General features: G+C 47.6%; 70 protein-coding genes and 8 tRNA genes (1 of these 78 running past the window's edge). 9 read left to right on the top strand and 69 right to left on the bottom strand.

Features of this window, described 5'->3' with window-relative positions; genetic code table 11:
• Together BP95_RS0103055 and BP95_RS0103060 are read right to left on the bottom strand one after the other, a co-directional pair.
• A protein-coding gene (locus BP95_RS0103055; RefSeq protein WP_021256983.1) for a thiamine pyrophosphate-dependent enzyme crosses the window boundary here: on the bottom strand, positions 1-2,039 show its 5' portion. 268 nt of this gene lie to the left of the window's left edge; the window shows 2,039 of its 2,307 coding nt (coding positions 1-2,039); the start codon lies at positions 2,037-2,039; its stop codon lies off the left edge, out of view.
• A gap of 29 nt (positions 2,040-2,068) precedes the next feature.
• Positions 2,069-3,079, bottom strand: a complete 1,011-nt coding sequence (locus BP95_RS0103060) for a 2-oxoacid:acceptor oxidoreductase family protein (protein ID WP_028531378.1) — start codon at positions 3,077-3,079, stop codon at positions 2,069-2,071.
• A 1,115-nt stretch (positions 3,080-4,194) separates the two neighbouring features.
• Here BP95_RS0103060 and BP95_RS0103065 point away from each other — a divergent pair.
• Together BP95_RS0103065 and ilvD are read left to right on the top strand one after the other, a co-directional pair.
• A complete protein-coding gene (locus BP95_RS0103065; protein WP_021256985.1) occupies positions 4,195-5,286 on the top strand; it encodes an acyltransferase family protein in 1,092 nt (363 codons plus the stop codon).
• A 289-nt stretch (positions 5,287-5,575) separates the two neighbouring features.
• Complete coding sequence (gene ilvD / locus BP95_RS0103070; RefSeq protein ID WP_028531379.1) at positions 5,576-7,261, top strand: dihydroxy-acid dehydratase; 1,686 nt, start codon at positions 5,576-5,578, stop codon at positions 7,259-7,261.
• 150 nt (positions 7,262-7,411) lie between these two features.
• On the opposite strand, the gene BP95_RS0103075 is transcribed toward ilvD, so the two are convergent.
• The 7 genes from BP95_RS0103075 to BP95_RS0103105 form a co-directional block, all read right to left on the bottom strand.
• Positions 7,412-7,957 carry a dihydrofolate reductase family protein gene (locus tag BP95_RS0103075; protein ID WP_021256987.1) on the bottom strand — a complete coding sequence of 182 codons (546 nt, stop codon included), beginning with the start codon at positions 7,955-7,957 and terminating at the stop codon, positions 7,412-7,414.
• A gap of 159 nt (positions 7,958-8,116) precedes the next feature.
• Positions 8,117-9,085: an ABC transporter ATP-binding protein gene (locus BP95_RS0103080; protein ID WP_021256988.1), complete on the bottom strand. Its 969-nt coding sequence runs from the start codon at positions 9,083-9,085 to the stop codon at positions 8,117-8,119.
• Positions 9,082-10,065, bottom strand: coding sequence for an ABC transporter ATP-binding protein (locus BP95_RS0103085; protein ID WP_028531380.1), 984 nt, complete (start codon positions 10,063-10,065; stop codon positions 9,082-9,084). The genes BP95_RS0103080 and BP95_RS0103085 overlap by 4 nt, the downstream gene beginning before the upstream one ends.
• Before the next feature lie 9 nt (positions 10,066-10,074).
• The gene (gene opp4C, locus BP95_RS0103090) at positions 10,075-10,995 is read right to left on the bottom strand and encodes an oligopeptide ABC transporter permease (RefSeq protein ID WP_021256990.1); all 921 of its coding nucleotides are present in this window, start codon (positions 10,993-10,995) and stop codon (positions 10,075-10,077) included.
• A 16-nt stretch (positions 10,996-11,011) separates the two neighbouring features.
• Entirely contained in the window at positions 11,012-11,968 is a 957-nt protein-coding gene (locus BP95_RS0103095) for an ABC transporter permease (protein ID WP_021256991.1), read from the bottom strand.
• An 84-nt stretch (positions 11,969-12,052) separates the two neighbouring features.
• Positions 12,053-13,783, bottom strand: a complete 1,731-nt coding sequence (locus BP95_RS0103100) for an ABC transporter substrate-binding protein (RefSeq protein ID WP_028531381.1) — start codon at positions 13,781-13,783, stop codon at positions 12,053-12,055.
• Between the two features lie 521 nt (positions 13,784-14,304).
• On the bottom strand, positions 14,305-15,681 hold the full coding sequence (locus BP95_RS0103105; protein ID WP_028531382.1) for a polysaccharide deacetylase family protein: 1,377 nt from the start codon (positions 15,679-15,681) through the stop codon (positions 14,305-14,307).
• Positions 15,682-15,872: 191 nt separating this feature from the next.
• Between BP95_RS0103105 and ytvI the strand changes: the two genes are divergently transcribed.
• On the top strand, positions 15,873-17,033 hold the full coding sequence (gene ytvI / locus BP95_RS0103110) for a sporulation integral membrane protein YtvI (RefSeq protein ID WP_028531383.1): 1,161 nt from the start codon (positions 15,873-15,875) through the stop codon (positions 17,031-17,033).
• Between the two features lie 61 nt (positions 17,034-17,094).
• On the opposite strand, the gene BP95_RS0103115 is transcribed toward ytvI, so the two are convergent.
• From BP95_RS0103115 to cymR, 17 genes are all read right to left on the bottom strand, one after another.
• Positions 17,095-18,918 (bottom strand): peptidoglycan D,D-transpeptidase FtsI family protein, encoded by a 1,824-nt coding sequence (locus BP95_RS0103115; protein WP_051613972.1) that lies wholly within the window; start codon positions 18,916-18,918, stop codon positions 17,095-17,097.
• Between the two features lie 202 nt (positions 18,919-19,120).
• Positions 19,121-20,461 (bottom strand): peptidase U32 family protein, encoded by a 1,341-nt coding sequence (locus tag BP95_RS0103120; RefSeq protein WP_028531385.1) that lies wholly within the window; start codon positions 20,459-20,461, stop codon positions 19,121-19,123.
• A 17-nt stretch (positions 20,462-20,478) separates the two neighbouring features.
• Positions 20,479-21,414: a peptidase U32 family protein gene (locus tag BP95_RS0103125; protein WP_028531386.1), complete on the bottom strand. Its 936-nt coding sequence runs from the start codon at positions 21,412-21,414 to the stop codon at positions 20,479-20,481.
• A 17-nt stretch (positions 21,415-21,431) separates the two neighbouring features.
• Positions 21,432-22,493: an endolytic transglycosylase MltG gene (mltG, locus tag BP95_RS0103130; protein ID WP_028531387.1), complete on the bottom strand. Its 1,062-nt coding sequence runs from the start codon at positions 22,491-22,493 to the stop codon at positions 21,432-21,434.
• Between the two features lie 97 nt (positions 22,494-22,590).
• Positions 22,591-22,890, bottom strand: a complete 300-nt coding sequence (locus tag BP95_RS0103135) for a DUF1292 domain-containing protein (RefSeq protein ID WP_028531388.1) — start codon at positions 22,888-22,890, stop codon at positions 22,591-22,593.
• On the bottom strand, positions 22,887-23,186 hold the full coding sequence (locus tag BP95_RS0103140) for a DUF1292 domain-containing protein (RefSeq protein WP_021257000.1): 300 nt from the start codon (positions 23,184-23,186) through the stop codon (positions 22,887-22,889). The genes BP95_RS0103135 and BP95_RS0103140 overlap by 4 nt, the downstream gene beginning before the upstream one ends.
• A gap of 9 nt (positions 23,187-23,195) precedes the next feature.
• A complete protein-coding gene (gene ruvX / locus BP95_RS0103145; protein ID WP_021257001.1) occupies positions 23,196-23,612 on the bottom strand; it encodes a Holliday junction resolvase RuvX in 417 nt (138 codons plus the stop codon).
• A 67-nt stretch (positions 23,613-23,679) separates the two neighbouring features.
• Complete coding sequence (locus BP95_RS0103150) at positions 23,680-23,940, bottom strand: IreB family regulatory phosphoprotein (RefSeq protein WP_005547503.1); 261 nt, start codon at positions 23,938-23,940, stop codon at positions 23,680-23,682.
• Between the two features lie 156 nt (positions 23,941-24,096).
• Complete coding sequence (gene alaS / locus BP95_RS0103155) at positions 24,097-26,733, bottom strand: alanine--tRNA ligase (RefSeq protein ID WP_028531389.1); 2,637 nt, start codon at positions 26,731-26,733, stop codon at positions 24,097-24,099.
• A gap of 698 nt (positions 26,734-27,431) precedes the next feature.
• Positions 27,432-30,776 carry a SwmB domain-containing protein gene (locus tag BP95_RS0103165; protein ID WP_028531391.1) on the bottom strand — a complete coding sequence of 1,115 codons (3,345 nt, stop codon included), beginning with the start codon at positions 30,774-30,776 and terminating at the stop codon, positions 27,432-27,434.
• A 221-nt stretch (positions 30,777-30,997) separates the two neighbouring features.
• A complete protein-coding gene (locus BP95_RS0103170) occupies positions 30,998-32,062 on the bottom strand; it encodes an AI-2E family transporter (RefSeq protein ID WP_021257004.1) in 1,065 nt (354 codons plus the stop codon).
• 69 nt (positions 32,063-32,131) lie between these two features.
• A complete protein-coding gene (gene nrdG, locus BP95_RS0103175) occupies positions 32,132-32,611 on the bottom strand; it encodes an anaerobic ribonucleoside-triphosphate reductase activating protein (RefSeq protein WP_028531392.1) in 480 nt (159 codons plus the stop codon).
• A 2-nt stretch (positions 32,612-32,613) separates the two neighbouring features.
• Positions 32,614-34,503: an anaerobic ribonucleoside triphosphate reductase gene (locus BP95_RS0103180; RefSeq protein WP_442952322.1), complete on the bottom strand. Its 1,890-nt coding sequence runs from the start codon at positions 34,501-34,503 to the stop codon at positions 32,614-32,616.
• A gap of 244 nt (positions 34,504-34,747) precedes the next feature.
• Positions 34,748-34,963 (bottom strand): hypothetical protein, encoded by a 216-nt coding sequence (locus BP95_RS0103185; protein WP_036592596.1) that lies wholly within the window; start codon positions 34,961-34,963, stop codon positions 34,748-34,750.
• A gap of 47 nt (positions 34,964-35,010) precedes the next feature.
• A complete protein-coding gene (locus tag BP95_RS0103190; RefSeq protein WP_028531395.1) occupies positions 35,011-35,493 on the bottom strand; it encodes a PRC-barrel domain-containing protein in 483 nt (160 codons plus the stop codon).
• A gap of 149 nt (positions 35,494-35,642) precedes the next feature.
• Entirely contained in the window at positions 35,643-36,845 is a 1,203-nt protein-coding gene (locus tag BP95_RS0103195; protein ID WP_028531396.1) for a cysteine desulfurase family protein, read from the bottom strand.
• Between the two features lie 102 nt (positions 36,846-36,947).
• Positions 36,948-37,367, bottom strand: a complete 420-nt coding sequence (cymR, locus tag BP95_RS0103200; RefSeq protein ID WP_021260656.1) for a cysteine metabolism transcriptional regulator CymR — start codon at positions 37,365-37,367, stop codon at positions 36,948-36,950.
• A 320-nt stretch (positions 37,368-37,687) separates the two neighbouring features.
• Between cymR and mnmA the strand changes: the two genes are divergently transcribed.
• Positions 37,688-38,794 carry a tRNA 2-thiouridine(34) synthase MnmA gene (gene mnmA / locus BP95_RS0103205; protein ID WP_028531397.1) on the top strand — a complete coding sequence of 369 codons (1,107 nt, stop codon included), beginning with the start codon at positions 37,688-37,690 and terminating at the stop codon, positions 38,792-38,794.
• An 89-nt stretch (positions 38,795-38,883) separates the two neighbouring features.
• On the opposite strand, the gene BP95_RS0103210 is transcribed toward mnmA, so the two are convergent.
• From BP95_RS0103210 to BP95_RS0103265, 10 genes are all read right to left on the bottom strand, one after another.
• The gene (locus BP95_RS0103210) at positions 38,884-40,236 is read right to left on the bottom strand and encodes a hemolysin family protein (protein WP_021257012.1); all 1,353 of its coding nucleotides are present in this window, start codon (positions 40,234-40,236) and stop codon (positions 38,884-38,886) included.
• Positions 40,237-40,474: 238 nt separating this feature from the next.
• Entirely contained in the window at positions 40,475-40,783 is a 309-nt protein-coding gene (locus BP95_RS0103215) for an ArsR/SmtB family transcription factor (RefSeq protein ID WP_021257013.1), read from the bottom strand.
• 178 nt (positions 40,784-40,961) lie between these two features.
• A complete protein-coding gene (locus tag BP95_RS0103225; protein WP_081819797.1) occupies positions 40,962-41,525 on the bottom strand; it encodes a PCYCGC motif-containing (lipo)protein in 564 nt (187 codons plus the stop codon).
• A gap of 62 nt (positions 41,526-41,587) precedes the next feature.
• Entirely contained in the window at positions 41,588-42,916 is a 1,329-nt protein-coding gene (locus tag BP95_RS0103230; RefSeq protein ID WP_036666517.1) for a replication-associated recombination protein A, read from the bottom strand.
• A 15-nt stretch (positions 42,917-42,931) separates the two neighbouring features.
• Entirely contained in the window at positions 42,932-43,675 is a 744-nt protein-coding gene (locus BP95_RS0103235) for a tRNA threonylcarbamoyladenosine dehydratase (RefSeq protein ID WP_021257016.1), read from the bottom strand.
• Positions 43,676-43,959: 284 nt separating this feature from the next.
• Positions 43,960-45,768 carry an aspartate--tRNA ligase gene (gene aspS / locus BP95_RS0103240; protein WP_021257017.1) on the bottom strand — a complete coding sequence of 603 codons (1,809 nt, stop codon included), beginning with the start codon at positions 45,766-45,768 and terminating at the stop codon, positions 43,960-43,962.
• Between the two features lie 59 nt (positions 45,769-45,827).
• Positions 45,828-47,078, bottom strand: coding sequence for a histidine--tRNA ligase (gene hisS / locus BP95_RS0103245; protein WP_021257018.1), 1,251 nt, complete (start codon positions 47,076-47,078; stop codon positions 45,828-45,830).
• Between the two features lie 682 nt (positions 47,079-47,760).
• On the bottom strand, positions 47,761-47,904 hold the full coding sequence (locus BP95_RS33460) for a hypothetical protein (protein ID WP_197035273.1): 144 nt from the start codon (positions 47,902-47,904) through the stop codon (positions 47,761-47,763).
• A gap of 65 nt (positions 47,905-47,969) precedes the next feature.
• Positions 47,970-48,416 carry a D-aminoacyl-tRNA deacylase gene (gene dtd, locus BP95_RS0103260; RefSeq protein ID WP_021257020.1) on the bottom strand — a complete coding sequence of 149 codons (447 nt, stop codon included), beginning with the start codon at positions 48,414-48,416 and terminating at the stop codon, positions 47,970-47,972.
• Between the two features lie 131 nt (positions 48,417-48,547).
• A complete protein-coding gene (locus BP95_RS0103265; protein WP_028531400.1) occupies positions 48,548-50,728 on the bottom strand; it encodes a RelA/SpoT family protein in 2,181 nt (726 codons plus the stop codon).
• A gap of 342 nt (positions 50,729-51,070) precedes the next feature.
• On the opposite strand from BP95_RS0103265, the gene uraA reads away from it, so the two are divergent.
• On the top strand, positions 51,071-52,333 hold the full coding sequence (gene uraA / locus BP95_RS0103270) for a uracil permease (RefSeq protein ID WP_028531401.1): 1,263 nt from the start codon (positions 51,071-51,073) through the stop codon (positions 52,331-52,333).
• 100 nt (positions 52,334-52,433) lie between these two features.
• Here uraA and BP95_RS0103275 read toward each other — a convergent pair whose 3' ends face one another.
• The 6 genes from BP95_RS0103275 to BP95_RS0103295 all read right to left on the bottom strand — a co-directional run bounded on the left by BP95_RS0103275 (position 52,434) and on the right by BP95_RS0103295 (position 59,070).
• Positions 52,434-52,949: an adenine phosphoribosyltransferase gene (locus BP95_RS0103275; protein WP_021257022.1), complete on the bottom strand. Its 516-nt coding sequence runs from the start codon at positions 52,947-52,949 to the stop codon at positions 52,434-52,436.
• 39 nt (positions 52,950-52,988) lie between these two features.
• Positions 52,989-55,418, bottom strand: a complete 2,430-nt coding sequence (gene recJ, locus BP95_RS0103280; RefSeq protein ID WP_028531402.1) for a single-stranded-DNA-specific exonuclease RecJ — start codon at positions 55,416-55,418, stop codon at positions 52,989-52,991.
• A gap of 21 nt (positions 55,419-55,439) precedes the next feature.
• Positions 55,440-56,390, bottom strand: coding sequence for a cation diffusion facilitator family transporter (locus BP95_RS0103285; protein ID WP_021257024.1), 951 nt, complete (start codon positions 56,388-56,390; stop codon positions 55,440-55,442).
• A 147-nt stretch (positions 56,391-56,537) separates the two neighbouring features.
• Positions 56,538-57,449, bottom strand: coding sequence for a protein translocase subunit SecF (secF, locus tag BP95_RS31725; protein ID WP_021257025.1), 912 nt, complete (start codon positions 57,447-57,449; stop codon positions 56,538-56,540).
• The gene (gene secD / locus BP95_RS31730) at positions 57,439-58,707 is read right to left on the bottom strand and encodes a protein translocase subunit SecD (protein ID WP_021257026.1); all 1,269 of its coding nucleotides are present in this window, start codon (positions 58,705-58,707) and stop codon (positions 57,439-57,441) included. Before secD ends, secF begins: the two co-directional genes overlap by 11 nt.
• A 108-nt stretch (positions 58,708-58,815) precedes the next feature.
• Positions 58,816-59,070 (bottom strand): post-transcriptional regulator, encoded by a 255-nt coding sequence (locus BP95_RS0103295; RefSeq protein WP_021257027.1) that lies wholly within the window; start codon positions 59,068-59,070, stop codon positions 58,816-58,818.
• Positions 59,071-59,246: 176 nt separating this feature from the next.
• Here BP95_RS0103295 and spoVB point away from each other — a divergent pair, with 176 nt between their 5' ends.
• The gene (spoVB, locus tag BP95_RS0103300) at positions 59,247-60,899 is read left to right on the top strand and encodes a stage V sporulation protein B (RefSeq protein WP_021257028.1); all 1,653 of its coding nucleotides are present in this window, start codon (positions 59,247-59,249) and stop codon (positions 60,897-60,899) included.
• A 2-nt stretch (positions 60,900-60,901) separates the two neighbouring features.
• Here the strand turns inward: spoVB and BP95_RS0103305 are convergent, their stop codons facing one another.
• Positions 60,902-61,669, bottom strand: coding sequence for a YetF domain-containing protein (locus BP95_RS0103305; RefSeq protein WP_021257029.1), 768 nt, complete (start codon positions 61,667-61,669; stop codon positions 60,902-60,904).
• 140 nt (positions 61,670-61,809) lie between these two features.
• The gene (locus BP95_RS0103310; protein WP_021257030.1) at positions 61,810-63,123 is read right to left on the bottom strand and encodes an ArsB/NhaD family transporter; all 1,314 of its coding nucleotides are present in this window, start codon (positions 63,121-63,123) and stop codon (positions 61,810-61,812) included.
• A gap of 174 nt (positions 63,124-63,297) precedes the next feature.
• Between BP95_RS0103310 and BP95_RS0103315 the strand changes: the two genes are divergently transcribed.
• Both BP95_RS0103315 and BP95_RS0103320 read left to right on the top strand, forming a co-directional pair.
• Entirely contained in the window at positions 63,298-63,696 is a 399-nt protein-coding gene (locus tag BP95_RS0103315) for a TIGR04086 family membrane protein (protein ID WP_021257031.1), read from the top strand.
• Positions 63,697-63,805: 109 nt separating this feature from the next.
• A complete protein-coding gene (locus BP95_RS0103320; protein WP_021257032.1) occupies positions 63,806-64,666 on the top strand; it encodes a phosphatase PAP2 family protein in 861 nt (286 codons plus the stop codon).
• Between the two features lie 105 nt (positions 64,667-64,771).
• On the opposite strand, the gene yajC is transcribed toward BP95_RS0103320, so the two are convergent.
• The 17 genes from yajC to BP95_RS0103405 all read right to left on the bottom strand — a co-directional run bounded on the left by yajC (position 64,772) and on the right by BP95_RS0103405 (position 77,259).
• Positions 64,772-65,086: a preprotein translocase subunit YajC gene (gene yajC / locus BP95_RS0103325; RefSeq protein ID WP_021257033.1), complete on the bottom strand. Its 315-nt coding sequence runs from the start codon at positions 65,084-65,086 to the stop codon at positions 64,772-64,774.
• A 101-nt stretch (positions 65,087-65,187) separates the two neighbouring features.
• The gene (tgt, locus tag BP95_RS0103330; protein WP_021257034.1) at positions 65,188-66,324 is read right to left on the bottom strand and encodes a tRNA guanosine(34) transglycosylase Tgt; all 1,137 of its coding nucleotides are present in this window, start codon (positions 66,322-66,324) and stop codon (positions 65,188-65,190) included.
• 20 nt (positions 66,325-66,344) lie between these two features.
• Positions 66,345-67,391 (bottom strand): tRNA preQ1(34) S-adenosylmethionine ribosyltransferase-isomerase QueA, encoded by a 1,047-nt coding sequence (gene queA, locus BP95_RS0103335; RefSeq protein ID WP_028531405.1) that lies wholly within the window; start codon positions 67,389-67,391, stop codon positions 66,345-66,347.
• A gap of 12 nt (positions 67,392-67,403) precedes the next feature.
• The gene (locus tag BP95_RS0103340) at positions 67,404-69,569 is read right to left on the bottom strand and encodes a SpoIID/LytB domain-containing protein (protein WP_028531406.1); all 2,166 of its coding nucleotides are present in this window, start codon (positions 69,567-69,569) and stop codon (positions 67,404-67,406) included.
• 62 nt (positions 69,570-69,631) lie between these two features.
• Positions 69,632-70,642 carry a Holliday junction branch migration DNA helicase RuvB gene (gene ruvB / locus BP95_RS0103345; RefSeq protein WP_021257037.1) on the bottom strand — a complete coding sequence of 337 codons (1,011 nt, stop codon included), beginning with the start codon at positions 70,640-70,642 and terminating at the stop codon, positions 69,632-69,634.
• A gap of 14 nt (positions 70,643-70,656) precedes the next feature.
• Entirely contained in the window at positions 70,657-71,283 is a 627-nt protein-coding gene (gene ruvA, locus BP95_RS0103350) for a Holliday junction branch migration protein RuvA (protein WP_021257038.1), read from the bottom strand.
• A complete protein-coding gene (gene ruvC, locus BP95_RS0103355) occupies positions 71,280-71,783 on the bottom strand; it encodes a crossover junction endodeoxyribonuclease RuvC (protein ID WP_028531407.1) in 504 nt (167 codons plus the stop codon). The genes ruvA and ruvC overlap by 4 nt, the downstream gene beginning before the upstream one ends.
• 135 nt (positions 71,784-71,918) lie before the next feature.
• Entirely contained in the window at positions 71,919-73,094 is a 1,176-nt protein-coding gene (locus BP95_RS0103360) for a cation:proton antiporter (protein ID WP_036666520.1), read from the bottom strand.
• 170 nt (positions 73,095-73,264) lie between these two features.
• Positions 73,265-74,005, bottom strand: coding sequence for a BofC C-terminal domain-containing protein (locus BP95_RS0103365; protein ID WP_021257041.1), 741 nt, complete (start codon positions 74,003-74,005; stop codon positions 73,265-73,267).
• Positions 74,006-74,368: 363 nt separating this feature from the next.
• Complete coding sequence (locus tag BP95_RS0103370; protein WP_021257042.1) at positions 74,369-74,575, bottom strand: hypothetical protein; 207 nt, start codon at positions 74,573-74,575, stop codon at positions 74,369-74,371.
• Positions 74,568-74,969: a YxlC family protein gene (locus BP95_RS0103375; protein ID WP_021257043.1), complete on the bottom strand. Its 402-nt coding sequence runs from the start codon at positions 74,967-74,969 to the stop codon at positions 74,568-74,570. The genes BP95_RS0103370 and BP95_RS0103375 overlap by 8 nt, the downstream gene beginning before the upstream one ends.
• Entirely contained in the window at positions 74,962-75,486 is a 525-nt protein-coding gene (gene sigY, locus BP95_RS0103380) for an RNA polymerase sigma factor SigY (RefSeq protein ID WP_021257044.1), read from the bottom strand. The genes BP95_RS0103375 and sigY overlap by 8 nt, the downstream gene beginning before the upstream one ends.
• A gap of 190 nt (positions 75,487-75,676) precedes the next feature.
• Positions 75,677-75,753, bottom strand: a tRNA-Pro gene (locus tag BP95_RS0103385).
• A 6-nt stretch (positions 75,754-75,759) separates the two neighbouring features.
• Positions 75,760-75,842 (bottom strand) — tRNA-Leu (locus BP95_RS0103390).
• Positions 75,843-75,868: 26 nt separating this feature from the next.
• Positions 75,869-75,945 (bottom strand) — tRNA-Arg (locus BP95_RS0103395).
• 6 nt (positions 75,946-75,951) lie between these two features.
• Positions 75,952-76,026 (bottom strand) — tRNA-Gly (locus BP95_RS0103400).
• 213 nt (positions 76,027-76,239) lie between these two features.
• Positions 76,240-77,259 carry an asparaginase gene (locus tag BP95_RS0103405; RefSeq protein ID WP_021257045.1) on the bottom strand — a complete coding sequence of 340 codons (1,020 nt, stop codon included), beginning with the start codon at positions 77,257-77,259 and terminating at the stop codon, positions 76,240-76,242.
• Positions 77,260-77,422: 163 nt separating this feature from the next.
• Between BP95_RS0103405 and BP95_RS0103410 the strand changes: the two genes are divergently transcribed.
• Complete coding sequence (locus BP95_RS0103410) at positions 77,423-78,289, top strand: AraC family transcriptional regulator (protein ID WP_028531409.1); 867 nt, start codon at positions 77,423-77,425, stop codon at positions 78,287-78,289.
• A 60-nt stretch (positions 78,290-78,349) separates the two neighbouring features.
• On the opposite strand, the gene BP95_RS0103415 is transcribed toward BP95_RS0103410, so the two are convergent.
• The 8 genes from BP95_RS0103415 to BP95_RS0103450 all read right to left on the bottom strand — a co-directional run bounded on the left by BP95_RS0103415 (position 78,350) and on the right by BP95_RS0103450 (position 84,488).
• The gene (locus BP95_RS0103415) at positions 78,350-79,630 is read right to left on the bottom strand and encodes an MFS transporter (protein WP_021257047.1); all 1,281 of its coding nucleotides are present in this window, start codon (positions 79,628-79,630) and stop codon (positions 78,350-78,352) included.
• 65 nt (positions 79,631-79,695) lie between these two features.
• A complete protein-coding gene (locus BP95_RS0103420) occupies positions 79,696-81,381 on the bottom strand; it encodes a ribulokinase (protein WP_028531410.1) in 1,686 nt (561 codons plus the stop codon).
• 16 nt (positions 81,382-81,397) lie between these two features.
• The gene (locus tag BP95_RS0103425; protein WP_021257049.1) at positions 81,398-82,510 is read right to left on the bottom strand and encodes an MDR/zinc-dependent alcohol dehydrogenase-like family protein; all 1,113 of its coding nucleotides are present in this window, start codon (positions 82,508-82,510) and stop codon (positions 81,398-81,400) included.
• Between the two features lie 252 nt (positions 82,511-82,762).
• Positions 82,763-83,884: an ROK family protein gene (locus tag BP95_RS0103430; RefSeq protein WP_021257051.1), complete on the bottom strand. Its 1,122-nt coding sequence runs from the start codon at positions 83,882-83,884 to the stop codon at positions 82,763-82,765.
• Between the two features lie 248 nt (positions 83,885-84,132).
• A tRNA-Lys gene (locus tag BP95_RS0103435) sits at positions 84,133-84,208 on the bottom strand.
• Between the two features lie 14 nt (positions 84,209-84,222).
• A tRNA-Glu gene (locus BP95_RS0103440) sits at positions 84,223-84,297 on the bottom strand.
• A 33-nt stretch (positions 84,298-84,330) separates the two neighbouring features.
• Positions 84,331-84,407: transfer RNA gene (locus BP95_RS0103445), tRNA-Asp, on the bottom strand.
• Positions 84,408-84,412: 5 nt separating this feature from the next.
• A tRNA-Met gene (locus BP95_RS0103450) sits at positions 84,413-84,488 on the bottom strand.
• Positions 84,489-84,492 lie beyond the last annotated feature (4 nt).

Raw genomic sequence — 84,492 nt, forward strand, 5'->3', positions numbered from 1 at the left:
GACAGCCAGTTAAGAGGACAGGTAATTAAAATTTTGCCGTATACAAGCCCCTCATTCTGAGCATACCATTGTGCTTTAGCCGCCTTCTTAAGCAAATCCTGTGGGAATGCTTCACTACCTGTGAAGACATATGGAATGTTCGTTGCCGCCATAATTTGCGCGGTATCTTTATGATGGAACATCTTGCCCGCCTGCACCTTGCCTACGTTAGAGGTCGAAGTGCGGTGGCCAAGCGGAGTCGAATATGACAATTGCGCACCCGTGTTCATGTAGCCTTCATTATCGTATTCCAAAATAATCATCTTATGATTGCGCAGAGCCGCTCCAATCGCCGGCCCCATACCGATATCCATCCCGCCATCGCCTGTAATCATCACAAACGTGAAATCATCTGGCAGGTTCAGGTGATCCAGCTCACCGCGCCGCTTCCGTTCCCAGAACATTTCGACGACTCCGGACAGCGTTGCTGCCCCATTCTGGAACAGGTTGTGAATATATGTCGCCTTGTGGGCAGAGTAAGGATACCCGGTTGTGACAACCATTGCGCAGCCCGTATGGAACAGTGCTACAATATCTCCCTCGATCCCCTTGAAGAACAGCTCAAGACCGGAAAAGATGCCGCAGCCTGGACACGCGCCGTGGCCTGGAGCAATTCGCTTCGGCTTCTTCGTCAATTGGCGCAGCGGCGGAACGCGAACGCTTAGCTTGCCGGACTCCTCATCCTGCTTCACCGTAATTAGCCCTGTCTTCAAATCTTCATATTTCATCGGTTCAATGACACGCTGCGGGGCCTTGGCTGGGTCACCAGGCGTATGTCCATGGTAATCGAATGGCTTCTCGACATAGCCCTTCTGTGCTGCCTCAATGGCACACTCGAACAGTGCATGACCATCCTCAGCATAGAAATCCTTACCGCCAAGCCCGTAAATACGGCTGATTATCATCGTATCACGGTTACCATGCGTGAACAGTGCTGACTTCACCTCATTGACCATATTGCCGCCGTGACCGCCATAAGAATCAGCACGGTCTCCCACTGTCACGACTTTAATATGAGCCAGCGCATCCGCTATCTCCTTCGCTGGGAATGGGCGAATGATGTTCGGCGATATGGAACCGGCTTTAATTCCCTGCTCCCGAAGCTGATCGACGACATCCTTAATAATTTCCGCCGCGGAATTAAGCAGGAATACAGCTACTTCTGCATCCTCCATCCGATATAAATCCAGAATCGGATAATCTCGTCCCGTCAGCGCAGCATATTCGGTGCGGATGCGATCGAACACCTCTTCTGCCTTATACATAGCCATGGACTGCTGATAACAGTTATTAATATAATCCGGCTCGTTCATATAAGGCCCTACCGTGATTGGATTATTGCGATCCAGTGTATCAGCGAATCCGCGCACAGGCTGTTCGCCAACGAAGCGATGTACGTCTTCTCGCTTGGCGAAGGTCTGAACACGCCGCTTCTGGTGCGAGGTGAAGTAGCCATCGAATGCAACTAGCACTGGAAGCCGAACCTCTGGATCCTCTGCAAGCTTAAGCGCCATAATGTTCATATCGTACACCGCTTGTGGATCTCGGCAGAGCAGAATCGGCCAGCCTGTATTCAGTGCAAAGTACAAATCCGAATGATCCCCATGGATGTTCAACGGACCCGATACGGAGCGGCACACTAAATTCATGACCATCGGGAATCGCGTACCTGATTGGACAGGCATTTGTTCAAGCATATACATGTATCCGTTCGCACTCGTCGCATTGAATACCCGTCCACCTGCAGTCGAGGCTCCATAGCATATTCCTGCCGATCCATGCTCACCGTCTGCTGGAATTAGCTTAATGTCATGCTGTCCGTTCGCCTTCATCAGATCAAGGAATTGTGCCACTTCTGTTGATGGCGATATCGGAAAATAGCCCATAACATGATAATTAATTTGATGTGCGGCATATGCAGCCATTTCATTGCCTGACTCATACACCATCCGCTGCTCAACCGTACCGCCGGTCACTTCTTTTTCATACTCAATTGCCATAGCTACTCATCCTCCTTACCTTCTATCTATCAATGGCGTTCAGCCAGCTCGAACATATGCGGAACACGATGTTCATCCGCATATCCGTCCTCTTCCCGCTCATCGGTCAATGCTTCTGTAGGACATGCATATACACATTTCAAGCAGCCTTTGCAATATTGATAATCAATGCCTTGGAGGAACATTTGCGGTCGACCCTTCTTGTCCGGCTGTTCTTCCCACACAAAGCAAAAATCAGGGCACACATTATCACAGGCCGCGCAATGAATACATTTATCTGAGGCAAAGTGCGGCATCATACCGGCACGAGAGATGCTTAGATCCTTCAAGATGGAGTTGCCTGGATTCACGACGGTACCGCCGATAGGCTGCGTCTCATAGCCAAGCGCTGGCGTATCCCAACGAATTGGCTTCGGCAGCAGGACTCCCTCAGGGAAGGAAAATGACTGGAATTTCACTTCATCATATCCACGTTGGAACGTATTCAGCGCCGGCTGAACCGCCCCCGGATATTTTTTCTCCAGTGATTTGCGAATAACGCCCTTCATTTGCTCTGCATCCAAGAAGTCGCATAAGCGGAACAGCGCACCGAGCATCGCCATATTCACGCGATTTTTCTCTTCCAACGCAATTCCAATTGCATCGACCACCGCGATGGTTCCACCCGGCAGCTTCAGCTTCTCCTTCAGTTCCTCAGGAGATTTGGCAGAGTTGACGAGTATGAGGCTGTCCTCATATATGCCGCTCGTTACATTGACTGTCTTGTATAAAGACTCATGAAAAACACCCACGATATGAGGACGTTCCACTGGTGTCGTATCCCGGATTAGCGTTTCTGGCATACAGAACCGAATGTGCGCCTTAACTGGAGAACCCTTTTTCTCTGATCCATATGAGGAAAAGCTGACGCCGTTCAAATCGCTGCCGGTAACTCCAGCTTCCGCCAGCATTTTGCCGGCCAAATTCGCTCCAAGCCCCCCGATTGATTCCAATCGGATTTCAAAAAAACCTAGATCATTTACTTTAGGCAGTGTAACCATGTAGGCACTCCTTTCCTAACTGCTCCCCCTACGTTGCTTACAACGCTGGAAGCAGAACCTTTGTCGTTATATGCAGCTGTCTCCTAGACAGATAGAACCGAAAATGGTGGAGGTTGTTCGCATCGTCCGCATTGATTTGCAGGATGCAGGTTAACTCAGACTGAATTCGGGCAGCAAAATACACCACTTTACCCGCACTAAATGTGACGAACCAGTTCTAAGTGATCTGCGCTGCACCACGAATGCACCACAAATGAAACATTGGGAACTCGCACTTGTTACGGTATGACAAAATGGTAAGTCTGATGGAATGGTACAAAGTATGATTTATGTCACTAATGACTAAGGGTAAATTGACCAATCGATGAAATGTGAATAATGAATGACTGCAATCTAATAGAAAGAAAAGACTAGACAGCCCAGATGCGTGGTAATGTGAGAATGAGAATCCAATAGATCCTTGAAGGTTGAGGTGAAATGTCGAGCAATGACATGCATGATCATGCACGCATACGGATTAGATACCGTGTGCCGAAGTAAGATTTGATTTCAAAAAGTTATAATCTGTCTCAAATAAAGGCATGTGTCATAGTTCGTAACATATATGCTAGAGGTCTATTATGTTATGACTGTCAGGGCTCAATCATGCCTAATTGAATCCATTGCAAGCGCGCGAGCTGATGATAAGCAGCTCTCTCAATGATGGGGAAATGCTATGTTTCTATCCATAAAAGGAATATACCAATGCTAGCAAATATCCGCAGCCCCAGATTCAGAAGGAGTACGGTTGTCACGGTTATTACGAATCAAATTACGCACCACAAAATGGTAGCGGTTGCAATTGTCATCTCCCTTCTTTTCTTGTAGAAATGTGCTCTATTACGGCTTATCATACCCCTATATTTGCCAAATAGTCAACTGAATTAAGCAGTCTTAACTGGCTGCAAACAATGGGCACAATTGAAAGCGTTATTTGTGATTAACATCACAATGTATACTTACCTTCTATGTTACTTTGAATCTATAAATGACAGCTAATGAGTTCGCCGGCTTACGGTGCCACATTCAAATAGAGATCCGTAAACCGACTACACCTAGGTAAGGAGGGAATCATCATGCGGGAGCACCTTAGTATCCCAACTGCCCCCGGATGCGGGCCGTCAACGTTAACGAAAAGTGGAGAGACGTTCGGCTTAAATTTGCGATTTCTACTAATTGTATGCGTCTTTGTCGGCAATGCGATTGAACCACTCATCATGCGCATGCCTGAGATGAAAGCTATTTTCCTTTGGATTTTTACATTCCACATGCCTTTATTCGTGTTCATCACAGGTTATTTTGCACGCAGCAATCTAAACGGTGCGGTAGGTATTCGTATCCTGAAGCAAATCGCACTTCAATATATTATTTTTCAAACGATCTACTCGCTGCTTGATTATCTTGTGTTTCGCGTACCAGGCATTAGTCATTCCTTTTTCATTCCATATTTGCTGCTCTGGTTCTTAGTCGGCCATCTATTCTGGAGACTTATGATGAAAATGTTCACGCGTTTTTCGATATGTCATCCACTGCTTATCTCCATTGTATTAGGATTTCTAGTCGGCTTTCTGCCGCTCCAGGGCGCGTGGCTCGGCATTTCTCGTTCGGTCGTCTATTTGCCGTTCTTCGTTATTGGGTACACATTCTCTTATGAGAGATTTCGGGCATGGCTGACACCGTTCGTGCGGTATATAGGGGTTGCCATATCCATGGCGCTGCTTGTCGTGCTCTATATGATGTCTGAGCCTATCAATCCTATCTGGTTCATGAATCATATGACCTTCCATGAACTTGGATGGACACAGTCCGGTTGGCTTGCCCTATTCAACCGTACCGTCATCTACTTGACGCAAATAGTTGCTTCCGCTGCCTTCTTGGCTTGGGTGCCAATACGGGAAACTCATTTAACGAGCTTAGGCAAGCGAACTTTGTACGTGTTTCTCCTTCATGGGCTAATCATTCGCTCCGTCGTGCTGACAGGTGTATATGCTCATATTACGTCAGGCTGGAGCGCAGCACTGCTGATCGCAGCGTCTATTGCCGGTGCTGTTCTGCTGGCGCAGCCACAGGTTACGGCATGGCTCCATCCGATTATTGAGCCGAAGTGGGATCCGATTGCAGGATGGATACGCCATAAGCTGTTCCGCGCGAAAATCAAGCACAGCTAATCGATTATTCTTGTTGTCACATACGAGCTGGTTTCGGCTCACAATCATTGTCCAAACACCGCGAGAATCTGCATTTTTGCATGCTGTTTTCTTGCGGTGTTTTTGTGTGTGCAACAGCGTGTTCGCCTAGAATGGATTGGTAGATAAACCCCAACAGTTGTGATAGACTACTAAGAAACCCATTGGCAAGCACTAGAAAAAGCCATTCAAAAGTTCGATTTTATGTAAGAAGTAGAAAAATAGGACTCGTCCCGCGCGACGGGAAGGACATGAGATGGAGGTTTACCATATGACAGCCAAAAAGATGCGCTCAGACATGATTAAAAAGGGCTTTGATCGTGCGCCTCACCGCAGTTTGCTGCGTGCCGCAGGCGTTAAGGAAGAAGATTTCGACAAGCCGTTCATTGCAGTATGCAACTCGTATATCGATATCGTTCCCGGTCATGTACATTTGCAGGAATTCGGTAAAATTGTAAAGGAAGCCATTCGCGAAGCCGGCGGCGTTCCATTTGAATTCAATACCATTGGCGTCGATGATGGGATTGCCATGGGCCATATCGGCATGCGCTACTCGCTGCCAAGCCGTGAGATTATCGCGGATTCCCTTGAAACCGTTGTATCCGCACACTGGTTCGACGGTATGGTATGTATTCCGAACTGTGACAAGATCACACCAGGTATGATTATGGGCGCATTGCGCGTCAACATCCCGACTGTATTCGTCAGCGGCGGGCCAATGAAGGCTGGTAAGGATTCCAACGGTCGCTCCATCTCCCTCTCCAGCGTGTTCGAAGGTGTTGGTGCTTATCAAGCCGGCAAGATTGACGATAAAGGACTTCAAGAATTGGAGCAGTATGGTTGCCCAACATGCGGATCCTGTTCCGGCATGTTCACAGCCAACTCCATGAACTGCTTGGCAGAAGCACTCGGAATTGCGCTTCCGGGCAACGGAACGATCCTTGCTGTAGCGCCTGAGCGACGTGAATTCGTCAAGAAATCCGCGAAGCAGCTGATGAGTCTCATTGAGAAGGACATTAAGCCGCGCGACATCGTAACAATGGAAGCTATCGACAATGCCTTTGCCGTTGATATGGCGATGGGCGGTTCCACGAATACGGTGCTTCATACGCTTGCTATTGCAAGAGAAGCTGGCTTTGAATATCCAATTGAACGTATTAACGAAGTAGCAGCGCGTGTGCCTCACTTGGCCAAGATTGCGCCTGCTTCCGATTATCATATTGAAGATGTGCACAACGCTGGCGGCGTCAGCGCGGTTCTGAACGAGCTGTTCAAGAAGGAAGGCGCCCTCCACGGCGAGTGCATTACCGTAACAGGCAATACATTGCGTGAGAATGTGGCGGACAGCCCAATTCTCGATACCGATGTGATTCACACCTTGGATAACCCGCACAGCGAACGGGGCGGCTTGGCCGTTCTATTCGGCAATCTGGCTCCAGAAGGCGCGATTGTTAAGGTCGGCGCGGTTGATCCGTCCGTTGGCGGGCATCACATGGGCCCTGCAATCTGCTTCGACTCCCAGGACGATGCATTGGCTGGTATCGCGAACGGCAAAGTCAAGGAAGGCCATGTAGTAGTCATCCGCTATGAAGGCCCTAAGGGCGGTCCAGGCATGCCTGAGATGCTTGCTCCAACCTCGCAAATTGTCGGCATGGGCTTGGGCGCTAAGGTAGGTCTGATTACAGACGGACGCTTCTCTGGCGCTTCCCGCGGCATCAGCATTGGTCACATCTCGCCTGAAGCAGCAGAAGGCGGCCCAATCGCCTTCGTTGAAGATGGGGATATTATTGAACTCGACCTTAACAACCGCAAGATCGAGCTCCAAGTATCCGATGAAGAGCTTGAACGACGTCGTGCTGGTTGGAAAGGCTTCGAGCCGAAGGTGAAGTCCGGATATCTCGCCCGCTACTCCAAGCTCGTTACGAATGCAAGCCAAGGCGGTATTTTAAAGATCTAATTCTATTTTTAATACGTATTGTTGCAATAAGGAAGCCCGCTCTGCTATACCGAGCGGGCTTCTTGTTCTGCAAAAATAAATTGTAGGCTAAACAATGCTGGATCCAATCCCGATCTTCATGATGATCGTTTTGATTATTGACATGCAATATTATGTTCTATAGATTAGTTGTACAACGCCAGAGGAGAATGTTCTTGTATGAACCAACTTTACATTCAACCTCTGTTTTATATCCATAAACAATGGTTTCCCTTCACCCAAAATAACAGGGTGAACTGATAATCTGAATTCATCAACAAGACCTAAACGGATAAAAGTTGTGATAAGGCTTGCTCCACCATACAGCCAGATGTCTTTACCAGGCTTATTCTTTAATGCCTTTACTTCTTCAAGGATATTGTCATTTATGAATATCGCTTGATTATCAGTTCCTTTTTGCGTCTTGGAGAACACATACTTCTCTTTACTGTGAACAAGTTCCCACATTTCTTTTTCAGCTTCCGTACTTTCGCTTCCTGGCGTAAATTGTCCCCATAAATCATAACTTTTTCTTCCATACAAAATCGTATCAATTTGATGTAAGAAATGAGTAAATCCCATCTCAGCGTCCATCATGCACCAATCTACTTCCCCATTCTTCCCTTCAATAAAACCATCTATCGTAACGGCTAAATCAAGAATTATTGTTCGCCCCATAAATGGCCTCCCCTTTCATTGATTTGTTTCCCTCATTATAGACCTTAATGATGTCATCCTCTGTCATATTAATAAAGGAATGTTCTCTCTGCCACCGTACGCAAAACAGGCTGCCTCATCTTGGATGAGACAGCCTGCAAATAACGAGAATTATTCAAATTAGACCAAATGGCAAGCAACCTGATGTCCGCCGCCCATATCACGATACTCCGGAACCGCCTGCTTACAGATGTCTGTCGCAAACGGACAGCGCGTATGGAACTTACAGCCGGATGGCGGATTCGCCGGGCTTGGAATATCCCCTTGCAATACGATCCGATCAGGCTTGCGTGTTGGATCTGGTACAGGCACCGCAGACAGCAATGCCTTCGTGTACGGATGAAGCGGATTTCTGAACAGCTCATCACGAGGAGCCATCTCAACGAGCGAGCCCAAGTACATAACCCCGATACGGTTGCACAAATGCTCAACGACCGACAAGTCGTGAGAAATGAACAAGTACGTCAGGTTCTTCTGCTCTTGCAGATCACTCAGCAAGTTGATGATCTGTGCTTGAATCGATACGTCGAGCGCCGATACCGGCTCATCCGCTACGATAAATTCAGGGTTCAGCACCAAGGCGCGCGCAATCCCGATACGCTGGCGTTGACCACCAGAGAATTCATGAGGGTAGCGATCGATATGGTAAGGAGCAAGACCGCAAATCGTCAAAATTTCTTTGACCCGATCACGCACTTCGTTCTTCGAAGAAATGCCGTGGTCAATCAAGGCTTCACCGATTGCATCGCCGATCTTAATACGCGGGTTCAAGGAGCTGTACGGATCCTGGAACACAAGCTGCATCTTGGGACGCATACTGCGCAATTCCTTTTTCGACAAGTCATGAATCTCTACACCGTTGAACAATACTTGTCCTTCCGTCTTGTCGAGCAGGCGAAGAATCGTACGACCTGTAGTCGACTTACCGCATCCGGATTCCCCTACGAGACCAAGCGCTTCCCCTTTATTCAAGCTGAAGGACACGCCGTCAACCGCACGAACATGGCCTACCGTTTTAGATAAAATACCGCCCTGGATGGGGAAGTATTTTTTCAAATTGTCTACTTGTAGCAACGGTTGTTGACTCATTGTACGTCCCCTCCCTTTTCATACAGCCAGCATGCTGTCTTATGTTTGTTGTCATACACCTTAAGCTGAGGCTGCTTATCCGTACAGATGGACATGCAATGCTCGCAACGATCATTGAAATAACAGTTCTCTCCGAGTTCAACAGGGTTCGGAACCTGTCCCGGAATCGTATATAGACGCTCCATACGCTCATTGATGACCGGCTTTGCCTTCAAGAGACCTTGTGTATATGGATGCTTCGGATTTTTGAAGAGCTCAAGCACAGGAGCTTCTTCAATCACTTTACCTGCATACATAACGACAACATGGTCAGCCATTTCCGCTACGACACCAAGGTCATGCGTGATCATCATAATCGCCGTATTGAATTCCTTCTTAATGTTGCGCATCAAGTCCAAGATCTGTGCTTGAATCGTTACGTCGAGCGCTGTTGTCGGCTCATCCGCAATGAGAAGCTTCGGATCACAGCTAAGCGCAATCGCGATCATAATCCGTTGACGCATACCACCACTAAGCTCATGCGGATATGCATCTAAGATTTGTCCCGCACGTGGAATGCCGACCAGTTCGATCAGATCAATCGCACGTTTTTTTGCTTCCTTCTTCGTAACGCCTTTATGCAGCAGGATCGGTTCTGTCAGCTGTTCCCCGATCGTAAATACCGGGTTCAGAGACGTCATCGGCTCCTGGAAGATCATCGCGATTTCGTTACCGCGAATCTGGCGCATTTCACGTTCCTTAATTCCAAGCAAGTCTTTGCCATTATATAAGATCTGTCCACCCTCCACTTTACCCGGAGGAGAGACAAGACGCATAAGAGACATCGCTGTTACGCTTTTTCCGCATCCGGATTCACCAACGACACACAGCGTTTCTCCTTCTTTAATTGAGAAGCTGACATCATTGACCGCTCTTACGACGCCGCTGCTAGTATAGAAATTCGTCCGCAAATTGCGAAATTCGATCAAGTTATTTGACATAACGTATCCCTACCTCTTCATTTTCGGATCGAGGACGTCCCGCAAGCCGTCACCAATGATGTTAATCGCAATTACTGTCATGAAAATACATACGCCCGGCGGAATCCACAACCATGGACGCTTCTGGAAATCAATCAAGTTGTTCGCTGCCGTAATCATGTTCCCCCATGATGGCGTCGGCGGCACAACCCCTAGACCCAAGTAACTCAATACCGACTCTTGCAGAATTGCACCCGCAACCGTCAATGTTGCTACGACGATGATGATCGGAATCGTGTTCGGGAGCAAATGACGGAAGATTTTGCGGCGGTCACGCAGACCGAGCACTTCTGCCGCTTGCATGAACTCTTGCTCACGCAGCATCAAGATCTGTCCGCGCACGAGACGGGACAAGCTTGGCCAGCTCATGAATCCGAGCAAGAACATAACGACGAAAATCCGCTTGTCCGGCGGAACCTTCATATCTGATAGTACCGCACCAAGAATGATCAAGAGCGGCAAGCTAGGAATCGACATCATAATATCTGCTAGACGCATGATGATGGAATCAACCCACCCGCGATAGTAACCTGCAAGTGCTCCTAGTGTACTACCGATTGTGACAGAGATAATCATCGCAACGAGACCGACGATCAAGGATACGCGACCTGCAAGCATAACGCGGAGCAGAATGTCGCGTCCAAGGTTGTCTGTACCAAGCCAATGCGTAGCGGAAGGACCTTTATTTTTCATTGGGCCCATCGTATCCAAAGTATATGGCGAGAACAGCGGACCAATAAAACAAATGATGAACATCAAGACTACAACGACAATTCCGCCCATTGCGAATTTGTTCTTGCTAAGTTGCTTAAATGCCAACCTCCACGGGGAAGCAGGCTTCGTCTTCGATGCAGCTGTTGCAGCCGCAGAATTAGTAGCAGTTTGAGACACGAGCTTTTTCCCCTTTCTATTTCATGCGTACACGTGGATCAGCCACGCGGTACAGCACGTCAGCTAAGAAGTTACCTACAACAGTGAGCAATGCCAAGAACATCGTGAAGCCCATCAACAGGAAGTAGTCACGCGACGTGATTGCTTCCAGGTTGATGCGGCCGATACCCGGCCAGTTGAAGATTTTCTCTGTAATCATTGCGCCACCGAACAATCCCGGAAGCTCGATACCCAGCAACGTAATTGCAGGCAGCATTGCGTTGCGAAGCGCGTGTTTGAAAATAACTGTTCTTTCTTTCAAGCCTTTTGCACGTGCAGTACGGATATAATCCTGACGGATAACTTCCAGCATGCTCGTACGGAAATACCGTGTAAGCGATCCTACACTCAGTGCAGTCAATACGATAACTGGCAGCATTAAGTGGTGAATCAGATCCCAGAAGTGGGCCAATCCGGTAGCATTGCTTCCGGAGGTGTACATTCCGCCAACAGGGAATATTTTGAAGTCGACAGCTAACGCTTTAATTGCATATAAGCCAACAAAGAACGATGGCAATGACATTAAGGCAAATACGAGAAACGTAACTACCCCATCAAAAAATGAATATTGCCTGATAGCAGAAAATACACCGACAAGAATTGCTATTGCCCATGATAAAACTAATACGATTGCAGCGATCATAAAGGAATTCCACATATAGCGATTAAGTACAGTTGTAACCGGTTGCTTATGCTGTATCGACATCCCCAGATCTCCCTTGAGTGTGTTGCTCGCCCAAGTGAAGTAACGCTCAGTAAGCGGCTTGTCCAAACCATGAATCGCTTTAAGTTCAGCAGCGCGCTCTTTGGAAATCGTCGGGTTCGAATCGATAAAGTTACCCGGTGCCAATGCAAATACGGCGAACAGGATAACGGATACCCCTATTATCGTAGGAACCAATTGTAACAGCCGCCGAATGGCGTATTGCTTCATAATTATTCCTCCTAGCTTTATATAAGCCTAAATGCCCAGCCCGGAGGCTGAGCATTTTGCAGGCATTATTCATATGCCTTGCGGCTATTGAATTTGCAATTGTGGCAGGCTATACGTGAAGTTGCGATATGGCGACATATCGAAGCCTTGCAAGCGAGCGTTGTTCGCCCACATATCACGACGCTGGTACAAGAAGATGTAAGGAAGATCCTCATTCAACTCTTTATACAACTCTTTAAAGACTTCCTTGCGCTTTTCTGTGTCGACCATTGCTCCAGCTTTCGTGAACAACTCATCAACCTTCGGATTGGAGTATCCAACATCATTCTGGGAACCGCCAGACTTGAACACATTTTCACCGGATTGCGGGTCTGGTGTTAAAGCCCACGCCAAGAACATCATGTCGAAATCGCCTTTTTTACGCTTGTCTATAGCTGCATTGAAGTCCATTTGCTCTGCAACGAATTCAATGCCAAGCTCTTTGTAGCTCGCTTGAGCAAGCGGAATAATTGCATCGTTTACAGGGTTAGGAGTTGTAGCTGTGAACGTAATCTTAAATTTCTTGCCGTCTTTTTCACGGATGCCGTCTGCGCCAACTTTCCAGCCTGCTTCATCCAGCAATTGTTTTGCTTTTTCCAGATCGAAATCGTACTTATTCACATCATCTGTGTACGCCCAAGATACTTTGGATTGCGGAACGTTCAGAACGTCTGCATAGCCTTGATATACGGCATCAACGATCTCCTTACGGTTCAGACCGTAAGTCAATGCTTGGCGTACACGCTTATCTTTAAATTGGTCATGCTTGTGGTTGAATGCGATGTAACCATAGCTGTTCGCTGGGAACAGGTTAATATCAACGAACCCGAATTCTTTCAATTGCTCGATCGTATCTTTGTTAACATCAATGAAATCCATATCCGTTTCGCCGGCCTGCATCAATTGCACATTTGTTTCCGACGTCGTGAATTTGTAGATCAATTTTTCGATTTTAGGCTTGCCTTGGTAGAACAGCTCGTTTGCCACCAATACTGCCTCTTGACCTGGAGTGAACTTTTCAAGCTTGTACGGCCCATTGCCGACCGGATGCGTGAACAGATCTCTCATGTAACCAAGGCTGCCTTGCTTATAATCCTTTCCGTAGATTGCTTTGGGAAGCACGCCTACGGAACCGATAGCGGAAAATGCCAATGCATTCACTTCTGTCGTTGTTACTTGAATCGTGCGTGCATCAAGCACTTTAATACCTTCAATGGATGTCGCTTTTCCTTCTTTATACTCTTTGCCGCCCTTAATATGAGCGTCCTTGATAATATCAGTAGGACCGTCATAGGATTTATCGTGCAAAACAGTCAAGCTGAATGCTACGTCGTCCGCAGTTACTGGAGTATTATCACTGTACTTCAAACCATCACGAAGTGTAAACGTATAAACAAGGTTATCAGGGGAAATTTCCCATTTCTCTGCAATGCCTTCTTTATAAGTACCGTCTTTGTTAACTTCGATCATGCTGGTGAATATGGAAGTATTAATATAGTTATCGTACGTTGAGTCTGCAAAGAGTGGGTTAAAAATACCACTTGGTGACGTGATGCCGATAATCATCGTGTCCTTACGATTCTTCGCAAGCTCTGGAGACAAGGATACATCCGAAGCTTTAATCAAGCCATCGGTTACCAATTCTTCAGCCGGTTGTTCTGTATTTTGGCCAGTAGTCTTGTCTGTACCCTTAGAGGAATTCCCGCCTCCGCAAGCAGACAGAATAAGTGTCAATGACAACAATAAGCAAATCATAGTGCTAAGACTTTTTTTCACAACATTCTCCCCTTATTTCTTAGATGACATTTATAATTAGTATAAAAGTTGTATACATATTACCTAGTTAGCTTCGAATGTTCGGCTATATACTCTTTTATAGAACATTGGTCAATAAAATAAGAAAGAATGACCAATTCCTCACCAAGAGACGAATATTTTTTCATAATACTACTTGATAATTTCGTATTTGTAAATGCTTATGTCAGCTTTACCTTAAAAGATTTTAATTTTCGTTCGATAACTTTTTTTTATCAATCATAGGAAAATCGTCTCAAAAAATCAAACTATTTTTATACTAAAAACGGAAATCTGATCCTATTTCACTATATTGTATCCCCTCAGTGGATAACTGTCTACTTATTCCTCTCAGAATGTGCATTTCTGCATTTTCATTTTCTTGCATAAAAGTTGCATAAATACTCATTCCGTTAAGGAGTACAAAAAAAGCTCTGAAAAATGAACAATGTCATTTTTCAAAGCTTTTAAATCAAATGTTATTATTTGGTAAATATATCGAATTATAACGGATGCGCCACATTCTCTACTTTCTTATCGACGAGCACAAGCCGCTCAGAAGCGTTCGCATCATATGCATAATTTCTATCTCTTCCATAACGCGATAACAAGGTTTCTGTCGACATAATAATCAACTTCGGAATCATCTGTTCCGCTTGCTGCCTCAATCGATTCTGTCCCTGTGGATGAATAATGCTCATCAGCAGCCGCAAGTATCTCCGAGACACCCAGGAGAATAATCCTCTTGGCAAATCTCGTACCGTAAATCCGAATTGCTCGGGTCCCCGGTGCATCATGCTTACTCCGTACAATGCTTTCACATTCGCCCGTAAATTCTGATCGCTTAGCAAGTAATCAGCAAGCTCTGGCAGCGTACGTTCTACGGAACGTATCATCTGAATTGCAATTTGCATCGCACTCCTCGACCGATGACCAATATCATATAATAGTCGATTGTCGAAATGCAGTTCCAGTACCAGGTCATTATGCTTCAATTCTACTCCGTCATCTAAGACTACGGCCTTGCCATGATACGGACGAACACGGAAATGAAACACAGGCTGTTCATGGTTCGTTGTCTTCAACGCAAAGACGGAGTGGAAGGCTTTCTCATAGAGAAACCAGAGACGTACGACCATGCGTCTAAGCAAGCTTGGATTCTTCATCCGGGCTTGATCGGTCAATCGAATGAGCTCATCGACACGGACACAGCGCAGCTCACGCTTCTCCGCTTCGTCTAGAAACCGTTCCAATGCCGCCAGCATATTCGCTGGCGCTTCCCGATCTGCCCCAAGTGTAAGGCCGCAATCATGCAGCAGAAGAACTTCCCCACCCCGACATCGCTTCATCATACGCCGATACAAGCGTTCAGAGCCGAGCTTCTTCCGCCAATCCCCGAATAGAACAGACCACAATATAATTTGCAAGTGACCCAATCTGCCATAATCGAATAGATTGACAATCCCCCAAGGCGGTCGATAGTAATTCGATCGTTTGCCAGTTACTGATTCAATAATGTCTGACGTTTTACGGATTTGACGTTTCACCGTTTTTGGACGCATCAGCCAGTTGGACTTATGAACATAATTGTGAATACCGATAAGATGACCCTCATCGTGCATTCGCTTCAGCACGTCTGGATGCTGCTCTGCGTGGATGCCAACCACAAAGAATGTTGCCTTGGCATTATATTTCTTCAATAGGTCTAACAGCTGAGGTGTATAGATCGGATCTGGACCATCGTCGAATGTCAATGCCAGTTCCCGTTCTGCACGTCCCTTCTGGAAGACACGAAATCCAAACAGGCGGCTGATTAAGCCAGGGAGAAACGCATAAAACGTCAGGATGTAAAACCCCCATAATAAAATGAATTCTACCATCCCAGTTCCCCGTTTCTTATATACATAATAAAATGCAACGTTCTCAAGCTCTTCAGACTTGAACATATACGTATACTTACTCTACGTATGAACTGTTATTATTGTAACATAATGAACAAAGAATAGGCACGGGAAATCGTTTCGTGTACAATGATTATCATATTGTTATTTGGTGAAAAGGAGTCTGTTCTATGATTGCATTTTACCGTAAGTATTGGCGGACAGCATTTGATATCGCCTTGTTGATTTTGACTGCATATTTAATCATGTACACGTTTAGCTACTTGTACTCGATAGCCGCCCCTATTTTTCTAGCCTTCATCGTGTTCATGTTCATCGAACCGCTGGCGGCATTTCTTCACCGGCGGGGTATGCGGAAAGCTATCGCTTCGGCCATCTCCGTCTTATTGTTCGTACTTGTCATTCTAGGAGCTATGTTTGGACTCGGTTTTATTCTCGTGCATCAAGCAATCGAGCTGCAAGCCAAGCTGCCTACCTATATTAAGGCAGTTCAGAGTGAATTGGTGAACATCGCCACGTACTTGCAGAACCGGTATGAATCACTGCCGCCTGATGTATCTGGCCGCATCAATGAATATGCCGGCAACGCCGCCCAGCATATTTCCGAATTTATCGTCGGATTTCTCAGCCTGCTCATTAAGCAAATAACGTCCTTCTCGACGTTTACGCTGAACTTTTTCATCGCCATAATCCTTGGCTATTTCCTCAGCATCGAGATTGATACTTGGCGAAGAGTTGCCCGCAATAAAACGCCGCGCACGTTTCTAAAAGCCTACATATTTCTAAAGGAAAATGTGCTGAAGGGGTTATCTGCTTACTTAAAGGCTCAACTGAAGCTGATTTCCGTTACCTTCGTCATTGTGTTTATCGGTCTGCTTGTACTTGGCGTGAGCAATTCCTTCTTAGTCGCTTTATTGTCGGCAATTTTTGATTTACTGCCGCTCTTAGGGATTCCATTCATCTTTATCCCTTGGATCGCCTACCTGCTCATTATCGGGAATACATCGCTAGCCATTGGACTTGCTGTCGTTATGGGCGTCACCCTTCTAATCCGGCAAATCCTTGATCCGAAGATTACGGGGACATCGCTTGGGGTATCCGCATTTACGATGCTGTCCTTCATGATCGTGTCCATGTCATTGTTCGGGGTTATCGGCATCGTCATGTCCACCGTCCTCTTGATCTTAATAAAAGCTCTTTACGATCAAGGTTATTTAAAACGTTGGATTCGTATGCCTAAAGAAGAATTTGTATCTGGACATCCATTTGACAATACTTCTCCAGATCAAAGTGAGGACAATAAAGATAACGGAGAACCAAAGAACAAGTAGAAACCATGATACCTTGTTGATATGAAATAGCAGGCCAATCTTCCTTGAGGAGATTGGCCTGCTATTTATGTGGAGGCTGTGCAGCCAGCACATCCATTACAGCTCGGAATACCTCTGTTGCCTTATGCGAAGTGCCAGATTGGTCATCTTCGCTGACGACACTCACTGCATACTTTGGCTTCTCAATTGGGCCGTACCCTATAAACCATGTATGTACGTTAGCCGTCCCATATGCCTCTGCTTGGGCCGTACCACTCTTGCCTGCAACGTTCCAGGAAGTCTGTTTAAGCGATTGCCCCGTACCATACTGGACGACATCCACCATCATTTTCATTACGTTGCGGGCTGTCTCCAGCTTCATCACTCGCTCCTTTTTGACTTGTACAGGGAATCGAACGATCGGCATTCCTGTGGCATACTGGACTTCTTGAATTAATCGTGGTGATCCGAAGTTTCCATTCTGAAGCAGCGTTACAACGAAGTTGGCTGCAGCCAAAGGTGTCAATCGCACATTCCGCTGCCCGATACCAGATTGAGCTCGTTCTCCTCCCGACACATTCCCCGGCTGTACATCGTCAGGAAATATTCGACTCTCTTCCTCCGCTTCGAAATGCCGCAAACTCCGGTGGCCCATCTCATCATCCGAAACCATACCAACAAGCCCGCTTAGCCCCATTGTCTTGGCATAGTTCAATAGCTGATGCCCTGTCAATCGTTCTCCCAGCTCAGCAAACACTTCATTGCATGACTCTGCCAATGCCTCGCGCAATGTCAACGTACCATGCCCTTCCGGCAACCAGCACGCTAGACCATACTTCCCATAATGCCCATCGCAGGAAAAGCGTTCATTCAATTGCGTCAGTCCCGCTTCCATTGCGGCAGCCGCAATGAACAGCTTATAGACAGACCCCGGAGGGAGGGCCTTGGTTGCTCGATTGTTCCAAGCTGCCTTCTCCGGCTCTATATGATAAGGATCTGCGGCAGGGCGGGACACCATCGCCACCACATCCCTTGTTGCTGCATCAAGGACGACTACCGATCCCTTCTCAATATGATGCCGATCAAGTACTTGCTCAATAGCAGCTTCGATTGTCTGATCCGTTGTCGTAATAAGCCTTAATGGATAATATGGATTATCAGGACGCCGTAAGCGCACATCGAGTCCATGCAGCGGCAGTTGACTTGCATCTGTATAATGGACGACTGTCGTGGCGCCCAATCCCTTGAGCAATGGTTCAAACGTTCGTTCCAAACCCGATACACCAACAATACTTGAATCAGCATTGTTGCCACTCTTCTTGAAATACTCATTGCTCGATGTATCCGTCATATCCGCAATAGCCCCTACCCATTGCGGAGTATGCTGACGAAGCGGATATCGAACCGTATATGGAAGTACTCGAATCCCTTCCCAATCCGATAATCCAATTCGCTCGGCCTGCTCTGTACTCAGCTCGAAGGGCAATTTTTTATCCTTCTCATTCGGCCAAATGTAAGGTTCGACAAGCTCCTCCCATCGACGCCGGACTTCTTGTTCTGACTCGTGCAGCCAGAGCGCCATGCTCCGAACTGCATCCGTACGAATAGCATTTTTATTCACTGGGAAGAGGACAAGGGCCTTCACGACCTGACCCGTATACGGGCGCCCAGCCCGATCTACGATCGAGCCGCGTCCATCATCCAGCACTACACCACGTGCCCGTTGAATGACGGTGCGCTGCAGAACAGTATGGACACCATCACCCACCTTGCTGTGCACGAACAACAGCTGAAGCCAGCCTAATCTAACAATATAGATTCCGATCATTACGGTAATGGCACATGCGAGCAGAACAAGCCGATTGTACATGAGCTTCTGCCGCTTCGAACGCTGGCGCGACAACACTTCATCCACCTCCTTTTCCACAAACGAAGTCCGTTTCTTCTTTTCAGTACCATTACTGCCCACTTCTCCTTATGCATAACCACAAGTGTTGGATCGTGCCCCAACCTATCCTTTTGTTCACACGTACTCGGCATTATTTCTGCACAAAAAAAAGCCCCTACCATTCGGTAAGGGCTCACTCTATCTCGTTATTCTAAATCACTTACGCTTTGGCATTCTTCTTACGCATCATATCGAAATACGTAACCGGCTGATCGACCTTCATACGCACAAGTTGCAGCGGATGGCGAGCTGCATCCAGCTCATTGCCTTCTGTATCCCACAGCTTCTCTACCTTCTGCTTGAAGAACGTATTGTTCGGGCCGAAGAACTCAACCTCAGCTCCAACCTTGAAGTGATTGCGCTGTTGAACCGTCGCGATGCCTGTCTCAGCATCGTAGTCCATAACCAATCCAGCGAAATCATAAGGTGCAGGCTTGTCTTCCGGCTCGTAAATATGATCCTCATGATCCGGCTCTTCGTAGAAGAAACCTGTATTGACAGGACGGTTAGCCGCCTTGTAAATCTCATCCAGCCATTCCTGCTTCAGCTCATAATTGTCCGGATCGGCCATATACGCATCAATGACTTTCCGATACACATTAACGACCGTAGCCACATAGTGAATCGACTTCATCCGGCCTTCAATCTTGAAGCTGTCCACCCCAACATCGATCAGATCCGGCAGATGCTCAATCATGCACAAGTCCTTCGCGCTCATGGCGAACGCATTGTCATTCTCATCGAACAACGCCTTTTGATTGACGCCCAGACGGAACTGCTCCAATACAGAAGAACCGGAAGCTTCCTCTTCGCTGATCATATCCATGGCATCTGCACGGTCATCCTCGAACAGATCGTATTTCCAACGGCATGATTGGCAGCAGCCGCCACGGTTGGAATCACGGTTTGTGAAGTGGTTGGACAACACGCAGCGTCCAGAATAAGAAGAACACATCGCACCATGAATAAAGGCCTCAATTTCGATGTCAACGTGATTTTTCATTTCCTGAATCTCATCCATGCTCGTCTCCCGAGCTAAGACGACGCGAGGCATGCCTTCATCTTTCCAGTATTGAATCGTCTGCCAGTTCGCGATGGACTGCTGTGTACTTACGTGAACCTCCAGCTTCGGCGCCACGCGCATGGCAGTATCAATGATAAATGGATCTGCAGCAATAATGGCACTAATGCCCGCATTCTCCAGATTGCGAAGATACTCTTCCAAGCCTTCGACATCTTCATTATGCGCATAAATATTCGTCGCCACGAACACCTTCGCCCCATATTTTTTAGCAAACTCCACACCTTCACGCATTTCTTCAAAGCTGAAATTGTCCGCATTGGAACGCAGACCGTATTTTTGCCCGCCAATGTATACGGCATCCGCACCGTAGTGAATGGCGAACTTCAACTTCTCCAAATTACCGGCGGGAGCAAGTAATTCCGGCTTATCCAAGCGATATCGCTTGCCGTTATATTTACGTTTCGTTTGTGTACTCATCGTTGTACGCCCCCTCCTTAATACATTTGTTCTTTATAGAAAAATCCGAATGAGAGCTCTCGCTCTGGATCTTGAACCGCACGAATGCGTTCCAGCCATTCTTCCTTCATGGAATACCCTTTAGGATCGGCGATATAGCTATCAATTGCTTCGCGATACACGCGAACAATGGTTTCATTGTAATGAATAGACTTTAAAATTCCTTCGATCTTAAAGCTGTCGATGTGCGCATCGAGCAGCAACTTCAAATCTTCGATGATGCACATATCGTCTGAACTCATGATATGTGTTCCATTCGCATCTTCATACATCGGGAACTTCTCATCCTGACGTTCACGCTCTACGAGGAACAGCTTCTGTTCCATCCCTACCTCATATGTGCCTTCTTCTTTGCCAAGATGACGCATGTAATGGTGGACTAAATGGCGCTTGGAATGATAAATATTCGTCATCCCATGGATTTGAACTTGAACTTCCATATCCGGAAGCTCGCGCTTCATCTCTACCACTTGCTCCAGATTCAGCTCGCGGGCAGCAACGATACGGCTTGCGCCACGCTTCTGCCAGTACTGAGCTGTCCGATAGTTCGTCGATGTCATCTCCGCATTCCACTGCAGACGAAGGGTTGGCGCTGCTGTTCGTGCAACCATAATTACAGCTGGATCGCCATAGGCAATCGCATCAACGCCCAGTTCCTCAAGTCGCTTCAAGTAAGACGACAGATCTGTCAGATGCTCATTATGCATAATATTATTTACTGCAACATACAGCTTGGCGTTATGGCTGCGGACGATCGGCAGGCTTGCCTCGATATCTGCAATGGTCATTTCGCCTGGCATGCGCATGCTATATTTTTCTTCCCCGACGAGGACTGCATTCGCGCCTGCTTGAAGCAAGCGTTCCAATTCCTCAACACTGCCTGCGGTAACAAGCAATTCAGGTTGATAAGTCATGTTCATTTCACCGCTTTCTATTGTGCTGCCGTTTTCTTGCTCTGTTCAATATTACGCTGATGCTCTGGGAATGTCTTGGCGAACAGATGCGTGTGGGTGCCGTCTTTTTTCGTCACATAATACAAATATTCTGAAGCCTCCGGCTTCAATACTGCTTGAATGGAGGCCGTACTTGGACTGGAAATAGGCCCTGGCGGCAATTTATCTATTTTATACGTATTGTAAGGACTGTCGATTTCCAAGTCCTTATAATACAAACGTTCCTTCGGCTTGTCCAGTGCATATTGAACGGTGGCATCAATTTGCAGGCGCATCCCCTTTGCAATTCGATTATCGATGACGCCCGCAATCAATGGACGCTCTTCATCCACAACCGCTTCTCGCTCAACAAGCGAAGCCAAGGTCAGCATATCGTGCAGCGTCAGACCACGTGTCTTCAAATCGGATTCCCAAGTTGCGGAAGCCTCCGACAATCGCTTCTCTGTCTCTTGCACCATCCGTGCAATGATCTCTTCCTCAGAACTCCCCTTCTTCAACTCATAGGTCTCAGGGAACAAGTATCCTTCAAGACGATGCTTCAACTTGGCGTCAGTCGGAATATGCACAGCGATCGGGGCCTGTCCCTTAAGCCAAGCCGTATCATTTGCCAGCTTCAAGAAGCGATTCTTATCCACAACGCCATCATTGCTTAGTTTGTCCGCAATTTGTTCTACGGTATAACCTTCTGGAATTGTGAAGCGAACCATTTCTTCCGGAACGACTTCCCCGCTGTTGAGCTTCGCGATAATGTCGTCATAGGTAACACCGGGACGGAACGTGTATTTCCCCGCTTGGAAGCGGCTTCCCTCCCCGTTCCATTTCAAATACACTTTAAAAATGAGTGCATTGCGAATAATTCCCTGCTCCTCCAGCTGTGATGCGATTGCTGCTGTTCCAGAGCCCTGTTGGATCGAAACGGGAATCTCCCGTTCTTCTTGCGCGAGCGGACGCATTCCGCTCCATATATAACCAACACCAGCGCCAGCTACGAGTAGAAGCACAAGGCTGATCGTGAGCAGCACCTTCGAGCCTTTCTTCATCCACACACTCTCCTACATGGAAAAAGAGCGGAAATCCGCCCTTTTTCCGTAAAATATCAGTTAGCCGATGCCATCCATCGACTCTACAAACGACAAATTAAAATTCGTCTCGGTACGTTAATTCATCATACAGCTCAGCTACTTCTTCCCACTCGTCATCATCTTCGATCGTTTCGAGCTCCCAGCCTTCTGCTTCGTTCCCGATAATGCGATACAGTTCCTGCTCCGGTTCTTGAGCACCTTCTGGAAGAAGTACTGCATACGCTCGATCATCAAGCCGGAATTCAGCGATTAACGATAGGACACGACTGTGACCGGCCTCATCCGTCATCTCAACGAATTGACCGAAGGCATTCTTTAGCTGTTCTGTCAATTGAAGTTCAAGTCGTTCGGTCACCCTTCATTCTCCTCATCCGCTGTAAATAACGTATTGAACGTTTCCTCGACAATATTCCATTCTTCTTCGTCCGTAATGGTAAACAGCTTCAAATCGTCGTCCTCTTCTTCATAACGGAACGCATACACTTCATCCGCATCTTCATCATCAGAATCGACAGGTACGACCATCATATATTTTTTGTCCGTGCCATCTACATCGAACTTCATAATGACTTCGAATTCTTCCTCGTTGCCCTCGTCGTCCGGAATATAAATGATCTCCGGTTCTTCTTGCAAATGTTCATCTCGTGTCATAGTAACCCCTCACCTTCTTGATTGATAGTCAAGATATGTTTGTAATATAATGGTTGCCGCCATCTTATCGATGACTTGTCGACGCTTCTTGCGACTGACGTCAGCTTCCAGCAATGCGCGTTCTGCCGACACCGTACTCAAGCGTTCATCCCACAGGTGAACGGGCAATCCGAACGACTGCTTCAACTGTTCTGCAAATGACATGCTTAGCTCGCCCCGAGGTCCGACTGTGCCATTCATGTTCTTCGGCAGTCCAAGGACGAAGGCTTCCACGCCGTGCTCCTTCACAATGTCACCAAGTCGCTTCAGATCATTCTCTGGTTTGCGACGCTCAATGACTTCAAGTCCTTGTGCCGTCCAACCAAAAGCATCGCTTATCGCGACACCGATCCGTCGATCTCCGTAATCCAAGCCAAGAATCTTCATTCAGTCTCTCCCAGTATTCATCCAGTGATGCTTACTTCTCTATCCGTGCTGCATTCATCCTCGCGACTTATCGGTGATGATTCAAGTAGAAGCGAACTAATTCTTCAATCAGTTCGTCCCGCTCTTTCTTCCTCACGATACTTCGAGCATTGTTATGCCGCGGGATATAAGCGGGATCCCCGGATAGAAGATAACCAACGATTTGGTTAATAGGATTGTATTCCTTCTCGAGAAGCGCATCATAGACAGACAACAGGATATCTTCGTTGGAAGCTTGCTGTTCCTCCGCTTTTACATTGAACTTCATCGTCTTATCCATGGAATTCATCGCTAACACCTCGCTTTACTCTTATCATAACACATACCCGAACAAACTAGAAAATATTCCGATCCAAAGCTTGGCATTGTTCACAAATTTGACGACAATAACCTCCCTATGGAATCGGATCAGGGAGCCCCTACTGCAGGGCTCCCCTCTCTTATATTATACGCCAAGCTGCTTCCCAACAAGCTCATCCACGAGAGCCAATGCCTCTGGCAGCTTGGAAGCGTCTTTGCCTCCAGCTTGCGCCATGTCAGGACGGCCGCCACCGCCACCGCCGCACACAGAAGCGAGCTCTTTAATCAACTTGCCGGCATGAAGCCCCTTCTTTACAAGCTCTGGAGCAACAGCAACAACGAAGTTCACTTTATCTTCATTTACTGCACCGAGTGCGATAATCGCTTCTGGAAGCTTCGCCTTCAGTTCGTCTGCCGTCGTACGAAGTGCATCCATACCGCCTGCATCGACTTGTGCAGCCAGCACTTGAACACCAGCAACGGTTCTAACTTGGTCTGTCAATTGTCCTGCTTCAATGCTGCTCAGCTTGCTCTTAAGCGATTCATTCTCGCGTGACAGCTCCTTCTCACGTGAGAACATAGCTTCAATACGCTTCGGTACATCCGCTACATTCGATTTAAGCAAGGAACCTGCTTGCTTCAACAGCTCCAATTGCGCCTCCATATACTGATACGCATGACGACCCGTTACAGCCTCAATACGGCGTACACCAGAGCCGATTCCGCTCTCGCTCACGATCTTGAAGAGACCGATTTCCGAGGTGCTGCTAACATGGCAGCCACCGCATAGCTCAATGCTGTAATCGCCAACTTGTACGACACGTACAACATCGCCGTACTTTTCGCCGAACAACGCCATTGCGCCCATTTCTTTGGCCTCATCGATCGATTTCGATTCGATAACAAGCTGTGTGCCTTTCCAGATTTGCTCGTTGACACGATGCTCAATGTCCACAAGCTCCTCTTCGCTAATGCTGCCCAAATGTGTGAAGTCGAAGCGAAGACGGTCAGGCTGCACGAGAGATCCTGCTTGGTTCGCATGCTCACCCAATACAAGCTTGAGCGCCTTATGAAGCAAGTGTGTCGCAGTATGATTCTTAATAATATCCTCACGAATCGCGCGAGCTACTGCAGCTTGTACTTGCATGCCGACACGCAGTGTTCCTTCTTCCACGCGCACTACTGCGATATGCTGACCATGAGGAGCTTTCCATACATCTTCAACTGCTCCTTTGAATCCAGCTGCTGTAAGGACACCGCTGTCGCTTACTTGACCGCCGCTCTCCGCATAGAATGGCGTGCGATCAAGCACTAATTGGCAAGTCGATCCTACTTGTGCTTCTTCTGCCATTTCGTTATCCACGATCAGTGCCAGTACACTGGATTCAGTTACCAACTCATTATATCCAACGAACTCGCTTTTAGTCGTGTAATCAGCAAGTGGCCCGCCTTGTACCTTCATGCTTCCCGTATCTTGACGAGCTGCACGGGCACGATCACGCTGTTCTTGCATCGCCTGATCGAAACCTTCACGATCAACCGTCAATCCATGTTCAGAAGCATAATCTTCTGTCAAATCGAATGGGAATCCATACGTGTCATACAATTTGAACGCTTCTTGTCCGCCAATTTGCGTGCGTCCTTCCTGCTTCGCAGCAGATGCCAAGCTTTCCAGAATCGCCAAGCCTTCTACAAGCGTCTCATGGAATCGCTCTTCCTCGTTTTTGATTACCTTCTCAATGAACTCGCGTTTTTCAACGATTTCGTTGTAATGTGAGCCCATTACTTCACATACCGTCTGTACCAGCTCTACCATGAATGGACGGTCGATACCGAGGATCTTGCCGTAACGGACTGCACGACGCAGCAAGCGGCGGATTACATAACCACGGCCTTCATTCGATGGCAGAACGCCATCGCCTACAGCGAATGTTACGGTACGAACATGGTCTGCGATTACTTTCAAGGCAACGTCGAACTCTGGACGCTCATTATACTTCACGCCTGCAATGCGGCATGTTGCTTGAATGATCGGCTGGAACAAGTCTGTATCGAAGTTGGAGTCGACATCCTGCAAGATTGAAGCGAAGCGCTCCAAGCCGGCGCCTGTATCAATATTTTTGTTCGGAAGCGGCGTGTAGCTGCCGTCCTTGTTATGGTTGTATTGTGAGAATACATTGTTCCATACTTCCAAGTAGCGCTCGTTCTCTCCGCTTGGATAGCATTCTGGATCCTCTTCCAATGTTCCGTACTTCTCTCCGCGATCGTAGAAGATCTCTGTACAAGGACCGCAAGGGCCTTCCCCGATATCCCAGAAGTTGTCGTCGCCTGTCTTCACAATGTGGTCAGCAGGAAGGCCGATCTTCTCATTCCACAGCTTGTACGCTTCTTCATCATCGTTATGGACAGTAACATAGAGACGATTCGGATCGAAGCCAATCCATTCTTTGCTTGTCAAGAACTCCCAAGCCCATGTAATAGCTTCCTCTTTGAAATAATCGCCGATGGAGAAGTTCCCCAGCATTTCGAAGAACGTATGGTGACGGCGAGTCTTGCCGACATTCTCGATATCGTTCGTACGAATACATTTTTGCGAGTTTGCGATACGCGGGTTCTCAGGCTTCACGCGTCCGTCAAAATAAGGCTTGAGCGGTGCCATACCCGCATTAATCCAGAGCAAGGATGGGTCATTGTGTGGTACAAGCGATGCGCTTGGCTCAATGTGATGCCCTTTGCTTTCAAAGAATTTCAACCATTTTTCGCGAATTTCACTAGCTTTCATGAGTAAACGCCCCCAACAGTTTATTTAAGGTAGTTCAATTAGCTCACTTTTGATCACGATGTATCCCATGAGGTTATTCGGCATCGAATCTTGCATTCACCCTTGAACAGCATATGCTTTCGAAGTATGTTTCCTTCGGAAACATTTTTAGTTGCTCATGTAGTCTCGCCTACACTCCGCTACTCCTTGCAAGTTTTGCAGAGCAAAACTTGCAAGGAAGCATATGCTTCAGCTTCATGCAACCTTCTCGGTGCTGAAAAGCCATCTAATTGAACTTGAACTATTAAAAAATAAAAAAATCGCCCCTGAAAATCAGGGACGATTCATATATCGCGGTACCACCCTGGTTATCGCATACATCACACCCCATTTTATCAAGCCTGCGTATCATGCAAGCAAGGGCAAGAAAAGCGTCTGCGATCGCCTCGACGTTGATAACGGGTACGTCCCGGTGAAGTTCCATTCACACTCAGAAATTAGCGTTCAGCTGTTCTTCAAGGTGAAGATTCTTGCAGCCAGCCGGCATATGCCGATCCGGAATCTTCTCTCTGTTCCTAGGGCTTCAGCTTACTCGTTTTCGTCTTCGTTTTGTTCCATATACCTATCCAATAATTTAGTATAAGCAGCAGGCAGACGGTTGTCAAACTTCTTTCGTTTGATCCCATCTGCCTGCTCAACGGATTTTCGCTGAAATGCGACTATCCTAAATATTCAATTTGCTCGAGCATGCGTTTCAGCATAACTGCTGCCTGCGCACGTGTCGCGGTAGCCTTAGGCTGGAATGTATTCGCGGTCATCCCTTGCACGATCCCTGCGGATACTGCCTTGCCTACGCCGTCGCGAGCGTAGCTGCTCACTTGTCCGCGATCATTGAACTTGTTGAGTGCGCTTGGGTTCGAAGCCACATTGCGTCCTGTATATTCCATAGCTCGAACGAGCATAATTGCCATTTGTTCACGGTTGATCGACTCGTTCGGACGGAATGTGCCATTTTCATAACCGCCAATAATTCCTGCCTTGGTCGCAGCCCCAATATAGGGAGCCATCATGCTGGTCTGATTCACATCACGATAAGCGGAAGCACCGGATGCATCAGCTTGAAGCCCCAGCGAGCGTGCCAGCAAAATCGCGAATTGCCCGCGCGTAATGTTGGCGTTTGGTGCAAATGCATTATTGCTGACGCCCTCAATGATATACTTTGATGCCAATTCGCGGATGGCGTCTCGTCCCCAGTGGTCTTTAATGTCCGAGAAGTCCTTCGAGCGATCCATCATGGCAACGGAACGATTGCCCTTGAACTGGAAGGCGTATACCGCAACGCCTAGCTCCTGCTTCGTCACTGTAGGCACATATCCCGCCTTGTTCAGCACGGAATCATAACGAACGGCTGATGCATTACTACGCTGTATCAATTGTGCGTTGCGCACTTTATATTTCAAGTTAGCCTCAATTGTACGCGGCGTGGCGGAGCCAGCAAATGCCGACAAGCGGAATTCAATCGGGTTGACACGCACGCGTGCACCTGTATCGTTCAGGCTGCGCAGCAATGCATTGGAATCTGATCCCGACTGCGATTCTGCTTGAAGCAGCAGGTATGCCTGATTGTTTCCCCACTCGCGTTCAAGCGCACGGAAGTCCAGCTCACGAAGCGGTACCGACATCAATATATCGCCATAACGAATGGAGAAAATCGCGTCATTCGCCTTATTGTATACTTCATTCAACGTTTGCAATGGAACAGCAACCACTGCTCCGCGCTCGGATGTCGGCACATCAAATGCCAGATGATTACGTGTGCCATTCTTGAGTACATATTCAAAAGATGATTTCAACTTTGTTGCCGGTATTGTATAACGCTTCGCAGTGCTTCCGCTCAAGGAACGATCAGAGCTTGTGTCCGCTGCCGAACTCGAGAGCAAATACCATCCATCATCCAAGAACCAGCGGAACGTAGCCGGTTGCAAATCTCCGGGACGTGTCGTGGAACCATCAGTTTTATTCGTAACGGTCGTAGAAGCAAACGACTGCAGCGAATTCCCTGCCAAGTCCTTAATCGGATTTTTCCCTTGCAAATAAGCAACTGTTACCGCGCTGTATGCATTGACCGCTTCGTCCAGCGTCAAGGTAACTTCTTCATTGCGTGTCGAAGCACGCTTTACCTTAATCACCCGATTGTCCGAGTGCACCACGAATTGAGATTCATCCGGCGAAGGCAATTCCTTCAAGCGCTCGGAGAAGACAAGTGTCATCGTGCTGCCCTTCACAGAAGCTGAACGCAAGGTTGGAGCCGTTCGGTCAGAACCATTGTCTACCTTCTTCAAGGTAAATACAGCAGCCTTGTTCCCCGCCAGATCCGAAATACGAGGCTCACCCGTACCTGGCATATAGGATACCGTGACATCATCACCATCGCTAACACTGGAGCTCATGATCAGATTAACCACATTATCACGCACTTGAACAGAATCGACACTTCGGGATGAGCGATTGACATACACCGAGAAATGACTGCGCGGAGGTACTTTGCCCGTGTCTAATTGCTCATTATAAGTCAACGTCAGCAGGCTCCCGCTTACTTCTGCCCGTTGAAGCACTGGCGCCTTCGTATCCGCATCATTGCGCGCCAGCACATCTGTAAATGCTTCAAGCTTGTTGCCGCTCCGATCCGTCAACGGATATCGATCTGGCTTGTAACTTACTCGCACCGTTTGATTATCGCGGATTACATAAATAAGCGACAGCGTTACCTTCGAGCCGTCAACAGATATGCGGCTGACTGTCTTCTCGCTTCCATCCACGGTCACTTTGAATTGCTCATAAGCACGCGCCGACACTGTATCCAGCGGCTCCGACATATCCAACACTACCTTCATGCCTTCCGCATTCGCTTGCTTCATAACAGGAGGCGTACGGTCAACCTCATTGCTTACCGATACTTTCTCAAATGCAGCAGCCGCATTGCCTGCCGTATCCTGAATAGACTTGCGGTCAGCGCCAGGACGATAGGAAATGGAAATGCTCTGACCCACAGGGACTCCGTTCTCCAGGCTTACATCCACATAATCGCTGCCCATAGCCGTTCCCGTTACACGGCGTGTGTCACCATTTACCCATACTTCGAAGCTTGCAGCTGGTGGAACCGAGGTCTTCTTCAATTCCTTGTCGAACGTTAAGCGAATCGTGTCCACCTTGCTCAGCACAGCGGACTTCAACGATGGAGCCACTGTATCTGGATTGCCTGTTGTGAATTTCCATGTATTCAATCCAGCATAAGACTTCCCACTTGCATTGCGCAGAGAATCTGCCGCAATCTCAATCGTGTAATCCATATTAGGCTTCAATTGTTGAACGGGGTCAATCGTAATTGTATTTGTTCCGTCTCCCGTAACCCGGTTAGAGGACATCGGCAGCGCTTCAAGCACTTTGCCGTCTTTTGCCTGCTTCATAATGACGCTCCCGCCAGATTGCTTCCATACCTTCTCCTTGAAAGTCAACACAAGCTTGGAATCCACACGGACGTCCCGTTGCCCGATCGCTGGCGATACCGTATCCAGCTGAGGCGCTCCAGTATCAGCTGCTGTCGTGAACGTCCATTCTGTAGGGTCATAAATACCCAGGAACTCAGAGCTGCCAGACTTGAACGTACCGAAATCTGCTTGAACCCGATAGGAAGTTCCAGAATCCAACGGCTTGGATAGCGTAATCGTTGCTTTTTTCTTCGTATCATCGAGCCGAACTTGGCTGCCGTCTACTGCAACATCCTCTACCTTATCGCCATTTTTCTTTCTTATGGTGATGTTCCCGCTTCCTTTTTCCACTTCACTTGTAAACGTAAGAATAAGTTCAGTTCCGACATTGACACCCGTCGCTCCAGCAGCTGGAGACATGGATGCCACCTTAATTGTTTTTAAGCCCTCTATTTTATCTTTCACTGAGTCTTTAAGTGCTGTGCTTGAGTCTGTCTGCGGCAAAGCCATGGCGGCATTCGCAGAAAGTTCCATCGCTAAAGCAATGGTGAGCAATATCGCAAGTGTTCGTTTCACGTAGAACTCTCCTCCCTTAATTTCCCGTTCGTTCCCCAGGACGCAACTTCGCATAGTTTCACGAATAAAATATACGGCGTCCATCCTTCATTACCGCCGTATCCAATTCTTTAAACGCGCCGAACAACATATTTGTTGTTCATAATTGCGAAACTTTCTGAAAAATAGGTCTTAAGTAGGATGTTTCGTTACTTTGATTTTCCTCCACTACCGATAAATGCTCACACTGTCTTTCTTCGGATTTGATAGGCTACTATATGCTGACAGATTACTTTTACGACTGCAAAGAAAGGAACCGCAAGGATTAGCCCCACAACTCCAGCAATCTCCCCGCCCACAAGCAGGGCGAAAATGATCGTCAGCGGATGCATATGAAGCGTCTTGCCCACGATCTGTGGAGAAATAATATTCCCTTCTACAATTTGGCAGATAGTATTTACAACGATGACCAAAATAATCATTTTGAGCGATACCGTCGCTGCGAAGATAAGTGCGGGAGCAGCACCGAAGTATGGACCGAGATAAGGAATAATATTGAACACGGCTACACATAACGCAAGCAGAAGCGCATAGGGCATGCCGATTATCCAATAGCCGATATATGCAAGCACACCGATAATAAGGCATACGAGAAATTGACCCCGGACGTAGCTTCCTAGTGCAGCATCAATTTCTCTAAATAGCATCACCGTATGCTTGCGATGCGAACGCGGCACATAAGCTATTACCGCCCTCTCGAATACGTCAAAATCTTTCAATATGTAGAAAATGAGGAATGGTACGATAAGCGCAATGAAGAGCAAATTAATGGCGGCCCCAATATTCTCCATAAAGTCCGATATCGCTTTGCCTATCCGCTCCTCTAGAGCATAAATGGAGTCATTTAATCCGGAACGTACAGATGACGGCATCGTCTTGCTAACCCCGTCCATCATCTGTTCCGCCTTCGCATTTAGGTGGGGCATCTGATTGTTAAGCTCAGCAAGCTGCTTCACCAGCATGGGGATGATATTAACTAAAATCACGGTAACTACCGCAATAAACACTGCATAAATAAGCAGCACTGCCATCGTTCGCGGCACTTTCCGCTCATTGAGCAGGATTACGATCGGATTTAACACATAGGCAATGATCATGGCCACGAAGAAGGGGGCAAGCACGGCCTTGAGGAAGCCGTATACATGCCCGATAAGAGGTTTCATCATAAATAGAAAATAGAGGATGATAAGACCAAGCAGACAATAGATAGCCATTACAAAAAGACGGTTCTTCCAAAAACGCTCCACTGTATTACACACTCCATTCATGTACGCTTGTGATGTAGAATGCTTGCAATACAGTAAAGTATGTGTAGCCTAGAGAGAAATTAATCCAACTGGTATCCCTTCCTCCATCCGCCATATGCGCTGATTGTCACTGCCGCGGAAGGGAAGTCCTGGACAACGGCGCTCCGCTACGAACGGACCATCAACCAATACATCCACACAGCGAAGCAGCTCTTGCTGGTCAGCTGTTCCTCTTTCAAGCAGCTGCTCCACCGTATATCCCGTATATACCCATATATGTCGACCCGACTGACGCAGCAGCCGGGTCAATTCCTTCACTTCCTTTGCTTGCATGAACGGTTCTCCACCGGACAGTGTGACATCCGTAAGCGGATTGGACAGCAACTCGGCTGCCACCTCCGCTACACTCATTTCCGTGCCGTTCATCATGTTCCACGATTGCGGGTTATGACACCCCTCGCACTGATGGGGGCAGCCGCTGAAGAACACAACTGTACGCAGCCCTTCGCCGTCAACGACACTGTCATGCAAAATAGATAGAACACGCATACTCATCGATGCTTCACCCGCTCCGTCTCTTCCTTCCGCTTCGCAGAGTTCCACTTGTCCATATCCCCTACCAAATAACCGGTAATGCGGCGAATGCGCTCAATCTGCGAACCTGAGCTTCCACACATCGGACAGCTATCTTCAATCGTATCTTGATGGCCGCATGTACGACAGCGATCAACAGGATGATTAAGAGAACCATACCCAATCCCGCTCATCGCCATTGCACGCACGATACGGTCAAGTGCCTGTGGGTTGGCTTTCGCGCTTCCATCCAGCTCAACATACGTGATATGCCCGGCATTGCACAGCTCATGGAACGGCCCTTCGATTTGAATCTTGTCGATTGCTTTCAACGAGTAATAGACGGGTACATGAAACGAGTTGGTGTAATATTTCCGATCCGTAATTCCTTGTCTCACTCCAAAATCATCTCGATCCCGGCTCGTAAATTTACCCGATAGACCTTCAGCCGGCGTCGCGATTAAGGAGAAATTAAGACCTGTCGCTTCAATCGCCTCATCCATTCGCATACGCATATGAGACACGATGCGCATGCCTAGCTTGCGTGCATCCTCAGACTGGCCATGATGGGAACCAACAAGCGCTACAAGCGCCTCAGCAAGTCCGATAAAGCCAACACTAAGTGTCCCCTGCTTCAGGATACCTCCCAGCTCATCCTCGGGTTGCAAGTCCTCACTTCCGCGCCATACCCCTTGCTTCATAAGAAAAGCAAAGTCACGCACCTGCTTCTTCGATTGATAGTCGAATCGCTCCCTCAACTGCTTCACTGTCAAGGACAGAAGTGAGTCCAATCGGCCAAAGAAATCATCCACACTGGACGACATCATAGCAAGGCGAACAAGATTCAAAGAGGTAAATGACAAGTTCCCTCTGCCGATCGCCGTTTCGTCCCCGTTCACATTGCCCATGACGCGCGTTCTGCAGCCCATGTAGCATGCCTCGCTCTCGGGTGTGCCGTTATCGTACTGCGCATTGAACGGAGCATCGAGAAAGGCAAAGTTAGGGAACAGCCGCTGCGCTGTCGTTTGCAAGGCAAGCTGGTACAGATCATAATTCGGATCAGCAGGATCGAAGTTGACGCCTTTCTTCACTTTGAATATTTGAATCGGGAAGATAGGTGTTTCTCCTCTGCCAAGACCAGCCTGCGTTGCGAGAAGAAACTGTTTAATCAGCATTCTCCCCTCCACAGAGGTGTCCGTTCCATAGTTCAATGAAATGAACGGTACCTGCCCGCCGCCTCTAGAATGCATCGAGTTCGCATTATGAATGAATGCCTCGCAAGCCTGATATACGTCACGCTCCGTTAGTCTCCACGCCTCTGTCTCTAGATTGAAGTCTGCTTGCAGCGGCAGTGATTCCATATAGCGAATATGGCGATTGAATGTCTTGCGCACATAAGGGGCCACATCATAATCGAACATCGGATACGCCTGTCCGCCATGCTGCTGGTTCTGGTTCGCCTGTAATATAATCGATGCCAGCGCAAGCGCGCTCTTAATATCCTGCGGCTCGCGCATATATCCATGACCTGTGTTGAACCCCTGCTTCAACATCTTGCCCAGAGGAATCTGGCAGCACGTTGTCGTACCGGAGGCATAGAAATCAAGATCATGTGGATACATCAGGTTCTGCTCCACTGCATCTCTTACGTCTGCAGACAGCAGATGTTGAACCGCATACCAGCGTGCGCTTTCGCTAGCGATCTTCCCCATCATACCCATTGGCGATCTTCCATCTACATTCGCATTTTCCTGCATCAGATCCTGATTGCCACCGTCAACAATCTCATGCAGCGATGCCGTCAGCCGCTCTGTGCTGGTCCGTTTGCTCCGATCCCATACTGCGTTCGTCCGTTTCATGGATACCATCGTCATATCAACTCATTCCTTTCTCTTTATGTACCATCATTTTCAGTGCAATTTGTCTATGTTAACTATATCTAGTGTTGTTATTTGAAAATGAGCACAATATGCATTATGAACGAACTCTTTTTCTCACAATATGAGATTCATCACGGACAAATGGCCGACCATGCAAAAAGCGCCCGCAATCGCCTCTACAAGGCGATTACGAGCGCTTATGTTCCATATGGTGGATATTTCTGCCTGACCCTTACGATGAAGCCTGCGCCTCTGGGAACGAAGGTGCAGCAAATTCATCACCAAAAAACAAGTCATCCAGAGAGCTTAATGTGCCATCCTCTTCGACCTGGTAAACTGACATCTTGTCACCGTTCACCGTCAGCTCTATATAACATCCCCAGCAATAAAATTGGTGGGAACCAATTTTCCCGATATCTTTGGAATTGCAATTCGGGCATCGCAACATCGTATTCACCATTCCGTCCATTGACTAATTTGTTCGTACCGTTCAGGTTATCCGCCATCTTCGAAGATGATAACATCTGATCCCCATTTCAAGCGGCTTGTCCCATCTATCCGCCGTCTGCCTTCCAACAAGTCAGACAGCAAACCGTCTGAAATTTCCAGACCTGTTACTTGGTTACCCATATTTGGCTGAAAATAAACATCGGCGACCCATCCTAATTGCGATCCTTCACTTGTCATGACAGGCAAATCCTTCAACGCTCCATTCCCTGTCAAGAAAGCCCTCTCTATATGGATAGCCTCCGTATGCCGGATGGCTGTATCATTCGCGATCATTATTGCATCCTCACCACAAGCCGCCACCTCTTCCCAGCTCACAGAAGGAGGTGGTGATCCCTTGCGGGAACGACCTTCAAGCTCTATATGTGTGATAGTCCAATCATTCGAAATGCGGATATCCTTTACCTTGGTCAACCGCTTCCCCGTCTCGATTCCGTATACGGGAAGGCCGATTAGTTCCAACAGCTTCATATCGGGGCCCCCTCTTCAGCTAACGGCATTCACTTCCAAATGCAGGACGTTCCTCATCAGAATCAGGGAGATTCTCATTTCACGTACGTCCCCGGCCAACATGCCGCGTTATCTTCAAACGCCCCTCCTTTCACGCTGTGACAGTTCCCTTACTGTCTAGTACGAACACGTGATACGATGGTTGCAATTTGTTGCGCAGCGCAAGCAGCCTCTTCCCTAGTATTGCCCAAACCGAAGCTGAATCGTACAGCCGTTCTCTTGCGCTCATCTGGTAAATCCATAGCCTCTAGCACATGCGACAATTCAAGCGAGCCTGATGTGCAGGCAGATCCGCTCGATGCCATAATTCCCGCCAAGTCCAAATTCATCAGCATTGTCTCCGTAGGCACATCCAAGAAACTGACATTCAATATATGAGGCAAATGCTCAGTAGGATGGCCATTCATGACCACTCGATCGCCGAGAACTGCTGACAACTCTGTCCACAGCGTGCTGCGCACCTGCGCTAGTTCCTCCAGCTTCGCTGGAAGTGAGCCATTCGCTATCTCCATTGCCTTCGCCATTCCGGCAATCCCTGCTGCATTCTCCGTCCCTGCTCTGCGCTTGCGTTCTTGGCTTCCACCATACAGCAGAGGATCCCAGTGAACACCTGCGCGAGCATAGAGAACGCCTACTCCCTTGGGGCCATTAATCTTATGGGCAGAGAAACTGGCGAAGTCAACCGGCAAAGCGCACAGTTCGAGCTTCAAATGGCCGAGCACCTGAACGGCATCCGTATGCATCAGAATGCCATGCTCACGTGCCAAGCGGCCAATTTCTTCTATCGGCTGAAGTGTGCCCACCTCGTTGTTGCCATACATGACACTAATAAGACAAGTATGCGGGCACAGTGCAGCTTCAATTGCCTCAACCGATACTCGACCCATCTGATCCGGCGCAACATAAGTAACCTCGAAGCCCAACTGCTCCAAGCGCTCGCACGCATGCAGCACTGCATGATGCTCCAATTGAGTCGTCACGATATGCGGCTTGCGTGCGGATGCATCGCCACTGCTTCCTTGCTGAGCAGCAGTTTCTGACGATTGCTGCAGCCAGGCAGACCATGCTGCACCGAAGATGGCAGCATTATCCCCTTCCGTTCCTCCGCTCGTAAAGACAAGCTCCTGCGGCTGGCAGCCCAGCTGGGCGGCAATACGATCGCGGGCTTGATTCAAGGCGAGCTTCGCTTCACGTCCGAACGCATGAACGCTGGAAGCGTTTCCGAACACTTGATGCATACTGTCGGTCATGGCTTGAAGTACGTCCGGATGAAGCGGAGTTGTCGCTGCATGGTCAAAATAGATGCGTTCCATTGTATTCCCTCGTTTCTGCTAATCCGTATAACAAATAACAATATCAAACTTCTCTCTCAAGATAAGTGGTCGTCAACCTATAGCTTGCTGTCCATCCATCGTCTAAATATAGAACATGTAGCTGTCCTGGCTTCCCACGTCCTTAAAGTTAACCAGATCGGCAAGAGTCGTGGAATCAAGCACCTGCGCAATGCTGTCCCGGATACGCAGCCACAAGTCACGCTTAGCCGGATCATCCTCTTCCGTGAAATCGACTGGGGAGATTGGCCCTTCCAGCACGCGAATAATTTCACCTGCTGTAATATGTTCAGGAACGCCTGCCAGTATATAGCCGCCGTATGCGCCGCGAATACTCTTAACCAATCCAGCATTGCGCAGCGGCGCAATCAGCTGCTCCAAATAATGCTCGGACAGTTGGTTCTTCTCTGCAATACTCTTTAGCGACGTTGGGCCTTCTCCACAGCTCTTTGCCAGCTCCATCATAATCGTCAGGCCATAACGGCCTTTCGTTGAAATTTTCATATTATACACCTCATAGTTTGATTATCGTATAAATCCAATGTATTCCGATTAAGGTTCCCTGTATATCGTAACATAACTCTTCTCTTTATGGACAATAAACTGATGTGCTATCCCCGAATTATTTCCATTTGCTTGAAAATTCCTTGACATCATCTCTTATTTCCGGTATACAAGCCCTTATGGTACAATACTAAAGGAAGTGAATAAAACTCACTTTTGTATCAAGCCTGTATTAGTTTCAAGCTATTATGATAAAATCGCGAGCCGATAGCCATTATCGCAAGGCCATTCTTACAGCTCGCAGCAAAGACGGTGATACCATGACAAACTCTAATGCGAACACTCGCGTCGTCGTCGGCATGTCGGGCGGCGTAGATTCCTCGGTGACAGCACTGCTGCTTAAGCAACAAGGCTACGATGTCATCGGCATATTTATGAAAAACTGGGACGACACTGACGAGTTCGGACAGTGTACAGCCGAAACCGACGCGGAAGATGTTCGCCGCGTATGCGAACAAATCGGCATCCCTTATTATACGGTGAACTTCGAAAAGGAATATTTCGATAAGGTCTTCACCTATTTCTTAGACGAATATCGTCACGGTCGTACGCCTAATCCAGATGTAATGTGCAACCGTGAGATCAAATTCGGTGAATTCCTGCAGAAAGCACTCGATCTGGGTGCAGACTATCTGGCGACAGGCCATTACGCGCGTGTCCTTCATGAAGACGGCAAGCATACGCTGCTGCGCGGTGTGGACGGGAATAAGGATCAGACTTATTTCCTTAATGCGCTGAATCAAGAACAACTAGCGAAGGCTATGTTCCCGATCGGCCATCTGCCGAAGCCGGAGGTTCGCCGCATTGCAGAAGAGGCAGGACTAGCCACTGCCAAGAAGAAGGACAGCACCGGCGTATGCTTCATCGGTGAACGCAACTTCAAGCAGTTCCTGAGCCAGTACTTGCCTGCACAGCCTGGACAGATGATTGACATCCGTACAGGAGAGGTGAAGGGCCGCCATGACGGGCTTATGTATTACACGCTAGGTCAACGCCAAGGCTTGGGCATAGGCGGCTCAGGCAACGGAGAGCCATGGTTCGTTGCTGAGAAGGACTTGGCCAACAATGTTCTGTATGTGGTACAGGGCGATGATCACCCAAGCCTCTATTCCACAGGGCTCGTTGCATCTCAGGTCAACTGGATCGAAGGCGACATGCCAACTGAACTGATCCGCTGCACAGCCAAATTCCGTTACCGTCAGCCTGACCAAGGAGTTACTCTCCAGAAGAATGCGGACGGAACAGTTGAGGTAACATTCGACATCAACCAACGCGCTGTAACACCTGGACAAGCAGTCGTCTTCTATGATGGCGACATTTGCCTGGGCGGTGGCACGATTGATATCGTCCGCAAATTGAAGGCGTAACACCCAGCAGGATTGCTGAACGATACAGGGGGTTATCCCGCACTGTGAAATTTCCACACGGTGCAGGATAACCCCCTTCGTCATTGGTTCTAAATGCTTGATGCTGGATTCAGCATCGCATCATGGCTGGTTGCTGCCCCCAGCTTCTTCACATGAAGTCGCGCAATCCGGAAATGATCCGTCTCCTCAATGATGAATTCATACTCAAAGGCGCCTTCCACCCGAGTTCGCAGCCCCACTCTCGGAGGTACCTCCACCATGGCATACATCCAGCCGCCAATTGTATCATAATCCTCGGAAGAAATATTCGTCCCGAAGTACGCATTCACTTCTTCAATCAGCAAACGTCCATCAATCGAATAATTGGTTTCATTTTTCTTCTCAATTTGCGGACGCTCTTCATCAAATTCATCCTGAATCTCGCCAACGATCTCTTCCATAATATCTTCTAATGTGACCAAACCGGCTGTCCCACCGAATTCATCAATAAGCAGCGCGATTTGCACCTTATTTTTCTGCATCAGTTTCAACAAGGCACTAATTGACATCGATTCTGGGACACTTAACATTGGCCGAACAATCGAATGAATGCTCTCCAAATCATCAGGAGCCTTCACAATGTCGCGAATATGGATAAAGCCGATAATATTATCCTTATCGTTATCGCATACCGGATAACGAGTATGCATTTCCGTCAGCACTTTGGTCTTGTTTACTTCAAATGAATCCTCTGCATACAAACAGACCATATCGGTTCTTGGAATCATAATTTCCCGTGCATGCGTTTCCGTAAAGTCGAAAATGTTGTCTACAAGTGCCAATTCAGTATTATCAATGAGACCGCTCTTATGGCTTTCCTTGACTAGGATACGAATCTCTTCTTCCGTATGAGCTGATTCATGCTCAGAAGCTGGCTCGATGCCGAATACCTTCAGCACCATATTAGCCGTACCATTCAATAGCCAGATGAACGGATACATCACTTTATAGAATAAGCTTAATGGTCCTGCAGTCCACAATGCTACACGTTCCGATTTGCGTATCGCTAGCGTCTTAGGCGCAAGCTCACCGAGAACGATATGCAGCACGGTAATGATAATGAAGGCGATAGCAGTAGATATCGATGTAATCACCGCATTACTTGCACCGAGTGCCGTCAACGGTTCATACAGCAGCTGTGCGACAGTCTTCTCCCCGATCCATCCGAGACCAAGAGAAGCAAGCGTAATTCCCAATTGGCAAGCAGACAAGTAAGCATCCAAATGCTCTGTCACATGCCGAGTCAGCTTCGCTTTCGCATTTCCCTCCTGCACGAGCGTATCCAGTCGACTTCCGCGCACCTTCACCATCGCGAACTCTGCCGCAACGAAAAAGCCATTCAAAAATACTAATAGCAGTACAAACAACAATCCCCAAAATATCGGTAACGGATCACTACTCACCCGATCTCCTGCCCACTCCCACTTCGAAACGGACAGGAACACCTCCCCATACAATAAAATAAAGACATATATATATTATATAAGAAAATACATAAGAATCCTACTCCCATACGCCTCATCGTTGAACATATGAGAATTAGCGGGATTTGTTGTCTTTATGTATATTCTTTTTTTATATCGTCCTATCACCATTTTTGTTGAATATGAATCGGAACAATCAGTCTGCGCTTTCGCGAAATTATTGCTCAATCGCGTATCGAACTGCTTCATTTAACAGCTCAAGTATATAAGCATCATCGCAAATATATAAAATATTTTGACCTTCTCTGCGATATCTGACGAAGCGATATGCACGAAGTGTTTTCAACTGATGAGATACTGCCGATTGTGACAATTGCAGAGCGTCAGCGACTTGATTTACGGCGCATTCCTCACGCGCAAGAAGTGACAAAATTCGAATACGTGTCGGATCACCCAACGCTTTGAACGTTTGCGATACCCGCTCCAGTACATCTGCATCCAAATCTTTTCCCAGGAAATAATTCATCTTCTTCTTCTCCTTTGTGTTGTTCATCTATATCTGGCTGTAATGCGTGGGAACGAGATGAACATACCTACATATGTATGGCCCTGTTGCCTGTAGGTTATGACAAAGCGAAGAAAAATAAACATGGATTCCGAAGGAATCCATGCCAATTGATTCAGAGCATGCATGAAGCCTGCTCCTACACAGCAGGAAGTGGTGTAGGAGTAGGTTCTGCATATCCCTCTTTGTATTTGGTATCAATAGCTTGGCGGATGTCTTTGACCGACTTCCCGTCCCGCAGCATGAGAGAGGCCTCTACGGCAATATCAAGGCACACACCACAGCGAGTGCCGTGATCATCCCATTCGATCTTCGCCTCTTTCTTCGAGGCGACGAAGCAATTCAAATTGCTCTGGTGGCCAGCTACTTCTCCGCATCCGCAATAACAAGGAATATATTGAAGTAATTCACTGTTCGTAGCAGCCAGTTGATAAATTTGTCGCATTTCCTTTTGTTTGTCATTCAAGAAAGGCGGAAGTTTGGCAACCGATGCCGTCGTTTGACGCAGATCGCCATTCTTCATCAGACGTTCATGATCTCCTGATGCTTGTCCGGCATGTTCTGCGCCTTCTTTACCCGCAGGAGAGCTGCCACAGCCTGCGACAATTGTTAATGCGATAAGACCAATAACCAATGAGAATGGTGCGAGTCGATTCAGACGATGTCCTTTGTTTCTGTTAGCTCTGTGCCTACGAATGAACATGAAAATACCTCCATCAAAGTATTCATTTCAAATTCAGTACAGGTCTGTCTACATTAAACATACTAAACGTCGCCTCGCCCATGCGAGCCTCTTCTCCGCTCTTGGTTGATGCGCATCTTCGCTTCTGTCCCCTGATCATTCGCCATAAAGAATACCCGCTTCTTGATCAGGTCAGGCAGGTATTGCTGCTCTACATAGTGTCCTGGGTAGTCGTGTGGATACTGATAGCCCTTGTGTCCGAGCTTGTCCGCGCCTTTATAGTGGGTATCTCGCAAATGCAATGGCACTTCAGCGGTCTTAATATCTTCAAACGCCTGCATGACACGAGCAATGGCAAGCGGTATCGAGTTGGACTTCGGACTTTCTACCGCGAATAAGATAGCTTGTGCCACGATGTACTTCGACTCCGGCCAGCCAATTCGATGATAGGCCTCCAATGCGCTCACAGCCTGCACCATTGCTTGCGGGTTCGCCAATCCGATATCCTCGCTGCATGCAACGGTTAATCTGCGAATGAACGTCATTGGATCCATGCCCAGCTTCTCGACCGCATACAGGAACCAGTACAATGCCGCATCACTGGAGCCGCGAATACTCTTGTGGAAGGCGGACAAGACGTCATACTGTACAGATTCATCTGCCTGCACAGTCGGCCGCCGAACGGATTCTTCCGCCACTTCCAGCGTAATGTGGACTGTCCCGTCTTCCTCCGGTGTCGTCGTCATTACCGCCATCTCCAGCGCGTTCAATGCACGGCGTATGTCACCATTCGCCATGGAAGCGATATGCTCAAGCGCATCCGGGTCTGCCTGAATCGGCATGAAGCCAAGCCCACGCTCCTTATCCACCAAAGCACGCTTCATCGCCATCAGCGAGTGCTCCTTCGTGAGCGGCTTTAATTGGAACAAGGTCGAACGACTGATCAACGCTCCATTTACATGATGGAATGGATTTTCCGTTGTTGCGCCGATGAATATAATCGTCCCCTTCTCAACGGCAGGCAGCAAGGCATCCTGCTGCGATCGATTGAAGCGATGAACCTCATCCAAGAACAGAATGGTCTTGGTGTTGTACATCTTCTTGTTCGTATCCGCCTGTTCAATTACGGCTCGAACATCCTTAACTGATGCATCGACAGCATTTAAACGAACAAATTCACCCTTTGTCTGCTCCGAGATGATATTCGCGAGCGTTGTCTTGCCGCAGCCTGGGGGGCCATACAGTAATATCGAGGAGACCCGATCCGCTTCAATCGCTCTCCGCAGCAGTCTCCCCGGCCCTACAATATGTTCTTGGCCGATATATTCTTCCAATGTTCTTGGCCGGATTCGATCAGCCAGCAATCGCATCGTCGGATGCTGCTGTTCTTCCCCATAAGAGAATAGATCCATATCTGTCACCACGAATTACAAGTCTGCCAGCATATCGCGAATCACGACACTGACCATAATAAGCCCGGCTACCGGCGGTACGAATGCGTTACTGGATGGCGGCTGCTTCGCCTTGCGAATATCAGGGGCAGTATCCGGTACGATGCGCTCCGTAACATCCTCACGCGGCTTGATCGGCTCCTCTGTAGAGAACACAACCTTGACCCCTTTGCGAATGCCATCCTTGCGCAGCTTTTGCCGAATGACGCGGGCAATCGGGTCGTAAGACGTCTGCGAAATGTCAGCCACTTGGAAGCGCGAAGGATCCATCTTGTTCGCCGCACCCATGCTGGAAATGATAGGTATTTTACGTTTCAAACATTCTTTAATCAAGTGAATTTTATAAACAATCGTATCTGATGCATCGACAACATAATCTAGTTCATACTTGAACAGTTCCTCATAGGTTTCTTCTGTATAGAACATGTTAAGCGCGATCGCGTCGCAGTCAGGATTAATTAGCTTAATCCGCTCACGCATCAACTCCGCCTTCTTCTGACCTACTGTTGTCGTCAAGGCATGAATTTGCCGGTTAATGTTCGTAATATCGACTGTATCTTTATCAATGAGAATAATTCGGCCTACACCGGTGCGTGCCAATGCTTCTGCAGCCATTGAGCCGACACCGCCGATTCCTAGAACTGCAACTGTGCTGTTTTTCAGCTTCTCTAATCCTTCAGGTCCAATTGCGAGTTCCGTACGTGAAAATTGATGCAGCATAACGTCCTTTTCCTCCTGCGTCTCATTATCCATGCATGGTTTATGCATCGTGTGATGTGCAATATTTGCACGTCAATTGGCACACGCCTGCACAAATGGCAACACTTCTGCACAAAAAGCCATCATGCATCAAGTTCGCATCTTAGATGCTTAATCTACTACCTTCTATCGTACCATAGACGGGCTCAAGAACATAGCGGAACGCCCCTTGCCCAAGCATCCGCTAGATAGGAATTTCGGGAGAGGGGCGTTATATGCTAACTGCTTCTTTTCAGCCGTCCGGCTTATTGCTCTTCGTTATTCTCTTGAGTCTTTTCTTCTTTTTCTTTCTTCTTGTACGTCGACTTAATATGCAAAACATCCAACTGAGACTTATCAACTACGTTAGGCGCATCTGTCATCAAGTCTGTTGCGCTTGCCGTTTTCGGGAATGCGATCGTCTCGCGCAAGTTCGTACGTCCTGCAAGCAGCATTACGAGGCGATCTAAGCCGAATGCAATACCGCCGTGTGGAGGCGTACCATATTCGAAGGCATTCATCAAGAAGCCGAATTTTTGTTGTGCTTCTTCTGGTGTGAAGCCAAGCGCCGCGAACATCTTCTCTTGTACATCGCGGTTGTAAATACGCATCGAACCGCCGCCGATTTCATAACCATTCAAGACAAGGTCATAAGCTTGAGCGCGGATTTGGCCAGGATCAGTATCGAACAATGCCAAGTCTTCGTCCTTCGGACGTGTGAACGGATGGTGTTCCGCTACATAACGCTTCGCTTCTTCGTCGTAGCCAAGCAATGGGAAGTCAACAACCCATGCGAACTTGAACGCATTGTCATCGATCAGGTTCAAGCGGCGGCCGATCAAGAGACGAAGGTTGCCGAGCACATCGTATACCACTTTACGCTTGTCCGCAGAGAAGAGCAGCAAGTCTCCCTCTTCTGCGCCTGTACGCTCACGAAGGGATGCGATTTCTTCCTCGCTCATGAACTTCACGATTGGACCGCGGAATTCGCCGTCCTTCACTTGAATCCAAGCCAAGCCTTTCGCACCATAGCGTGCTGCATACGGTGCCAAATCATCGATGTCCTTACGGCTCCATGTTCCGCAGCCTTTTGCATTCAGGACTTTAACAACGCCGCCCTTTTCGATTACTGACCCAAACACCTTCACGCCGCTGTTTTGTACGATATCGCACACATCCACAAGCTCAAGGCCAAAGCGAAGATCCGGCTTATCGGAACCGTATTTCTCCATTGCATCTTGGTACGTAATGCGTTGGAATGGCGTAGGAATATCTACTCCTAATGTTGTCTTGAACAAACGAACCATCAATTGCTCCATCATTTCATGCAATTGCTCTGTAGACATGAAGGACGTTTCGATGTCCACCTGAGTGAATTCTGGTTGACGGTCTGCACGCAAGTCTTCATCGCGGAAACAGCGCGCAATCTGATAGTAACGCTCAACGCCGGATACCATAAGCAGCTGCTTGAAGATTTGCGGCGATTGCGGCAATGCATAGAATTCACCTGGATGCACACGGCTTGGTACTAGGTAGTCACGTGCGCCTTCTGGCGTAATCATTGTCAAGATTGGTGTTTCTACATCGATGAATTCATTCTCTTCCAAGAAATCACGGAATACTTTCGTTGCTTTGGAACGAAGCATCAGTGTCTTTTGCATTTCCGGACGACGAAGATCGAGGTAACGATATTTCAAACGAAGGGACTCATCAATTTCAATGCCGTCTTCGATGAAGAATGGCGGGTTCTTCGCTGCATTTAAGATTTCAATTTCCGTTACGCGTACTTCTACCTCTCCTGTTGGCAGATTCGGGTTCACCGTTTCTGCATCGCGTTCAACGACTGTACCGCGAACAGCAAGCACATACTCGTTACGCGCACGATCTGCAATGTCGTGAGCCTCTTGAGAGAAATCAGGGTTGAATACGACCTGTACAAGACCGCTTCTGTCGCGCAAATCAATAAATAATACCCCGCCCAAGTCACGACGACGCTGTACCCATCCATTCAGGGTAACCGTTTCGCCAATTCGTTCTTTTGTAATTTTTCCGCACTGATGCGTTTTGTACATCATAGGATGCACGCTCCTCACATTAATATAGTTCATCCATTTACGAATGGAATTGAGCCTAGTTAAGCTCTTTCGATTGCTTCAGCCAATTGCTCCAGCTTCACGAACTGCTGCTCTCCTGTTTCCAGATGCTTCAACGCGATCTCCCCACGTGCCAATTCGTCATCGCCGAGAATCCCTGCATACCGAGCCTTCATGCGATCGGCTGATTTCATTTGCGCCTTCATCTTGCGTCCTTGGTAGTCCTTCTCGGCAGCGATGCCAGCTGTACGCAATGCGTACAACAGCTTCGTCACCTCATTCTCTGCTTGTTCACCAAGTCCTACGAGATAAATATCAAGCGGCGGCTGCTCATTGCAGGCAATGCCTTGCTTATCAAGCAGAAGCACAATTCGCTCCATCCCGATACCGAAGCCAATACCTGTCTGCTCAGGACCGCCGATATCAGCGACTAGACCATTGTAGCGGCCTCCGCCCCCTACGGTATCAATGGCTCCAATCCCTTGGGCCTTATATTCGAATGCCGTATGCGTATAGTAATCCAAGCCGCGCACAAGACGGTGGTTCACTTCATACTCGACGCCCATCGCCGTTAAGTGCTGCTTCACCTTCTCGAAGTGTGTTGCACATTCTTCATCCAAGCTGTCCAGAATCGATGGTGCATTCGTGAACTTGTCCTGATCGACCTTACAGTCGAGCACACGCAGCGGATTACGCTCCATCCGGGATTGACAATCCTTGCACAGTGTCTCCTTCATCGGCATCAGGAAGCCAAGCAAAGTCTCGCGGTAAGCCGCACGGCTCGGTGCGTTGCCGACAGAGTTAATCTCGACACGAACACCGCTCAAGCCAATATCCTTCATGAACTGATAGCCAAGAGCAACAATTTCAGCGTCTAAGCTAGGATCAACAGACCCGAAGGCTTCCACGCCGAATTGGTGGAACTGGCGATAGCGACCCGCCTGCGGGCGTTCATACCGGAACATCGGCCCCATGTAATACAGCTTCGTCAAGTCCGGTTCACCATACAGCTTGTTCTCTACATACGAGCGAACTACGCCTGCAGTATTCTCTGGACGCAGTGTCATGCTGCGGTCGCCCTTATCCCGGAACGTATACATTTCCTTCTCAACGATATCCGTTGTTTCACCAACACCGCGCTCGAACAGTTCAGTCTGTTCGAAGATTGGAGTCCGGATTTCCTTAAAGTTGAAACGACGGCAGATATCCCGAGCTTTTTGCTCAACCGTTTGCCAAATTTCAACCGTGCCAGGCAGCAAATCCTGCGTACCCGTAGGTTTTTGATATGCCATGAGCGCTAACCTCCTAATCGTTTTGTCTATAAAATAAAAAATCTCCCGCCCCGCAAATGATTCATTTGCAAAGGGACGAGAGATGGTATGTTCCATTCACCCGTGGTGCCACCCACATTCCGCAATCGCAAGCACTGTGCCCTATATCGGCTGCACATCGAAATCTCCGATTACGCTTCATTCACGTGTAACGTACGTCATACGCCATACGGCTACTTGGACATTAGGTGTCCTACCTTGAGAGCTCAATGCTTTATCCAAGATCGATGCTTCTCGCTTCGCCGCAGGTTCTCGAGGATGTCATTCATCCGTCCATCATCAAGGTTCTTCCAGCCGTGGAACCTCTCTCTGCATATGTGGGTACGAATTACTTGTTCCTGTCATCAAATCATCATTTTCATTTACATGTAAAGTCGGAATATAAAGAACATTGTAAGGATGTAGCACGCTAAAGTCAAGAAAAAAACCTACATCACTGTAGGTTTATCAATAAGATATATTTTTAAAAGGGGGTCATGTCTGTTATTATAGGTATCCAATGTTAAGGAAACATGAAACAAAGATTACAATAAGATTACAAAAAATAAAGCGCTTTATTTCTGGCTCTTCCTCTCCAACATCAAAGCAAAAAAATACGCCCCAAAAGGGCGCATCCACTGGTATGATGCAGACTTCGATTAGTTTACCGCTTCATGCCTTCGCCATTTCGACGTGTCGCTTGCCTATGCTCTTCCTCTTGCTGCAATGCCGCAGCGGATTCACGCAGCGACTGCATTCCTGACAAGCTGCTGTACTGGATTGCTAACTGATGCAGGGACTGGCGCATCGAATCGCTCCTTTGCCTTGTGCGTCACAGAAGTGCCAGTTCTAGTATAGCCAGTCAGGAAGCTGTTATTCGGTACGGCTATCGACGACTAGCGTAACCGGTCCGTCATTAATAAGATGCACATCCATCATGGCTCCGAACTTCCCAGTCGCAACTTCCAAACCTAGTGTACGAAGACGTTCATTGAATAAATCATATAATGGTTCCGCCTGCTCAGGACGAGCCGCTGCCATGAAGTTCGGGCGTCTTCCCTTCCGGCAATCCCCGTATAAGGTAAACTGAGATACCGATAAAATGCTGCCGCCTACATCCTGCACCGAGCTGTTCATTTTACCAGATTCATCTTCAAAAATACGAAGACCTGCAAGTTTATCCGCCATCCATTCAATATCTCGCTCTGTATCTTCGTGTGTAATGCCCACAAGAAGCATTAAACCCTGTCCAATCCCGCCAACTATTACTCCATCAACGTCCACATGCGCCTCCTTGCAGCGCTGTACAACTACCTTCATGTCGTCATCCTCCTTAGTCCCATATTGCGGTTACAACACCCTTGAGGGGCTGGCATGCTAGATAAGCGTTCCTGTCATCCGCCATTTTATCCTTCTATTACCAACGTCCTTGCATGTAAAAAGGCAGCGAATTATTGCATAATTCGCTGCACTGTGTATACGTCTTTTACTCGTTTGATCTTCTCTACTACAGACTGAAGATGATCCGTATTTCGAATAAGAATCGTCATATGAATCATGGCCAGCTTATTACGGTCAGAACGTCCAGACACTGCTGCTATATTGGTCTTGCTCTCGGATACAGCCTGCAGCACTTCGTTCAAGAAGCCACGGCGATCCATCCCCGTAATCTCGATATCGACACTATAATTCGCCTCAGCAGACTCTCCCCACTCCACATCAATCATCCGTGCAGCGTCTTCGCCATCCGTTGTCGATACGACATTCACGCAATCTGCCCGATGGACAGATACGCCTCTTCCGCGGGTTACATACCCGACAATATCGTCCCCCGGCACTGGATTGCAGCACCGGGCAAAGCGAACGAGGAGATTGTCGATTCCCTTAACGGTAATGCCGTGAGTCGGACGATGCTTGCGAACAGGCTCCTTCTTGACTTCCTTCACTTCATGCGTCAATTCAATCTGACTTGCTTCCTCGGCTTCCTTGCGCATCTTCTCCGTCATGCGAGTGCATACCTGCGCTGCAGTGATCCCGCTGAAGCCTACGGCAGACATCATATCTTCTATATCGTTGAAGTTGAATTTCTTGGCTGCTTCCATCAGCTTCTCATCAGCCATCCATACGGATGTCTCGAGCCCAAGACGCTTCAGTTCACGTTCAATGGATTCCCGGCCCTTCTGCACATTCTCTTCTCGCTTCTCCTTCTTGAACCATTGCTTAATCTTGGAGCGCGCATGCGAAGATTGTGCGATCTTAATCCAGTCCGGGCTAGGACCATAGGAATGCTTTGAAGTTAAGATCTCAACGATATCCCCGGTCTTCAGCTGATGATCAAGCGGTACGATCCGTCCATTCACCTTCGCACCGATCGTCCGATTTCCAACTTCCGTATGGATGCGGAAGGCGAAGTCGAGCGGTACTGAACCGGATGGAAGCTCAATAACTTCTCCCTTCGGCGTAAATACAAATACGAGATCAGAGAAGAAATCCATTTTGAGCGACTCAACAAATTCCTGGGCATCCTTGGTTTCCTGCTGCAAATCCAAGATTTCACGCAAGAAGTGCATCTTCTCTTCGAAGCTGCCGCCAATCGTGCCATTCCCCTCTTTGTAGGCCCAATGAGCCGCGATACCGTACTCGGCCGTACGGTGCATGTCCCAAGTGCGAATCTGAACTTCCGTAGGCTCGCCCGTAGGCCCGATGACCGTTGTATGCAAGGACTGATACATGTTCGTCTTCGGCATCGCAATATAGTCTTTGAATCTACCTGGCATCGGCTTCCACAGTGTGTGGATAATCCCTAAGGTCGCGTAACAGTCTTTAATATTGTCGACAATAATTCGAATGGCAAGCAAATCATAGATCTCGTTGAACTGCTTGCTCTTCGCCGTCATTTTTTTGTACACACTATAAATATGTTTTGGGCGTCCTGACAGATCAGCTGTAATTCCCATCTCATCGAGTTTTTCTTTGATCCGGGAAATGACATCCGAAATGTACTGCTCACGTTCTGCCCGCTTCTTATGCATCAAATTCGCAATGCGATAATACTGCTGCGGATTCAAATACCGAAGCGCAATGTCCTCCATCTCCCATTTGATCGCGGAAATACCCAGACGATGCGCAATCGGACAGAAAATTTCCAGCGTTTCATACGCGATACGGCGCTGGCTTTCCTCCGACTGAAATTTGAGCGTTCTCATATTATGCAGTCTGTCCGCCAGCTTAATGACGATGACTCGGATATCATTTGCCATAGCTACGAACATTTTGCGATAGTTTTCATTTTGCTGCTCTTCTTTAGAGCGGAATTGGATGCGTTCCAGCTTCGTCAGTCCGTCAACGAGCATCGCGCAAGTCTCCCCGAACTTAGCTCGCACTTCCTCCAGGGATACGGATGTATCTTCTACGACGTCGTGCAGCAAGGCCGCAACGACAGAGGTAGGATCCATCTGCATGCCAACAACGATGTCTGCAACGGCCAACGGATGCAATATATAAGGTTCACCGGATTTCCGGACTTGTCCGGTATGCGCTTTGTCCGCAAATTCGTATGCATCGCGGATGCGATCGAGATCCGGTTCTTTCATATAGGTCGCAGCTTTCTCAATTAATTGCTCGATACCCATTGGAGTCGACTCGGTTCCTTTCTTCATCCGGGGACACCTCCCCTAGATTACAGAGTATCCTATAATTATGCCTTTATTCGGTGTCACTCGTCAATGGTTTCCGATCCTTATCATCCGTGAGTGGTGTTTATATATGTCGAAATTTGCAGAATAATCTCGTTTCTTATGGGCATTTGACGTTTTTTTATGCAAATCGAGTAAAATGTTGTTGAAATGAAGGGGGCTTAACCTGTAAATTATATAGTTGGGCCTTAGCGGTAGTTCAAGAAGCTCAAACTTTTTGAACATTGATTGTCTACACGCCCGAATACAACTACATATTTGAAAAAGGAGTGCATTCGCTTGCAACGCGAAATTCAAGTGCATGAAAAACCTGGCTTCGCTCCAGGGCTGCTGCTCAGCATTCAACATTTGTTCGCCATGTTCGGTTCTACCGTGCTTGTACCTAACCTATTTGGAGTCGATCCAGGGATTGTACTGCTGATGAACGGACTAGGTACACTATTCTATCTCATTCTGTGCCGCGGTATGATTCCTGCTTATTTGGGATCGAGCTTCGCCTTCATTTCTCCGGTTATGGTCGTTCTCTCTGGTCATGCGGAGAATTATGCACAAGCACTTGGCGGTTTTATCGTATCAGGTATTATATTTATCGTAGTGGCTCTCATTGTCCAAATGGCAGGCACTCGCTGGCTTGACGTATTATTCCCTCCTGCAGCAATGGGCGCCATTGTTGCGGTTATCGGTTTGGAGCTTGTACCGGTTGCTGCCAACATGTCTGGCTTCATTCCTGCTGGCCCAGATGCCCCATTGGATGGGAAAGCAGTAACGCTCGCATTGATCACATTGGGTGTGACCGTAATCGGTAATGTTATGTTCCGAGGATTCTTTAAGATTATCCCGATATTGATCGGTATTATTACTGGTTATGTGTCGGCTTACCTTATGGGCTATGTGAATATGGATAAGGTCGTTGAGGCATCGTTCATCTCACTGCCTACGGTTACAACTCCAGAATGGAATATGACTGCCATACTTACCATCATTCCCGCAGCGCTCGTCGTTGTCGTGGAGCATATCGGGCACTTGATGGTAACGAGCAACATTGTAGGAAAAGACTTATCCAAAGAACCTGGCTTGCATCGTTCCTTGCTTGGTAATGGTATTTCTACTGTCATTTCTGGTTTCATGGGTTCCACACCGAATACAACATATGGTGAAAATATCGGCGTTATGGCGCTGACACGCGTATACTCCGTATGGGTTGTCGGTGGCGCTGCTGTAATCGCAGTTATCCTGTCGTTCTTCGGCAACGTGTCCGCATTGATTGCGAACATTCCTGTTCCCGTTATGGGCGGCGTATCCCTGCTCTTGTTCGGGGTCATTGCTGCATCTGGTCTCCGTGTTCTTGTGGACTCCAAGGTTGACTTCAGCAAGCCGAAGAATCTGCTGCTGACAACCCTCGTCATCGTCATCGGGATCAGCGGTGCCAAGCTCCAATTCGGTGCTGTTGAATTGAAAGGGATGGCGCTCGCAACTGTGCTTGCGATTGTACTGAACCTGTTCTTCATTATTTTGGACAAGCTTCATTTGTCTAACGAATAATATTGAATCATACAAAAAAATCCCTTGCACGCATCTTCATCTATCACGGAAGAAGAGGCGGCAGGGGATTTTTATTATCGTTGCTTCACAAGAGAACGAATTAATATTGAACGAGCGAAATAACGTCGATGCCTTCGCCCAATTTGTCACGGCCGTTCAATTCACTAAGCTCAATCAGGAATACCGCACCAACGACTTCGCCGCCCAACTGACGAACGAGATCAATCGTAGACTTGATTGTACCGCCCGTAGCGAGCAGGTCATCTGCGATAAGCACTTTTTGGCCAGGCTGAATGGCATCCTTGTGCATAGCAAGCTTATCCTTGCCATACTCCAAGTCATAACCGACCTCAATCGTCTCTCCTGGAAGTTTACCACTCTTGCGGACAGGAATGAAGCCAGCTCCGATAGACAATGCCAATGGAGCACCTACTACGAATCCGCGCGCTTCTGGTCCTGCTACGAGATCAATCTGCTTATCCTTTACGAGTTCATGCATCGCTTCAATGGTCGCCTTGTAGGCTTGGCCATCCTTCAACAATGTTGTTATGTCCTTGAAGCTGATGCCTGGTTGTGGGAAATCAGGAATCACCCGAATATGCTGTTTTAAATCCATCAAAAATCCTCCCTTGGAATTATCCAAATATAATATAGCTTACTTGCAACGCGCTTCATCCCAATATGACCATATCCATGCCGCTAATTCCTCAGTCACTGGTTCGTACCAGCGAGATTCCCAGGCTGCTGCGGTCATCCAATCCTGATAGCGCTGTGATTGTTCAAGTGATGTTTTGTTCGGTTGCTGTACAATGCTGTATACGCTGTTGTTCAAAGAAGATGTACAAGTAATAAAGTCCAATTCCTTAAATACTTCCATCAGCATCAGCAGTTCTCGTTCATTCATACGCAATCTCTTCGCAAGCGAAGACATCGTTGACACTTCCATATCCCAAGTGCCGACTCGCTTTAGTTCGCTATATGCATGGGCCATTCGATCACGACTAGGAGTAAACAGCCGCCCGCCTTCCGGCTGGCGCGGGAGTATGGCATGTATTCTTCCTACATTCGGAAGCTGATCTGCCAACCGCTTCAGCTCCCATTCCGATGGAGGGATACTGCACAGCACGAGCTCATGGATATGCTTCGACACGTTCCCAAGCATGGACTCATCCGCTGCCCATGCCCAGGAGCTCGGTATGACGGTAGGCCCTTCAAGCTCATCGCTATACAACCAGACGAACGGTTCAGCGGCGTACACTCCTGCTTGCTCTCGTGTCATAAGTAGAGCGCTCGTCAGCGGTTCATCCTGCTCGAGTGTTCTTGCCAACTCAATAGCTGATTCGAGTGGACGAGCAGTTGCGCGACGATCGAATAGCTGTCGTTCTGTAATCTGGATATCCTGCATCATCAACTGCGGCTTGCGCTGTCCATTCCATTCATTGATCGACAGCTCTCCAAGCACATCAACCTGCACATCATTGGCAATTCGGTAGGACAATGCCCCTTTATGAAATGCCACCGCATCCAATGTAGCACGCTCTTTGCCTAACATCAACTTTAAATGTTGTCCTTCTTTCCCCATCGTGCGCTTATCGCGTACTACCGCGTTGCGAATAACCACACGCGGACTAGGATTGCCCATTCCGAATGGCGCTAGACGCCCTAATTGCTCAATTACTTCCAGCGGAACATCATCAAGCTCACATTCCGCATCGACTTCCGTGCATGGAATGTAATCATCCTCGGTCAATCTCTCCGCAGCCGTCTTATTCAAGCGTTCCTCCAGCTCGGATAATCGGTCGCGATGAATCGTCATCCCGGCGGCAGCCTGGTGACCGCCATAGTGTTCGAATACCTCTGCGCATTCCGTCATCGATTCATATAAATCAAACCCTGCAATCGAACGGGCCGAGCCCTTGCAAAGTCCTGATTCTTCATCAATCCCAAGCACGAAGGTAGGCCGATAATAGCGTTCTACAATCTTCGAAGCAACAATTCCGATAACGCCGACATTCCAGCCCTCTGCTGCGAGAACGATGACATTCGGAACCTCGCCTGTATCAGTCATCTTCTCCGTCAACTGTGCCTCTGCTTCCTTCACGATGCCTTCTACGATCTTCTGCCGCTCCTTATTCAATCGATCCAGCTCAGATGCATAAGCGATAGCTGTCTCATCCTCATCAGCCGTTAACAATTGAACCGCGATATCGGCATGATCGAGCCGACCGCTTGCATTAATGCGCGGGGCCATTGAGAAGGCAATACTTGTCGAGGTTACTTCTGTCGGATCTATCGCGCCAATGGTCATCAAAGCGCGAATGCCCGCATATTGGGAACGAGCCATGCGTTTCAATGCTTCCTGAACAATGACTCGATTCTCTCCGAGTAGCGGCATCAAGTCAGCCACTGTTCCAATCGCAGCAAGCTCCAGATAATGTTCCGGCACATTGCCGAGTAATGCATGAGCCAGCTTAAAAGCTACGCCCACCCCAGCCAATCCCTTGAATGGGTAGGGGCAATAAGGAAGCTTCGGATTGACGAGGGCATATGCTTCTGGAAGCTGCTCAGGCGGCTCATGGTGATCCGTAACAACGATATCAATGCCAAGCTCCTTCGCATAGGCAACCTGCTCTACGGCACTAATGCCAGTGTCGACGGTTACGATAAGCGTACAGCCTTGCGCCTTCGCATCATCAATCGCGCCATTGTTGAGTCCATATCCTTCATTCGCACGATGCGGGATATAGTAATCGAAGTTCGCCTCTAACTCTCTCATCAGGTAAATCATAAGCGAAGTACTCGATACGCCATCCGCATCATAGTCACCGTAAATTCGAATTTTCTCTCCGCTATTTAACGCCCGTCTTATCCGTTCCACCGCTTCTTCCATCCCTGCCATGAGGAACGGGTCATGCAGTTGGTTGACATCAGCATATAAAAACTGCTGGATCTGCTCCGCAGTGTCAATCCCACGTACGACCATCATACGAGCCAACAATGGCGATAATTTGGCTTCTTGTGCCAATCGACTCACTTGCTCGTCTGACGTTGCCGCGCAGATCCACCGTGAACGTGGATGAAGCATTCTTTATCTCCTTTATTATCCTTATTGCAGCAATGTGGAGGCATCCTCACTACGTGCTTCCTGAGATCGATAAGGGAATCCCGGATCGAATGGATTCACATGTACGAATACATCTGCTACATGGATAAACCGCTGCAATAAATGTTTTTTGACTCGCTTGGCAACTGTATGTCCTTCCGCTACCGTCAAGCGAGGATTGACGCTAATTTTGACATCTACAATCACATAATGTCCGTGCTCGCGCGCTCGCAGCTCATCAACAGTAATTACACCGTCAACGGATTGCACTGCTCGAATAAGTGGATTCGCATCCTCATCATGCAGGACGTGATCCATGGTGGAGTGGATGGAGTCCAGTACGAGCCGATACCCCATTCGTAGGACGAGCAGAGCTACAACAGCACCCGCGATCGGATCTAAATAGAGAAGCCAGCTAATGCCTAGTTTGCCGCCAATCATTGCTCCCCCAACGCCTGCTAGTGCCGCAATAGACGAGTATACATCAGATCGATGCTCCCACGCATTCGCAATTAATGCCTGCGACGATAAGCGCTTGCCCAATCGGAATTTGTACTGGAACATACTCTCCTTCGCTACGATGGACAAAATAATAGCTGCCAGCGCATACCACTCTGGCACGACGACTTTGCCATTCCATATTGACTTAGCCGCAGAGATTGCCAGTTCAATTCCCACGACCAGCAGCAGTACAGAGACGACAATTGCAGCAATCGATTCTGCCTTGCCGTGACCATATGGATGATCTTTGTCTGGAGGACGCTTAGCCGCCTTCAAACCGACTAGAACAGCGAATGAACCCGCTACATCCGAAGCAGAATGAAAGGCATCTGCGATAAGCGCCTGGCTCCCGGACAAAAATCCGGCTATTCCCTTGACTCCAGCTAATAAGATATTCCCGATAATTCCTACCCAGGCTCCGGTCTCCGCCTTGGCAAATCGGTCAGTAGACATGCAGCATCCCTCGTTTAATCATCATTGTGATCATGGCGGCTTACACAACGCCAAAACCGCGTCACAAACGGACGCGGCTTTATCGTATGTTTCTTAACTCCAGATTATGAGAGAAAAGAAAAACAAATGGTTTCTTTACAAAATAAATTACTTCGCTTCCTGCGGTTTAGCAGAAGCTTTTGGTTTCTTGCTCTCTTTGTTCTTCAATACGACCCACAGCGGGCTTGCAATGAAGATGGACGAGTAAGCACCAAAGCCGAGACCGAATAGAATCGCAAGTGAGAACATCCGGATTGACTCACTACCGAAGATGAACAGACAGAGCGCCGTTACCAATACAGTCAATACTGTATTGATGGAGCGAGTGAGCGTTTGGTAGATACTGTCGTTAACCAAATGAGCCAAGTCATCCATACTCTTGATCTTCGAAAAACGTAAATTCTCACGAATCCGGTCAAAAATAACGATCGTATCGTTAATGGAATAACCGATGATCGTCAGCACCGCAATAATAAACGGCAGCGTGACCTCCAACCGGAAGATGGAGAACAAGCTGATAACCATAAATGCATCATGCAGCAGGGCGACAACCGCTGATACGGCAAAGCGCCACTCAAAGCGGATGCTGACATAGATAATAATCCCGATGCTCGCGATCAATACAGCGAGCAGTGCATTACGCTGCAATTCGCGGGCAATCTCTACATCAACCGTATTGATTTCCATGGAAGAGCCTTCATCAATCTTCTTCATGTCCGCCTTGAACTGCTTTTCGTGCTGCTCATCAAGAACTTCAGTGAAACGTACGGTAATACGTTCCGCCCCCATCGTAATCGTAGGTTCTTTTTTGAAATTATATGTTTTCAGCAGTTCTTCCACTTGTGATTTCTCAATTTTCTTAGTTAGGTTGATATCCACATTCGTACCAGAGCTGAAATCAACTCCATAGTTCAATCCGAATATCGATAGAGACAACGCACCGAGAATGGTAATCACGATCGAGAAGATAAAGAAATATTTACTCTGATGAACAAAGTTGAATGTTCCCTTAAAGCGCACGGATTTCACTCTCCTTTACGCCAAAATATCCTGGCTTGCTCAATAACTTCGATTTCGCAAGCAGATGTAGGAACACACGAGACAAGAATACGTTTGTGAAAATACTGCAAATGACTGTCATCATCAAGATGAGTGCGAAGCCTTTAACGGAGCTTTCACCCATGATGTACATAACAACACCTGCAATAATCGTCGTTACGTTTGCATCCATAATGGTTCTGAACGAGTTCTTTGAACCAGCCTTGAGTGCGGAGTTAATCGATTTACCGCTCCGCAGCTCTTCCTTAATCCGTTCATAAGTAATGATGTTCGCATCGACTGCCATACCGAGACCGAGAATGAATGCCGCAATACCCGGCAATGTCAGTGTAATATCAGCCAACCAGAACAACACCAGCAGAAGCCATGTGAACAAGACGAGCGAGAAGCTCGCAATTACCCCTGGCAAACGGTAAACAAGCAGCATGAACACGAGAATCAGTGCCGATCCGATCAAGCCGGCTTTCACCGTTTGTTCCAACGACAACTTACCTAGTGTTGCAGCAACACTTTGGGAGTATTTTTCTGTCAGTTTCAGCGGCAATGCGCCAAGGTTGATTTTGTCGCGAAGGTCATTCGCTTCCTCAACCGTGCGCTGACCAGTAATCGTCGCCTCTCCACCCGGAATCTCGTAGTTAACAGCCGGATCAGAGATCATATTCTCATCCATGAAGATTGCCAAATGGTTGCGCTGCTCACCGGCAAGTGAAGCAAGACGTTTCGTCAATTCAGAGAATTTGCCTGCATCCTTCAACTTGATAGCTACAATCGGTTGTTGCAAATCGTTAAATACGACGCTCGCGCCACCCTCCTTGAAGTCTGTTCCCTGCAATTCCACCTTACAGTAGTCCGTGGCTTCCTTGCAGCCGTCAGAACTACGGAAGGTCAGCACCGAAGGCTCCTTCAATTTCTTGCGAACTTCTTCCTCATTCTTCACATCGGCAAGCTTGACACGAATCCGATCCGAACCTTCAATGATGATCTCCGGTTCGCTCGTGCCGTTAGCATCAATACGCTTAGCCAAGCTCTTCGCCGTTTGTTTCAACGCCTCATTTGTAATTTTACCACCCGATTCAAGCGGCGATGCTTGATACAATATTTCAAAGCCGCCCTTCAAATCGAGCCCAAGACGTATGCTGTTGACGATCGAAGGGCTTGTCCAAAAAATGACGCCTAGCGAAACGACAACGATGAGCAGGAATGCGGTCACCCTTTTCATATCGTCCCTAGTCCCCTTTCATATTCAATATTCCTATTATATCGGCGCTCATTTTTCGCGTCAATTTTAAGAATCATGGCAAACAAACAAAAAAAAGGCCTCGCCTTATTAAAAGGGAGCGCCCCGATATGCGGCAACTGTCATATAATTCATAAATTGCGTTGCTTTAAGCGATAAAATATCATTTACAACCTTATGCAGCGCAGGCTCGCTTCCATTTTTTACATACTTTGAACTTACACATTCCCATACATCCTTACCGGTAACGTGCTCGTACCCAATCAAGCGCAATTCTTCTGCTTTGCTCTCACAGCACAGTTCAATTGCCTCGATACGTTCCGCATCACTAATCAGTTCTGTCATGCCGCACAACTCCCTTCTCCACGTTAGTCATAATTCGACCCTCTCCTCTTGAATTCCTGCTAATACGCAAGCTCTAGGCTGAAAATCTCCTCAACACTTTCGGTATGGTTTGTGGACAACCGCATATGAATGATATTGGGCAGCAATTACGTGCTGAAGTTTGCGCGAGAAGAGGGATGCTATTGTCAAAAAATACCTTACAAAAACAAACATTTATTCAAGGAACACTTATTTTATTGGCAGCCGGCATCGTGAACCGCATCCTTGGATTCATCCCACGCATTATGCTGCCGCGCATCATTGGAGCAGAGGGCGTAGGCATTTATCAGCTGGGATACCCCTTCCTCATCGTGATCATTACGTTAATAACGGGTGGGATTCCACTAGCAGTGGCCAAGCTTATCGCGGAGGCAGATGCTACCGGCGATCAACAACGAGTAAGACGGATATTGTCATTGTCACTCAAAATAACGATTGGGGCATCCCTATTATTTTCAGTTGCCTTGCTTGTTCTTGCACCATGGATTACGACACACGTTCTAACGGACAGCAGAGTATATTATACGTTCATGGTGATGACCCCCATCATTATCGTGATTGCTGCCTCATCCGTGCTTCGAGGGTATTTCCAGGGCATGCAGAACATGATACCGACCGCGATGTCTCAAGTTACTGAGACCATAATACGGATCTTTACCGTCATTTTATTTGCTTATATGGGCTTGCCTTACGGCTTGGAATGGGCGGCCGCTGGCGCCATGGCAGGTGTAGTGATTGGGGAGATCGGAGGATTTGCCGTACTTGCTTGGATGTATCACACGGCTCGTAAACGTCACTCTCAGAGCAGCGCTCAACAGCTCAATGCGGTGCAGCAGCCAATTAAAGGTGGACAAGAGCCAACGTTCGCAACCTCTTCCCCAGCTCAGGGCAATGTTTTACAAAGATTGCTGCAAATCGCGATCCCTGTTACAGGAGGCAAACTGGTTGGATCTCTGTCCTATTTATTAGAGTCCATCACAATCGCACGCAGTCTTGCAGCAGCCGGTATCATTACCGCAGTCGCAACGGCGCAATACGGAGCACTTCAAGGCATGATTATTCCTATTCTCACCTTGCCAGGAGCACTTACTTACTCTCTTGCGGTCTCACTCGTCCCTGCCCTGTCCGAAGCACTTGGCCGCAGAGATACGACCACCATTCAGAAGCGCATTCATCAGGCTCTCCGGCTTGCGCTCGTAAGCGGAGCACCTTTTGCTGTTGTTATGTTTGTACTGGCTTTTCCCTTATGTTCTCTGCTATACAATGATGCAACCGTTGCTCCAATGTTGAAATGGATGGCGCCTGTTGCTATTTTCATTTACCTGCAAGCCCCGCTCCAAGCTGCTCTCCAAGCGCTAGAACGTCCGGGAACAGCTCTCGTCAATACCTTCATAGGGGCATTTCTTAAAATTGGGTTGATTCTATGGCTCGCGGCCGATCCGAAATTAGGCATTACCGGCGCGGTCATCGCCATCAATGTGAACATCGTTGTCGTAACAACCATGCACGCATACAGTGTCGTTCGCCATGTTGGCCTTAAGCTTCCTTGGCTGGATTTCATCAAAGTTGGAGCCGCAATGATCATTACGGCTGGATGCATACAAGCGACATATATTCATTTTCCAGGTTCTACGGACGAGCATCTTGTGCTTCGATTCATTATTTCTTGTATTGTTGGGATTGTTGTCTATATTCTACTTCTTATCATGATGAAATTAATCGATCGCAGTGATCTTTCCCGCTTTCCGTTCTTTCGACGCTTCTTTCATGCGAAGCCTGATCCAAAATAATCTCAGCGCTTTAGCTTACTCGGGTTGCTATCTACGTAAATATGGCCTTTATGGTCTATGGAACAGAAGAACACTTGCTTAAAATCATAGACACCCTTTTGTTGGATTTGATTTTTCAACCAGAACCGTGTCTTGTCGATGCTTAGCAAATTCTGTTCCTGCACCTTCCCCTCCATAATGAGCGGCAAGGGAAGGGATGTGAATTGATATTGGTGTGCTTCCGGCAGGGCGGGCTGTGTATTGGATGGTTTGGACTTGCTTTCCTTCTGCCCTTCCTGCTTGCCTGCATTTGAGCTCGATGAGTTCTGGTTTGGCTTTTCCTCACTTGCCTTAAATACGGACAATTCCCCTGTTGATTCTAAAATGGCGTAGGTAACATCATTGATATTGTCGATCCCTTGTCCCCGCAGTTGCAGCATTAAATCATCCAAATTGTATCGCTGCTTCTTCATAACGTCCTGCTGCAGCACTCCATTGGCAATAATAATGCTTGGAGTCCCGTCAAATACTTCGCGCATTTTCGTGCTCTTTAACGTTACGAAGGCAAGCGTAACCTGGATGACGAGCAGTACAATGATCGGAGCAAATTCCACAAGAAGGGGACGCTCTGAATCGTCAATCGTCATGACTGCAATATCTGCAATCATGATCGAGATCACGAGGTCAAAAACAGACAGCTTGCCGATTTCACGCTTGCCCATTACACGAAGAACAATTAATACCGCAAAATACATCAACACTGTACGAAAAACGACGGTCCAAAGTCCCATATGTTACGCCTCCCTCGCTGCCGATTGTCGGATTGCGATAGCCGCTTTCATTGGTATTCTGACCGTCGTGATCGTGAAGCATACTGCTTCATTATTATTGAATTGTTCCCATCCTGTATCTTACAAATGGACAATTGTAATTATAGGATGAACAGCAAAATGTATCCTGTTGAAATCAAAAGCGAGATAATCGTAATAGGCGCACCTATTTTCAAAAAGTCCATATAGCTAAAACCATGACCCTCACGCTGGGCCATACCCGCCACAATGACGTTGGCAGATGCACCTATCAGTGTCCCGTTTCCGCCAAGACATGCACCAAGCGCAAGTGACCACCAGAGTGGATTCAATTGGTTCGGATCTGTAATCCCCATCTGCGTCCCGATATCCTGCAAGAGAGGAATCATTGTCGCGACGAACGGGATGTTGTCAATCGTAGCCGACGCAATACCGGATACCCAGAGGACGAGCATCGAAGTCTTGGTCATATCACCGTTCGTAAGTCCGAGCGTAAGTTCTGCAAGACGATTGATGACACCTACTTGAATCAAACCGCCAACAAGGATGAACAATCCGATAAAGAAAAGAATCGTAACCCATTCGACTTGATGGAGCGCCTCTTCAAGCTCCTCCTCATTTTTCAATCCGATGAGCATCAAGATTGTTGCTCCTGCCATTGCGACAACCGCTGCCTCAACGTGAATGACTGAATGGAGTGCGAAGCCAAGAATCGTAAAAATAAGCACAGTAAGGGACTTCTTTACAAGCTTAGCGTCTGTAATGTACGAAGCTGCCGACAGCTCCATCAATGCTTGCCGCTGCTCGTCCGACACATGCAGCTGTTTGCGGTAGATGAACAGCAAGCAGCCGATTATGACGATTGCGATGACAAACACAATTGGAGCCAGATGCGTCAAAAACATATTGAAAGTCAGATGCTTATTGGCAGATCCAATCATAATATTCGGCGGATCGCCTATTAGGGTTGCTGTTCCCCCTACATTCGATGCGATAACCTCCGCGATCAGAAATGGCACTGGGTTGATTTTCAACATACGTGTAATGGAAAACGTAATCGGCACCATGAGCAGCACCGTCGTTACATTATCCAAAAATGCAGATCCTACCGCTGTGAGCAGGAACATAATGAGCATGATGCGCTTCGGATGTCCCTTCGCCCGCTGTGCTGCCTTGACAGCAGCGTATGAGAAGATCCCGCTCTTGTTCGTAATCCCCACCAGAATCATCATACCAACGAGCAGGAACAGCGTATTCCACTCGATATAGGTTGTAAATGCCATATGTACATCTACAATCTGCAGGACGAGCATCGCAACTGCGCCTAAGAGCGCAATAACGGCTCGGTTAATCTTCTCCGAAATAATGATGGCATACGTGATTAAAAACACAATGACCGCCGCGGTCACTTGCCAATTTGCTACAGTATGTCCCACAAGACTCCATCCCTCTCTACCTTATAAGGCTCTGATTGCAACTTTCTTCTTTACTGACCTTTTGTTCACACATTATAACGCTGTCTTTTTTTTTCGTCTATGCCTTGTACTAAATTGGATAGCTTGCCCATACGATGAATACTAATCATAGAAATGATGGGAGGAGCGTGTAAGATGAATGCGATTCAGAATGTAACGCGCTGGAAATTAGGCCACCCGCTAGTGGCGGGAATCGTCTATGCCTTCGTTTGGATGGCTCTCGGTGCACTCGCCTTGTCAGTCTTGCTATATTCAAGCTCAACTAGTGAGGACGAAATGAAAGGCTATATTTATATTATCCATTGTATCGCTCTTTTTATCGGTGGATGGACTTCTGGCAGAAGAAGCGGCAAAAAGGGCTGGTACTATGGAGGAATGACAGGAATCTTCTACGTGCTGCTCGTCATGCTGATTGGTTTTTTGGCAATGGATGCAGGGGTAAGCGTACAAAAACTCGTCCAAACAGTAGCAGCGTTCGCTGTCAGTGCAATTGGGGGTATTATCGGTGTAAATATGAGCAAGTCCGGCCAGTAAGGAGGGAAGCCTTGAGTTCGAATGATCGCATCATGTAATCCCCACCCAATTGTGTTATACTATTGGAGTTTACAAAACGGCAATGTGACATTACATTAGGGGGATTCTCGTGGTTCTATTTCAATCCATGCAGACTGTCACGCTGTGGACCATCGTAACCGTCATTGTGCTCGTCTGGTTCGGTTCACGCAGACAGCCGCTAGCTGTCGCTGGAGCATTTCTACGATCACTGTGGACATCACGTTCTTTTCTTATTGCTCTCATTGCGATGGTGCTTATTCTCATGGTCAACGGCATGGAGCTTACGCTCGAAAAAATGCTGCAGATTAATTGGGATTTCACTTCCAATATTCATCAACTTGAAGGGCAATTCGTATACAGTGTACAGCAGATTTTCAATCATCCGTTATTAACGCAATTTGTTTCCTTTTTCTATATTGTTGTCTTTCAAGCACTTATCGTAGCCTCACTCGGGATTTATACAACAAACGGGAATATCCGTATGGCGCACGCTGTATGCTATGCCATTATGATTAACTACATCGTAGCTATCCCATTCTATTTATTTTTCCCAGTTAATGAGGTATGGTCGTATGCACCAGCTGGGGTCAGCTTCCGCATGCTGGAGGTGTTCCCGAACTTCGAGGAGCAATATCGCGCATTCTCTGGTATCGATAATTGCTTCCCAAGCTTGCATACGTCGATCTCTGTAACGGTCGCTCTGCTCGCTTCACAGTCTGGCAATCGAAGATGGGCCATCTTTACGGCAGCAAGTGCAATTATTATTGTGTTCTCGATCTTCTACCTTGGCATTCACTGGTTAACCGATATGCTGGCTGGAACTGTACTTGCTATGGTTGCATCATGGGTGGGCTTGAAGCTTGCTGGTGTTCAACCCAAGCTCAGCTTGCTGCCAGATCGGCAAAAGACATTCAGCAAGTCTTATACCAATTCCAACGACATAAGCTAATCATGCTCCTACTCCCTTCGGCATACGGCGCATGATGCAACGAAAGAAGGGGCTCGCCAATTGCATCTCATGCAACGGTGAGCCCCTTCTCCTATGCTTGGCATCTTAGGATGCGCTTGAAGATTCATCTACAGATACAACTTGACTAATTGCACTGCGATCGAATGTCATTTTTGTAACGTCATTTACACGCAACACGACTGTGTCGTCCGTAATTTCCATGATGCTGCCATGAAGACCGCCAATCGTTACGATCTTGTCTCCCTTTTTCAATGCACCAAGCATTGAGTTCCGCTGCTTCTGCTTCTTCTGCTGAGGACGGATTAACAAGAAGTAAAATACTGCAAACATCAAGACGAACGGCAACAACATTTGAAGAAACCCACCAGTTCCTCCTGCCTCTGCTCCTGCTATCAACATGTATGTATCCCCCTTTCAATAATGAAATAATTATGTATAGACTGCCGAACGAGCTGAAGCATCCACGAATGTGAACGATTCAGCAGGCAGCATGTCTACTGTTAGAACCCGCTCTCGTTGCGGTCCATTCCATAAGCTTCAAAGAATTCGTCTCTGAAATCGCGCAGTCGATCTTCACGGATCGCCTCGCGTACTTGACTCATTAAGTTCACCAGGAAATACAAGTTATGATAAGTCGTCAAGCGAAGACCAAATGTCTCATCTGCCTTAATGAGATGGCGCAAATACGCACGCGAGTAGTTGCGGCATGTGTAGCAATCGCACTTCGGATCAAGCGGCCCGAAGTCACGAGCATACTTCGCATTCCGTACAACAAGACGGCCTTGGCTTGTCATAGTCGTACCATTGCGGGCGATGCGAGTAGGAAGTACGCAGTCGAACATGTCCACCCCGCGCATAGCTCCCTCGATCAAAGCATCCGGTGATCCAACCCCCATCAAATAGCGGGGCTTATTAGCCGGAAGCAACGGAGTAGTGTAATCCAACACCTCATACATCAAGTGTTTCGGTTCTCCTACACTAAGTCCTCCAATAGCATACCCCGGGAAATCCATCGAAGTCAAATCCTTCGCACTCTGGCGGCGAAGGTCTTCATACATGCCACCTTGGATAATTGCGAACAGTGCTTGATCGTGTGGTCTAGCATGGCTCTCCAAACAACGTTCCGCCCAACGAGTTGTACGCTCAAGCGATGGCTTGATATATTGAGGTTCAGCCGGATATGGAGGACATTCATCGAATGCCATCATAATATCAGAGCCTAGCGCATTCTGAATCTCCATAGCCTTCTCTGGAGACAAGAAGAGCTTGTCCCCATTCAAGTGGGAACGGAAGTGAACCCCTTCTTCTTCAATCTTACGCATATCGCTAAGACTAAATACCTGGAACCCGCCGCTATCCGTCAAAATAGCCCGATCCCAATTCATAAACTTATGAAGCCCGCCAGCTTCGCGAATGATTTCATGCCCTGGACGAAGGAAAAGATGATACGTATTGCTCAAAATAATCTTGGCTTCCATCTCTTTCAACTCTTCTGGGCTCATCGTCTTTACCGTTGCCAATGTCCCAACAGGCATGAAAATTGGTGTTTCGAAGGAGCCGTGTGGGGTATGAACCTTGCCAAGCCGCGCTCCCGTCTGCTTGCATGTCTTAATTAATTCGTAAGTAACTGCTGCCATAATTGTATCTCATCCTTGTATTAGGTTTCCGTTGCATTATCATAAATGAACATGGCGTCGCCAAAGCTGAAGAAGCGATATTCCTGCTCAATTGCTTCCTGATAGGCAGCCATAATATGTTCACGGCCAGCCAGTGCGCTGACAAGCATCACTAATGTCGATTTCGGGAGGTGAAAGTTCGTTAGTAGCGAGTTCACAAGCTTGAATTCATATCCTGGATAGATAAAAATGTCTGTCCAGCCCGAACACGGCTCAATCGCCTTTCCTACAAATCTCCCTGCAACCGTTTCTAATGTTCTTGCTGATGTAGTTCCTACTGCAACTATACGGCCGCCTTGCTCTTTCGTTTCATTAATTGTTCGTGCCGTCTCTGCACTCACTTCATAATATTCCGAATGCATGACATGCTCTTCAATCGTATCAGAAGACATTGGTCGGAACGTGCCCAATCCCACATGAAGGGTAACATACGCAATTCGAGCTCCCTTATTCTCCACTTCCGCTAGGAGTTCTTTCGTAAAGTGCAATCCTGCCGTAGGTGCAGCAGCAGATCCCTCGTGCTTCGCATACACGGTCTGATAACGTTCACGATCATCCAGTTGTTCTTTAATATATGGAGGAAGGGGCATTTGCCCAAGCTCATCCAATATTTCATTGAAAATGCCCTCATATGTGAAGCGTAGCAATCTCGCCCCCATCTCACGCTCTTCCAACACTTCCGCTTTCAACTTATCACCGAACACTACAACCGTTCCCAGCTTGACTTTCTTCCCTGGCTTCACGAGCGCTTCCCAGCAATCATTTTCTTCCTGCTTGAGCAAGAGAACTTCCACCTTAGCGCCCGTATCTTCCTTAACTCCGAACAACCGGGCAGGGATAACCCGAGTGTCGTTCAGTACCAATAAATCGCCTGGCTGTAAATAATTTATGATTTCAGGGAATGCATGGTGCTCCACTTCACCAGTCTGGCGATTCAACGTTAATAATCGAGATGCAGTCCGTACTGCCAACGGTGTCTGCGCAATCAAATGCTCTGGTAAATGAAAATCATATAAGTCCACATTCATCTGCTATCCGTCCTAACGCTTCACTAGCTCTACATTTTTGTAATAGTATTGCAAAATCGCTTTATAGTCATACCCTTGATCGGCTAATCCCTTGGCACCCCATTGTGACATTCCGATTCCGTGCCCATTACCTTTGCCAACAAACAAGAACGATGTCGCTTCTACGACTGGCTTCTGCTCTTCCTTGGTAGGCGACACTTTGCTTGTCGTACCTTTCCCATTTACAGCTACCATGCTGCTTGGGAGCTTCCCGCTTGTCTTGCTGCTGCCGCTGACAACACGAAGCTGTGAGGTATCTTTAACGGATTGTAATTTGCCATCTGCCCCAACGATAGAAATCGAGGATGTGCCTGTCCCGCTTCCATTGCTGAGAACATCAGACACCACACCTGATCCGCCAGGAACGATATCGAACAATGTACTCGGCAGACCGCCAAATGCATAACGGAAGTTGTCTGGATAACTAACCGCGACAGGCTTGCCATTAGCTTCGATCTTAACAGCACGTCCAGATGGACCTCTTTCCGTAACCGCTAGAGTCTTAATCGTTCCGCTTAATGTCGTCTCTGTCCGATCCTTCAGCCAGCTGGTAATCTGCTCCGCTGTATAAGGGCCTCGTACCCAATTCATTTCATTATTTTCTTTAATCGTTTCAAGCACAGTTAACTTTGTACCCTTATCGACCTTCCCTACAGGTTGAACGTCTGTCTGAATAGCCGGTGTTGGGCGTACATTCGTACCATTTTCAAGAACGGTTGCCGTCTGCCCGGAAAGACTCACTACATCCTCACGAACATATCCTGTCTTACCATCTGGCAAGGATACGCGATACCATGATTTGGAACCTGCCGCTGCGACATCGTCTGGACTATCGACAACTTGGAAGTAATCGTAAGAGCCGCCCCAGACTTCCATCGGATCAGCCGTCTTGCCGCCTGCATTGGAATTGAAAATGGCCTCGATTAGCTTGCCATTCTGCATCAGCACTTCTCCAGCCGTCTCTTCCACGGCTCTCTTAATGTCAGGATGCTCTTTCTCCACACCGAAGTAGGCTTGGCTTAATGTTGTATCTACCACATTAGCAATCTCGAATTTGTTTCCTTGATACAGCGCAAATGTGCGAGCGGCTACCGCCTGCGCTTTCAATGCATCCATCGGCCAGCTGGAATAGACCTCTCCACCAACGACCGATATCAAATATTCTTCAAGCGGCACTTGATTAACCAGTGCCAGCTTGTCCTTATATAGACTAACCTCCATCACGCCGCGGTACGCTCTTCCGCTTCGTTCACTTACCTTAATCGTCGTCGTCGTTTTCGGCTTCACAATCCACTTTGCACTGCCGTATATGCGATAATGAGGAGTAAGCGCGTTGCCCGTCGATTCCATGCTATGTACAGCAGCACCTTGGGCTTGTGCAGCGCCCGCCGCATATCCCTTCGATGCGACTACAGTTTGTATCCCGCTAAGCTGTGCATCCGAAGCAGCTTGACCTGCCCAGACCGCTGTCCGCACTCCACTATCCGTTGCCAATGTCACCACATAAGCATCAAGATCTGCATCCAGCAAGGATTGTTGTACATTTTTAGCCTCGTCTTGGGAGCCATATGTGCCAGCTTGCACATAATGGGGGCCAACGACGGATGGTTCATATCCATTCACCGTCATTCCACGCATCTTGTCCATAGCTTGGGAGGCAGATTTGCTGGTTGTATAGCTGCCGGCATAGACAGCGAAGAATGTCGTTCCACGTCTTGGAATCTGGGTAATATATGCTGGCCCTGAAGACTGTGCCTTCTTCATAACCGATTGCGCCTCAGTTAAATCATCGGTTTCGAGTAATTTCACTTTATAATCATCCGCACTAAAGCGAGCTTGTCCACCATCCACATCAACGCTGCCTTTGGAACTCGCTCCAATTCGTGCTTCCAATTGCAGCGATGCTGTGGAGGCCAGAGACAGGAGCGATGTTTGCCCAGGTGATCCTTTGCTCAAATTAGCGAACAAAGCCACTCGGATATGATTCTCAAGAGCAGCTTGCTCAGGTCTTGCATCGTTACTTGCTGCCGCATACGCGACGTTAGCTGGCTGCATAAGAGCATACGGAGCTCCACATAGCAGAAGAGCCCCCGTAAGCACACTTGCAACGGATCGGATAACGTTCCTGTTGTTATTCAAGTTTCCCCATTCCTTTCTTCTGTCACGTCTCCTCTGCATACGCCAATTTGTACGCGTTTTACTTAATTTTGTTCCGGTATAGGCAATCCTAAATGAGTATAGGCTTGAGGGGTAACCATTCTCCCCCGAGGTGTCCGCTGAAGAAAACCAATTTGCAGCAAATACGGCTCGTATACATCCTCGATGGTCTGGCTCTCTTCGCCAATCGTTGCCGCAATTGTATCCAGCCCTACTGGGCCTCCACGGAAATTCGTAATCATCGTGCGCAGCATTTTGTGGTCAATTTGATCAAGGCCAAGTGGATCAACCTGAATAAGGCGCAGCGATTCCTTCGCAATGGCTGCGGTAATGATGCCATCACCACGTACTTGTGCGAAATCTCTCACCCGCTTCAATAATCGGTTAGCAATCCGCGGTGTCCCTCTTGAGCGAACAGCAATCTCATCCGCTGCTTCTCCCACAATTTGGACTTCCAATATGTCCGCGGCACGCGACACGATATAGCTCAATTCATCCTTATTGTAGAACTCCAAGCGGCTCACGACGCCGAAGCGATCACGAAGTGGAGCCGAGAGTAATCCCGCTCTAGTTGTGGCACCGATCAAAGTGAACTTCGGCAGATCCAAACGCACGGATCTGGCGCTCGGCCCCTTCCCGATAATAATATCGAGTGCAAAGTCCTCCATAGCCGGATACAATACTTCTTCTACAGTCCGATGCAGTCTATGAATCTCGTCTATGAAGAGGACATCCCCTTCCTGCAAGTTCGTTAGCAATGCCGCGAGATCGCCCGGTCTCTCAATCGCCGGCCCCGAAGTCGTACGAATATTTACGCCAAGCTCATTGGCAATAATGTTAGATAAGGTCGTCTTTCCAAGACCAGGAGGTCCATACAGCAGGACATGGTCAAGCGCTTCCTTGCGGAGCTTAGCAGCTTCAATGAAAACCTTCAAATTATCCTTCACCTGCGACTGACCGATATACTCGGACAAATAACGCGGTCTTAGGCTTAACTCGACTGCCTGATCCTCCATCATGCAATTGGCTGATATGATGCGTTCGTGCTCTTCCATCTTAACCGCCTTTCTTATCCTTTAAACAACGCCTGCAGCGCCTTCTTCATTAAAGAATCTACACTTTCATCCGCATGAATGCGATGTTGCAAGTCATTCCATACACGATCAAGTTCTGTCTCTGTATATCCCAATGCTTTGAGTGCTTCTCTAGCCTCTGACCATACATTGCCGTCCACACTGTCATCGTCTGCTACTGTGACATTCATGAACAAGGCGTCCGGATGGATATCCAGTCCGATACCGTCCAGCTTATCCTTCAGGTCCAGAATGATACGCTGAGCCGTCTTCTTGCCGATACCCGGCAGCTTCGTTAAGAACACAATATTCTCTTGCTGAATGGCAGTTACAACTGCTTCCGGCTTGCCACAGCCTGCTAGAATGCCAAGCGCTACCTTCGGCCCTACTCCGTTCACATCGATCAGCCTGCGGAATAGCTTCTGCTCCTCTCGCGAGCTGAATCCAAAGAGCAATGTTGCATCCTCACGCACATGATAATGAATATATACGGTGACTGCCCCTTCCTGCTTTGCAAAAGCATAGGGATTCGGAGTAAAGACACGGTACCCAACGCCTTGAACATCCAAGACGATATATTCGGTTTCTAAATGAGCAACCTGTCCACGCAAAAAATCGATCATGATCGCCATACTCCATTCAATTTGTCATTAAGCCCACTCGAATGCGCATGGCATATCGCCACCGCAAGAGCATCAGCAACATCATCGGGCTTCGGTATCTCCTTCAGCTTCAAGAACAGCTTCACCATCTCTTGAACCTGCTTCTTCTCTGCCTTCCCATAACCAACAACAGCCTGCTTCACCTGCATGGGCGTATATTCTGCAATCGGTATGCCGCGCTTGGCAGCTGCTAGAATGATAACACCGCGTGCTTGTCCAACAGCAAACGCATTCGTGACATTTCGATTGAAGAACAATTTCTCTATTCCCATAGAATCTGGTTTATACTTGTCTAGCAGCTGCTCCGTAGCTTCATACACCTGCAGCAGCCGCATCTCCGGCACTGTCGAAGGTTCTGTCTGAATACAGCCATATTGTACAGGTACAATCCGACTTCCTTGTTTATCTACAAACCCAAATCCTGCAATCGCAATCCCTGGGTCAATCCCCAAAATACGCAAAAAAAATCTCTCCCTCACCGCATCCATGTACCAGTAAGCGAACATATGTGTTCACTCCATTATAACATAGATCGTGAAGAAGAGAATGAGTCATTCCTATGATGTTTGCAGGGAAAACAGCCTAATTACGGCCGATTACTTCCCAGCTGATACTTGATTCGCCGCTGTCTCAGTTGTAGAATGACGGAATGCTATCTTCAACATCGGAGGCGTCACCAATGTCGTCATAATGATGACAATAACGAATGGTGTGAAATACACTTTATCGAACAAGGCGCCTTCAAGACCCGTCGTTGCAATAATAAGTGCAACCTCACCGCGGGATACCATTCCGGAGCCGATCCCGATCGCACTCTTGCGATCAAATCCAGTCAGTCGAGCTCCCAATCCACAGCCGAACAGCTTCGTTACAATTGCAATAACGGTAAACAGTACAATAAACCATACATACTCCCCGAGGCCTTCGAAGTTGACATTAATCCCAACACTTACGAAGAAGATTGGTACGAAGATACCGTAAGCAATTGGCTCAAGGCGATGTTCTACCTCATGCTTGAACTTCGTCTGCGAGATGGCAATCCCGGCAGCGAATGCACCGATAATGCCTGCAACGCCCAAATAGTCTGCAAAGTAAGAAAAGGCAAAACAAATAATAAGCGCCGCACTAATAACAGCTTCGGTAACGCGAAGCGGTGCAAGCCACTTCATCACTCGAGGCACTATATAAATACCTGCTAGTATTGCTACTACGAAGAAAAGAACTTTCTTCCCGATAATAAGTCCGATTGAAGCGCCACCGCCTGCACCGAGCAAGCTGAGCATGAAGGCAAGAAGTATGACAACAAGGATGTCATCCACGACGGCTGCACCAAGTATGGTCGTACCTTCCCTAGTGCTAAGCTGTCCTAGATCCTTCAGTGTCTGTACCGAAATACTTACCGATGTAGCGCAGAGCAGCAAACCAACAAACATGGATTGGTTCGAATCTAATCCGAACAATAGACCACCACTATATCCACCGATAAACGGAAGAATGACCCCGCCGATTGCTACTGCGAACGCCGCCTTCCAATTCTTCTTCAATTCATCCAAATCTGTCTCCAGACCAGCAATGAACATAAGCAAAATGACGCCAACTTCCGCCATTTCCTTAATTAGTTCACCGTCTGAAACCCATCCGAGCATAGCTGGTCCGATAATTATCCCCACAATGAGTTTACCAAGTACGGCTGGTTGACCCAATCGTACAGTGAGATCACCTGCGATCTTTGTCGAAGCCAAAATGATGAGCAACATGAGAATAAGTTCCATTGGCATTCCCCTTTCCGCTGTACAATTATTATGACCGCAAACCGACATTTTTTTTGTAGGTGGCTAAGGGCAATCCATACCATTTTTCTTTATGTTACATTTCATGACCTAAACCCGAGAATATACAAAAAAGAAGGACGTCGGTTACGGCGTCCTACTTGTTACTGCCTCTATTTTGTAATACGTTCATTCGAGTGGGTTGGTTTCATGACTTTCTTCGTCTCTTCGATCGCATAATCGCTAAACGTAGACAGCACACTATGATAAGCATCGACATCTGTAATGCGAATCCCTTGATATAACTGCTTCATTACCTTCGGAGGAAGCGAACTCTCCATGGACTCTACATCCAATTGGAAAAATGTACGTATCACCTTTCCACCTTCAGGTGGACCGTCATACAACGTCAGATTACCATCCTTATCGAGACTAATATGCGCCTTATCCTTGCATGTACCTGACAACTCTTCAACTTGTTCCTCCAGGATCACCCGTCCGTTTGCATCCATGGATACCGACCAGTCTGGATGGTTGAGCACGAGCTGAATAATGTCACGTGTTGGCTTTGCACCCAACACTTCATCATTTTTTCCGCATATATATTGCTTGCGAGCAATAACTTCACGCTGTTCATCCTGCTGAACCAACTGCGCGATCACAATCTGGGCTGATTCATTAAGCTTAGACTCATTATCCTTCCACAAGGCGAAGGTCTCAATCGAAGATGGCTTATCATAGTCCGCCAGCATATTGCGCACACGATCAGACAACTGTATCCCAATGGCAACTACCGCTACGAACAACACAATTGCAGCCAAAGACCATATCGGCTTGCGGAAGCGCCGAAGACGCTTCTTCCATTGCTTCACTCGAAAATAGAACCTAGAGACGGTACGGTGTTCTCGAGCCATAAGTAATCCCCTCTAACTGCTTGTTTATTTGAGTAAAGCATTTGATTCCACGATGCCAGAATCATCTTGCTTTGCTCACAAGAAAAAGCCGCCAGAATCATCACTTATAGAGGTTGTTCAAAAAGTCCGCTTTTGATCACGAAGTAAATCATGAAGTGGACTCGGCATCGAATCTTGAATTCAGCCGGACCTTCCGGTGCTCATGTACCCAAAACGTACATTCCGCTCCTCAGGCCCTAGCTTCATCCAATCTTCTCGGTGCTGAAAACCGGTCTTTTTGAACACGCACTTATATACTTGGAGGCTTTTCTTATAGTGTGGCCCAGATAAAGGGGAAGTTATACAATTAATCTGTCTGTTCCTTCATTTCAATTTTCTCCACGGCCGAATAACAAAGCATATATAGACAAGCAGCGGGAGAGGGGTTCCCGTGAATCCCCAGATCCCCCAGAACCATGGGTACTTATTCCGCCTGCGAGCATCCAGAAACAACCAAGTTCCTTGAATGAGCAGAATGATTCCAATTAGAACCCAGACCCACCAAGGGACATTCTCAGTACCATTATTCATTCTGCTCACTCCCGTTGCTCGGATGGATACAAATTGCCCAGATAAGAACTGCGCCACACAGGGAAATGAGCTGCATCCAGACATAGATATACCAATTCGCTTGGGCAAGACTGCACCCGCCGCCAACTAGCAGCAATGCAGCACTCCATAAGACAAGCAGTTCTTTCCACAGCCTTTTACGGTTCCTCTTCTTCGCCTGAAGCAATACCTGCTGGATGTGGGCAGCACTCGGATGCGGAGAATGGCGATCACTCCATTCATCTAAGTGTTCCCAGTGAGGATGCAGTCTCTCCTCCCACACCGAGTCCTGTTCCGGACGTGTAGCATGATTGGACATCGGTACTTGATGTAGAGAATCTACATGTCCTTTCTTGTTATCTTGCTTCTCACTCATCTTGCTTCCACTCCTTCCGCAGCTTCTCCAAGCCATAGTGCATGCGTGACTTTATCGTACCTGCCTGAACGTTCAACATTTCTGCAATTTCATTAACCTGATATCCATAATAATATTTCAACACAATTGGAGTCCTCTGTTCGTAGGACAGCTCACTAAGAAGCTCCAGCGCCGCCGACCACTCCATATTGCTTGATTCCATTTGATAGCGCAGCTGACGTACAGCTTGTTCCTGCTCCCGCCATTTGCTCTCCACTTTCTTGCGGCGCATCTTGTCATAAAACAGGCGTGTCGCAATCGTAATGAGCCATGACGAGAATCGTGAACTCCCATTGTACGTATGAATCTTCTCCATACACCGCACCATCGTGTCTTGAACCAAATCTTCAGCATTCGAAGAGCTCATCGTTAATTTCAAGGCATATTTATATAGAAAGGAGTAATTCTCATGCAGCAGCACAGCAAGTTCATCCATGTCTCCTCTGACTGCTCGCTCTATCCGATGCTGCTCAGACATGTATTCGCCTCCTTTCCTTAATATCATAACGCAACGAGCTTTGCGCAAAGCAACTATATTACGAACTATCGTTAGGAATCGTTCAAGGGAATTATTAAAAAAGTTGAAATAATCATTTAGGAAGGAAGGGTGGAAAAAAGAAGGATTAGAATAGCAAAAACCGTCGGTTATAACCGACGGTTTTTGATAATGGTCGGGACGACACGATTTGAACATGCGACCCCCTGGTCCCAAACCAGGTGCTCTACCAAGCTGAGCTACGTCCCGAATGGATGGTGCCGGTGAGAGGACTCGAACCTCCACGGTTTCCCTCACGATTTTGAGTCGCGCGCGTCTGCCAATTCCGCCACACCGGCTTAGTAGTATCCATTATGAAATTAAGTGGCGCGCCCTGAGAGATTCGAACTCCCGGCCTTTTGATTCGTAGTCAAACGCTCTATCCAGCTGAGCTAAGGGCGCATATTCTGGAGCGGACAACGAGATTCGAACTCGCGACCCTCGCCTTGGCAAGGCGATACTCTACCACTGAGCTATGTCCGCATATTATTGTATTAACCAATCTGTACAACTTCATTTGCTTCGTTGTCGTCGTTGCCGTTCAACAAGGACAAGTAATAATATATCAGACTGATAATTGAATTGCAAATCTTTTTTAAAGATTTCTTGGTGGTATTTTTTTCTTGTCAAAAAACCTGCTTGCCAAGCCATATTTCAGCTCATACAAGCAGGTTCTAATAGTATGTTCTTAGTTTCTTATGATCTAACCCACTCAAGTGTAAAAGCAGGCTTGCGAATTCCTACTACCCTCGCATTGTCGTTTTTCGTCTCTGCAGGGCTCAGCTTTTTTAAGCGTTCGATGGTTGCAGTCGTCGGGTATTGAATCTGCTCTAAAATGTCAGCAGCAATGATCGGCCATTGATCTTCCGATCCGTCCATCACTTTGAAGGCAATCCCTATTCTCTGCTCGCGCAAGCCGAAGCAATAGATACCTTTGGCTCCGCCTTTCGCTACGATATTCGGATCCTGCAGCAGTGTTGGACAAATAAGCTCCGTTCCGGATACATAGAATGGATGTTTGTTCATCAGGCCCGTCAAGCGTGTAATCGCTCTGCGCACTTCCTCATCTGCAATTAAATCTGGACAAGCCAATCTCAAATATAAGAGGGCTATATTGCGAATTGGAATCGCATATACCGGGAACCCGCAGCCATCCGTTCCTAATTTAATTTGCCGGGCAGGCACATCAGCAAGATGAGACATCAAACGCAGCACCTGCTGCTGAACGGGATGCTCCGGTTCTGCATAGTTATCGGTTGGCCACCCCATCATTTTGCATAATGCCAGAACACCTAAGTGCTTGCCCGAGCAGTTGTGATATAAGGAGCGCGGTGGCTGCCCGTTGGCAATCCGCTCGTCCCTCGCAGCGCCATTCAGTGGATAGGTAGGCTTGCATACGAATTGATCCTCAGTGATCCCCGTCTTCTTCATGAACGATTCCAGTGCTTGTACATGGAACTGCTGTGCACGATGAGATGCAGTCATTAAGACGATCTCTTCCTCACTTAATCCGTAATGCTCCGGCACACCTGCTAACAAAGCAGGGAGTGCCTGCACCGGCTTCGAAGATGAGCGCATAAAGCTTACATAGTCGGGGTCGCCAACATGGAATAGTGTCTCAGCTTGTTCGTTAACACCTACAATATGTCCTGTATATGCACATTCCAACCAACCGCCTCGTGATTCCTCTACTAACACCTTGCCCAAATTAACCATTATTGTTCCTCCTCGCCAACACATGCTGTCATCATTCTCATTTCAAGACTTCCCCTATCATGACATAACTCTGCAAACATAGTATCATGTTCCTAGCTGCTCGTATTTATAACAAGTTCCTGTCAGTTATAAAAATTTCCGCTAACGAACCGGAGGGATAGGCATGATGACCATTGCGGATATAAGGCCATACATCCGTGCAGCGCATATGTATAATTATCGCGGAACGCGTGAAGAACAGCTGCGCAGAGGATACAGCTATGCATTCCACTTATTCTTGGACGGCCATGGGCACATGACGATAGATGAACAGCGATATGCGGTCTCGAACGGCACGCTCATCTTTGTCCGCCCTGGACAATGGCATTCCTTCGAGCATGCACCAAATGAAACGATGAATGCATGCAATATCTACTGCGATCTATGGGAGGCTCCTCCGCCGAACCAGCCTACCTTTGCTTATGAATGGGATGAATTCGATCCGAGGTGGTTAACCGCACATAACCCTTGCACAGAACTGGAATCATTGCCGACCTGCACTTCGCTTCGCCCTTATCCTTACTTCATTGAGTTGATGAAGCATGTGCTTACCGCATATAATCGGCGCGGCTGCTATACGAAGCAGGCTGCATCAGCTAGTTTGTACTCCTGGCTGATTCAATGGTACGATGCAAGCAGATTGCCCAATCCTACGGATTATCGCATAGCTCGAATCTTGGAGCGAATGGACGAACATCCCGAGCAGCGGCATTCGGTTGATTACTGGTGCAGCGAATGCGGGCTGGAAAAGTCCCAATTTTATCGGCTTTTCAAGCAAGAGACAGGAGCATCGCCTAAAGCGTATTTGCTGCAGGCTCGCATGAAAAAGGCGGCCGTTCTGTTGATGGAAAGCCGCCAATCAATTACGGAAATCGCGCTAATGTTGGGCTACGATTCAATCCATTACTTCTCAAATCAGTTTACCTACGTGTATGGAATCAGTCCTACCTTATACCGAACAAACAATAGCTATCAGAAAATTGATCGCTAGCATTATGATAAAAGCAGCCCTCTACCAAGTGGAGAAGAGCTGCTTTTTTAGATAACCTTATTAAGCGCTTACAATTTCGGTGTGTGCACTCGCGTCCTTCGTTCTTTTGTCCTCAGCAGGGAGCGTGACAAAAATCATCATAACGCCTGCTGCTGCAAATAGCCCAGCGAATAGCCACGTAATGCCGGCGTAACCGAGGCTTCCAATAAATAAAGCAACAAGAGCTGGACCAACGAATGCGCTCAATCCCGCGCCCAGGTTCAAGATTGACATCGCTGCACCCTTTTCTTCCTTTACCAAAGACGGGGCTATCGCAGACAATGGCACGAAGCCTGCCAGACATCCGCCCCACAAAATCCCGACAATTTGCACAAGCCATACATTGCCTGCCGCAAGTTGAGGAACGTAAAAGAGTAAAATCGTAAAGAAGGCCGAGCCTGCACATCCAAACCACATTACCGTATTTCTCCAGCCAAGCTTATCGCCCACAATGCCAAACAGCAGGTTGAACGCGATGTTTCCGATAAAAATCATAGCCCATAAATGCAGCCAGGACGAAATGCTAATGCCTTGACTCTCCATGTATAGCGGCATATATATGGGGAAGCCGAATTGTGCAGCCGTATTGATGATGCGAACTAAGCCGACCAATACGATTTTCGGTTCCTTTTTGACAATTGCCAATCCTTTGGCAAGCTCTTTTACTTTGTTGTCATGCTGTTCTGCCTTGGACTTATCCAGCTTGCCGCCGGAATTGATGACCAGTGCGAACAATGCCCCAAGCAGTACCCATACGATTGCACTCCATAGTGTATTGATATGCCCCAAGTGCTTCAATGCCCAGGTGGAATAGTATGCGCCGAGTACGTTCATGCCCCCAGTGAACACGAACCAGAACCAGCCGACAGCCGTTCCCAGCTTCTTCTGAGGTGTCTGATAAGCGATCCAGACGAGGAAAGAGTATGCAAACAAAGGATAGCCGAGACCCTTAAACGCATACGTCGGCAGCATCGTTGCAAATGAAAGCTGGGTAATTCCTAAACCAATAAAGCCTACGGAACCGAGAATGTATAGGATTAACCCGGTTAACATTGCTTTTTTAGGTCCAATCGCGTCAACGAATAATCCGGACAGGAAAGAAGACAATGCAATCGTAACCCCGTATACCGTAAATAAAATGCCGGATTGCTGTACGGTGAGTCCCTGTTCAACCAGATATGGGCTTAACCATCCCTGCTCCAGACCATCCCCCATCATAAAGATCAGAATGCCGAGATAGCCCCAAGCTAGAGATGAAGGAATACCTATTTTGTCCAAAATATGTTTGTCTTTCAAGTGCATCACTTCTTTCCTAGATGATCTATTCCTTCTTCTACTGTCCGTAATGCAGCTATTCTATAAAGATGTTAATTTGAACTCTCTCCACCCATCACTTCCAATTTAATCGCTTTCAATTGTTTAATCGGACTCTGTTCATTGCGACCAAAATAATCATGCAGCCGCACATACTGGGCATAGAGTCGATTATAAATGACCCGGTGCTTACCTTGTGGCTCATACGTTTTCTTAATGCCTCCACCCATTGCTTTCCCAGCCTGCTGAATGGAGTCGTATCCTCCATTAGTACTGCCTGCCGCTACGGCTCCGAGCATGGCGGCCCCCATCGCTGTTCCTTGCTGAGTTGCCGCGACGTGAATCGGCATGCCGATGATGTCCGCGAAGGTCTGCATAATGAATGGGCTTTTTTCCGCAATCCCGCCTGTAGCCATGATTTTGGCAATCGGAACTCCGTGCTGTACAAAGTTCTCAATAATCATCCGCTTCCCGAATGCAACTGCTTCAACCAATGCTTTGTACATTTCTTCGGCTGTCGTAGCCGTCGTCATGCCGAACATTGATCCTGTCAGATCCGCATCCACCAGAACGGAACGGTTTCCATTCCACCAATCCAGCGCAATCAAGCCGCTGGCGCCGGGCTTAATCTTCTCTGCCTTCTCATTGAGAAGCTGCAGCACATGCTTGTTCGCAGCTCTGGCCTCTTGCCCTAGGCGCTCTGGCACACAGTGATTCGCGAACCATGAGAAATGGTCTCCCATGCAGGATTGCCCTGCCTCATAGCCGTAGAACCCAGGCAAAATGCCGTCCTCGCAAATGCCGCTAATGCCCGGCACCTTCACTGCCGTTTCACTGACCAGCATGTCGCAGCCGGATGTCCCCATCACCATCAATAAAATATCGGGAGTCGTAATCCCGCAGCCGATTACGGCGCAATGGGCATCGCCTATTCCTACGGATACCGCTGTCCCTGCAGCCAGCCCCGTCCATTTTGCGCTCTCTTCTGTAATTGATCCTGCTCTGGTGCCGACCGGATAAATGGTTCTCGACATTTTCTCGTCAACGACGTGTTCCAGCTTTGGATCGAGCGCTTTCAAAAATGAATTTGATGGAAATCCATTTTGCTTGTGCCATATGGCCTTATATCCAGCTGTGCAGCTATTTCGTGTTTCTGTGCCAGTTAGCTGTAGTGTAATCCAATCGGCAAGCTCCATGAACCGATCAGCGGCTTCATATATTTCGGGTGTTTCATTAAGAATTTGCCATATTTTTGGAAACATCCATTCTGAAGAAATTTTCCCACCGTAGAAGTCCAAAAATTCCTCGCCCCGCATACGGGCTATATCATTCAGTCGGTTGGCTTCCTCTGCTGCCGCATGGTGCTTCCACAGCTTCACATACGCATGCGGATTATTCTTGTATGCATCCAGCATGCACAGGGGCGTTCCATCCGCCTTTACGGGAAGCATCGTACATTCCGTAAAATCGGTGCCGACGCCAATAATCTGCCGTGTATCAATGCCGCTCGTTTCCAGAACCTTTGCCAGCGTTGCAGTGGTGCATTGTAAATAGTCCTGCGGATGCTGCAAAGCCCAATCCGGCCCCAGCTTCGTTACGCCGTCCGGCAGCACCTGATCCATTACGCCGTGAGGATAGTTCATCTCTGCAGATGCACTTATCTCTCCAGTGGATACGTTAACAAGTATCGTACGGGCACTTAATGTGCCATAATCAATTCCAACTACATATTTCTCCATTTAGCATTCACCCTTTTTAGAACGTAATCGCTACCTTGAAGTCACCATGCTTACCAGACGCATATTCAAAGGCTTCTTCCCATTGCTCAATCGGGAACTTGCGAGTCACAATGCCGTTCGTTTTCAGATTGCCGTTTGCAACATTTTCAATGACGAATGGGTAACAATACGGGCTCAAGTGAGATCCCAATACATCCAGCTCCTTGCGGTCGCCGATGATGGACCAATCCACGGTAGTCGGCTCCCCGAACACGCTGAATTCTACGAAGCGTCCAAGCTTGCGAATCATGCTCAATCCTTGCGTTACGCTCGAAGGATGACCTGTAGCTTCGATGTAGATGTCGCAACCGTAACCCTCCGTCATATCCAAAATCGTTTGAACCACATCCGTCTCTTTCGGATTGAGGACGATATCCGCGCCAAATTCCTTCGCCTTTTCCAAACGGTTCTCAACCAAATCCAGCACAATCAATTTTTTTGGATTTTTCATTCTCGCATATGTGATCATTCCTAAACCGAGAGGCCCCGCCCCAGAGATAACGACGACGTCCTCGCATCCGATTTGCGCCCGATCCACGGCATGCTTCGAGCAAGCGTAGGGCTCAATCAGCAACGCGGACTCCAATTCCATCTGTCCAGGCACCTTATGGACAACCGCCGTTTTCGGGTATCGAACATATTCCGCCATTCCCCCGTTGTTCGAGCCTTGGAAACCGAATATGTTATGGGGCTGGCACATCCAGTACTCCCCTCTTTTGCAAAATCTGCATTCTTGGCAAGGAACGATCTGATCCGCAGTTACTCGATCCCCAATTTTGAAATCGGTTACATTTTCGCCAATTTCTACGATTGTTCCTAAAAATTCATGCCCCGGAATAAACGGAGGCTTCACCCATTCTGGCTGTGTCTCGTCGCCCCAGAACATTGCTGCGCCATGCATGCACTTCAAGTCTCCTGCGCAAATGCCGCATGCTTCCGTTTTAATGATCATATCGTCTGGCCCACATTCAGGCGTAGGATAGTTGGCTTCAAAGCGGTAATCATGCTTCCCATACGCTACAAGCGCTTTCATAGTTGCTGGTACGTTCCCTGTCGTGGCTTTTAAGCTGGTAGATTGTTGTTGATTCATTATGCATCCGCCTCCCCAATAAGTAAATTGCTTTTGTTAAAGTGTTTTATAAAACTACTTAATGCAAGGATATTCCCTCTCGTCCTTCTTGTCAATATGCAATTTAAAAAATAAGTATTATTTTGCAGCACAAGATGCGAAGCATTTCCTGCTTGTTCAGCCGATTGAAAGATAAAAAAACGCATGAAGCAGGTAAAGGAACTGGGCTCCTTTAAACCGACTCCATGCGATTGTTATAAGCTTGGTATCTTCTTATATTTGATTAATGAACTGATCGATGAAGGGCAGAGCAGCCCCAGCCGCAATAGCCTCCGTTTTATAACTGCAAATCCGCACATAATCTGCATGATCTTCGAACGTATTGCGGCTGGCCACCAGCTTCTTCAACGTATCGATATAATTCTCCATATAAGCCCCTACGTAACCGCCAAGGATAATGTCACAGTCGAACAGCATGCGAATATTATTAATGGCGATCGAAAGATGGCGCAAATAGTTGTCCCAAACGATCAGCTTCTCACGGTTGCCACCTTGTACCTCCTCAAAAAAACGCCCCAAACTCCCATCAGCTGTATCTGCTAATAAAGAAGCTGAACAATATGCCTCAAGGCAGCCCTTTTGACCGCAATAACAAGGGAGACCGTCTGGAATGATCGTAATATGCCCGATTTCCCCACTCTTTTGATTCTCTCCGGCAAACACTTTATTTCCAATATAAACGGCTCCACCAATATTATTGCTAAGAGAAATATAAAAAGCATTTTTCGTGTCCGGCGTTGCCCATATTTCCGAGAACCCAGCCGCATTCGCATCATTCACAAGAATGGCCGGATACGGTATGTACTTGGTGAAGCGCTGCAGCGTCTCTCCGGTGAAATTCAGGATCTTCCCGTAAAAGACAGTCTGGTGGTCTTCCGTAATCAATCCCGGCACCCCGATGCCGACACCTAATATTTTCGAATCGTCAATATCCAGTTCTTTTATATCCTCCTGAATGATATTTCCCAATAGCTGAAAATAAGGATCCGAGGTTTCAAACTTTTGTCTTCTTCTGTTTATATGAATAATATCCCCATTTAAATCAACAACCACAGTTGTGACATGGTTCCGCGTAATATCTAAGCCAATAGCGATTTTGGCATCGCTGATATAAGAATAGACCTGTGCATTGCGTCCTCCGGTATTACCAATGGTCCCCGTATTCGCAATCAGCTTCTCCTGCAGCAAATAATTTAAATTCTGCGTAATAGTTGGTAAGCTAATCTGCAAATGCTGCACAATATCCTGCTTAGATAAGTTTTTTTCTTGCCGCAGCAGCATATATATTCGATTTCGATTGAATTCCTTAATATTAACGGTTTTGTCTACCACCATAACGTCCCACCTTATTGAAACCCTTTTATAAAAGGAGTTAGTTATCTATTCCTTTAATCATAATGTCTTTCGAATAAAACATCAATAGAGCATGCCCTTATCCTATTCTAGGGGGAGTACAAATTAGCATCTTTATATCAAAGATTGCGTACTCAGTGCATCTTACGCTCTCTTGAATCAGCTCTCCTTGTCCAAACAACGACAAAAAAAGCCCGACGCTTCCGCATCAGGCTGAAAATTGCACAAACTGGTGAGCCATGAAGGACTCGAACCTTCGACACCCTGATTAAAAGTCAGGTGCTCTACCAACTGAGCTAATGGCTCTCATAAGAGAGAAATGGTGACCCGTAGGGGATTCGAACCCCTGTTACCTCCGTGAAAGGGAGGTGTCTTAACCCCTTGACCAACGGGCCTTATTCAATTTGATCATTTCTCAAGAAGAAAAATGGCGGAGCTGACGGGATTCGAACCCGCGGTCTCCTGCGTGACAGGCAGGCATGTTAGGCCTCTACACCACAGCTCCATATTTGGTTGCGGGGGCAGGACTTGAACCTGCGACCTTCGGGTTATGAGCCCGACGAGCTACCAACTGCTCCACCCCGCGATAT

Source organism: Paenibacillus sp. UNC217MF (assembly GCF_000686865.1).
GTDB classification, from domain to species: Bacteria; Bacillota; Bacilli; order Paenibacillales; family Paenibacillaceae; genus Paenibacillus_B; species Paenibacillus_B suaedae.

Coding starts and splice junctions, on each gene's coding strand:
- BP95_RS0103275 (WP_021257022.1), bottom strand. CDS start 52,949: ATGGATTTAAAACAGCATATTCGGGTGATTCCTGATTTCCCACAACCA.
- BP95_RS0103415 (WP_021257047.1), bottom strand. CDS start 79,630: ATGCACTTGAAAGACAAACATATTTTGGACAAAATAGGTATTCCTTCA.
- sigY (WP_021257044.1), bottom strand. CDS start 75,486: ATGTCTGAGCAGCATCGGATAGAGCGAGCAGTCAGAGGAGACATGGAT.
- BP95_RS0103315 (WP_021257031.1), top strand. CDS start 63,298: ATGAATGCGATTCAGAATGTAACGCGCTGGAAATTAGGCCACCCGCTA.
- BP95_RS0103105 (WP_028531382.1), bottom strand. CDS start 15,681: ATGGTAGAATTCATTTTATTATGGGGGTTTTACATCCTGACGTTTTAT.
- BP95_RS0103265 (WP_028531400.1), bottom strand. CDS start 50,728: ATGGGTATCGAGCAATTAATTGAGAAAGCTGCGACCTATATGAAAGAA.
- BP95_RS0103360 (WP_036666520.1), bottom strand. CDS start 73,094: ATGGAACTTATTCTCATGTTGCTCATCATTTTGGCTTCGACAAAGATC.
- BP95_RS0103150 (WP_005547503.1), bottom strand. CDS start 23,940: ATGAATTCCATGGATAAGACGATGAAGTTCAATGTAAAAGCGGAGGAA.
- BP95_RS0103140 (WP_021257000.1), bottom strand. CDS start 23,186: ATGACACGAGATGAACATTTGCAAGAAGAACCGGAGATCATTTATATT.
- alaS (WP_028531389.1), bottom strand. CDS start 26,733: ATGAAAGCTAGTGAAATTCGCGAAAAATGGTTGAAATTCTTTGAAAGC.
- BP95_RS0103235 (WP_021257016.1), bottom strand. CDS start 43,675: ATGCTGCATCAATTTTCACGTACGGAACTCGCAATTGGACCTGAAGGA.
- ytvI (WP_028531383.1), top strand. CDS start 15,873: ATGATTGCATTTTACCGTAAGTATTGGCGGACAGCATTTGATATCGCC.
- dtd (WP_021257020.1), bottom strand. CDS start 48,416: ATGAAGGTAGTTGTACAGCGCTGCAAGGAGGCGCATGTGGACGTTGAT.
- BP95_RS0103195 (WP_028531396.1), bottom strand. CDS start 36,845: ATGGAACGCATCTATTTTGACCATGCAGCGACAACTCCGCTTCATCCG.
- BP95_RS0103180 (WP_442952322.1), bottom strand. CDS start 34,503: ATGGTATCCATGAAACGGACGAACGCAGTATGGGATCGGAGCAAACGG.
- BP95_RS0103410 (WP_028531409.1), top strand. CDS start 77,423: ATGATGACCATTGCGGATATAAGGCCATACATCCGTGCAGCGCATATG.
- BP95_RS0103425 (WP_021257049.1), bottom strand. CDS start 82,510: ATGAATCAACAACAATCTACCAGCTTAAAAGCCACGACAGGGAACGTA.
- cymR (WP_021260656.1), bottom strand. CDS start 37,367: ATGAAAATTTCAACGAAAGGCCGTTATGGCCTGACGATTATGATGGAG.
- aspS (WP_021257017.1), bottom strand. CDS start 45,768: ATGATGTACAAAACGCATCAGTGCGGAAAAATTACAAAAGAACGAATT.
- BP95_RS33460 (WP_197035273.1), bottom strand. CDS start 47,904: ATGCGCCAGTCCCTGCATCAGTTAGCAATCCAGTACAGCAGCTTGTCA.
- secD (WP_021257026.1), bottom strand. CDS start 58,707: ATGAAAAGGGTGACCGCATTCCTGCTCATCGTTGTCGTTTCGCTAGGC.
- ruvB (WP_021257037.1), bottom strand. CDS start 70,642: ATGGAAGAGCACGAACGCATCATATCAGCCAATTGCATGATGGAGGAT.
- BP95_RS0103225 (WP_081819797.1), bottom strand. CDS start 41,525: ATGTTCATTCGTAGGCACAGAGCTAACAGAAACAAAGGACATCGTCTG.
- BP95_RS0103405 (WP_021257045.1), bottom strand. CDS start 77,259: ATGGTTAATTTGGGCAAGGTGTTAGTAGAGGAATCACGAGGCGGTTGG.
- hisS (WP_021257018.1), bottom strand. CDS start 47,078: ATGGCATATCAAAAACCTACGGGTACGCAGGATTTGCTGCCTGGCACG.
- BP95_RS0103185 (WP_036592596.1), bottom strand. CDS start 34,963: ATGTTGCGATGCCCGAATTGCAATTCCAAAGATATCGGGAAAATTGGT.
- BP95_RS0103095 (WP_021256991.1), bottom strand. CDS start 11,968: ATGAAGCAATACGCCATTCGGCGGCTGTTACAATTGGTTCCTACGATA.
- BP95_RS0103075 (WP_021256987.1), bottom strand. CDS start 7,957: ATGGGGCGAACAATAATTCTTGATTTAGCCGTTACGATAGATGGTTTT.
- BP95_RS0103285 (WP_021257024.1), bottom strand. CDS start 56,390: ATGTCTACTGACCGATTTGCCAAGGCGGAGACCGGAGCCTGGGTAGGA.
- tgt (WP_021257034.1), bottom strand. CDS start 66,324: ATGGCAGCAGTTACTTACGAATTAATTAAGACATGCAAGCAGACGGGA.
- BP95_RS0103215 (WP_021257013.1), bottom strand. CDS start 40,783: ATGAATTATTTCCTGGGAAAAGATTTGGATGCAGATGTACTGGAGCGG.
- BP95_RS0103370 (WP_021257042.1), bottom strand. CDS start 74,575: ATGAATAATGGTACTGAGAATGTCCCTTGGTGGGTCTGGGTTCTAATT.
- BP95_RS0103295 (WP_021257027.1), bottom strand. CDS start 59,070: ATGACAGAACTGATTAGTGATGCGGAACGTATCGAGGCAATTGAACTG.
- BP95_RS0103060 (WP_028531378.1), bottom strand. CDS start 3,079: ATGGTTACACTGCCTAAAGTAAATGATCTAGGTTTTTTTGAAATCCGA.
- ilvD (WP_028531379.1), top strand. CDS start 5,576: ATGACAGCCAAAAAGATGCGCTCAGACATGATTAAAAAGGGCTTTGAT.
- BP95_RS0103430 (WP_021257051.1), bottom strand. CDS start 83,884: ATGGTGGTAGACAAAACCGTTAATATTAAGGAATTCAATCGAAATCGA.
- BP95_RS0103080 (WP_021256988.1), bottom strand. CDS start 9,085: ATGAGTCAACAACCGTTGCTACAAGTAGACAATTTGAAAAAATACTTC.
- yajC (WP_021257033.1), bottom strand. CDS start 65,086: ATGTTGATAGCAGGAGCAGAGGCAGGAGGAACTGGTGGGTTTCTTCAA.
- BP95_RS0103120 (WP_028531385.1), bottom strand. CDS start 20,461: ATGAGTACACAAACGAAACGTAAATATAACGGCAAGCGATATCGCTTG.
- mnmA (WP_028531397.1), top strand. CDS start 37,688: ATGACAAACTCTAATGCGAACACTCGCGTCGTCGTCGGCATGTCGGGC.
- BP95_RS0103085 (WP_028531380.1), bottom strand. CDS start 10,065: ATGTCAAATAACTTGATCGAATTTCGCAATTTGCGGACGAATTTCTAT.
- queA (WP_028531405.1), bottom strand. CDS start 67,391: ATGAATGTGGACTTATATGATTTTCATTTACCAGAGCATTTGATTGCG.
- BP95_RS0103190 (WP_028531395.1), bottom strand. CDS start 35,493: ATGAAGCTGTTGGAACTAATCGGCCTTCCCGTATACGGAATCGAGACG.
- BP95_RS0103420 (WP_028531410.1), bottom strand. CDS start 81,381: ATGGAGAAATATGTAGTTGGAATTGATTATGGCACATTAAGTGCCCGT.
- BP95_RS0103125 (WP_028531386.1), bottom strand. CDS start 21,414: ATGACTTATCAACCTGAATTGCTTGTTACCGCAGGCAGTGTTGAGGAA.
- recJ (WP_028531402.1), bottom strand. CDS start 55,418: ATGCTTCATCCACGTTCACGGTGGATCTGCGCGGCAACGTCAGACGAG.
- spoVB (WP_021257028.1), top strand. CDS start 59,247: ATGCTATTGTCAAAAAATACCTTACAAAAACAAACATTTATTCAAGGA.
- BP95_RS0103305 (WP_021257029.1), bottom strand. CDS start 61,669: ATGGGACTTTGGACCGTCGTTTTTCGTACAGTGTTGATGTATTTTGCG.
- ruvA (WP_021257038.1), bottom strand. CDS start 71,283: ATGATCGATTTTTTGCGTGGACAGGTTGCTCATTTAGAAACCGAATAT.
- nrdG (WP_028531392.1), bottom strand. CDS start 32,611: ATGCGTGTTCTATCTATTTTGCATGACAGTGTCGTTGACGGCGAAGGG.
- BP95_RS0103230 (WP_036666517.1), bottom strand. CDS start 42,916: ATGGATCTATTCTCTTATGGGGAAGAACAGCAGCATCCGACGATGCGA.
- mltG (WP_028531387.1), bottom strand. CDS start 22,493: ATGAAGAAAGGCTCGAAGGTGCTGCTCACGATCAGCCTTGTGCTTCTA.
- BP95_RS0103065 (WP_021256985.1), top strand. CDS start 4,195: ATGCGGGAGCACCTTAGTATCCCAACTGCCCCCGGATGCGGGCCGTCA.
- BP95_RS0103375 (WP_021257043.1), bottom strand. CDS start 74,969: ATGAGTGAGAAGCAAGATAACAAGAAAGGACATGTAGATTCTCTACAT.
- BP95_RS0103365 (WP_021257041.1), bottom strand. CDS start 74,005: ATGGCTCGAGAACACCGTACCGTCTCTAGGTTCTATTTTCGAGTGAAG.
- ruvX (WP_021257001.1), bottom strand. CDS start 23,612: ATGAAGATTCTTGGCTTGGATTACGGAGATCGACGGATCGGTGTCGCG.